Source organism: Falsiroseomonas sp. (genome assembly GCF_051859025.1).
GTDB lineage: Bacteria > Pseudomonadota > Alphaproteobacteria > Acetobacterales > Acetobacteraceae > Falsiroseomonas.
Window position 1 is genome coordinate 29,291 of record NZ_JBHYGL010000006.1, and the last position, 109,574, is coordinate 138,864.

The following is a 109,574-nucleotide window of genomic DNA, read 5'->3' on the forward strand; positions in this document are numbered from 1 at the left end:
GGTTCACGCGCATCATCGGCGAATAGCCGATGGGTTCACGCGCATCATCGGCGAATAGCCGATGGGTTCACGCGCATCATCGGCGAACGACCCTGATCCGCCGCTGAGATCCGGCCAGGCGCCCGCTGCATCGCAGCGCGTGGCGCCGGCCGGCGCCGCCGCGCCCCATCCCCCGGGCGCGGCGCAGGCGGGGCGGATGGCGCGGGCCCGAAGGGTCCCCATCCGCCCCGCCCCCCCTTGCCGCAAGCAACCCGCGCAAGCGGGCCTGCGGAGCCATGCCGTGGCGCCGGCCCCAGGGGCAATCCCCCCGGGGGCAACCGGCGGCCCGGCCCCTTCCCCGCACCCCATCACGAAGGAGGGCCACGATGCCCGCCAGCACCCAGATCGACGCCGTCTTCGCCGTCCAGTTCCAGGCCGAGGTGAAGGAGGCCTATCAGCGCCAGGGCAGCAAGCTGCGCCCGCTGGTCCGTTCCAAATCCGGCGTGACCGGTTCCAGCACCTTCTTCCCGAAGGTCGGCAAGGGCATCGCCGCGGCGAAGACGCGCAACGGCGCCGTCCCCGTCATGAACCTGGAACACGCGCAGGTGGAATGCGTGCTGCAGGACTACTATGCCGGCGACTGGATCGACCGGCTGGACGAGCTGAAGACGAACATCGACGAACGCACCGTCGTCGCCAATGCGGGCGCCTATGCGCTGGGCCGCAAGACGGACGAACTCATCATCGCGGCGCTCGATGCCGGTACGCGGGAAGCGATCGGCACCGCCGCCGGCACGACGGACAGCGACGGCCTGACCAAGGCGAAGGTGCTGCTGGCGTTCGAGATGATGGGCGCGGCCGATGTGCCGGATGATGGCGGCCGCGTCGCCGTCGTCGGCTGGAAGCAGTGGAGCCAGCTGCTGGCGATCGAGGAATTCGCCTCCTCCCAGTATGTCGGCGACGAAGCGCTGCCCTGGAAGGGCAGCCAGGCGAAGCGCTGGCTCGGCGCGCTGTGGATGCCGCATTCCGGCCTGACCAAGTCCGGCGCGCTGCGCTACTGCTACTTCTTCCACCGCACCGCCATCGGCCATGCCGCGGCGGCGGAAGTGCAGACCGACGTCACCTGGCATGGCGACCGCGCCGCGCATTTCGTCGCCAACATGATGAGCCAGGGCGCCGTGCTGGTCGATGACATGGGCGTCGTGCGGATGCGCGCAGCGGAATAAGGCTGCGGATGCGCGCGGCGGAATAAGGCTGCGCATGCGCGCGGCTGAATAAGGCCAGGCTCGTCGCCACCACCCAGGGCGGCCCTCTGCTGAAGGGGGCCGCCCAACCTCCCGCGAATGGACATGACAACCATGGCACTCACCGCGCTCGCGCTGTGCTCGCGCGCCCTGCTGCGCCTTGGCGCGCAGCCCGTCGCCTCACTCGATGAGGGGACGGCGGAGGCGGAGGTGGCGGCGAATCTGTACGCGCCGGTGCGCGATGCGCTGCTCTCCGCCCATCCCTGGTCCTTCGCCACGGGCCAGTCTTCCCTGCCGCGCCTGGCGGCCGTGCCGCAGGCGGACATGGCGCATGCCTTCCAGCTGCCGCCGGGCTTCCTGCGCGCGCTGTCCGCCGGCAGCGGCGGGCGCGGGCGCGGCACGCCCTACCGGCTGCATGAGGACAGGCTGCATGCCGATGCGGAACAGGTCGTGCTGACCTACATCTTCCGCGCCGATGAAAGCGCCTTCCCGCCCTTCTTCGCGCAGGCCCTGGTGGCCCGCCTGGCGGCTGAATTCTGCCTGCCTCTGACGGAAAGCGCTTCGCGGGCGGAGATGCTGTTCCGCCTGGCGGAGACGGAGCTGCGCGGCGCGCGGCAGATCGACAGCCAGCAGGACACGCCGCGGGCGATCGAGGATTTCCCGCTGGTCTCGGTGCGGGGCTGATCGCATGACCATCGCCACGCGACGCACCAAATCCTCCTTCACCGCCGGGGAACTCGCGCCCAACCTGTTCGGCCGCGCCGACCTGCGGGCCTTCGAGAACGGCGCGCGGCGGCTGCGCAATGTCGTCATCCAGCCCACGGGCGGCGTCGCGCGGCGGCCGGGGCTGCTGCATGTGGCATCCCTGCCCGGGCCGGCGCGCCTGATCCCCTTCGAATTCAACACGGAGCAGACCTACCTGCTGGTGCTGACCGAGGGGCAGCTGCATGTCTTCCTGGGCGATGCCGCGGTAGCGAGCCTGCCGGCGCCCTGGTCCACCGGCATGCAGGGCCAGGTTTCCTTCACGCAGAGCGCCGACACGCTGCTGCTGTTCCACCCCGATGTCGCGCCGCAGCGCCTGACGCGGAGCAGCCATACCAGCTGGACGCTGACGCCCTTCGTCTTCGATGCCGCGCCGGTCTACAATTTCCGTCCCGGCGTCACGCTCGCGGCATCGGCCACCACCGGCACCATCACGCTGACAGCTTCCGCCGACGTCTTCTCCTCCGGCCATGTGACGGCGCCCTTCCGCATCGCGGGCCTCACCGTCGCCATCACAGCGGTGGCGAATGCGCGATCGGCGACGGGCATCGTCAACGGCACGCTGCCCGGCACCGCGCCGACCACGGATTGGGCGGAGCCCGCCTTCAGCGGCGTCCGCGGCTATCCCGTCTCCGCCTGCTTCCACCAGGATCGCCTGGTGCTCGGCGGGTCGCGGGACCTGCCGAACCGGCTGTGGCTGTCACGCACCGGCGACATCGGCAATTTCGACAACGGCACCGGGCTCGATGACCAGGCGATCGAATTCGCGCTGGTGTCGGACCAGGTGAATGCGATCCGCGCCGTCTTCTCCGGCCGCCACCTGCAGGTCTTCACCTCCGGCGCCGAATGGATGGTGACGGGCGATCCGCTGACGCCGTCCTCCATCCAGCTGCATCGCCAGACGCGCGTCGGCAGCCTGGTGGACCGGCAGGTGCCGCCGGTGGATGTGGATGGCGCCACGCTGTTCGTCGCGCGGTCCGGCCAGGCAGTGCATGAATTCACCTATACCGACGTCGCCGACGTGTACCAGGCGAATGACCTGGCGCTGGTGGCGCGGCACCTGATCCAGCAGCCCGTCTCCATGGCCTATGACCAGACCATGCGGCTGCTGCATGTGGTGATGGCCGATGGGTCGATCGCGACGCTGACGCTCTATCGCGCGGAACAGGTGACGGCCTGGACGCGGCTCGACACCGCAGGCCGCTTCAAGGCAGTGGCGGAGACCGAGGGCCGCGTCTTCGCCGTGGTGGAGCGGAATGGCTGGCATCGGCTGGAACGCTTCGACACGGCGCTCGGCCTCGATGCCGCGCTGTCCGGCACCAGCGCCACGGAACAGGATGTGTGGTCCGGGCTCGGCCACCTCGACGGATCGGTGGTCAGCGTCATGGCGGATGGGGCGCCGCGCGGGGCCATGACCGTAGCCGGCGGCGCCGTCACGCTGGACCCGCCGGCGCGCGCGGTGCAGGTCGGGCTGCCCTTCCGCCATGTGGTGGAACCGCTGCCGACGGGCCTGTCCGGTGCCGGTGGTGCCGCATCCGCGCCGCTCCGCCTGGTCTCCGCCACCTTCCGGGTCATGGAGACGCCGGCGCTGGAGGTCGACCTCGGCCGCGGCGTGCAGCCCGTGCCCTTCCGGCGGCTGGACACGGCGCTGCTGGATGCCGCGCCCGCGCCCTTCACCGGCGATGTCACGCTACGCGCCCTCGGCTGGCGGCGCGACGCGATGGCGCCGCTGTGGCGGGTGGAAGGCGAGACGCCGCTGCCGCTGACCCTGCTTTCCGTCACCACCGACATGAGGATGACCGACTGATGGCGCAACTCGCCCCCATCGCGACTGCCCTCGGCGCGGGCGCCTCGCTGTATTCCACGGTGCGCCAGGCCCAGACGCAGTCCGGCAACGCCAGGGCCCAGGCCGCCGCCGCGCAGCAGCAGGAAGCCGCGCGGCAGCAGCAGCTGGCCGCGCAGCAGGCAGCGGAATCGCGGGCGCGCGAGGCACGCCTAGCCGGCACCACCGCCGCCGCCCGCGCGCGGCTCGCGGCCAGTGGCGTCTCGCCGGATGAAGGCTCCGCCGCCGCGCTGACGGCCGGGCTGGAACGCGATGCCGCCGCGGCGCAGGCGGACAGCGACCAGGTCTTCGCCGCCCGGCTTTCCGCCGGGCGGCGCAGCCTGCTGAACGATGACGGTTCGCTGACCACCTGGCTGCGCGCAGGCAGCAGCTTCGGCAATTCGCTGCGCAACCTGCTGGATTGATGACCCGTCGCCGCGCGCTGGCCGCGCGGCCCTTCCCTGCCCCCCTTTCCTGGAGCCCACGATGGCCGAGCACATCCGCATCGGCGACGTCGCGCCGCGCGTGCAATACGTGGGCGATGGCGCGCGCAGCGACTTCACCTTCCCCTTTCCCATCTTCCTCGCGGAGGAGCTGGAAGTCCGCGTCGACGGCATCGTCCTCGGCAGCGGCTTCACCGTTGCCGGCGCCGGGCAATCCGATGGCGGCACCGTCACGCTGCCATCGCCGCCCGCCACCGGCAGCACGGTCACGCTGCGCCGCCGCATCAAGGTCGAACGCACCTCCGACTTCCAGGACAATGGCGTGCTGCGCGCGCGCACCCTGAACGATGAGCTGGATCGCGTGGTGGCCGCGCTGCAGGAGCAGCGGGAGGAGCTGGCCTCCACCCTGCGGCGGGACCCCGCCGATCTCGGCGGCGACATGACGCTTCCGATGCGGACCGCGCGCGCCAACCGGCTGCTCGGCTTCGACAGCGTGGGCGACATCGTGGTGGTGCCGCGCGATTCCGGCCTGCTGACGGCGCCCTTCCCCGGCGCCGTGCCCCATACGGTGGAGGACAAGCTGGCGGAGACGCTGAGCGCGCGCGACTTCGGCGCGACCGGCGATGGCGTGACGGATGATGGCCCCGCCCTGCAGGCCGCGATGAACGCCGCCGCCGCATCCGGCAAGGTGCTGACGATCGGCGAGGGTTCCTTCCGCACGCTGCAGCCCCTGACTCTGCCGGGCGCCGCGGCGGGCCTCACCATGCGCGGCCGGATCGTCTATGCGGGCCCCGGCGGCCAGGTGGCGCTGACCATTGGCGATGGCGGCGCCACGCGCAACGCCAACAAGTTCCACAGCGGCATCGCCGTGTTCCGCGCCACCACCAGCGACTGGATGGATGAGGGCGATATCGGCGTGGTCATGCGCAACCACGATGCCTCCCTCATCGAGGTCCGGGAGATCACGGGCTTCACCATCGGCCTGCGGACCCTGGGCGTCGAGCGTGGGTTCGAGGATTCCACCCTGATCCTCGGCCGCTTCGTGAACAACAAGATCGGGCTCGACATCCGGGCCGAGACGGCGGCGGCGTGGAACACCTCCATCCGCTACTATGGCGGGCACTTCGCCGTGGGCTCCACCGTGTACACGGACAAGGACCGCTTCGGCATCCGCCTGTCCGCCGAGCCCGGCGCCTATGTCGCGCATAACCGCCATCTGTTCGACGGCCCCAATTTCGAGCTGAATTCGCGCACGATCCCGGCCACCGGCATCCCCTTCCTGTGCGAGGTGAACAGCCGCGCCATCATCGCGCGCTGCGTCCGCATGGAAGGCTGCGACGCCATCGTGGCCCGCCACACCGCCGGCGCGCAGGACCACCTGTATGAGGTGGCCTGGGCCAGCCAGGGCTATGCGATCGAGATCGAGCACACGGCAACGGCCACGCGGCTCGGCGGTACGGTGCAGGCGCTGCACCAGGCGCTGCCGAACCGGGAAGCGACGCGAGAGGTGGCGGCGGTGCCGTCGCTGCGGGCCGCCGCCATCCGCTGGAACGCGACGGAGACGGGGTTCGAACAGCTTGCCTGCCTGTCCACCAGCGTGTCCGGCAGCCCGACCTCCCTGCCGCAATTCGCCTTCCCGGCCCTCGATTCCTACACGCTGACCAGCCGTGGCGTGGTGCTGACGGGCGGGCGCGGCCTGGGCTTCGTGGTGGATACGTCCCGCTGCAAGGATTTCGCCCTGACGGTGGATGCGGATTCCCCGCGCCTCATCGTCATGGCTTTCGATGCCAGCTGGAACCTGCTGACGGATGCCGCCGGCACCATGGTGATGGCATCGGGCCAATCGATGGTCTGGAACGCCACCGCGCGCTGGTGGCAGGGATCGGCGGACATGGATGATGAGGGGCTGACGCGGCTGCAGGCCGTGCGCCTGGCGCCGCAGGTGGCCACCGCCATCATCGGCGTCGCCCGCATCACGGCGGATTACGAATTGCGTGCCATGCGCCTGCATTGCGATCCGCGCCACGCGCCGCCGCTGCTGTTCGGGCTGCCGGACCTGCGCATCGGCGTGCGGGAGTTGATCGCGGAGCAGGCCTGGGATCCGGCCTCCATCGCCGCCGGCGCCAGCGCGCAGACCAGCGTCACCGTCGCCGGCGCCAGGGCCGGGGATTTCGTGCAGGCCTCCTTCTCCCTCGCCACCTCCGGCTGCGTCTTCCTGGCGCAGATCGGGGCGCAGGACACGGTGACGGTCACGGTCTGGAACCGGTCCGGCGCGGCGGTGGACCTCAACCCCGGCACGGTGCGCGTGCGGGTGGTGAAGGCATGAGCAGGCCTACCGCCACGACCCGCCGCAAGGCGCCCGGCGTGCCGCGCGCCAAGCTCGCCGCCGTGCTGGATCGCGTCGCGGAGGAATACGCGCATTTCGTCAGCGACCCGCCGCTGGAGGATGTGCCGCCGGATCCCAAGAACTTCGCCGCCCGGCAATCCGCCGCCCGCGCGGCGCTGGCGCATATCAGCGAACTCGCCGCCCTGGCCGCGGGGGATGCGGAGGCGCCGGAGGAGACGGTGGACGACATCCTCGCCAAGGCGCGCGCCACCATCGCGCGGGAAGGCGATGCCGATGCGCCGCCGCCGGCGGATGGCCCGGCCGATGACAGGGAGGAGGAGGCTTGAGCCCACGCCCCGCCGACCTCGTCGAATTCGCCTGGATCTGGAACCAGGCCAGCGGCCTCGGCACCCCCCCCTTGCACCGGCGCGTGCTGCGCTGGCTGCAGGCGCGGGAGGAAGCCGGGGATCGGCGGCTGCTGCTGATGGCCTTCCGCGGCTTCGGCAAATCCACGCTCATCGGCCTCTACTGCGCGTGGCGCCTGTATCGCGCGCCGGAGACGCGAATCCTGGTGGTGGCGGCGGACCATGCGCTGGCGACGAAGATGGTGGCGAATGTCCGCCGCATCCTCGGCCGCCACCCGCTGTGTTCCGCGCTGCTGCCCGGGCATGGGGAGGGGTCCTGGGCGTCGGATCGCTTCACGGTGGCGCGGCCTGGCGTGCTGCGCGATGCCTCCATGATCGCGGCGGGCATCGGCGGCAACATCACCGGCGCGCGGGCCGACCTCATCATCGGCGACGATGTCGAGGTCGCCGGCAATTGCGACACGCCAGCGAAGCGGGAGGAGCTGCGGGAAAGGCTGACGGAGGCCGAATTCGTCCTCGTTCCCGGCGGCAGCATCCTGTTCGTCGGCACGCCGCATGCGGAGGACAGCCTCTATGCGGAAGGGGAGGACGCCTTTCTCTCGGGCTACCGGCGCCTGGCGCTGCCGCTGCTGGACGGCGAGGGGCGCAGCACCTGGCCTGAACGCTTCGGGGATGCCGCCGTGGCGGCGCTGCGCGACCGCGTCGGCCCGCTGGCCTTCCGCCGGCAGATGATGCTGGAACCCGTGCCGATGGGGGCCGCGCGGCTCGATCCCGCCGCGCTGTCCCGCTACGGCGCGGAGATCGACTACCGGGAGGCCAATGGGCGCGGCGTGCTGTCCCTGATGGGCACGCGCCTCGTCTCCGGCGGCGGCTGGTGGGACCCGGCCTATGGCCGCCCCGGCAGCGGCGATGCCAGCGTGCTGGCGGCCACCTTCAGCGATGCGGAAGGCCGCCACTACCTCCACCGCGTCGCCTACCTGCTGCACGACCCGGAGGCGGAGGAGGACGCCGCCACCCAGCAATGCCGCGCCGTGGCGGCGCTGGCGCGGGAGCTGATGCTGCCGGTGGTGCGGGTGGAGACGAATGGCCTCGGCCGCTTCCTGCCCGGATTGCTGCGGCGGGAGATGGCGCGGGTCGGTGCCGCCTGCACGGTGACGGAGGTCGCCAGCCGCCGCGCCAAATCCGACCGCATCCTGGCGGCGCTGGACCCGGTGCTGGCGGCCAGGCGCCTGTCCGCCCATGACAGCGTGCTGCGCGGCCGCTTCGTGCGGGAGATGGCGGAATGGCGCCCGGATACGCCGGGGCTGCACGATGACGCGCTGGATGCCGTCGCGGGCTGCCTGCTGGCCGAACCGGTGCGCCTGCCCTTCACGCCGCCGGCGCCGCGCATGGCGCTGCCCTGGCGCGGCATGTGACGGTCACGCCCGCTTGCGGGCGATCTCCGTCCCATGCCGGTCGAGACCGGCTTCCGTCGCCTCGAACCGCCCATCCGGGCGGCTCCGCGCCAGGCCCATGCCGGCCAGCCTCTGCAGGCAGGGGCCGTCCTTCAGCCCGTCAGGGCGCCCATGCGGCCGCACCAGCGTCAGCCGGTGCAGCGCCGATCGGCAGCAGGTCTCCAGGTAAGGCTCGTTCCACATCGGTCCGCGCGACGCATCCCCCGCCGCGCGGCCTTTCCGCGCGGCCCCCCGAGGGTGGTTCCGCCGCCGCTTCCCTTCAAGGAGTGCCCCCATGATCCCCGAGATCCCGCCCCAGTTGCTGGCCGCGGCCTCTGATGCGCCGCTCGCCTTGCTGATGCTCTGGATGGTCCATGTCCTGCGCCGGGACCTGATGGCGCGGCCGGAACCGCCCGCGGCCCCGGCCCCGCCCGTATCCTCCGCCCGCGACGACCTGGCCGAGTTCAAGCTGGAGGTCGCGCGCACCTATGTGCCCCTCTCCCTCATCCGGGACCTCGATTCGCGCCTGTCGCTCCACCTGGTCCGCATCGAGGAGAAGCTGGACGAGGTGAGCCGCGCCGCGACGGCCGCGGCCGCCATCTCCGGCCAGGTCGTCACGCAGCGCAAGGTCGGCTTCTCCGCCCGCGCCGAGGGGGAGACGAGGGCATGAGCGCGACGCTTGATCGCGCGGCGACGCCCGCGGGGCTGACGGTGCTGGCGCTGACGCTCTGGGGCGAGGCCGCCGGCCGGCCGGTGCGGGGGATGGAGGGCGTCGCCGCGGTGGTGATGAACCGCCTGCGCCTGTCTACCCTGCCCGACGGGCCGAAGCACCTCGGCACCGGCATCGGCGCCATCTGCCGCGCGCCCTTCCAGTTCGCCTGCTGGCATCCCCGCCATCCCCGGCGGGGCGCCATGGCGGACCCGGCGACGCGGGAGGATCCGGCCTTCGCCATCTGCCAGCGCATCGCCGCCCGGGCGCTGTCCGGCGCCCTGCCGGACCCGACAAGGGGAGCCACCCACTACCATGCGGCCGACACCCTGCCCCGCTGGGCTGTCGGCCAGGTGCCGGTGGCGGAAGCGGGCGGGCTTGTCTTCTACCGGCTGCTCGGCTGATACGCTGCACCCCGAAGCAGGGGCCGGCGCATGGAAGACCGCATCTACACGATGGTGAGGGAAGCCGATTGGCGCGCGGCGGAGGCCGCCGGCGCCTATGCCGGCAGCGCGCATGACCAGCGCGATGGCTTCCTGCACTTCTCCACCGCCGCCCAGCTTCGCGCGAGCGCGGCGAAGCACCGCGCTGGCGTGGCGGATCTCTGGCTGGTGGAGGCCGATGCGGCGCGGCTCGGCGATGCGCTGAAATGGGAACCGGCTTCCGGCGGCAGTCGCCCCGGCCTGTTCCCGCATCTTTATTCAGCGCTGCCGCTATCCGCCGTGCTGTCCGTGACGCGGCTGCCGCTGCTCACGGACGGCACGCATCACTTTCCCGCGATGATCCCCTGAACCGGGCCGGCTGGCCGGGCCGAAGCCCAGTCACCGAAGCCCGGTCACCGAAGCAGTTTCAGCCGCAGCGCGACGTCGCGATCCGGCAGGACACGCCGGCGGCCAGGCGGCCGGAACAGTCCCGCAGCGCGGCGAATTCGGCCGACGTCTCATCCTGCCCCGACCCCGTGCCGTAATGGTGGATCGTGAAGGTCCGGGGGTCCGAGGTGATGACCAGGCCATTGGCCCGGATGCCGAAGGCAACCGCCAGGCACCGGTCCGCCGTCTCCGCCAGCAGGCGGCAGGGATTGTTGTTGTTGCGGCGGAAGCATTCCGTCTCCGCGCCCCGATGCGCCGCCATGCGTTCCTGCGGCATGGAAACCGAGAGGCCGCGGCCGGGCAGCGGCGCGGCATAGGCGACGATGCTGCGCCCTGTCGCCGCGGCGGCGCGCTGCGGCATCGCGGATGGCACGCCGGCCGCCAGGCCGGCCCCCGCGGCGGCGCCCGCTGCCACGCGCGCCGAACCGGGCGCCGTGGAACTCCCCGGGGCGCCACCCGTCGTGCCACGGCCCGTGGCTTCCGGCGTGCCGCGCTGGTTCTGCCGTGACAGATGCCGTTCCCCCGCCGCGCAGCGGACCAGGCAGGCCTGCACGGGTTGCGGGTTCATCGCGCGGTCGGGCATCCGGGCATCGCATTGCCGGCGGCACGACATGCTGTCCACGGGCTTGTTTGCCTGGCTGGACTGCGCCGAGGCCTGTATCGGCATCCCCGCAGCCATCATCGTCAGAAGAAACGCGGAGAGCCGGACCCAGCCGACTCGTTCCGAAGTAACCATCCCTGGATCGCCTCGAAGAAACCGCCGGCGCGCGTTACATCTTGTATACACACCGCTGACGCGAGGTTAACCCGGCGCAGGGCGCCCGACCAGCCCTTCGATGACGAAACGGTCCGGTCCTTCCCCGACCTCAATCCGCCTTCGCGCCGCTGCGTCGCACCGCCTCCGCCCAGCGCCTGCGTTCCGCGGCCAGGAAGGCATCGAGGCTGCGATCCCCCAGCGCGACGGGGTCCGCGCTGCGGGCGCGCATCAGCGCCTTGTAGCTGTCGGAGGCCGTGACCTCCGCCACCGCCGCCGCCAGGCGCGCCACAACCGGGGCGGGTGTCGCCACCGGCGCGAACAGGCCGAACCAGTTCGGCGCGTCCAGGCTGGCGAAGCCTGCCTCCACCAGGCTCGGCACTGCCGGCAGTTCCGCCGCCCGGCCCCGTGTCGCGATGCCGACGATGCGCGCCTGGCCGCCCTGGTGCAGCGGCAGCGCCGTTGTCAGCGCATCGAACATCATCGCCACCTGCCCGCCCGCGAGGTCCGCCAGCGCCGGCGGGCTGCCGCGATAGGGCACATGCACCATCCGCAGCCCGGCATCGGCTGCGAACAGCTCCGCCGTCAGATGCGTCAGGGACCCGCTGCCGGATGACGCGAAGGGCAGTTCCCCGGGCTTCGCGCGCGCCGCTTCCAGCAGCGCGGGCAGCGTGGGCTGCGGCAAGGCACGCGGACTGACCAGCATCACATTCGCTTGAGCGCCCAGCAGGCCGAGGCAGGTGAAGTCGCTGTCCGGGTCGTAGTTCAGCCGGCTGTAGAGTGGCTTGGCGATTCCCATCACGGCGGGCCCGACGGCGAGCAGCGTGTAGCCATCGGGCGTCGCCTTCGCGACCGCTTCCGATCCCACATTGCCGCCGGCCCCCGCGCGATTCTCCACCACGACGGGCTGGCCCAGCACGCGGGACATCGCCTCCGCCGCCGCGCGGGCCAGGATGTCCGTGATGCCGCCGGGCGCGAAGGGCACCACCACGCGCAGCGCGCGGCTGGGGAAGGGATTGCCCTGCGCCAGCGCTGGCGCGGCAAGCCCGGCGGCGATGCCCGTGAACAGCAGGCGGCGTGCGATCAGGGTCATGGGGCGATCTCCGCGCGGGGAAGGACGCAGCATTGCCCGCGGACCTCGGGGCGGCAATGCGGAATGCCACATTCTGCCCATCTTGCCGGCACAGCATCGCGGCGATGCGTTCAATGGCATAATTTGCAGGCCGAATGCCCGCCTTGCGCGCAGCCGCATCCGGGCGGAAGCTCCGCGACAGCCCATCGCGAAAGCTGTCGCCGCATGACGCCCCGCCTCCTTGCCGCCACGCTGCTCGCCGTCACCTTGCCAGCCGTCACCTTGCCCGCCGGGGCGCCGCATGCGCAGAGCCTGACGCTGGCCCTGGCCTCCACGCCCACCGCCGTGGACCCGCATTTCCACAACCTCGTGCCCAACAACGCCATCGCGGCGCATGTCTTCGACAAGCTGGTGCATCAGGATGAACGGCAGCAGCTGGTCCCGGGCCTGGCGGAATCCTGGCGCGCCCTTTCCGACACCGTCTGGGAATTCCGCCTGCGCGCGGGCGTGACCTTCCACGATGGTGCGCCGCTGGGGGCGGAGGACGTGGCCGCCAGCCTGCGGCGCGTGCCCGCCGTGCCGAACAGTCCAGGCCCCTTCACGCAATTCACCCGCGGCATCGCCAGCGTGGAGGTCGTGGATGCGCGCACCCTGCGCATCACCACGCGCGGCCCGCAGCCCCTGCTGCCGACGGACCTTTCCGTCATCAACATCATCCCGCGCCGCCTGGAAGCCGCGACCACCGCCGATTTTCGCGCCGGCACCGCCATGGTCGGCACCGGCCCCTTCCGCTTCGAGAGCTTCGTTCCTGGCGACCGCGTGGTGCTGACGCGCAACGACAACTACTGGGGCGGCGCCGCCCATTGGCAGCGCGTGACGCTGCGCATCATCCCGAATGACAGCGCCCGCGCCGCGGCGCTGCTGGCCGGCGATGTCGATGCGGTGGATGCCGTGCCCATCACGCAACTCGAGGCCCTGAAGCGCCGCCCCGACCTCCGCCTGTTCCGCGCCACCTCCAACCGCGTGATGTTTCTGTCGTTCGACACCTTCCGGGAGACAACGCCCCACGCCACCCAGCGCGGCGGCGCTTCCATGCCGAACCCGCTGCGCGATTCCCGCGTGCGCGCCGCCATCTCCCGCGCCATCAACCGCCCCGCCATCGTAGACCGGCTGATGGAGGGCGAGGCCATCGCCGCCGGCGGGTTGCTGGCGGAAGGCTTCTTCGGCGCCAGCCCGCGCCTGGCGCCCGAGGCCTTCGACCTGGAAGGCGCCCGCCGCTTGCTGCGCGAAGCGGGCCTGCCCAACGGCTTCGCGCTGACCATCCACGGCCCGAACGACCGCTTCCCCAATGACGAGAAGATCCTGCAGGCCGTGGCCCAGATGCTGCAGCGCGCCGGCATCGAGACGCGGGCCGAGGCGCTGCCCTTCAACACCATCCTCTCCCAGGGCGGCCCGCCCAACCACGCATACTCCTCGATGCTGCTGGGCTGGGGCAGCAATACCGGGGAGGCATCGTCGCCACTCCGCGCGCTGCTCGCCACCATGGATCGCGAGCGCGGCATGGGTGTGGGCAATCGCGGCCGCTATTCCAACCCCGCGCTGGACGCCGTGATCCAGCAGGCGCTCGGCACGGTGGATGACGCCGCCCGCAGCGCACTGCTGCAGCAGGCCAGCGAGATGGCGATGGCCGACCACGCGCTGGTGCCCATCCTCTACCAGGTGAATATCTGGGCGACGCGCGGCGGCATCGCCTATACGCCGCGCGCGGATGAGTGGACCCTGGCCCGCTTCTTCACCCCCGCGAACTGACGGATACATGATGATGACCGAGGCCTGGCGCCTTTCCGCCACCGAACTCGCCGCGCGCTACCGCGCCGGCACGCTGCGGCCGAGCGAGGCGCTGGCCTCCATCCTCGCCCGCATCGCCCAGGCGAACCCCGCCATCAACGCCATCGCGACGCTGGACGAAGCGGGCGCGACGCAGATGGCCGCCGCCGCCGATGCGCGATTCTCGGCGGGCACGCCGCTCAGCGCGCTGGATGGCGTGCCCGTCTCCATCAAGGACAACATCACCCAGGCCGGGCTGCGCTGCGCCTGGGGCAGCGAACTCTACCTGGATTACGTGCCCGACCAGGATGAGACGCCGGTGGCGCGCCTGCGCGCCGCCGGCGCGGTGCTGATCGGCAAGACCAATGTCTCGGAGTTCACGCTGGGCCGCGGCAACATCGACACCAAGGCCTTCGGTGTCACGCGCAACCCCTACAACCCGGCGCTGACCTCCGGTGCCTCCACCGGCGGCGGCGCGGCGGGCGTGGCTTCCGGCTTCGGGCCGGTCACGCTCGGCACCGATGGCGGCGGCTCCATCCGCCGCCCCGCCTGCCACAACGGGCTGGTGGGACTGAAGCCCTCCACCGGCCGCGTCGCGCGCCGCCACGGGCTGCCCGTGATCCTGGACGATGCGGAGGTGATCGGCCCCATCGCCCGCACGGTCGATGACCTGGCCGCCACGCTCGCGCTGATCCAGGGCCCGCTGGATGAGGACCGCCTCTCCATCGGCGTGCCCGGCCCGCATGAGGAACCGCCGCCGCCGAAGAACCTCCGCATCCTCTACATCCCGCAATTCGGCGACTGGAAGGTGGATGCGCCCGTCGCCGAAAGCTGCGCGGAAGCGGCGCGGAACCTGGCCGCCCTCGGCCACCGCGTCACCACCGGCCGGCTTCCCGTGGACCTCGCCCTGTTCGAGAAGCATTGGCCGACCTTCACGCAAGGCGGCCTCGCCTGGGTGCTGCGCGGCCAGGATTGGCGCGGCCACATCGGCGCGATCTATGAGGAGATGGCCGATCGCGGCGCCACCCTGACGGCCGCCGACTACATCGACGGCCTAGCCGCCTTCCGCGAGGTACAGGCGCAATTCGCCGTGGCCTTCCGGGACTGGGACGTTCTGGTGACGCCGACCGCCGGCGCCCTGCCCTGGCCGGCCGACCAGTTCGGCCCGCCCCACAACCGCGCCTTCACCGGCATCGTCAACGCCGGCGGGCTGCCGGGGATGAACGTGCCCTGCGCACCGTCGGCCGACGGCCTGCCCATCGGCTTCCAGCTCATCGGGCCCTATGGCGCGGATTGGGCGCTGGTGGCGCTGGCGCGGCAGTATGAGGCCGCGCATCCCTGGGCGGATCGCTGGCCGCCGCTGTAAGCAACATCACACCGGGGGGCGTGGCGCCCCCCGGACCCCGCCGCTAGCCGGTGATACCGATCTGCCAGGGCGCGAATTCGTGCTTGCCGACGCCGAGCTCCTCGCTCTTGGTCTTCTCGCCCGAGGCGATGCGCAGCATGAGGTCGAGGATGCGCTCGCCCATCTCCTCCATGCTGGCGGTGCCGTCCAGGATCTCACCGCAATTGATGTCCATGTCCTCCTCCAGCCGGCGGAACATGGGCGTATTGGTCGCGAGCTTCATGGAAGGCACGGGCTTCGCGCCATACATGGACCCGCGCCCCGTGGTGAAGGCGATCATGTTGGCGCCACCCGCGACCTGGCCGGTGGCGGAAACGGGATCGAAGCCGGGCGTGTCCATGAAGACGAAGCCCTTCACGCGCACCGGCTCCGCATAGCGCAGCACATCCATCAGCGGCCCGGTGCCACCCTTCATCGAGGCACCCAGCGACTTCTCGAAGATGTTGGCCAGGCCGCCGGTCTGGTTGCCCGGGCTGACGGTGCCGTTGATCTGCGTGTCTCGGCCCGGCGTATAGACATCCTTCCACCAGCGGATGCGCTCGATCAGTTTCTCGCCGACCTCCTGGCTCACGGCACGCCGCGTCAGCGTGTGCTCCACGCCATAGATCTCCGGCGTCTCCGACAGGATCGCGGTGCCGCCATGGCGCACCAGCAGATCCATCGCATTGCCGAGCGCGGGGTTGGCGGTGATGGAGGAAAAACCGTCGGAGCCGCCGCATTGCAGGCCGACCGTCAGGTGTTCGGCGGACACCGTGCTGCGCGTCGCCTTGTTGGCCTCCGGCAGCATCTCCTTCACCGCGGCGATGCCGGCATCGATGCTCTTCCGCGTGCCGCCGATCTCCTGCATCACCAGCGTCTTCAGCAGCGGCCCGGGCGTGAGGCCCTGTTCGGCCAGCAGCCCCGCGATCTGGTTGCGCTCGCAGCCCAGGCCGATGACGACGACGCCGGCGACATTGGGGTGGCGCATGTAGCCGCCCAGCGTCCGGCGCAGCAGTTGCATCGGCTCCCCGGACAATTCCATGCCGCAGCCCGTGGAATGGGTGAAGGCGGCCACGCCATCCACATTCGGCCATTCCGCCAGGCGATCCTCCGTGAACCAGTCCGCCACAGCATGGCTGACGGTCGCGGAACAATTCACCGAGGAGACGATGGCGATGTAGTTGCGCGTGCCGACGCGACCATCGGGCCGGACGATGCCCGCGAAAGTCTTGCGCTGGTCCACGGGTACCATCTCCACCGGGCGGTAGTCCCGGCCGATGGCGTAGTCCCGGTCGAACTCCCGGAACTCGATATTGTGGTTGTGCAGCATGGTGCCGGCGGGGATGTCATCCGCGGCGAAGCCGATCGTCACCTGGTACTTCAGCACCGGGTCGCCGCGGCGGAGGTGCTGGGTGGCGATCTTGTAGCCCGCCGGCACCTTGTCCCGCGTCACCAGATTCTCCCCGGGGATGGAGGTGCCGGCTTCGCATTCCGTGCGGGCGACGACGACATTGTCATCGGGATGCAGGCGGATGACGGGGCCGTTCAGGCGCTTGGCGTGAAGGTCGATCATGGGTTCCTCAGGGGGTATCGGCCGCGATGCCGTTACCCCCCATATCGCCACAATCCAGGCCCGATGTCAGCGCCCGGCCACCCCCTCATTCCGCCGGCAGCAGCGCGGGGTGCCGGCGGGGGGACCGCGCCGCGGCCAGCAGGACCAGGCGGGCCAGGAACATCGCCACCCCCGCCAGCCAGACCAGCGATGCCGCGATCGCCAGCGCTGGCGCCTGGTGCTCGATGGACAGGTAGATGCCGAAGGGGAACAGGAAGGCGCTGCTGGTGGAGAGCGCGAATTGCGCCACCGCCGGCACCGGGTTGGCGTGTAACTGGGGATAGGCCCGGAAGGTCAGCCCCATCAGCGCGAGCGAGGTCCAGCCCAGCAGGTTAAGATGCGCATGCACCGGCGCCAGGTGGAAATCATGCTGGATGCCCATCAGGACACCCAGGCAGACGCCGACCAGCAGGCCGAAGGCGGCGGCGATGATGAAGAACAACGGAAGGCGGGGCATGGATTCTTGCTCCTTCAACGACGGGGCGCCCTTCTAGTCCCGCCCCGCCGCCCCTTCATGTCGCCGGCTGTTTCATCGGTATCGCCGCTGTTTCAGCCCCCCTGTCTCAACCCAGCATCTGGCCGCCATCGACGATGATGGTCTGCCCCGTCACCCAGCGCGCCGCGTCGCTCGCCAGGAACAGCGCGACCTCCGCCACCTCCTCCGGCGTGCCGAGCCGGCCGAAGGGGATGGCGCCGAGGATGCGGTTGTACAGCGCCGGGTCGCTGCTCCGCCGCTGTTCCCAGGACCCGCCCGGGAATTCGATGGACCCCGGCGCCACCGCATTCACCCGCACGCCATCCGGCGCAAAGGCGGCCGCCTGGCTCTGCGTGTAGTTCACCAGCAGCGCCTTCACTGCCGCATAGGCCGGTGTGCGCAGCGAAGGCCGGAAGCCGGAGATGGAGGTGACATTCACGATGCTGCCGCGCGCCTGCTTTAGCCAGGGCGTCGCCGTCCGGCTGGCTCGCACCGTCGCCATCACGTCCACATTGAGGCCGCGCGCCCAATCCTCCTCCGTATCGCGGGACCCGAAGCCGCTGGCGTTGTTCACCAGCACGTCGATGCCGCCCAGCGCCGCCGCCGCGGCCTCCACCCAGCCCGTGACATCCGCCAGCACGCCGAGATCCGCCGATACGGCATGCGCCGTCACGCCACAGGCCGCGATCTCCGCCCGCGTCGCCTCCAGCGCTTCCGCGCCGCGCGCGCAGATCGATACGGCCGCGCCCGCCCTGGCAAAGCCGAGCGCGACGGACCGCCCGATCCCCTTGCTGCCGCCCGCCACCAGCACCCGCTTGCCCGCGAAACCCGCCATCATGTCTCTCCCATGCCGATGCCGCGCAGCAGAGGCTGCCTACCCCGGCTTGGCAAGCCGCGCGGGCGCGGGCAGAGGTAGCCGGTCCGGGGAAGGAACGTGGTGATGACGTTGACGGAAGCCTTGCTTGCCGAACTCGCACGGCGAGGCACGCGGCGCATCTGGGGCGTGCCCGGCGGCGGCTCCTCGCTCGATATCATCGAGGCCGCGCCCCGCCACGGCATCGACTTCATCCTGGCCCGCCAGGAGGCCAACGCCGCCATCGCCGCCATGGCGGATGCGGAACTGACCGGCGCGCCCGGCGTGGTGCTGACCACCAAGGGCCCCGGCGTCGGCAATGCGGTCAACGGCCTGGCCTGCGCCACGCTGGAACGCGCGCCGCTGCTGCTGCTGGCCGATGGCTTCACACCGAAGCAGACCAGTTGGGTCACGCACCAGTATTTCGACCAGCGCGCCATGACCGGCGGCGTGGTGAAGGGCTATGCCCGCGCCGATGCCGAAGCCCCCATGGCCGGCATCATGGCCCTGCTGGACCAGGCGGAGGCCGCACCCCGCGGCGCCGTCCACCTGGACCTGACGGGGGAGGCCGTGCGCCGCCCCGCGCAGCCCGTGGAGCCCTTCCAGCCCATGGCGCCGCACACCCCCCCTCAAGGCGACGCCGCTGCCCTGCTGGCCGGCGCCACACGCCCCGTGCTGCTGGTGGGCGTGGAGGCCGCCAACGCCGCCGACGCCGACGCGCTGCGCGGGCTGGCAGAGGCACTGGGCTGCCCCGTCCTCGTCACCTACAAGGCCAAGGGCGTGCTGCCGGATGCGCACTCCCTCTATGCCGGCATCTTCACCGGCGGCACGCTGGAAGCCCCCTGCGTCGGCCAGGCGGACCTCATCATCCAGGTCGGGCTGGACCCGGTGGAGCTTATCCTCCAGCCCTGGCGCTACACCGCGCCGATTCTCGACATCGCGCTGCGCCCGCATCCCGTGCGCTACGCGGAACCGCAGGCGGCGCTGCACGGCCCGCTGGCGGACAGCATCGCGGCGCTGGAACCGCGCCCCTCCACCTGGACACCGACGGAAATCGCCGCTTTGCGCGACACGGCGCTGGCCGCGCTGGAATGGCAGGGCAGCGGCGGCGTCTCCCCGCCCGACATCGTGCGCATCGCACAGAGGCAAGCGCGGGCAGCCGGCGCGACGCCGCGCGTCGCCGTCGATGCCGGCGCGCATATGTTCTCCGCCACCGCGTTCTGGCAGTGCGAGGCCCCGCGCGACCTGCTGATCTCGAACGGCCTGGCCTCCATGGGCTTCGCGCTGCCGGCGGCGATCGCCGCGGCGGTGCATGACCCCGCCCGCGGCGCCATCGCCTTCACGGGGGATGGCGGGCTGATGATGTGCATGGGCGAACTCGCCACCACCGCGCAGATCGGCGCGAAACTCATCACCATCGTCTTCAACGACAGCGCCCTGTCGCTGATCGACATCAAGCAGCAGCAGCGCCAGCTGCCCCAATCCGGCGTGCGCTTCACGCGGACGGATTTCGCGGCCGTGGCGGAAGGCTTCGGCGTGAAGGGCCTGCGCGCCGACGACCCCGCGCAATACGCCGCCGCGCTGCGGGACGCCTTCGCGCATGACGGCCCCTCACTGATCGATGTCACGGTGAACCCCGCCGGCTACCCCGCGCAGCTCCAGGCGATGCGGGGCTGAGATGACGCTCTCCGCCCTTCGCCTCGGCACCGCCTGGGCCCGCATCGCGGGGCTGATGGATGAGGCCGCGGAGACCTTCGTCCGCACCTCCTTCTCCTCCGTCGTGCGCGACAATTGGGACATGGCTGTTGGGCTGATGGACAGCGAGGGGCGCCAATTCGCGCAATCCTCCCGCTCCGTCCCCAGCTTCGTGGGCACCATGCCGCGCACCCTCGCCGCCATGCTGGCCCGCATCCCGCGCGCGCGCCTGCAACCCGGCGACGTGCTGATCAGCAATGACGGCTATCTCGGCACCGGCCACCTGAACGACATCACCATGGTGAAGCCCGTCTTCGTCGGCGGCCGCATCATCGCCTGGATCGGCAGCACCTTCCACGCCACCGATATCGGCGGCGCCCCCTCGGTCGAGGCGCGTGACGCCTGGGAGGAAGGGCTCACCATCCCCGTCGCCCGCATCCTGAAGGGCGGCGAGGAGAATGAGGACGTCATCGCCTTCCTGGAGGCCAATCTCCGCATGCCCGGGGAGGTGCTGGGCGACATCCGCGCGCAATTCGCGATGTATGACCAGGCCGAGCCCCGCCTGCTGCGCATCCTGGCCGAGGAAGGCATTTCGTCCGTTGACGAACTGGCGGCCGAGATCTTCGGCCGCTCCGAGCGCGCCATGCGCGACGCCATCGCCGCTGTGCCGGATGGGGAGGTGATGGATGAAGTCACCTCCGATGGCTTCGAGCATCCCGTCACGATCAGGCTGCGACTCGCCATCAAGGGCGATGCGCTGACGCTCGATTTCACCGGCACCGGCGCGCAGATCCCGCGCCCCGTGAACTCGCCGCTCAACTTCACCCGCGCCTATTCAAACTACGCCGTGAAATGCGCCTTCGATCCGCTGACCCCGAACAATGACGGCAGCTTTCGCCCGATCACCCTGATCGCGCCGGAGGGCTCCATCGTGAATCCGCGCCACCCCGCCCCCGTCTGGGGCCGACACCTGACAGGCCACTACCTGCCCATGCTGGTGCTGGCGGCGCTGGGGAAGATGATTCCGGATCGCGTGGTGGCGGAATGCGGCAGCCCGCTCTGGAACGTCTATTTCACCGGCGAGCAACCCGATGGCCGCCGCTATGTCCGCATGTTCTTCATGAATGGCGGCCATGGCGCGGCCGCGTCGCATGATGGCGCCTCCTGCCTCTCCTTCCCCTCCAATGTCGCGACCCAGCCGGTGGAGCAGTTCGAGAATGCGGTGCCGCTGCTGGTGACGGAGAAGTCACTCATCGTCGGCAGCGGCGGGGATGGCCGCACCCGCGGCGGGCTCGGCCAACGCCTGGGTTTCCGCGTGGTCGGCGACAAGCCCGTGACCGCGACCTACCGCCATGAACGCGTGCAGCATCCACCACGCGGATTGCTGGGTGGCGAGGCAGGTCGCGCGGGCCGCGATCTGCTGAACGGCAAGCAGGTGGCCGCCAAGGCGCGCATCACGCTCCAACCCGGCGATACCCTCACCTTCGAGACCCCCGGCGGCGGCGGCTTCGGCCCACCGGCGGAACGCAGCGCGGAAGCCCGCGCGCAGGACAGCGCGGAAGGCTACGTGGCGTGACCCCCTGGCAGATCGGCGTCGATATCGGCGGCACCTTCACCGACTTCGTGCTGCTGGACAGCCGCGACGGGCGGCTCTTCAACGGCAAGCTCCTCACCACGGCACACGCGCCGGAACAGGCGGTGCTGGAGGGCATTCGCCAGCTTCTGGCCACCCATGGCGTCGCCCCGACCGAGGTCAGTCACGTCATCCACGGCACCACGCTTGTCGCCAACGCCCTGATCGAGCGCCGCGGCGTGCCGACGGGCTTTCTCACGACTGAGGGTTTCCGCGACATCCCGGAAATCGGCACCGAACTCCGCCACGACACCTACGATCTTTTCATGCGGCGCCCCGAACCGCTGGTGCCGCGCAGCCTTCGCCTCGGCGTCCCCGAACGCCTGCGCGCCGATGGCGCGGTGGTGACGCCGCTTGATGAGGACGCCGCCCGCGCCGCCATCCGCGCGCTGCGCGACGCCGGCGCCCAGGCGCTGGCCATCTGCCTGCTGCACGCCTTCCTCAACCCCATCCATGAACGCCGCCTCGCCGAGTTGGCGAAGCAGGAAGCGCCCGGCCTGACGCTGTGCCTTTCCTCCGATCTGGTGCCGGAAATCGGGGAATACGAACGCGGCACCACCACCATCTGCAACGCCTATGTCCAGCCCGTCTTCGAACGCTACGTCGCGCGCTTGCGCGGCGGGCTGCGCGATGCCGGCGTGACCGGCCCGCTGTTCCTGATGCTGTCGGATGGCGGCACGGTGCGGGACGATGTCGCGGCGAAACACCCGATCCGCCTGGTGCAATCCGGCCCCGCCGGCGGCGTGCAGGCCACGCGCCTGGTCGGCGCCGCCGCCGGCGCGCCCGATGTCCTCTGCTTCGACATGGGCGGCACCACCGCCAAGGCCGCGCTGATCGACCAGGGCGAGCCGCAGCGCAGCCTCGACTTCGAGGTTTCGCGGGTTGATCGCTTCCGGAAAGGCAGCGGCTTTCCGTTGAAGGTTCCCGTCGTCGAGATGATCGAGATCGGCGCCGGCGGCGGCTCCATCGCGCGCGTCGATCGCCTCGGCCTCATCAAGGTCGGCCCCGACAGCGCCAGCAGCGATCCCGGCCCGGCCTGCTACGGCCTGGGCGGGACGCTGCCGACCGTGACGGATGCCGACCTGCTGCTGGGCTACCTGGCGCCGGACAGTTTCCTCGGCGGCGACATGACGCTGGATGTGGCGGCGGCAGAACGCGCGCTGCTGGAGCACATCGGCAAGCCGCTGGGCCTTTCCGCGGTGGAGGCCGCCTGGGCCGTGCACGAGACCGTGAACGGCACCATGGCCCAGGCCGCCGCGATCCATGCGCTGGAGAAGGCGCGCCGGATCGAGGACTACGCCATGGTGCCCATCGGCGGCGCCGGCCCCGTCCATGCCTGCGCCATCGCGATGAAGCTCGGCCTGGCCAAGCTCGTCTCGCCCCCCGGCGCCGGCGTCGCCTCGGCGTTTGGATTCCTCGCTGCCCCCATTTCCTTCGCGCATCTCCGCGCCATGGTCGCTCCGCTGGCGACGCTCGACATGGACGCACTGCACGCCATGCTGGCGGCGATGGAGGCGGAGGGCCGCGCGATGGTCGCCGAAGCCGGCGTCGCGGACAGCGATGTTTCCATCCGCATCCTCGCCGCGCTGCGCTATGCCGGCCAGGGCTACCAGGTGGAAGCGGCCATCGACACCGCTGCCATCGCGCAGGGCGACCGCGACGCCATCCGTGCCGCCTTCGAAGCCGAATACCGCCGCCTCTACGGCCGCATCGAGGCCGGGCTGCCGGTGGAGACCGTGGGCTGGCGCGTCATCGTCAGCGGCCCCACCCCCGCGCTCCGCCTCGCCCCCGCCGGCCAGCGCGGCGGCAGCGCCCGCAAGGGGACCCGGCCCGCCTGGTTCGGAGAGGCGTTCGTCGATACCACGGTCATCGACCGCACCGCGCTGCGTCCCGGCGACAGCGTCACCGGCCCCGCCGTGGTGGAAGAGCGGGAGAGCACGCTGGTCCTCCCCCCCGGCGCCACCGCCACCTGCGACGAGGGGTTGAACCTGGTGGTCGTGTTCAGCTGACGGCGGCGCGCCATTCCGGGTGCGCGTCGGTCGTGCCGCGCACCACCGCCTCATAGGCCGCCTGCAAACGCTGCGTCAGCGCGCCCGGCTTGCCGTCACCGACCGGCAGCCGGTCCACCGATGTCACCGCCACCAGTTCCTGCCCCGTGCCGCACAGGAAGACCTCTTCCGCCACATACAGCTCCGTGCGATCGACCTCCCGCTCCTCCACCGGGATACCGAGCTCGCGGGCAAGGATCATGACGGTGTCGCGCGTCACACTCTCGAGGATGTCGCTGGTCCGCCCCGGCGTCACCAGCACGCCGTCGCGCACCAGGAACAGGCAAGCGGCCGCCGCTTCGGAAACCTTCCCCCGCGCCGTCAGCAGCAGCGCGCTGTCATAGCCATCCGCCTTGGCCTGCAGGGTCGCCAACCGGCTAGCGTGATAGTTGGCGGAGGCCTTGACCCGCGGCGGCATTGCATTGTCCGCGATCCGGGTCCAGGAGGAGACGGTGGCCGCGAGCCCGCTCGCGAATTTCTTGCTGCGCTCCCGCGGCAGCGCGGCGGCGATCCAGCCGACGGGGCCGGTCGTCGCCATCATGCCCATCGCCTCGATCTGCACCTGCACGCGCAGATAGGCATCCTCATCCGGCGCGTTCAGGCGGATCACCTCCAGCACCGCGGCGCGCAGCGTCTCCGTCGAAGGCGGATTGTCGAAGCGCATCACCTTCATGCCCTGTTGCAGGCGGGCAAGATGCTCATCCAGCCGGAAGACGGTAAAGGCGCCGGTCTCGGGGTGGCGATAGGCGCGCAGCCCCTCGAACACCGCCACGCCGAAGGCGACGCCCAGCGCCAGCGGATGGATCCGCGCATCGGCGAAAGGCATCGCCACGCCGTTGTGGATGATGGTGTGGGCCTGCCACATCGCGCTTGCTCCCGCTGCTCGTCGCGGCGAGTGTGGGCGGCAGCCGCCACCACGACAACCCACCGGAGGAACCACGCCGCATGACCCCCCTGCCCCTGCCGCCCGGCATCCGCAGCCGCGTCATTCCCCGCGTGAACGGCCTTTCGATGCATGTGCTGGAAGCCGGCGATCCGGGGCGGCCCTGCCTGCTGCTGCTGCACGGTTTCCCCGAACTCGCCTTCTCCTGGCGCCACGTCATGCCGAGGCTCGCCGCCGCGGGCTACCACGTGGTCGCGCCGGACCAGCGCGGCTATGGCCGTACCACGGGCTGGGCCGCGGAATACGACGCGCCGCTCGCCCCCTTCCACATGCTGAACTTCGTGCGCGACGCGCTGGCGCTGCTGGAGGCGATGGGAATCGCCCGCACCCATGCCGTGATCGGCCATGATTTCGGATCGCCCGTCGCCGCCTGGTGCGCGCTGGTGCGCCCCGACATCTTCCGCCGCGTGGCCCTGATGTCGTCCCCTTTCGCGGGGCCGCCCGCGCGCAACCCCGCGCCGCAGGAGGATGTGCACGCCGCGATGGCCGCGCTGACGCCGCCCCGGAAGCACTACCAATGGTATTACGCGACGCGCCCCGCGGCATCCGACATGAACCACGCGCCGCAGGGCCTGCACGCCTTCCTGCGCGCCTACTACCACCACAAATCGGCGGACTGGCCGGGCAACAAGCCCTATCCGCTGAAGGGCTGGACCGCGACCGAACTCGCGCAGATGCCGGACTACTACATCATGCCCCTCCACGCGACGATGCCGGAGGCGGTGGACCCCTTCATGCCGTCCCCCGCCGAGATCGCGGCCAATGGCTGGCTCCCCGACAGCGACCTTGCGGTCTATGCCGCCGAATACGCGCGCACCGGCTTCCAGGGCGGGCTGCAATCCTACCGTTGCAACACCGGCGGCGCGAATGCGGCGGAACTGACGCTGTTCAGCGGCAGGCGGATCGAAATCCCGTGCCTGTTCATCAGCGGCGCCAGCGACTGGGGCACCTACCAGTTCCCCGGCGCCTTCACCCGCATGCAGGAAACCGCCTGCGCGGCGTTCCGCGGCGCCCATCTGGTGCCGGGTGCCGGCCACTGGGTGCAGCAGGAACAGCCGGCGATCACCGCATCCCTGCTGCTCGATTTCCTTCAGTCGTAGTCGCCGTCCGGCAGCGGCGGCGTGCCGTGGGTGTGGAAGGATTTGATCGTCTGCAACCCCCAGGCCTGGCCCTTCCGGCGCTCGGCTTCCGTCCAGGTGATGGTCTTCCAATCCGGCGCCAGCACCAGCCTGGCGCCGGCATTCGCCACCTCCACGCGGTTGCCGCCGGGTTCCCAGACATAGAGGAAGAAGGTCTGCTGCACCGCGTGCTTGTGCGGCCCCGTCTCGATGAAGACGCCGTGCTCCAGGAACACGTCGGCCGCCTGGAGGATCGCCTCACGGCTGTCCAGCGCGAAGGTCACGTGGTGGAAACGGCCGCGTACGCCATGCGCTTCCTTGGTGAAGGCGAAGTCGTAGGATTTGTTGGTGGCGGTCAGCCACATCCCCGCTTCCTCGCCGCTGTCGAGTTCGATCCGCTCCGTGCAGCGGAAGCCGAGGTTGCTTTCGAAGAATTCCCGGCACGCCCGCACATCCACGGCCAGGCAGTTGAAGTGATCCAGCCGGCGGACATTCACGCCGCGGGCGGGAAAGCGCTGCGCCTGGTTCTTCAGCGCGGGGCGCAGCGCCTCCGGCGCCTCATACCATTCGGTGTCGTAGTAGATCTCGAAGACATGCCCGTCGGGGTCGCGAAAGCGCCAGCCCGTGCCGTGGCCGAACTCTCCCTCATGCGCCCAGACCTCATGCCCCGCCGCGCGCAGCGCCGCCACGCGCCGCGCCAGCGCCTGGGGGCTGCGCGTGCGGAAGGCGGCGTGGCCGAGGCCCGACGTCGTGCTCGCCGTCAGTTGCAGCGAATAGCGTTCGTAATCATCCCAACCGCGGAGGTAGACGCTGTCGCCCCGCCGCCCGGCCTCCGTCATGCCCATGACATCGACGAAGAAGCGCAGGCTCTCCTCCGGCTTCGGCGTCAGCATCTCGACATGGCCGAGATGGGCGATGTCCCAGACCGGTTCCGGCGTTTCCATGGCGGCAGCCCCTCTCGAATCCGGGTGCCACCCTACAATCACCGCATCCGTTCGAAGAAGCCGCTTTCCTCATCGAGCCGCGCATGCTCCCGCGCCCGGAAATCGTAGCGGGAGACGATGCCGACCACGCGCCCCTCCTCGCAGACCGGCAAGTGCCGGAAGCCGCCATCGTCGAGCACCCGCAACGCCTCCATCGCGCCCTGATGCGGCGGCAGTGTCGTGGGCTGCGCCGTCATCACCTGCGCCAGCGTGGTGGCCGTGGCGTCCAGCGCTTCCGCCAGGCAGCGCAGCGCGTCGCGGCCGGTGAAGATGCCCACCAGCCGGTCGCCCTCCACCACCAGCACCGCGCCGACGCGGCGTGCGCGCATGGCGGCGCAGGCCTCCGCCACGCTCGTCCCCGGCGGCAGCGCCAGCGGCTGCTGGTCCTTCACCAGATCACCCATCGTGCGGTCACGCATCGCAAGGCCTCCTCCCTGGTTCCGCGACAGCCTGCGCGCCCCCGGGCGACGCCGCCTTGATCCACCGCAACGCGCCGATGCCGCGCTGGTGGCATCGCTCGCTTTCCGATCGGCGAACGGCCTTGCGCGGCCCGGCCCGCGCCCGCAATCTTGCTGGGATACAGCAGGGACATCGGGCCATGACCAGCATCTCCCGCCGCGCGCTCCTCGGCACGATGGGCGCGGCCGCCCTGGCCGGCACCGCCGCGGCCCAGCCTGCCTTCCCGACGCGGTCGATCCGCGTCGTCATCCCCTTCGGCCCCGGCGGCGGCACCGACAACCTGATCCGCATCCTGGAGCCCTTCGTCACCCGCGCCCTCGGCCAGCAGTTGGTGATCGAGAACCGCCCCGGCGCGGCCAGCGTCGTCGGCACGGAGATCGCCGCGCGGGCGGAACCGGATGGCTATACGCTGGTGGCGCTGGACAGCAGCTTCGTCATCAACCCCGGCCTGCTGCCGACCCTGCCCTATGACCCCGCGCGGGATTTCGCGCCCATCACCATCCTGGCCTATGCGCCGGTCGTGCTGCTGGCGCATCCCTCCGTCCCTGCCGCGACGCTGCCGCAGTTGATCGCGCTGGCCAAGGCGCGGCCCGGCACGCTCGCCTATGCCTCCGGCGGCAATGGCGCGCCGACTCATCTGGTGGGGGAGATGCTGAAGACCGAGGCGGGCATCGACCTGACGCACCTGCCCTATCGCGGCACGGGCCCCGCGATGAACGACCTCATCGCCGGCCATGTGCCGCTCGGCGTCAACGGCCTCAGCGCCTCCGCCGCGCATATCGCCAGTGGCCGCGTCCGCGCGCTGGCGGTCACGGGCGACACGCGCGCCGATGCCTTCCCCGATGTGCCCACCTTCAAGGAACTCGGCCTGCCCGGCGTCGATCTCTACACGCATTGGGGCCTGCTGACGCGCGCCGGTACACCGCAGCCCGTGATCGACCGGCTCGCCACCGCCTTCAACGAGGCCGTGCTGCGCCCCGACCTCAAGCAACGCCTCAACGACCTCGGCTTCGTGCCCGCCGGTGCGGGTGCCGCGCGCTACGCAGAGACCATTGCGCGAGAGACGGCGCGCTTCACCGCCGTGATCCGCGCCGCCAATATCCGGCCCGACTGAGCAGGAAGACACTACCCATGATCGAACCGACCCTGTCGCGCTTCACCAGCAGCGACGGCATCAGCCTTGCCTACCGGGTCGATGACTTCACCGATCCCTGGCGCGACCAGGGGATTCCCGTGCTGATGCTGCATGCCGCGATGGGCCGCTATCGCCGCTGGTATGCATGGACGCCGATCATCGCGCGCCAGCACGCCACCATCAGCATGGAACTGCGCGGGCACGGATCGTCGGAAATCCCGGGCCCCGACACACCCTTCAGCCTGGAGCGGCTGGTGCAGGATGCGCGCGAATTGCTGGACCTGTTGGCGGTGCCGCGCGTGCATGTCGTGGGCCTTTCCGCCGGCGGCTATGTCGGCCAGCGCCTGGCGATGGAAAGCCCGGAGCGTGTCGCCACCCTCAGCCTCTTCGCCTCCACCCCCGGCCTGAAGGGCACGCAGGCCGCCACCTGGCCGGAGCGCATCGGCAAGGTGGGCATCGAGGCCTTCGTCCGCGCCACTGCCAGCGACCGCTTCGGCCCCGACGCCGACCCCGCCCTGGTGGACTGGTTCTGCCGCCAGGTCGGCGCGAATGATCCTGCCTGGATCGGCCGCTTCGTCACCCACATGTCGTCGCGCGACTGGACCGACGATCTGCCCCGCATCACCTGCCCGACCCTGATCGTCGCGCCGGGCCATGAGCCGATCGGCGAGAACAACACCTATGAGGTGATGGCCAGGGCGATCCCGAGGGCGGAACTCGTCGAATATGACGGCATGCCCCACAACATCGGCGATGCCGCGCCGGAGCGTTGCGCGCGGGAAGTGCTGCGCTTCCTGGCGGCGCAGGGATGAGCATCCTCGTCGTCGGTGCCGGCGCCGTCGGCGGCTACATCGCCGCGCATCTGGCGCGCGCGGGTGAAGCCGTGGCGGTGCTGGAGCCCTGGGCGCCGAACCGGGATGCGATCCGCGCCCACGGCCTGGCGGTGGAGGAACCCTCCGGCGATTTCCGCATCGACCTGCCGATGATCGAAAGCCCCGCAGACGTGGCGGCGATGGCACCGAGCCTCGTGATCCTCTGCACCAAGCTCGCGGACTCGCCGGCGATGGTCGCAGCGCTGGCGGGCCAGCACGCCGCGCCCTACCTCGTCACGCTCAACGCGCTGGCGGATCTCGACCTCGCCGCGCGGATCGGCGCGGATCGCGTGATAGGCTGCATCGTCACGGGCCTTTTCGCCAACCTCGTCGCGCCCGGCCGCCTGCAACGCCACCGACGCCGCGGGGATGGCGGCCCGGCCAGCTTCCGGCTTGGCGAGGTCAGCGGCCCCGCCACGCCGCGCATCCAGGCGATGGTCACGCGCCTCGCCCAGGTGGATACAGCGGAAGCGGTGGATGACCTGCCCGGCGCGCGCTGGACCAAGCTGGTCTTCAACGCCATGACCTCGCCGCTTTGCGCCCTTCGCCGCACCAACCTGCATGCGCTGTTCACGGAAGCGCCGATGCGGGCGGAGATGCAGGCGGTGGCGCTCGAAGTCGTGGCGGTGGCCGATGCCGCCGGCATCACGCTCGACGCCATCTGCGGCATCCCCGGCGCCGCCTGGATGGCGGCCGCCCGCGGCGATGCGGCCGCCGCCTCGGCGGTGGATGCCGGGCTGCTGGCCTACGGGAAGAAGGTCGATCCCGCCGCCACCAGCGGCATGGCGCAGGATCTGGCGCGCGGCCGACGCACCGAAGTGACGCTGATCAACGGCGCGGTGGTCGAACAGGCACACCGGCACGGGCTTGCCGCGCCGGTCAACCAGGGCGTCATCGAACGGCTGGAAGCGCTCTCTACCCTTACGGGCTGAGCCCCGCACTCCGCACGATGCGGCCGAAGCGCTCGACATCGGCGCGGATGCGCGTGCCGAATTCCTCCGGCGTGCTGCCGACCGGCGTGATGCCGAGTTCGCTGAAGCGCGCCAGCACATCCGGCGCGCGCAGCGCCTGCACCACGGCGGCATTGGTGCGCGCGATCACCTCATCCGGCGTGCCCCTGGGCGCCACCAGCCCCCACCAGGTGCCGATCTCGTAGCCCGCCAGCCCGGCTTCCGCGACGGTCGGGATGGCGGGGTAGATCGGGTTGCGCGCGGGGTCCGTCACCGCCAGCGCCTTCAACCGCCCCGCATCCACCAGCGCCTTCACCGCCGACAGCGACATGAAGCCGAGGTCCACATGCCCCGCCGTCAGATCCGTCAGCGCGGGCGTATCGCCGGCATAAGGCACATGTTCCATCCGCGTGCCCGTCATCTCCTGGAACAGCACGGCGGCCAAATGCGGCGGCGCGCCGGCGCCGGAGGAGGCGAAGTTGTAGCGCCCCGGCGCCGCCCGCAGCAGGGCAATGAGGGAGGGGACATCGGTCGCCGGCAGGTCCGGCCGCGTCACCAGCATGAAGCTCGATGCCGCGACGCGGCTGATGGGGCGGAAATCCGCGGCGATGTCGTAGGTCAGGTTGCGCATCAGCGCCGGCGCCAGCGTGTGTGCGCCCGCCGCCATGAACAACGTGTAGCCATCCGCGGGCGCCCGCGCCGCCTGCCCCGCGCCCAGCGTGCCCGCCGCACCGCCCCTGTTCTCGATCACCAGCGGCTGGCCCAGCACCGCCCGCATCGGCTCCGCCACCGATCGCGCGACGATGTCGTTCGCACCCCCCGCGGGATAGGCGACGATCACCGTGATGGGCCGGCGCGGCCAGCGATCCTGCGCGGAAGCCAGTGTCGGCATGGCCAGCGCGGCCAGGGCCAGGGTGCGGCGGCGGATCATGGCTCAGGCCCTTTCGGCGGTGGCGTGGAAACTCGTGGCGGCATCCAGCACCTGGGGCGCATCCGGCTGCACCTCCATCGCGATGATGGAGGAAGCGAGGCAGAGGTAGTAGCCCGCGGTGATGTTCACATCCGTGATCTGCCGGGCGGAGAACGCCGCCTGCATCCGCACGAAGATCGCGGCCGGCACGCCCTTCAGCGCGGCATAGGCGAAGACATAGGCGGAAAGCGCGCTCTCCGCCTCCTCCAGCCCGTCCGGCACCTGGCCATCACGCAGCGCCTGCAACTGCGCCTCGCTCAGCCCCGCCTTCAGGCCGAGCGGCGCGTGGTGATGCCAGGCATAGGCGACGCCGCGGCCAGTGATGAGGATTACCAGCTCCTTCTGCTTCTCCGTCAGGTCGGTGCCGTAGCGGCAATAGCTGCCGAGATCGACGATGGCCGAAAGCCCCGCCGGTGCATGGGCGAAGGACTTCATGACGTTGGAGACGATGCCCCGCGTGCGGAGGAATTCCGCATAGGCCGCGGCGAGTTCGGGGGATTGCGCGGGATCGGCGTCCGGCAGTCGCATGGGGTCACTCCTCAGGATGTCGGATGGCCGAACTTGTCACGGTGGAACTGCAGAATATCCGCCACGCAGCGGTCCGGCATCATGTCCGCGATGTTGTGCGGCATGTGTTCGTATTCCGCCATGCGCACATCGGGGATGCGGTCGCGCATGAGGTCATAGACATTCGCCTCCCCCACCGTCTCGTCCCCCGGGAAGATCACCAGCGTGGGGCAGGCGATGCGGTGCAGCTCGCCGCTCCAATCCTGCGTCGTGTTGTAGCCGATGAAGCGGGCGAGGAAGGCGGGATCATTCTCCGCCGTCTGCTTCAGGAACCAATCGACCAAGCCGGGATCGCTGGTCGCCAGGTCGAAGCGCATGGCGATGGTCTTCGTGAGGAAGGGTGTCAGCCCCTCCTCCGCAATGCGCGTCAGCCATCCCCGAGCACTGGGGCTGAGGCCCGGCGTCGATCCCACCAGCGCCAGGCTCCGCACCTTCTCCGGGAATTGCAGCGCCAGATTCTGCGCGACATAGCCGCCGGCCGAATTGCCCGTGACATGCGCGGCATCGAGGCCGAGCAGCGCCATCAACTCCGTCACATCGGCCACCAGCCGGGCCATGTCGAAAGGCTTGTCGGCAGCGGGAACGGAGGAGGCGCCATGCCCGCGCAAATCCATCCGCACCAGCCGGAAATGCCGCGCCAGGCCCGGCACCCAGGAATAGAATCGCTGCGAATTGCCCATCGCGGAATGCAGCAGCAGCATCACCGGGGGCGTGCGCCAGGGATCGGTGAAGTCATCGATGTAGTAGGCGATCCGCTCGCCATCGCTGGTGGTGAAGTGGGCGCGTTCCGTCATCTCAATAGGCCGATCTGCCGCCATCGGCGGGAATGGTGGCGCCTGTGATCATCCGCGCGGCGTCGCTGGCCAGGAACACCGCCGTCGCCGCGATATGCTCGGGATCGCCGATCCAGAAGGGATATTCCTTCATGCGGTTCACGGGGTCCTGCGGATCGCGCCCCGGCACTGCCGCTTCCTCCAGCGTACCGAAGGTGCGGATGACGCGTTCCGTCATCACGCGGCCGGAGGCGATGCAGTTCACCCGCACGCCCTGCTTCGCGTAATGCCCCGCCAGCGCGCGCGTCAGCGACAGGATCGCGCCCTTGGCCGCGCTGTAGCAATGCGCGGGGTTGGCGCCCCGCAGCGCCGCGCCGGAGGACATGTTGATCACCGCGCCCCCGCCCGCCGCAATGATGTGCGGGATGGCGTGGCGGCAGCACAGGAAGGTGCCCCGCAAATCGAGGTTGATGGTGCGATCGAAGGCCTCCAGCGGCACTTCCGTCACCGGCCCGTCCGCGGGGTCCGTGCCACCCGCGGTGTTGTAGAGGAAATCGATCCGCCCGAAGCGCGCCACCGCCGCCGCCACCCCGGCCGCGACGCTCTCATCGCTCGTCACATCCATCGTCACGGCCAGCGCCTGGCCGCCGGCCTCGGTCACGGATCGCGCCGCCGCCTCCGCGCGGTCCGCCATCACATCCGCGACCACCACTGCCGCCCCCGCCTGCGCGAAGGCCCGCGCGGCCGCGCTGCCGATCCCGCCGCCACCGCCGGAGATGAAGGCAACCTTCCCCGCCAGCATCACGCGATCCCCGCCTTCACACGATCCCGATACTCCTGCTGCACCTGTTCCAGCGTGTGGAACTCCGCGCCCATCTTCGTGACGCCGTCGATCAGCTTCTCCAGCATCATCATCCGATGCCCGCGGCCAATGACGTAGGGGTGGAAGGTGAAGACCAGCATCCCCCATTCATTCGTGCGGGTCATGTATTCGAAATCCGCCAGCCAGTTCTCCAGCACCGCATTCGCATTCGCCAGGCCCGGCATCACCGCGCCGCCGACCCGAAAGAATTCGAAATGCGGATGGTCGTCCAGCGACCAGGAGATCGGGATCTCCACCAGATCCGTCACCTCCCCGAATTGCAGCGGTGCGTCCGCGACGCAGACATCGCCGCGCCGCGCGAAATAGGGCTGGCAGTCATGCCCCATCATGCTGCTGTCATATTGGCAGCCATGCTCGCGGATCAGGTCGATGGTGCGGTCACTGAGGTCCCAGGAGGGCGAGCGATAGCCCACCGGCCCCTTGCCCTGCAGCTGCTTGATCGCCTCCACCGCCAGCGCGAATTCATCGGCCTCCTTCGTCGCCTCCAGCGCGGCGGGCGGCACATGGCTCCAGCCATGATGGCCGATCTCATGCCCTTCGCGCAGGATGCGCTCGCAGGCCTGCGGATAGGTCTTGATGACGACCCCCGGCACATACCAGCTCGCCTTGATGCCGCGGCTGCCCAGCAGGTCCAGGATCCGCCCCGCGCCCACCACGCCGAATTCGCCGCGCGACACCGGCGTCGGCGTCGTCATGCCGCGGGATGCGAAGCCCGACCAGGTATCGAAATCGAACGAGAGGCAGGCGATGTGGCGTGGCATGGGCAACTCCCGCAGGCGCGCGCAGGGCCTCGCGCCGCGTGCATGACGTGACTATCCTTCGTCGAGCATGAACGCCGCCCCCCCACGCCGCAAGGCGTTGCCCCTGCAACACTCGGCCGTTGCCTGATGGGCATACCCGCCTGGGTCGCTGCGCTGTCGGCCACGTTGCTGATGCAGACCGTTGCCTCCTTCCTCACGCAATCCCTGCCCGTGGTCGCGCCGCTCATCACCGCCAGCGCGGGGCTGCCGCCGGAGGCGATCGGCAACCTCGCGGCCCTCGTCGCGCTGGGCACCGTGCTGTTCCTGCTGCTGGGCGGGCCCTTCCTGGCGCGCTTCGGCCCGGTGAGGACCTTGCAGGCAGGCGCGGCGCTTTCCGCAATCGCCATGCTGGTGGCGGCCACGGGATCGCCAGCGGCGCTGGTGCTGGCCTCCCTCCTCCTCGGCATCGGCTACGGGCCTTCGCCGCCCGCGGGCAGCCGCATCCTGGCGGCGACGGCGCCGCCCGGCCACCGCACGTTGATCTTCTCCGTCAAGCAGGCCGGCGCACCGCTGGGTGGCGCGCTGGCGGGCCTCGCTACCGCGCCGCTCGCCGCGCATTTCGGCTGGGTGACGGCGCTGCTGGCGACCATCGCCGTCGCGCTGCTGGCCGCCGCCATTATCCAGCCGCTGGAACGCACGCTCGACGTCGAACGCGATCCGACGCAGCGCATCACGCTGCTCACGCTGTTCCGCCGTTCCACCTGGCTGGCGCCCATCGCCGCACTCGGCCTGCATCGCGCCCTGCCGCCGCTGACCGTGCTGGCGATGAGCTTCGCGACGCTGCAGGGCTGCCTCTTCACCTTCACCGTCACCTGGCTGACGCTGGACCACGGCATCGGCCTGGTGCAGGCGGGCACCGCCTTCGCCTGCATGCAGGGCGCGGGTGTGGTGGCGCGCATCCTGCTGGGCTGGCTCGCAGACCGCACGGGCCAGCCTTCGCTCAACCTGCTGGTGCAGGCGGGCGTCGCCTGCGCGGCCGGCATCGCCTTCGCGCTGATGCCGGACGATGCGGCGCCCTGGCTGATCTACACACTGTCAGGCCTGGCGGGCTTCGTGGCAGCCAGCTGGAACGGCATCTACATGTCGGAAGTCGCGCGCCTGGTGCAGCCCGCGCAGGTCGCTGCCGCGACATCCGGCTCCACGCTCTTCACCTTCCTCGGCTACCTCGCCGCCCCCGTCTTCTTCGCGCTGATGGTGTCGCTGACGGGCAGCTGGACGCTCGCCTTCCTGGTCGCGGCGGGGCAGCTCGGCGTGGTGGGGCTGGGGGCGGCGCTGCTGTTGCGGCGCGCCATCCGCCGCGGGTAGAGCTTCGCGGCACACGGGAGAAACGGCGATGACGCTCTGGGTCCGCTACGCGCGCAACGGGATGGAAGGCTTCGGCACGCTGGAGGGCGATGCCATCCAGCCCCACACCGGCGACCTCTTTGCCACCGCCGCGCCCGAGGGCGCGCCCTTCCCGCTGGCGGAGGCGACGCTGCTGTCCCCCGTCCGCCCCACGGTCTTCATCGGCCTCTGGAACAATTTCGCCGAGGCCGCGACGAAGCAGGGGCTTTCCCACCCCGAATCACCGCTGTTCTTCCTGAAGTCGCCGCGCAGCATCGTAGGCCCCGACGTCACCATCGCGCCGCCACCCGGCTACACCGGCCGCGTGATCTATGAAGGGGAGCTCGGCCTGGTGATCGGCAAGCGCGTCTCCAACGCGACGGAGGAGGAAGCCGCCGCCGCGATCTTCGGCCTGACCTGCGTGAATGACGTGACGGCGCTGGATACGCTGACGGCCGATCCCTCCTTCCCGCAATGGGCACGCGCCAAGGGCGCGGACAGTTTCGGTCCCGTCGGCCCCGCCATCGCCACGGATCTCGACTGGTCAGCGCTGCGCGTGAAGGTTTCCCTGAATGGCCGCGTGCGCCAGGACTATCCGACTGCCGACATGATCATCCCGCCGGCGCGGATCGTGTCGCTGCTGTCGCGGGAGATGACGCTTGAAGCCGGCGACCTCATCGCCTGCGGCACGAGCGTCGGCGCGCTGCCGATGCGCCCTGGCATGACCGTGGAGGTCACGATCGAGGGCATCGGCACACTGCGCAACGTGTTCGGCGGCTGAAAAACCTCCCGGTCCAGGGTCCGGTTGGACCCTGGCGAGGGGGAGCAACGCTCCCCCTGCAATCACCCGAACAGGTTCCCGCCCGCCTTCACCGCCGCAGCCACCTTGGCGACGTAGTTGCCCTGGAAGCGCGCGCCATCCAGCTCCACCGCGGAAGGCTGCCGGCTGCCATCGCCATCCGTGATGGTGGATGCGCCATAGGGGCTGCCGCCCTTCACCTCGCCCACGCCCATCTGCCCCTGGAAGGCATAGGGCAGGCCCACGATGATCAGGCCGAGATGCATCAGCGTCGGCAGGAAGGTCAGGATCGTGCTCTCCTGCCCGCCATGCTGCGTGGCGGAGGAGGTGAACACCGACCCCACCTTCCCGTTCAGCGCGCCCTTCGCCCAGAGACCGCCGGTCTGGTCGATGAAGTTCCGCATCTGGGACGTCACGCTGCCGTAGCGCGTGCCGCTGCCGAAGATGATGGCGTCGTAGCCCGGCAGTTCATCCACCGTGGCGACCGGCGCGGCCTGGTCCATCTTGTAGTAGGACTTCCGCGCGACTTCCTCCGGCACCAGTTCCGGCACGCGCTTGATGTCCACCTCGGCGCCGGCGGCGCGGGCGCCCTCCGCCACGGCCTGCGCCATCGCCTCGATATGGCCATAGGCGGAATAGTAGAGCACGAGCACGCGGGTCATCGGGCCACTCCCATCGGATTGAGGATGGGAACGTCTTGCCGGGGCTGACGGCACCCCGCCATCAGCCCATGGTGATGATGATCAGAAACGCGGCGGATGATCCCTCAGTAGCAGCCCGCCACCCGCGCCCTGGCCCGCACCAGCGCCAGCACCGTGTCGCAGGTTGGCACCGGCACCTCCACCAGCGCGGCCAGTTCCACCACGGCGCCCAGCAGCGCATCGATCTCCATCGGCCGGCCCCGTTCCAGGTCCTGCAGCATGGAGGTCTTGTGCGCGCCGACCTCGGCACCCCCCGCGATGCGCTTGTCCACATCGATGGCGAAGCGCACGCCGAGCTTCTCCGCCACCGCCTGGCCTTCCAGCATCATCGCCCGCGCCACGCCGCGCTGGCCGGGATCGCCGATCAGCACATCCAGCGTCACGCCCGTCAGCGCGCTGATCGGGTTGAAGGCCATGTTGCCCCAGAGCTTGACCCAGAGCTCGTCCCGGATCTTGGGCCGCACCGGCGCCTTCAACCCGGCAGCGATCAGCGCCTCGCTCAGTGCCGCCACGCGCGGGCTGCGGCTGCCATCGGGCTCCCCCAGCGTGAAGCGGTCGCCATAGGTATGCTCGATCACACCGGGCTCCGGCACCTCCGCCGCCGGATAGACGATGGCGCCGATGGCTCGCGACGGCGCCAGCAATTCGCTGACGACGCCGCCGGGATCGACGCTCTCGACGCGCCGGCCTTCATGCGGCCCGGCGAGCTTGTGAAAATACCACCAGGGAATGCCGTTGACGGCGGAGACGATCGCCGTCTCCGGCCCCAGCAGCGGCTGCATCTGCTTCGCCGCGGACGGCAGGGAATGCGCCTTCAGCGTGACGACGACATAGTCCTGCACGCCGGCTTCATCGGCGGTCGCCACGGCGCGGACCGGCACGGTGATCTCCGTGCCCTCGCTCCGCAGCACGAGGCCCTTCTGCTGCATGGCGGCGAGGTGCGGGCCACGGGCGATGACCGTGACCTCGTGATCCCCCTTGGCGGCGAGCTTCGCAGCCATCAGCCCGCCGATCGCGCCGGCGCCGAAAACGCAGATTTTCATGGTTTGCGCCACCGATTCAGCTCTCCGGGGCATTCGCCCCTCCGACCATCGGGGGCGGTCACAGCGAAAGCCCCAGCTTCTCCGCCAGCCCGATGCGCATCAGCTTGCCCGTCGCCCCCTTCGGGATTTCCGGCAGGAACACGACCTTCCGCGGCACCTTGAAATCCGCCAGGTGCTTGGCCGCGAAGTCGCGCAATTCGCGCTCCGTCAGTTCCATGCCCTCCCGCAGCACCACCGCCGCGCCGACTTCCTCGCCCAGCTTGGCGTGAGGGATCGCGAAGGTCAGCGCCTGCGCCACCGCCGGGTGGTCGGAGAGGATGCCATCCACCTCCAGCGGCGACACCTTCTCGCCGCCCCGGTTGATGAGTTCCTTCAACCGGCCGGTGAGCATGAGGAACCCGTCCTCGTCGAACATCCCCTGGTCCCCGGTCCGGAACCACCCGTTGGTGAAGGCTTTCGCGTTGGCCTCCGGGTTCGCCTCATACCCCTTGGTCACGTTCGGCCCGCGGATCACGACTTCCCCGATGCCCCCCTTGGCCATGATCGATCCGTCATCATCCATGATCGCCACCTCCGGCCCGGCCGGCAGCCCGACCAGCCCCGGCTTGCGCGGGCCCGCCAGCGGGTTGGAGCACATCTGGTGGCTCGCCTCCGTCATGCCGTAGCTCTCCACCAGCGGCACGCCGAACACGTCCTCCAGCTGCTTCATCACCGGCCCCGGCAGCGATGCGGAGGAGGATCGGATGAAGCGCAGCGGCGCGCGCTTGATGATCTCCGCATTGCGCTCGGCCCGCGTCAGGATCGTCTGGTGCATCGTCGGCACCGCCGTGTACCAACTCGGCCTTTCCTCATCCATCCAGCGGAAGAACTTCAGCGCATCGAAGCCTGGCGTGCAGCACACGGAAGCGCCCGCACCCAGGGATGACAGCACCGCCGCGATCAGCCCATGGATGTGGAACAGCGGCATGATGTTGAGGCAGGCATCGGCCGGCGTCAGCGCCAGCGTCGCGCCGATGTGCCGGGCGGAGGCGCAGATATTGCCCTGCGTCAGCGGCACGATCTTCGGCCGCGCCGTGGTGCCGGAGGTATGCAGCACCAGCGCCACATCATCCTCAACCGCCATCCCCGGCAAGGCCGCGCTGCCGGCGGGCCCGCCCTCCAGCGTGAAGGCGCCCGCACCGCCCGCGGCATCCGGCACCAGTTCGATGATGGGCACGCCGAGCTTGGCCGCAGCGCCGCGCGCCGGCGTCTCGTTGCCCTTCAGGACGATCAGCGCCTTCGCCTTCAGATCGTCGATGTAGAATTCGAATTCCTCGCCCCGATAGCTCGGGTTGAGCGGCGCGGTGGTGGCGCCGGCGGCCACGGACACGAAGGCGGTCGCCATTTCCGGCCCGTTCGGCAGCACCATCGCCACCCGGTCGCCGCGCCCGATGCCGCGCGCGTTCAGCGCGGCCACCGTTGCCGCCGCCAGGGCCCGCAGCCCGTCATAGGTCAGTGCGGCCCGCCCCTCCGTCGCGCGGATGGCGGCGGCGTTCCCCTTCCCCTGTTGCAGCAGTTCCGCAGTGGTGCGGTAGGCAGCCATGGTGGAAGTCTCCCCTGTGTTGGGCAGGAGTATGCCGGGCAGGCCAGCGGCACGGAAGAGTCACGCCGGCGGCGGCCGAACTGGCCCCGCCCCCTTCCCCGGTGCTAGGCAACGGATGTGACGATCCGCCGATGGATGCTGCCGGCCTGCCTCCTCGCCACGCTGGCTTCCCCGGCCCTGGCGCAATCCCCCGCGCGCGACCCGCAGCAGCCTTCCGCGCGCGATGTGCGGGACGCCGAGCGCACCGCCACCGAACGCCGCCGCGCCGCGGAAGCCGCCACCGAACGCGCCCGCGCCCTGGCGGAGGAGGAGATCCGCCTGGCGGAGCGCCGGGTGGAGGCCGCCGCCCGCGCCCAGGCCGCGGAAGCCGCAGTGGAGGAAGCCCGCCAGCATCTGATCGCCGCCCGGCGCGACGGCCAGGCCGCCGCCGCGGAAATGTCCCGCCGCGCCGCCGCGCTGCGCCCGCTGCTGCCCGTCATGCTCCGCCTCTCCCTCTGGCCGGCGGAGACCGTGCTGGCCGTGCCGGGGGAACCCGAGGACGCGCTGCGCGGCGCCCTCGTCCTCCGCGGCCTGGTCCGGCGGCTGGAGGAGGAGGCCGCCGCGCTGCGCCTGGCCGAGCAGGCCGCCCAGGATGCCGAGCGCCGCGCGGTGCGGGAGGCCGAGTCGCTCGCCACCGCCGAGGCCGCGGCGCGGGAGGCCGAGGCCGCGCTGGAGCAGGAATTGGCCGAGGCCCGCCGCCGCCGCGGCGCGGCGGAGGAGCAGGAGGAACGCGCCGCCACCCGCTCCGCGGAAGCCGCCGCCCGCGCCGGCGACCTGGCCGATGTGCTGGCGCGCCTGGAACGGGAACGGGTGCGGCGGGAGGCCGAGGAACGCGCCAATGCCGCCGCCCGCGCCGCCGAGGCCGCCCGCCGTGCGGCCGAGGAAGCCCGCGAACGCCGGCTGGCGGAAGCCGCCCGCGCCCGCGCCGCCGAACGCGCGGCAGAGGAAGCCCGTGCGGAAGCGCGGGCGGAGGCCCGCAACCGCACCGCCAGCCGCGCGCCCGCGCGGGATGACCCGCCCCCCCGCCAGGCCGCCGCCCCCGTGGTACCGACCGGCGGCCGCGCCGTCCCCGTCTCCGGCCGGATCGCGACCCAATGGGGGGAAGCCGTCGCCGGTGGCCCGCATCGGGGCCTGACCTATGCGGCGGCGGGTGGCGCCCGGGTGGTTTCCCCCTGCAATGGCCGCGCCGTCTTCGCCGCCCCGTTCCGATCCTTCGGGCTTCTGTTGATTGTGGATTGCGGGGCAGGATACCATTTTGTTCTGGCCGGCCTCGAACGGCTTGACGCCTCCGCCGGGCAGCGCCTTCTGGCGGGGGAGCCGATCGGGGTATTGGGCGGGGCTGGCGCTGCGGGCGGTTCCCTCTATGTGGAGTTGCGACGCAACGGTCAGCCTGTCGATCCGCGGCCCTGGTTCGCGGCGCGGGGGTAACCCCGGGGTCATAACCCCGGGTCATATTGGTCAGGTCACGGGCCTTCCAGCCCGGGACCCAAGGATGCGGGTGGTCGCATGAGCGACGTGTCTGGACAGCAGGATGATCGGCGCACCCCCAAGGCTGCGCGGATCCCGAATCTCGGCGCCTCCCCTGTCGGGCTTGGCGTGACGGCCGCGCCACCGGTATCGCGGCGCCGTCGCCTCGGCACCTTCGGTGCCGTCACCGCGGCCTTCGTCGCAGGCGCCGTGATCGGCCCGCTGATCGCCCTGCCCACCATCCAGGCCTGGGCGCAGGATGGCGGACGGGCGGAGACCTACCGCCTGCTCAACCTGTTCGGCGATGTCTTCGAACGCATCCGCGCCGAATATGTGGAACCCGTCACCGACCGCGACGTGATCGAGAACGCGATCAACGGGATGCTCCAGGGCCTCGACCCGCACAGCAGCTACATGAATCCGCGCAGCTTCCGCGACATGCAGGTGCAGACGCGCGGCGAATTCGGCGGCCTCGGCATCGAAGTCACGCAGGAGGGGGGGTACGTCAAGGTCATCTCCCCGATCGACGACACCCCCGCCGCCCGTGCCGGCGTGAAGCCCGGCGACCTCATCACCCACCTCAACGGCCAGTCCACCCAGGGCCTGACCTTGCAGGAAGCGGTGGAGCAGATGCGCGGCGAACGCGGCACCGCCATCCGCCTGACCATCCGGCGCGAAGGCGAAGCCCGCCCGGTTGAACTCTCCCTGACGCGCGACGTCATCCGCCCGCAGGTCGCCCGCTTCCGGATGGAAGGCAACGACATCGCCTATGTCCGCCTGTCCTCCTTCAACGAGCAGACAGAAGGCGCGCTGCGCCGCGCCATGACGTCCATGCGCAACCAGGCCGGCACGAATCTTCGGGGCGTCATCCTCGACCTCCGCAACAACCCCGGCGGGCTGCTCGACCAGGCCGTGCAGGTGGCGGATGACTTCCTGGACCAGGGGGAGATCGTCTCCACCCGGGCCCGCCGCGCGGAAGACGCCCAGCGCTGGAACGCCCGTCCGGGCGACATCGCGCAGGGGCTGCCGATGGTCGTGCTGGTCAATGCCGGCTCCGCCAGCGCATCCGAGATCGTCGCCGGCGCGCTGCAGGACCATCGTCGCGCAATCGTGATGGGCGTGAAATCCTTCGGCAAGGGCAGCGTCCAGACCGTGATGCCCATCCCCGGCCAGGGCGCCATCCGCCTGACGACGGCGCGCTACTACACCCCCTCCGGCCGCTCCATCCAGGCGACGGGGATCGAGCCGGATATCGAGGTGCTCGCCGCCCGCGTGGACCCCAACGCCCCGGCGCGGGACCGCGAAGCCGACCTGCGCCGCGCGCTGCGCAACGATGGCGAACGCGCCGCCGCCACGCCGCAGCCCGCGCCGCCGCCCCTGCCGCCGCTGAACCTGCCGGCCGGCGTTCTGGACCGCGTCGTGCGCGCCCCGGCCGAAGGCGCCCCTGCCTTCGACCCGACCAAGCCCGAGACCGACCACCAGCTGCAACAGGCGGCCCAGCTGCTGCGCGCCATCGCCGCCGCCCCCGCCCAGCCGCAGCGCCGCGTCCAGCGCTGACACCACCGATGCCTGGCGGCCGATGAGGGTGACAAGCCGCCAGGCGCTGGCCGGATTCTGGGCCGGCCTCGTCATCATCCTCGGCGCCGGCGCCATCACGCTGGAATGGCTCGGCCCGCCCGCCGCGCCGCCGGCCGATCCCGTGGCGGCGGAACAGGCCGCCACGCCCGGCGCGCCGCCACCAGTCCCCGCCACGCCAACCGCGCCCGTGGCCGCGGCGCCAACCGCGCCCGTATCGGCGACACCAACCGCGCCCGTATCGGCGACACCAACCGCCCGGCCATCGCCGGAAGCCGGCGCCGCCCCTGCACCAGGCAACGCGGCGCCCGCCAGCCAGGCCGCCACCACCCCCGTCGCCGCGCCGGAACCCCCGCCACTCACCGCCACCACCGCCCGCCGCACCGCGGCCGACCCCGCCATCCCCCCGCCCGACCCGCTGCTGCAGGAAGCCTCCCGCCACGGCGCGCCCATCCCGAAGCTCGGCCCGGATGGCCGTACCGCCATCCGCACCTATGCCCGCCCCTTCGACCGGGAGGATCGCCGCCCCCGCATCGGCCTGATCGTCGGCAACATGGGCGCCTTCGCCCAGCATTCGGAGGAAGCGATCCGCCGCCTGCCCGGCGCCGTCACCCTCGCCTTCAGCCCCTACGCCACCCGCCCCGAACCCCTGCTGGAACGCGCCCGCGCCCGGGGGATGGAAGTGCTGACCGCCCTGCCCCTGGAACCCGCGGGCTATGGAAGGGACGCCGATCCCGGCGACCGCGCCTTGCTGACCACCCTGCCGGTGGGCGAGAATATCGAACGCCTGGAATGGGCCCTGTCCCGTACCCCCGCCCAGGTCGGTGCCATCGGCGCGCTGTCCCGCATGCGGGGCGAACGCTTCGCCCAGAACCCCGAATTGCTCGCCCAGATGCAGCAGGTGCTGACCGCCCGCGGCCTGCTCTACATCGATCCCCGCCCCGGCGCCCCCCAGCCCGCCCGCGCCATCGGCCGCACCGTCGATGTGCTGCTGGACGAACCCTCCGAAACCAGGGGCGAGATCGAGCGCCGCCTGGCCGAACTCGAAGCCCTGGCCCGCGCCAGCACGCCCAGCTCCGCCCTCGGCCTGGTCGGCAACCCCACCCCCGCCGCCGTCGCCGCCATCCTCTCCTGGGCCAGCGGGCTGGAGGAACGCGGCGCCGTCCTCGCCCCCGTCACCACCATGCTCCGCCGCCCCGCCGAACAGGCCGCGACACCCGCCGCCGCGACTCGGTGACGATCCGGAAGCGCTTCGCTACAAGCGCGGCATGAGCCCCCTTCCCTACCGCCCCAATGTCGGCGCCGTCCTGTTCAACCAGGCCGGCCTGGTCCTCGTCGCCCGCCGCGCGGACATGCCCAACGCCGAAGGCAGCGCCGGCGGCTGGCAACTGCCCCAGGGCGGGGTGGATGAGGGGGAGGACCTTCGCGTCGCGGTCCTGCGCGAACTGGCGGAGGAGATCGGCACGAACAAGGCCGAGATCATCGCCGAACACCCGGAATGGCTGACCTACGACTTCCCGCCGGAACTCCAGCGGATGCGCATGGCGCAGAAATACCGCGGGCAGCGCCAGCGCTGGTTCGCGCTGCGCTTCACGGGGGTGGACGGCGACATAAGGCTGGATGCGGACACGCACCCGGAATTCGATGCCTGGCGCTGGGCGAGGATCGAGGAACTGCCGGAGCTGGCGGTCAGCTTCAAGCGGGGGATCTATGAGGAGCTGGTGCGGGCATTCGGGCCGCTCGCCCGGTGATCGATGGGGAAGGCGCTGCCTTCCCCATACCCCATCCGCCAGGAGGCAGAGCCTCCTGGACCATCGTCAATGCGAGGGTTCCAAGGGCCCGCTGGCCCTTGGCATGGGGGGTACGGGGGGAACAGCGTTCCCCCCGGGCCACTACTCCGCCGTCGCCCCGCTGATCTCCACCAGCTGCTTCCACCGATCCTCCTCGGCCCGCCAGAACTCCAGGAACGCCGCCGGCGTCGCATCCGTCACGGTGCGGAAGCCCAGCGGCGCCAGGCGCTCCCCGAACTCGGGCGCCCGCACCACCTGCACGATGGAGGCATGCACCCGCTCCAGGATCGGCGCCGGCAGGTTGGGGGGGGAGACGACGGCGTACCAGGCCTGGGCATCGATCCCCTGGCCCGGCAGCACCTCATCCATCCCCGGCACGTTCTCCAGCCCCGGCACGAAGGTCACGCGCGCGGCGGACCCCACGGCCAGCGCCCGCACCCGGCCTTCCCGCACATGCGGCATCAGCGCGGGCATCACGTCGAACATCATGTCGATGTTCCCCGCCACCAGATCCTGGATGGCCGGCCCGCCGCCGCGATAGGGGACATGGGTGATATCCACATTGGCCGCCCGCTTCACCCGTTCGATGAACAGGTGGCTGGTGGTCCCGGTGCCGGAGGACCCCATGGAAACCCGGCCCGGATTGGCACGCGCGAAGGCGATCAGCTCCGCGAAGCTCCGCCAGGGGCGCTGCGCGTTCACCGCCATCAGGATGGTGCCGGTGGACACGCGCGTGACCGGGCCGAGGTCCTTCAGCGGGTCGATCGGCATGCGATTGCCATAGAGGAACTTGTTGGCCGCCAGCGTATTCGCCGCCGCCAGCATCAGCGTGTGCCCATCGGCCGGCGACTGCGCGACATGCTGGCTGCCGATATTGCCGCCGGCGCCGGCGCGGTTCTCCACCACGAAGGGCTGGCCCAGCAGCGCCTGCAGCCGCTCCGCCAGCATGCGCGCGGTGATGTCGAGCGCCCCGCCGGCGGCGATCGGTACCACGATGCGCGTCGGGCGGCTCGGCCAGGGCGCCTGCGCCAGTGCAGGCGTCGCCAGCAGGGCGAGCGGGGTCATCAAGGCGGAACGGCGAGTCAGCATCGTCATGGGTCTCCCGGTGTTGGGTGGAAGATGGCAAGGCGCGACCGTTTCGTCATCGTCCTTCGCAAACAGCCCCGGCCTGGCGGCTGCGCTACCCCGCGGGCTGGCCGAGATAGGCGCGGGCGAGGGCCCGCCACATCTGCTTGCGGTTCAGCTCCCAGTCATAGGGCAGGCCGCGATGCACATCGCCGGCGGCCAGCGCCACCGCCTGTTCGCGGTGCAGCCAGGACCAGCGGTCGCTGATGCCCCAGGTCATCAAGGTCCGCGCACCGCCCTCGAAGGCGGCGGAGGCGAAGGCGTGGACGCGCTGCGCCACCGCGAAATCCCGCGCCACGAAATCGCCGACCGGCGGGCGAAGCTCCCGCACATCCAGCTCCGTGATCAGCACCTGGAGGTCGAGCGCCCGGATCTGCCGTACGAAGTCCCGGAACTGGTCCGGCCGGAAGGCATTGCGCATTTGCAGATGCGCCTGGATCCCCACCGCATCCAGCGGCACGTTCCGTGCGCGAAGGCCGCGCAGCAGCCGCAGCAGCCGCCGGCGCTTCTCCTCGGATGAAGGCGTGTCGTCCTCCACCCCATAGTCGTTCAGCGTGATGCGGAGCAGCGGGTCCCGCTCCCGCGCCGCGCGCAGCGCGATGGCGATGTAGTCGGGGCCGAGTGCCCGCAGCCAGGGCGTGTCACGGAGGTCGGTGGTGTTGCCCGCGGGCTCCGGCACGTCGGAACCCGGCGGGTTGGCGATGGGTTCGTTCACCACGTCCCAGTCACGGATGCGGGCGCGGGTGTGGGCCAGGACGCGGTCGAAATGCGAATCCATCACGGCGCGGGCACGGCGGGGCCCCTCCCCGATCGCAGCCACGGCCCAGGGCGGCAGGTCCTGGTGCCAGACCAGCGCATGGCCGCGCACGGTCTTGCGGAAATGCGCCGCCCAGGCCAGCAGCGCATCGAGCGGCCCGGTCTCGAACCGCCCTTCCTCCGGCTGCATCGCGGCGAACTTGCCTTCGTATTCCGGGACCAGGACGCTGGCTTCCTGCGCGACCAGGGCGGCGAATTCAGGCTCCTCCGCGATCAGCTTCGCGGTGACGGCGCAGCCATAGGTCAGGCCTCGGCTGGCCGCGATCTCCCCCAGCGGCCGATCCGGCGCGCTTTGCGGGCTGAAGGGCTGCCCGGCGGCGGCCTGCGCCAGGAAGGGCGACAGCAGGAGGGGCGCGGCCCCGCGCCGGGTGAGGCGCAAGGTCAGGCCGCCATGGCCGGCGACCGCGCGCCATTCGCCGCGGCTTCCTTCGCCAGCGACCGCTGGAACCGGTCCCGCCGCCATTCCAGCAGCTTCCAGGCGCCCCGTGCGGCCACGGCCGAAAGCCGCCCACGCGGCTCCAGCCCGATCGACTTGAACACCATGCCCATGCCCCGCTCGATGTGGCGGAAACGATAGTAACCCATCGCCCGGCTCATATAGCCGGCGATGCAACGGTCATGGCTGTAGGGGGTGTCCTCCGCCTCGTTCCCGCAATGGAAGGCGAAGGCGAGCTCGTCATCCTCGCTCTCCCCGATCCGCCCCGTCGCGACCTTCAGGCGCTGGAGGAAGGACAGCTCCTCCCGCGCCAGATAGCGCTTCATGTGGTCGTAGAAGAGCTTGAAGTGCCGGTATTCATCCGCCGCGATCAGGCGGCAGATCTCCTTCAGCACCGGCTCCTCGGTCGCCTCGCCGAGGGCGGTGTAGTAGCTGCTGGTCCCGGTCTCCACCATGCAGCGGGCGATCAGCTCCCCGGTGCGGGAGCCCCGGATAGAGGCATCGGCCTTGAGGTCGATCTGGTAGCCCGCGCGGTAGCGGGCGAAGGCGGCTTCGAAATCCCAGCCGGGATCCGCCAGCATCCCCCAGCGGCCCAGCGTGTCGCCATGCTGCGTCTCCTCCACGCCCCAATGCTCGGCCGCTGCCTGGAAGGCGGGATCGTCGCCGAAGACGCGGGTGAGGTAGGTGACGTAGTCCGCGGCATTCCGCTCCACCATCGCGGCCGCCTTGATCAGCGGCACCACGCCGGGGTCGAGCTTCGCCCGGTCGAAGCGGTCCCAGCCGACCTGATCGATATGCCAGTGCTTCATCGCCGGAAGGTCATCCCCTTGCTGGCGTCATGCGCCCTGCACGCCCATGTTCGGCGGCGCCTGCGCGGATTCAAGCGGCCCCGGAACACACTACCCAGAAACACGCAGGGGCCAGAAACACGAAAGGCCGCCCCGCTTCACGCGGCGCGGCCCTTTCGGCAGGCGCTGGACTGGTCAGGCCGCTTCGGCGACCGAAACCGCGACCCGCGCGGCCAGCAGCTTCGCCATCACGGCGTCGCGACGTTCCGGCGTCTCGGCGCCGGAAGCGGCATAGGCGGCCTCGGCCTCCCGCAGCCGCGCCTCGGCGCCGGCCTTGGACAGCTGCGCCACCGGCGTCGCCTCATCCGCCAGGACCGTGCAGCGATCCGGCGTCACTTCGGCGAAGCCGCCCGCGACATAGAGGCGTTCGGTGATCTGCCCGCCCTCGGTCACGGCAATCACGCCGCCGCGCAGCGTGACGATCATCGGCGCGTGGCCGGGCAGCACGCCCATCTCGCCCTCGGCGGCGGGCAGCACGGCCATCTCCACCGCGCGGCTCAGCAGCAGCTTCTCCGGGGAGACGAGTTCGAGCTGGAAGGTGGCCATCGGGTGATCCCGTTCTCAGTCATGAAGCCCGCCCGAGGCATGGGCAGGCATGGCGCCCGGCCCATCAGGGCCGGGCGTTCAGTCTCAGGCCGCGGCCTTGAGCGTCTCGGCCTTCTTCACGGCCTCCTCGATCGTGCCGACCATGTAGAAGGCGGCCTCGGGGAGGTGGTCGTATTCGCCCTTGCAGATCGCCGCGAAGCTGCGGACCGTATCCTCCAGCTTCACGAAGACGCCGGGGGTGCCGGTGAAGACTTCCGCGACGTGGAAGGGCTGGGAGAGGAAGCGCTGGATCTTGCGCGCGCGCGCCACGATCAGCTTGTCCTCTTCCGAGAGCTCGTCCATGCCCAGGATGGCGATGATGTCCTGCAGGGACTTGTAGGTCTGCAGGATCTTCTGCACTTCGCGGGCCGTGTTGTAGTGCTCCTCGCCCACGATCCGCGGGTCCATCGCGCGGCTCGTGCTGTCCAGCGGGTCCACCGCCGGGAAGATCGCCATTTCGGCGATGGAGCGCGACAGAACGGTCGTCGCGTCCAAGTGCGCGAAGGACGTGGCCGGCGCCGGGTCGGTCAGGTCGTCCGCGGGCACGTAGATCGCCTGCACGGAGGTGATCGACCCCTTCTTCGTCGACGTGATGCGTTCCTGCAGCGCGCCCATATCCGTCGCCAGCGTGGGCTGATAGCCCACGGCGGAGGGGATGCGGCCCAGCAGCGCGGAGACTTCCGCGCCCGCCTGCGTGAAGCGGAAGATGTTGTCGATGAAGAACAGCACGTCCTGGCCCTGCTCGTCGCGGAAGTATTCCGCGACCGAGAGGCCGGACAGCGCGACGCGCGCGCGCGCGCCCGGCGGCTCGTTCATCTGGCCATAGACCAGCGCCACCTTGGAGCCTTCGGTGTTGCCGTCGTTCAGCTTGATGACGCCGGCATCACACATCTCGTGATACAGGTCGTTGCCCTCGCGGGTCCGCTCACCGACGCCGGCGAAAACGGACACGCCGCCATGCGCCTTGGCGATGTTGTTGATGAGTTCCTGGATGGTGACCGTCTTGCCCACGCCGGCGCCGCCGAACAGGCCGATCTTGCCGCCCTTCAGGTAGGGGGCCAGCAGGTCCACAACCTTGATGCCCGTCACCAGGATCTCCGCGCTCGTCGCCTGGTCCTCGAAGGACGGCGCCTCGCGGTGGATGGTGTAGGTCTTCTCATGCGGCACCGGGCCACGCTCGTCGATCGGCTCGCCGATGACGTTCATGATGCGGCCCAGCGTGCCCGTGCCGACGGGGACGGAGATGCCCGCGCCCGTGTCCACGACCTCGGCGCCACGGACCAGACCATCGGTCGTGTCCATGGCGATGGTGCGCACCGTGCGCTCACCCAGGTGCTGCGCCACTTCCAGGACCAGCGTGCGGTCGTCGATCTTGACGTGCAGCGAGTTCAGGATGGACGGCAGCTCGGCGGGGAACTGAACGTCCACCACGGCGCCGAGAACCTGCGAAACCTTGCCGACATTGTTCTTCATGGCTTTGCTCCTCAGACCGCCTCGGCACCGGAGATGATCTCGATCAGCTCCCTGGTGATGTTGGCCTGTCGCGTGCGGTTGTAGTTGAGCGTGAGCTTGTTGATCATCTCGCCCGCATTGCGGGTCGCGTTGTCCATCGCCGTCATCTGGCTGCCGAAGAAGCCCGCGGCGTTCTCAAGGATCGCGCGGTACATCTGGATCGCCAGGTTCTGCGGCAGCAGCGTCGCGAGGATCTCCTCCTCGCTCGGCTCGTATTCATACAGCGCCTGCGGACCGGTGGCCGCTACGGCGCCGACTTCCGGCAGCGTGGCCGGGATCATCTGCTGCGCGGTCGGCACCTGGCTGATGACGCTGCGGAAGCGGTTGTAGACCAGCGTGCAGACGTCGAACTCGCCGGCTTCCAGCATCTCCGTCACGCGGGTCGCGACGGATTGCGCATCACCGAAATCGACGCGCTTCTTGCCCTGGAAGCTGATCTCGCCAACGATCCGACTGCCGAATTCACGCTTCAGGAAGGTCGCGCCCTTGCGGCCGACGGACAGCACCTTCACCGTCTTGCCCTCCGCCTCCAGCTCCCGGATCTTCGTCCGGGCGAAGCGGCTGACATTGGTGTTGAAGGCGCCGGCCAGGCCACGGTCACCCGTGACCACGACCAGCAGGTGAACCTTGTCGCTGCCGGTGCCGACCAGCATCTTCGGCGCATCCGGGCTGCCCGCCACGGAAGCGCCAAGCGACGCCAGCATGCGCTCCATGCGTTCGGCATAGGGGCGCGCGGCCTCGGCCGCCAACTGGGCGCGGCGAAGCTTCGCCGCCGCGACCATCTTCATCGCCTGGGTGATCTTCCGCGTGCTCTTCACCGAGGTGATCCGAGCACGCAGCGCCTTGAGGCTGGCCATCCGCCGCTATCCCTTTTCGCCCAGCCTCAGCTGAAGGACTTGGCGAAGCCGTCGAGGAAGGCGATCAGCTTGCCCTCGACATCCTTCTTGATCTCGCGGTCGTTGCGGATCGAGGCGACGATCTCCGGCGCGCGCGCCTTGATCTCCGACAGGAACTGCCGCTCGAACTCGCCGACCTTGTTCAGGGGCAGGCTGTCCAGGTAGCCGCGCGTGCCGGCGAACAGGCCGAGGACCTGCTCCTCCACCGGAACCGGCTTGTACTGCGGCTGCTTCAGCAGCTCCGTCAGCCGCGCGCCGCGGGCCAGCAGGGCCTGCGTCGTGCTGTCGAGGTCGGAGGCGAACTGCGCGAAGGCCGCCATCTCGCGGTACTGCGCCAGCTCCAGCTTGATCTTGCCGGCCACCTGCTTCATCGACTTCACCTGCGCGGCGGAGCCGACGCGGGAGACCGAGAGGCCGACGTTCACGGCCGGGCGGATGCCCTTGAAGAACAGTTCCGTCTCCAGGAAGATCTGCCCGTCCGTGATGGAGATCACGTTGGTCGGGATGTAGGCGGAAACGTCACCGGCCTGCGTCTCGATCACCGGCAGGGCGGTCAGCGACCCCTTGCCGAAATCGTCGTTCATCTTGGCCGCACGCTCCAGCAGACGGCTGTGCAGGTAGAACACGTCGCCCGGATAGGCCTCGCGGCCCGGCGGACGGCGCAGCAGCAGCGACATCTGGCGGTAGGCGACGGCCTGCTTGGAGAGGTCGTCGTAGAAGATGACCGCGTGCATCGCGTTGTCGCGGAAATATTCGCCGAGCGTGCAGCCCGTGTAGGGCGCCAGGAACTGCATCGGCGCCGGGTCGGACGCGGTGGCGGCGACGACGATCGAATACTCGAGCGCGCCGTTCTCCTCCAGCGTCTTCACCAGCTGCGCGACGGTGGAGCGCTTCTGGCCGATGGCGACGTAGATGCAGAACAGCTTCTTGCTGTCGTCATCACCCGCGGCGGCGTTCGCCACCTTCTGGTTGATGATGGTGTCCAGGATGACGGCGGTCTTGCCGGTCTGGCGGTCACCGATGATCAGCTCGCGCTGGCCACGGCCGATCGGGATCAGGGCGTCGATCGCCTTGATGCCGGTCTGCATCGGCTCATGCACCGACTTGCGGGGGATGATGCCCGGCGCCTTCACCTCGACGCGCATGCGCGCCTCGGCAACGATCGGGCCCTTGCCGTCGATCGGGTTGCCGAGCGCGTCCACGACGCGGCCCAGGAAACCCTTGCCGACGCCGACGTCCACGATCTCACCGGTACGGGAGACGGTGTCGCCTTCCTTCACGCCCTTGTCGTCACCGAAGATGACGACGCCGACATTGTCGGTCTCGAGGTTCAGGGCCATGCCCTTGATGCCGGCGCCGGGGAATTCCACCAGCTCGCCAGCCATCACGTTCTGCAGCCCGAAGACGCGCGCGATGCCGTCACCGACGGTCAGCACGGTGCCGACTTCGGCGACATTGGCTTCAGCGTCGAAGCCGGAGATCTGAGCCTTCAGGATCTCCGAAATCTCGGCAGGACGGATCTCCATGTTAAGCGGCCCCCTTCATGGCGTACTGCAGGCGCTGCAGCTTGGACTTGAGAGAATTGTCATAGAGGCGAGAGCCGATGCGGATGACGAGACCACCAAGCAGGGTGGCATCGACGCTTTCGCGCAGCTGCACGCCGGAATAGCCGGCTTCCGTCAGCCGCGCGGTGATCTGCGCACGCTGGGTATCCGACAGCGGATGGGCGGTGGACACATCGGCGATCTGCTGGCCGCGGCGCGCCGCGAGCAGCGCGCCGAAGCTGGCCGCCACCTCCGGCAGCTTCGACAGCCGCCGGTTGATGATCATGACGCCGAGGAGGTTGCGCACTTCCGTGCCCACCCCCGCGCGTTCCAGCACCGCGAAGGCGGCGCGCTTCTGTTCCGCGCCGTCATAGCGCGGATCGGCGACGAAGGCCCGGAAGCCCGCATCCTCGCGCCACAGCGCGAAAAGGCGTTCCAGGTCAGCGGCGATCCGATCCGCCGCGCCAGGCTCGGTGCGGCGGAGATCGTCCACGATACCGAACAGCGCGAGCGCATAGCGCTCCGACAGCCCGGTGGGGTTCGGGGCCTTGGTAGAGGCCTGGTCTGCGTTGATCGCTGCGGAGGCCAAGGTGGTCCCGGTCCTGTCTCTGGGCAGAGCTTCTGCGAAGCGCGCTTCTCTCGGGGTAAGCGTTTGCTAACCCCCGTTCCACGGCGGGCGCGCCTTAGCATGCGTATTGCGGTGCGGCAACACATCCCGTTCACAGAAGATGCCGGTTCACAGCCGCCGCCGCCCCGTCCAGCATGGCGGGAATGCCCGTCCCCCGCCCCTTTGCGCCCCATCCCTTCCATGGTTGGAGGGTCGTCTGGGCGGCCTTCGTGCTGGCGATTTTCGCCTGGGGCATCGGCTTCTACGGGGTCGGCCTCTACATCCAGACCCTCTCGGCCAGCCGGGCCTGGCCGGTCGGCTGGCTTTCCGCGGCGGTAACCTTTCACTTCCTGGTCTCGGCCGGGCTGGTGGCCGTGCTGCCGGACTGGCACCGCCGCTTCGGCATCGCCGCCGTCACCCGGGCCGGCGCCCTCGCCTCCGCCCTCGGGCTGCTCGGCTGGGGTTGGGCGCCGCATCCCTGGCTGCTGGCGCCGGCGGCGGCGCTGACGGGGGTGGGCTGGGCCTTGTGCAGTGGGGCGGCGATCAATGCCATGCTGATCCCCTGGTTCGACCGCCGCCGTCCGGCCGCGCTGGCCATGGCCTATAACGGCGCCAGCATCGGCGGCATCGCCATGACGCCCTTCTGGGCCTGGCTGATCGCGGGCTGGGGATTCGGCACCGCCACTGCCGTGGTGGCCGTGCTGCTGCTGGCCGTGGCCTGGCCGCTGGCGGGGCTGGTGCTGGGCCGCCACCCCGCCGAGTTCGGCCAGCATCCGGATGGAGAGGCCGCCGCCCGCCCCGCCCCGCCGGTGGCCCCCGCCCCGGCGCGGGACCGTGCGGCGCTGCTGCGGGACCGTCGCTTCATCGGTCTGTCCGCGGCCTTTGCCATCGGGTTGTTTGCGCAGATGGGGCTGGTGACGCATCTCGTCTCGCTCCTGGCCCCGGTCCTTGGTGTCCAGGGGGCGGGCTTCGCCATTTCCCTCGTCACGGTCTTCGCGCTGCTGGGCCGGACCGTCACGGGTTGGCTGCTGCCCCAGGGGGAGAAGCGACGCCTGGCCGCGGCGGCCACCTTCGCGACCCAGGTGGCGGGGTCGCTGGCGTTGCTGCTGGGGGGTGACCAGGCCTGGCTGCTGCTGCTGGGCTGCGCGTTGTTCGGCATCGGCGTCGGCAATCTGCTGTCGCTGCCGCCCCTCATTGTCCAGGCGGAGTTCCCGGCGGCCGAGGTCGGCCGGGTGGTGGCGCTGATGCAGGCGATCAACCAGGCGCTTTATGCCTCGGCGCCTCTGGGTTTCGGCCTGATGCGCGATGTCGGCTCCACCGGCGCCGCGATCGGGGCGGCGCTGCTGCTGCAGGTGTTGGCTGGCGCCCTCGTGCTCCGGCGCCCGCCCCACTGATGACGGTCCAGGGCCGGCGCGGCCCTGGCCGGGGGGTGCGGGGGGACGGCGTCCCCCCGCGTGCCTCGGTCGGTGCGGGGGGACGGCGTCCCCCCCGCCTGCGTCCCCCTGCTGGGCCTACCCCGCCCGGTACTGCTCGTCCGAAACCTGTTCCAGCCAGGTCACCGGCGATCCGTTCTGTTTCTCCTGCACTGCGATGTGGCTCATGGCCGTGGTCGCGGTGGCGCCGTGCCAGTGTTTCTCCCCGGGCGGGAACCACACCAAATCCCCGGGCCGGATCACTTCCACCGGCCCGCCTTCCCGCTGTGCCCAGCCGCAGCCCGTGGTGACGATGATCGTCTGGCCGAGGGGGTGGGTGTGCCAGGCGGTGCGGGCCCCGGGTTCGAAGGTCACCAGCGCGCCGGCGGCGCGGGCGGGTTCCGGCGGGTTGAACAGCGGGTCGATGCGGACGGTGCCGGTGAAGTAGTCGGCCGGTCCCCTGGTGGAGGGCGCCGTCCCCGCGCGCGTGATGTCCATGGCCGTGTTCCGTTCCTCGATGGGCCGGTCACATGGCCCGGGCGGTGTCCCGGGGCCAGGAGGGAGGCGGCGCATGCGTCATGAAGCCAGGCTTCACGAAGCCCGATTCCGCTGGCATCGCGGCCATGTTCCCGCTATGTTCGGAACACCACCGCCCGACCCCCACCCAACCGGCACCCCAGAAAACGGTGCTAAATGCACTAAAACGGCTAAAACCACTTAGTGACTAAAAAGCCACACCCCGTCAGGCCTGCTTCCGGTCGATCAGCCCCTTGCGGATCTTCCGCCCGCGCCGGATCCGGTCCTCGATGAATTCCGCCTGGCCCCAGCGCACCGCGCGGCCCAGCGCCTGGGCGTCCTCCGTGAAGCGGGCCAGCATCTCCAGCAGCGCCTCCCGGTTGTTGAGGAAGACGTCGCGCCACATGGTCGGGTCGCTGGCGGCGATCCGGGTGAAGTCCCGGAAGCCGGAGGCCGCGAATTTCAGCACCGCCTCCTTCGTCTCCTCCGCCAGGTCGTCGGCGGTGGAGACGATGGTGAAGGCCAGCAAATGGGGCAGGTGGCTGACGATGGCCACCACCTTGTCATGGGTGGCGGGGTCCAGCGTCTCGATCATGGCGCCGCAGCGGCGCCAGAATTCCCGCACCTTCTCCACCGCCGCCGGGTCGCTGCCGGGCATGGGGGTGACGATGGTGTAGCGGCCGTCGAACAACTCGGCGAAGCCGGCATCGGGGCCGGAATACTCGGTGCCCGCCATGGGGTGCGCCGGCACCAAATGGCAGCCCGGCGGCATCAGCGGGCCCAGGTCGCGGATCACGCTCATCTTGGTGCTGCCGACATCGGTGACGATGGCGCCGGGCTTCAGGTGGGGCGCGACGGTGGCCATCACCTCGGCATAGGCGCCGACGGGCACGCAGAAGATGACGCAGTCGGCGCCTTCGACCGCCTTCGCCGCGTCCTCCTCGACGATGTCGGCGATGCCGAGTTCGCGCACGCGCGCCAGCGTCGCCGGCGTCTTGGCATGGGCCACGATGGTCCGCGCCAGCCCGCCGCGCTGCTTCGCGATGCGCGCGATGGAGGATCCGATCAGGCCGACGCCCAGCAGGCAGACGCGGTCAAACAGGGGCTCAGCCCCAGGGGAGTCAACCACGGGTGAAGTCGGTCAGGGCGTCGATCACCATCTGGCATTCCTCGGCCGCGCCGATGGTGATGCGCAGGCATTGGGGCAGGCCGTAGCCGCCCATGGCGCGCACGATCAGCCCCCGCGCGCGGAAATGCGCATCCGCCGCCTTGGCGCGCGCAGCATCGCCGAAGTCGACCAGGAGAAAATTGCCCTCGCTCGGCCAGACCTTGAGGCCGAGGCCCTCCGCCGCCGCGGCCACCTTGCCGCGCCATTCCGTGTTGTGGGCGATGGACTTCTCGATCCAGCCGGGCTCCGCCAGCGCCGCGATGCCGGCCGCCATGGCGGCGGCGTTCACGTTGAAGGGCCCGCGGACGCGGCCGAGGATGTCGATGATCGCCGCCGGCGCATAGGCCCAGCCGAGGCGCATGCCGCCCAGGCCGAAGATCTTGCTGAAGGTGCGCGTCATCACCGTGTTGGGCGTGGCATCCACCAGCTTCTGGCCGGGGTCGTAATCCGGCCGCGTGACGTATTCAGCGTAGGCGGAGTCCAGCACCAGCAGCACGTCCTGGCGAAGCTCCCGCCGCAGCCGCTCGACCTCGCTCTGGGCCAGGATGCTGCCGGTCGGGTTGTTGGGGTTGGCGAGGAACATGAGGCGCGTGCGCGGGCCGACGGCCGCCAGAAGCCCGTCCACATCGGCGGTCAGGTTCTTCTCCGGCACCTTGATGACCTGGCAGCCCGCCCAGCGGCCGGTGATCTCGTACATCATGAAGCCATGGGCGGACATGATGAGTTCCGTGCCCTCCCCCCCATACGCCAGGATCAGCATGGCCAGCAGCTCATCCGACCCGTTGCCGCAGACGATGCGGGCGGGGTCGAGCCCGAAGCGCGCGCCGATCGCCTCCCGCAGCGCCGCGGCGCCGCCATCGGGGTAGCGATGCGCCTCCCGCGCGCCGGCCGCGATGGCCTCGATGGCCGAGGGCGGGGGGCCGAAGGCGCCCTCGTTGGAGGAGAGCTTGATGATGCGGTTGACGCCCGGGACCTTGGACTCGCCGCCGACATAGGGCTCGACCGAGAGGATGGACGGGCGCGGCATGACGGTCATGGCAGGGGTCCCTGGAAAAAGGCGCTGTCGGGGGCGTGATCCATAGACGCGCCCGCCCGCCCCGCCAAGGACCGCCAGCCCCGGGCCGCTGCACGCCCCGGTTGCCGTCCGCCCCCGCGCCCCTTATTCCTGCGGCGGAAACGCCCCGAGACGGATGACCGAGGCCACCGATGACCGAGGCCCTGGCCCCCCTTCCCCAGCTCGAACACCAGCGCGCCGTCTTCGCCGATGGCCTGGCACTGGACAGCGGCGCCGTCATCAAGCCGCTGGCCGTCGCCTACCGCACCTATGGCAAGCTCAACGCGCTGCGCACCAACGCCGTGCTGATCTGCCACGCCCTGACGGGCGACCAGTATGTGGCGGAAACCCAGCCCGTGACGGGCAAGCCCGGCTGGTGGGACACGCTGGTCGGCCCCGGCAAGCCGGTGGATACCAACCGCTTCTTCGTCATCTGCGCCAATGTGCTGGGCGGCTGCATGGGCTCCTCCGGCCCGGCGGAGGAGATGACGGATTCCGAAGGCCAGCCCATGGGCCGGCCCTGGGGCATCGACTTCCCCTCCATCACCATCCGCGACATGGTCCGTGCCCAGAAGCGCCTGGTGGATCACCTCGGCATCGATCGCCTGCTGGCGGTGGTGGGCGGGTCCATGGGCGGCATGCAGGTGCTGGAATGGGCCGCGACCTACCCCGACATGGTGGTGGCCGCCGCCCCCATCGCGACCGCCAGCTACCACTCCGCCCAGAACATCGCCTTCCATGAGGTCGGCCGCGCCGCCATCCATGGCGACCCCGACTGGAAGGGCGGGCGCTACTGGGAGGATGGGCGCATCCCGGCCAAGGGCCTCTCCGTCGCCCGCATGGTCGCGCACATCACCTACCTCTCGGAAGCGGCGCTGGGCCGGAAGTTCGGACGGCGGCTGCGCGGGGCCTCCGCCCTGACCTTCCTGGAAGACGTGTTCGAGGTGGAAAGCTACCTCCGCCACCAGGGCAGCACCTTCGTCCGCCGCTTCGACGCCAACAGCTACCTCACCATCACCCGCGCCATGGATTACTTCGACCTGGCGACGGAACATGGCGGGGAGGTCGCGAACGCCTTCCGCGGCACCCGCACCCGCTTCCTGGTGGCCTCCTTCAGCAGCGACTGGCTGTTCCCGACCGAGGAAAGCCGCGCTTTGGTCCGCGCACTGAACGCGGCCGCGGCCAATGTCTCCTTCGTCGAGATCGCGACCGACAAGGGCCACGACGCCTTCCTGCTGGATGAGCCGGTGTTCCACCGCGCGCTCGGCGGCTTCCTCAACGGCGCGGCCGAACGCGTGGGGGTCTAGCGTCGGCGTATAGCGCCGGCGATGCGAGGAGGGCGCTGCCCTCCCCGTGCCCCTCCCGCCAGGGCCGAACCGGCCCTGGACCGTCATCAGCCGAAGCGCAGATTATCCGGGCGCAGATCCATGAAGTAGAAGGTGTAGGGGCGCCACTGCACGCGGCTGCGCATCGCGTAGAACTCGGCAGGCTGGTACAGAACCGTGCCGGGCGCCTCCGCCTCCCACGCATCCAACATGCGCTGGAACAGCACCTTCCGCGCCCCGGGGTCGGTCTCCGCCTCCAGCGCGCGGCCAGCGGCGTTGAAGGCCTCCGTGCTGCGGAAGGCGCCGTTCACCTGGAACCAACTGGCAGGGCCCCAGGAAATCCACAGCGAGCCCAGCGGATCAGGCAGGCGGGTGGAGTTGGAATTGTTGCCGATCTGCTGGCCCGCACCCCGCATCTGCGCGAAATTCTCCACCACCTGGAGCTTCGCGTTGATGCCGACATCCTTCCACATCTCGACGGCCACCTGCGCCGCCTTCAGCGCATTGGTGTAGTAGTTCGGCATGGTGCGGTAGACGATCTCCTCGCCCCGGTAGCCCCCCTCCCGCAGCAGGCGCCGCGCCGCCGCCTGGTCGAAGCGCAGCGAACGGCCTTCGAGGAACATCGGGCCATACTCGGGATAATTGTGGCTGGGCGGCACCACCGCGGCGCCATCCCACAACGTGTCCACCAGCAGCTTGCGATCCAGCGCGAGGCCCAGCGCCTGGCGCACCCGCCGGTCCCCCATGCCCGCGCCGCGTTCGTCGAAGGTCAGCACATGGACATTGGCCAGCACCACGCTGCGGACGGTGACGCCCGCGGTGCGCCGCAGCTGCCCCACCTGGTCGGGCGGCACATTGGTGATGAGGTCCACGCCGCCGGATTGCAGCGCCGCGACCCGCGCCGCGAGTTCCGGGATCTGCCGGAACACCACGCCCCGCGCTGTCGGCCGGCCCATGAAATACTCGTCGAAGGCATCCAGCGTGATGCGCTGGTCCGTCTGCAACTCCCGCACCTTGAAGGGGCCGGTGCCGATGGGCGCGCGGCTGAAGCCGTCGAAGCCGCGCTCCTCATAGGCGCGGCGATTGACGATCCAGCCGCACCAGCTGGCCAGGCGCTGTTCCAGCAGCACGTCGGGCACGCGCGTGGTGAAGCGCACGACATGCGGGCCCAGCGCCTCCACCCCCGCCAACGTCGCGAAATAGGACCGCGCCTCCGGCATCAGCGCATCCGGGCCGAACATGCGGCGTGAGGTGAAGGTGTAGACCACATCCTCCGCCGTCAGCCGATCGCCATTGTGGAACAGCACGTCGTCCCGCAGGCGAAGCGTCAGCTGGTGCGGCCCGTTGCGTTCCCAGGACAGCGCGAGATGCGGCTGCAGCGCGGACCCGCCGCCATCCGGCGTGCCGAGGAAGTCCCGCCGGATCAGCGTATCGAAGATGGAGTAGGTGACGCGCGTGCCGACATTGGAGAGTTCGCGCGCGGGCTCCAGCGTCGGCGGCAATTCCGCCACGCCGATCGTCAGCAGCGGCCGCGGATCATTGCCCTGCGCAAGCGCCAGGCGCGGCGTGGCGGCGAGGGCAGGCAGGGAGAGAACAGCGCGGCGGGACAGGTCCATGGCGGGGGCTCCTCGGTTCGCCCCTGTGTGCCAGCGCCGCGTGATGCGCCGACGACGCTTTGGCGTCCGGTCCGTGACAGCCGCCTTCGCCGAAACGTCACCCCCGCGTCCCGCCCCTGTCACGGCCCTGCCGCATCATGCGCGGGCTTGAGGGGATAGGGGTCGAATGGGCGCGCTTCGCTTGGTGCATGTGTCGGACACCCATCTCTCGCCCACCCATGGCTATTTCGCGGACAACTGGGCCGTTTTCCATGAAGCGATGCAGGCCGATCCGCCGGACCTCATCGTCCATGGCGGCGATGTCGCCTTCAACGGGCCGGCGTCGCCGGCGGACCTCGCCTTCGGCGCGGCCGCGTTACGGGCACTGGGGCCGCGCTGCCTCGCCATCCCCGGCAATCACGACATCGGGGAGGCACCCTCCTTCTCGCGCCTCGCCCAGCCCGTCAACGATGCGCGGATGCAGGCCTGGCGCGACCATGTCGGGCCGCAATGGTGGGCCGAGGATGTGGCGGGCTGGCGGCTCATCGGCCTCGATACCGCGCTGATGGGCAGCGAATTGCCGGAGGAAGCGGCGCAGGAGGTCTTCCTGGCGGAAGCGCTGGCTTCGCGCGGCGGGCAGGACGCGATGGTCTTCATCCACATGCCGCCCTTCGATGCCGATCCCGCGGACACGGCTTTCAGCACCAGCGTCATCCCGCCCGCGCCGCGCGCCCGTTTCCTGGATGCCTGCGTGGCGGGGGGCGTGAAGGTCATCGCCTGCGGGCATCTGCATGTCTATCGCCGCATCCGCCACCGCGGCATGGACATCGTCTGGGCACCCCCCACCGCGATGGTCGATGTGCGGCGCGTGCAGCGGCAGCGCCGGCGCTTCCCCCGGCCCGGCTACCTGGAATGGCGGCTGGAACCCGGCCGGGCCGTGCATCGCCTGGTGGAGCCGCCGCGGATGTTCGTCATCGATGTCAGCGGCTGGACCGCGACCAGCGGCGGCACCACCACCACCCTGCCGCCCCGCGCCTGACGCGCTGGCAGGCTTCTTGCCTGTCCCCGGCCACCCAGCCGGAGATCCCGTCCATGCCGATCACCCGCCGTGCCCTTGGCCTTGCCGCAACCGGCCTGATCGCCGCCCCCGCGCTCCGCGCCCAGGGCCTGCCGCGCGTGAAATACCAGGTGGATTGGGCCTTCCAGGGCCCCAACGCCTTCATGCTGTACGGGCGGGAGAAGGGATTCTTCCGCGACGCCGGGATCGACCTGCAGATCGACCGCGGCTTCGGGTCGGGCCGCGTGCCCATCGATGTGGCGGGTGGCGCCTATGAAATCGCCCAGGCGGACATCAACCCCGTCATCAAGTTCATCGCGGAGAACCCGAATGCCGGCCTGGTCGTGGTCGGCGTCTTCGGCGACCGCAGCCTGCTCTGCGCCACGGTGCGGGAGGAAGGGCCGATCCGCGCGCCGAAGGATTTCGAGGGAAGGACCCTGGCCGCGCCGGACAGCGACGCCGGCCGCCAGATCTTCCCCGCCTTCGCCCGCGCCGCCGGCTTCGATGCGTCAAAGGTCAACTGGCTGACGGTCCGCCCGGAGCTGCGGGAGCCGATGCTGGTGCAGCGCCGCGCCGATGGCATCACGGGGGCGGCCACCAGCACGGGCATGTCGCTGAAGGCGCTCGGCATGGATTGGCCGCAGCAGCGCATCCTCTGGTACCGGGACTACGGCCTGCCCCTGTACGGCACCTGCTGGCTGACGACGCGCGACTATGCGCGGCGCAATCCGGAACTGGTCCGCGCCGTCGTCGCCGGTGGCATCCGGTCGCTGCGGGAAGCCCATCGCGACCCCGCCGGCTGCATCGCCGCCCTCAAGGCCGCGGAGCCGCTGACCGATGTCGCGATCGAGGCGGAGCGCCAGCAGGTCTCGCTGCGGGAGCAGATCGTCTCCGACCATGTGATGGCGAACGGCCTGTCTGCCGTGGTGCCGGCCCGCTTCCAGCTGGGGCTGACGGCGGTGGAGGAAGCCTATGGCATGGCGCCGAAGCTGAAGCCGGAGGATATCTATACCGACGCCTTCCTGCCGCCTGCCGCGGATCGCCGCCTCGTTGCAACAAGCTGAAGGCAGGTCAGGGAGCCCCGCGATGAACGACGCCATCCCGATCCTGGATTTCGAGCCCTTCCTGCACGGCTCCGGCGCCGATCGCGCGCATGTCGCCAAGGCCATCGGCCAGGCCTTCGAACGCTTCGGCTTCATCCAGCTGGTCGGCCACGGCGTGCCGCAGGAAGCGCTCCAGGGCGCCTTCGCGGCGGCCGAGGCCTTCTTCGACCGGCCGGAGGCCTGGAAGCGCCAGGTGCAGGACCGCCGCAACAACCGCGGCTACGTGCCCCTGTTCGACACCGCCCTGCCCGGCCAGAAGCCCGGCGGGCACGAGGCCTTCAGCATCGGCCACTTCACGCGCCCCGCCGACCCGGCGCTGCGCGACCTGCCCTTCCATGCGGAAACCCCCTGGCCCGACATGCCCGGCTTCCGCGAAAGGGTGGAGGGCTGCTACCGCGCGATGTACGAGGCCGGGCAGCAGGTCCTCGCCGCCGTCGCCATCCACCTCGGCGTGGCGGAGGATTTTTTCGCCGAGGCGGCGCGGGAGAGCTATTCCAACATGCGCGTCGTCCACTACCCGCCGGCGGAAGCCATCGCCGACCGCACCGATATCGGCGTCCGCGCCCATGCGGATGAGGGCCTGATCACCATGCTGGTGCAGGACATGAATGGCGGGCTGGCGGTGCAGGGCCCGACGGGGGATTGGCTGCCGGTGGTGCCGAACCGGGAGGCGATGGTGGTCAATATCGGCAAGCTGCTGCGCCGCTGGACCAATGGCCGCTACCAGGCGGCGCTGCACCAGGTGGTCAACCGGTCGGGGCGGGAACGCTATTCCATCCCGCTCTTCATCCACCCTTCCTACCACACCCGCATCGACCCGATGACGCTGGTGGGAGAGGCGCCGGCCAGCGAGGAATTCGCCCCCATCGTGGCCGGTGAACAGGTCTACCGGAACTTCATGGCCCGCCGCCTGTCCTGGCAGGAAGCAACGTCCTGACCCCGCCGCTGGACGCGTCCCCGCGCGGCCGCTAGACCGCGCGGGACGCCTGCAACGGATGGGAATGCCCGTGCCCGACGCCGCCGAGGTGCGCTTCGTCGCCAAGAACATGCGCCTCGACCTCCGCCTGATCGCGGAGATGATCCAGCCCGGCGCCCGGGTGCTGGATATCGGCTGCGGCGACGGCGCGCTGATCGAACACCTCACACGCCTCAAGGGCGCCGACGCCCGGGGCATCGAGATCGACATGGCGGAGGCGACGGAAGCGGTCGCGGCCGGGCTGCCCGTGATCCACGGGGATGCCGATGCGGACCTCGCCTTCTATCCCGATGGCGCCTTCGACTACGTCGTCCTGTCCCGCACCCTGCAGGCGGTGGAACGGCCGAAGGAAGTGCTGCACCAGATGCTGCGCATCGGCGCGCGGGCCATCGTCTCCTTCCCCAATTTCGGCCATTGGCAGCTGCGGGTGAAGCTGCTGCTGGAAGGCCGGATGCCGGATACGGAGACCTGGAACCAGCCCTGGTACGAGACGCCGAACATCCACCCCTGCACCATCCGGGACTTCTTCGCGCTCTGCGCCATGGAAGGCTACGTCGTGGAGAAGTGGCTGGCGGTGGACGACAAGGGGCTGAGCTCGCCCTGGAAACGCTCACCCTGGCTGGCGAACCTGTTCGGCGAACAGGCGCTGTTCCTGCTGCGGCGGGGCTGACGCCGAATTCAGTGCAGGCGCGTCCCCGCCGGCGCGCCCTGCGCGGGCAGCAGGGACGCCGCCATCGCCGCGTGCCGCGCCGCGGCATCCGCGCCAAGGCGGCGGCATTCCGCCTCCACATAGGCCAGCATCAGCATGATGGCGGCCTGGTCGGTCTGTTCGCCATCGGAGGAAGCAGGCAGCGGGGTCTGCATGGTGTTGGTCCTGGGGATGGGGCCCAAGCGCGGCCGGTGTTAAGCGTATTGCATACCGATCACGTATCCGTGAAGACCAAATCGCTCGGCCTCATATTCCACCGCCGGTTGTCCTGACCCGAAACGCCACAGCCAGGCTCCATGGTCGCCGGGGGTGCGGACAAAAAAATCCCCGGCGGTGGCCCGCCGGGGCTGAGTTCAAGGAGGAAACGTCCAGGAACGTCCGTGCGGCGCCGCCGGGCGCCTCGGGACAGGGGGGACGATACGGCGCCGCCGCCGGCCTCGCCTTGATGTGAATCAAACACGTTGCTCGGCCGGATCGCGATGCCTGTTTGCTCTCCGGCGCCCGGCGCGCGAGGATGGGGGCGTGCCGCCCGCCCCCGGGCCCGGTGGCATGCAGGGAAGCCGACGGTGCCCGAGGCGCCGCGACAACAGGGTGGGAGAGCCGCATGGCACGTGTAGCATTGGTGACGGGTGGGCAGCGTGGCATCGGCGCCGCGATCAGTGAGGCGCTGCAGGCCGCCGGCCGCAAGGTCGTCGCCTCCTACGCCGGCAATGACGCCGCGGCGCAGGCCTTCACCGAGCGCACCGGCATCCCCTGCTACAAATTCGATGTCGGCGACTACGATGCCTGCGTCGCCGCCGTGCAGAAGATCGAGGCCGAAATCGGCCCGGTCGAAGTCCTGGTGAACAATGCCGGCATCACGCGCGACGCGATGATGCGCAAGCTGACGCGACAGATGTGGGACGACGTCATCGATACGAACCTCGGCAGCTGCTACAACATGTGCAAGGCCGTGTGGGATGGGATGAGCAGCCGGAAGTTCGGCCGCATCGTCAATATCGGCTCCGTCAACGGCCAGGCCGGGCAGCTCGGCCAGGTGAACTACGCCGCCGCCAAGTCGGGCATCCACGGCTTCACCAAGGCGCTTGCCCAGGAAGGTGCCCGCAACCAGGTCACGGTCAATGCCGTGGCGCCGGGCTATGTGGACACGGAAATGGTGCGCGCCGTCCCCGCCGACGTGCTGGAGAAGATCATCTCCCGCATCCCGCGCGGGCGCCTCGGCACCGCGCAGGACATCGCCCGTGGCGTCGCCTTCCTGACGGCGGACGAGGCCGACTTCATCACCGGCTCCACGCTGTCCATCAACGGCGGCCAGCACATGTATTGAGACGCTGGAAGGGGAATCGCGCAGGCGGTTCCCCTTCTGCCGGAGACCAGCGATGACCCATGCCATCCTCGCCTTCGACGGCACGGATGCCGAAGCCCCCGCCCGCCGCGCCGCGGCACGCGACGAACACGTCGCCTTCATCACCGCGGAAGCCGCCGCGGGCCGCCTGCTGCTCGGCCTGCCTTTGCATGACGAGGCCGGGCGCAGCCTGGGATCCCTGATGATGATCGCGGGCGACGAAGGCGCGCGGGATGCCTATCTGGCCGCCGAGCCCTTCGCTCGTCTCGGCGTCTGGCGGCGCGTTGAGACCCACCCCTTCCGCATCGCCCCCCTGCCCTACCAGGGCTGGCCGGGCGAACCGCCCCAGGGCCGCACCCACACCGTGACCATCGCCTGGGACGGCACCGATCCCGGCGCGCTGGATCGCCGCCTGGCCGCCCGCCAGGGCCATTTCGACCGCGTCCGCCCCATGGCAGCCGATGGCACGCTGCTGTTCGGCGGCGCGATCCTGGCCGCCGATGGCACGACGATGCGCGGCTCCATCGCCGTCACGCGCCACACCAGCCATGCCGAGGCACGCGCCTGGATGGCGCCCGATCCCTACGTCACCGGCGATGTCTGGCGCGACATTTCCCTCCATGCCACCAGCTTCCGTGCCCTGTCCTACGCAGCCCTGCCCCATGCCTAGGCTGCTGGAATACGGGGAGGCCGCGCCGGAGGCGCAGGCGGTCTTCGACGAGATCAAGGCCGTGCGGGGCATCGAGGACGTCAACAATTTCTGGAAGGCACTCGCCGTCGATCCGCCGCTGCTGCGCCGCACCTGGGACAGCCTGCGCACCGTGATGGCGCCGGGCGCGATCGACCCGGTGGTGAAGGAGATGCTCTACCTCGCCGTCTCCATGACCAGCGGCTGTGCCTATTGCACCGCCAGCCACGGCGCCGCCGCGCGGGCGAAGGGCATGAGCGACGCGCAGTATGGCGAGTTGCTGGCCATCGTCGGCATGGCGGCGGAGACGAACCGGCTGGCGGAGGCGCTGCGCGTGCCCGTGGACAAGCAGTTCGACTGAGCCGCGGGCTACTTCTTCCGGCGCGGCTTCCGCTTCACGTCTGGCTCCGCGGCGCGCGCCACCGCGGCGATCCAGGCCTTCTGGCCCTGTTTCATCGCATTGGTCGCATGGCCCATCCACCACCCGGCGGCGCGGCTGGCGGCACTCATCATCACGCTGCGCGGGGTGCCCTTCATGCCGGGTGCAACGCGGAAGGCCCGCCCCCGGTTCGCGCCGGGCGATGCGGGGCGTAGAAGGGCCGCATGTCCCCCGCCACCATCGCCGGCTGCGGCGCCCTCGCGCTCTGGGCCTTCCTCGCGCTGCTCTCCCGCATGGCGGCGGGCATCCCGCCCTTGCAGATCACGGCCATGGGCTTCGCCGTCGGTGGCGTGGTGGGGCTTGCGGTCGTCGCCGCCACGGGACGGCTGGGCGCGCTGCGGCAGCGGCCGCTCGCCTGGCTGCACGGCGTGGGCGGGCTGTTCGGCTACCACGCGCTGTATTTCATCGCCCTCGCCTTGGCGCCGGCGGTGGAGGCGAACCTCATCAACTACCTCTGGCCGCTGCTGATCGTGCTGCTCGCCGCGCCGCTGCGCGGGCTCAGGCTCGGCCCCGCGCGGCTCACGGGCGTGGGCCTCGGCTTCGCGGGCTGCGCCATCCTGGTCGGCACGGGCGCGAGCTTCCCGCCGGAGGCCCTGCCCGGCTTCCTCGCCGCACTCGGCTGCGCCGTGACCTGGGCGGTCTATTCGGTGACATCGGGCACGAAGGCGCTCGCCGGCGTGCCGACGGAGGCGGTGGCCGGCTTCTGCCTGGCGACCGCGCTTTGCGCCCTCCTGGCGCATCTGGCCTTCGAGACGACGGTGATGCCCGACACACGGCAATGGATCGCCGTGCTGCTGCTCGGCCTGGGCCCGGTGGGCGCGGCCTTCTTCCTGTGGGATGTCGGCATGAAGCGCGGCGATCCGCGCCTGCTGGGCACGCTGGCCTATGCCGTCCCGGTCGCCTCCACCCTCCTGCTCATCCTGGCGGGGGAGGGGGCGCTGTCGTTGCGCGTCCTGCTCGCCACCCTCATGGTGGCAGGGGGCGGGTTTGTCGCGGCGAGGGCGCGCTGATCAGGCCGCCAGCGCCCGCTTGGACTGCGCGGGCTTCGCCAGGCAGGCATTGACCAGCGCCGCCAGCTGCCCGGCCGAGGCCTCGTCCATGCGCAGCATCAGGTGTTCGCCCGCGCCCGTCACCAGGTCGATGCTGAAACCACTGGCGCCCACGCCCACGGCCACCGGTTCACAGAGCGTCCCGCACACGCCCACCGCTTCCTGCTTCGCCACCGCAACCTCCTGTCCGTTACCAGTCCCGCCCGGCTATTCCGTGCGGCACGGCTCATCCGTGCAGGGACAATGGAGGCCGCCAGCGCAACAACTTTGTTAACCGCCTGGGGGCGCTGACTCTTCACGACAAAGCCTGGGAAGCCGGGCCTCAGCCGGGCTTCCGCAGCAGCGCTCGGACCACTTCCGCGGGGCCCTGGTGGCGCGGGCCCTCATCCAGCCGGACGGTGCCTTCCAGCAGTTCCAGCACCTCCAGCCCGCCGAACAGTTGCTCCACGATGGTGCGGGACCACAGAAGGTCCGGCATCTTCGGCCCGCCGCTGCGCCTTCCCTGCTGGGCGGGGGTGAAGCATTCCAGCGCCAGCATCCCGCCGGGGGCGAGCGCCCGCACCACACCAGCCGCCGCCGCGGCGCGGTCCGCGGGCGGCAGGTGCAGGTAGATCCAGGCCACCAGCTCGAAGCCGGCCTCTGGGTAGGTCCAGGCGCTGGCATCGGCGGTGACGCATGCCATCGCCACGCCGCGCCTTGCCGCCAGCGCGGCGGCCTTGGCCGATCCCACCGGCGACCAGTCCAGCGACGTCACGGCCAGCCCCTGGCCGGCCAGCCAGGCGCCGTTCCGCCCCTCCCCATCCCCCAACGCCAGCGCCCGCATCCCGGGCCGGAGCCGGGGCGCGAGGCTTTCGAGATAGAGGTTCGGCGCCTCCCCGAACTGGAAGTCGCCACCGCCATAGCGTTCGTCCCAGGCGAGGGAGGTGCTCATCTCAGGCCGGCGGTGCCGTGCGGGCCATGGCCGGGTAGGCGGAGACCTCCGCATACCAGGCCGCCAGCCGGGGGTTCGCCTCCCGCCAGGGCTCATGGGCGAAGCGGAAGTCGAGGTAGCCCAGCGCGCAGGCCACCGCCACGGAACCGACATCGCCAAGGCCCGCGGGCGGGCTCGCTTCCAGCGCCGCCAGGCCACGCTCCACCACCGCCTTCTGCCGCGCCATGAAGGCCGCGCGGGCTTCGTCCTGGGGGTGGGCGGATTGCCCGCGCCGCGCCACGGCGGCATCCATGATGCCATCCGCCAGGGCGTGGCGGATCTGCACCGTGAGGCGCGCCGGGCTGCCGGTGGGCGGGAACAGGGGCGCGGCATCGCCCAGCGTGTCGAGGTATTCGCAGATCACCGGGCTGTCATAGACCGCGCGCCCATCCTCCAGCACCAGGGCCGGAATCTTGGACAGCGGGTTGTCCTGCAGCAGGTGGGCTGGGGAGGCGTGGGGGTCCGTCGCCACCGTCTCGATCCGGCCGTCGATGCCGCGCAGGATGGCGCAGGCCAGGACCTTGCGGACGAAGGGGCTCGCCGCCGCGAAATGGAGTTTCACCGGCTGTTCCTCACCTGAAGTGGTTCTTGGCTTCACGCCGGGCGGTGAACTCCGCCAGGTCGCGGGCGCGGAAATAGGGGTTGCCCGAGAGTTCCTGCGCCAGCGTGGTCGGCACGGTGGGGCGGCCGGCCGCGCGCAGCGCCGCGGCGGCCTCGGCCTCCGCCCGCAGGGCCTTGTTCTCGGGCTCGATCGTCAGGGCGAAGCGGGCATTGGTCTCGGTGTATTCATGGCCGCAGCAGAAGCGCGTGTTCGGCGGCAGCTTTGCGAGTCGCTTGAACGACTTGTACAGCGCCTCCATCCCCCCGGCTTCCAGCGGGCGACCGCAGCCGAGCGCGAAGACGACGTCGCCGCACAGGAGAAAATGGTCGGCGGCGAAGTGGAAGGCGATGTGGCCGGTGGTGTGGCCGGGCAGGTGCATGACCGACGCGCGGGCGGCACCGAAGACCACCTCATCGCCCTCGCCCACCGCCTGGTCCAGCTTCGGCAGGCGGTGCACATCCGGCGCGCCACCGATAACCTTGGCCGCCGGGAACCGCGCGCGCAGCTCCTCCACCCCGTTGATGTGGTCGCCGTGATGGTGGGTGAGGAAGATGGCATCCAGCGTGCCGCCCGCCGCCTCCACCGCCGCGATGGCGGGCCCGGCTTCCCCGGGGTCGCAGATCCCGATGGCGCCCGTGGGGCCATCCTTGAGCAGCCAGAGGTAGTTGTCCTCGAGGCAGGGGACCGCCTCAACCTTGACCGACATGGCAATCCGGCTCCCGGTCCAATGCCCCCGTCCAAACCGGGGGCTTCATCCCCTATATCCCCGGCATGACGAATGAGGTCCATGCCCTGGAGGCGTTCTACGCCTCCCCCGGTGGCGAAGCGGCGGCACGGCTGGTGCGCGCGCGCCTGGCATGGCTCTGGCCGTCCCTGCCGGGGATGACGGTGCTCGGCATCGGCCATGCCGCGCCCTATCTCGGCCTCTGGCAGGCGGAAGCGCGCGCCTGCCTGGCGCTGACGCCAGCCCATGCCCACCATCCCGCCACGACCCATCCCGCCACGCCCCATCCCGCCACGCCCCATCCCGCCACGCCCTGGCCGCCGGTCATGCCTGGCCCCTGGCCCGGCGCCGCCAGCCCTTCGGCAGCCCCGGCGGCGAGGGTCGCCGCCTTGGTCGCGGAGGAGGAGGCCCTGCCCTTCGCCGATGCCAGCATCGACCGCATCCTGCTCGTCCACGGGCTGGAAGCGGCGGAGAATGCGCGCAGGCTGCTGCGGGAAGCCTGGCGGGTGCTGCGCGACGATGGGCGGCTGATCATCGTGGCGCCGAACCGGCTCGGCCTCTGGGCGCAGCTGGAACGAACGCCCTTCGGCCATGGCCAGCCCTATTCCACCGGACAGCTGACGCGCCTGCTGGCCCGCCATCTGTTCCGGGTGGAGGCGCGGGACGCCGCGCTGTTCCTGCCGCCCTACGGGCTGCGCCTGTTCCGCGCCGCTTCCCCCGCGGTGGAACGGGCGGGACGGGCGGTCTGCCCGCGCATCGCAGGCGTCGCGATCGTGGAGGCGGAGAAGGACCTCTTCTCCGCCATGCCGGCGGGCGCGGTCGCGGTCCGCCGCCGCCGGGTGATGGTGCCGGCCCCGGCGTGACGGCCCCGGCGTGACGGGGCACGCATCCCGGAACTTCACCGGAATCCGCGCCCGGCAACGGGTTGTTCATTCCAGCATGGCATCCCTTGGCTACCGCGCCACCGCTGATGAGGACCGGCGCGACGGGGATGATGCTGCATGTCCATGACGATCGACCCGGGCACCGAGACCTCGGAAGCCGCCATCCGTGCGGCCCTGCGGGCGGAGCTCGATCCCGCGCTCTCGGCTCTCCACAGCTTCGTGGACCGGCGCATCGCCGAATTGTCGGCGGAGTTGCACGCCAGCGTGGAGATCGCCGACATGGGCGAGTCGCGCATGAGCGGCGAACTCGCCCGCATCCAGGAACAGATCTCGCAGCTGATCGCCGTGCCGGCCGCCGCCACGCGCAACAGCGGGCTGGAGCTCGAAGCCGTGGTGCAGGCGACGGAAGCCGCCGCCAACACCATCATGGAAGCGGCCGAGGCGATCCAGGACTGGGTCGCAAGCGGCGGTCAGGACGCATCCGCGGTCGCCGCCATCGCGGCGCGCGTCAATTCGATCTTCGAAGCCTGCAGCTTCCAGGACGTGACCGGCCAGCGCATCCGCCGCGCCATCCAGCACCTTCAGCAGGTCGAGAACATGCTGGAGACGATGGTGCCCGACGCCGCCAAGCCCGAGACCGCGCGCCCGACCGTCCAGGTCGCGACCGCCATCCGCACCGTGGAAAAGCCCAGCGGCGGCGACCTGGGCCAGGACGACATCGACGCGCTGCTGAACATGTGACGCGGCGCGGCGCGGACCAGGCGGGCTACAGGATGAAATCGGCCGCGGTCAGCACGGTATCGACCGCGAAGCTCAGGCTGAGTCCCGTGCCCCCGGAGGTGCTGACCACCACATAGGGGTAGGGATCGCCTGGCGGCGAACTGCCCATCAGCGCCTGCACGGCGGCGAAATCCGCATAGAAGAAGGCCGTCAGGTCGATCAGGTCCTCTCCCTGCGTGAAGTCCTTGATGCTGTCCTGGCCGTGGCCGGGGGCGAAGACGAAGACATCCGCGCCGCTGCCACCGAAATAGACCTGTTCCGCCGCACCATCGATGAAGCGGTCGGCGCTTTCCGTACCGACGAAATCCTCGAATCCGCGCATGGTGTTGGCACCGGCACCGCCGAGGGAGAGCATGCCCGCCGCGACATCGACCGTGGCGCCGAAGCCGCCATAGACGGCGGAGAGATCGAGGCTGTCATGCTCCGCACCGCCTTCGAACAGATTGCCCTCGAACTCCAGCGTGTGGGTCGCGCCGTCGAAGAAGGTCGCGACCTGGACGATGTCACGGCCATCGCCGGTCAGGATCGTGTTGTCGCGGATGATGATGGTGGCCGCGCCGCGCGCGCCCGCCGCGCCGTCCTGCCCGGCGACCCCGGCATGGGTGGTGGTGGTGGTGTCCCCGGCAGTGGCGACGCCATCCGCGCCGATATCGGTGCTGCCGGGACCGCCCGCGCCACCCGCCCCGCCGGTGGCCGCGGCTTCCAGCCGGACCAGCGTCTCCACCACATCCGGCGTGACGAGGTAGGCGCCGGTGATCTCCGCCCGCGCATCGCCGCCCACGCCGCCGGCACCGCCATCGCCACCGATGTCGCGGCCTTCCTCGATGCCGGTCGTGGCGGCGCCCACCGCCGGCTGTTCCGTGACGCTGCTGCGGTTGGTGCCAGGCGCGCCGCCCGCCCCCCCCGCCCCGCCGGCCCCGCCCACGGCATGGGCGACGAGGGTCCAGTCCACATCCGGCGCGGCACCGCCCTTCACGCCCAGCAGCCGCGCCGTGGCGTCCCCGCCCCGGCCGCCCGCGCCGCCGGCACCGCCCTCGCCGCCATCCGGCGCACCATCGAGGTCGGCGTCGAAGGCACCGTTGCCCCCCGCCCCGCCGGCGCCACCCGCCCCGCCATCGCCGCCCAGCGCCCGCACCGTCAGCGCCTGCTGCATCGCGGCGGTGTGGTCGCCCGCGTAATCCGTCAGCAGCGCCGTCGCCCGGGCCCCCGCGCCGCCCGCGCCGCCGACACCGCCACCGCCACCCTGCCCCGCCGCATGGGCGACGCCATCCTCCACCGCGCCACCGGCGCCGAGGATGTCCACATCCTCCTCGAAGGCCGAATCGCCGCCCGCGCCACCGGCGCCTCCGCTGCCCCCGTCGCCACCCTCGGCGACGATGGTGAGGGAGGCCTGGTCCTGCGCCATCCCCACGACGCCCAGCCGCGCGCCGGCATCATCGGCCGTCGCCGTCGCTTCCCCACCCGCGCCGCCGGCCTGGCCGACCGCACCATCGACGCCGTCGGCAGTGGTGCGGGTGTCGCGAGGCGTGCCGGGAACCAGCGAGTCCAGACCCGCCGCGCCGGCCTGGCCCGCGCCCCCCGCCGCGCCATCCCCGCCGGAGACGGTGCCGCTGCGCTGCACGCTATCCGCCGCCGTGCCGCCGGTGACGAGGTCCGCCGCGCTGTAGAGAAGCAGGGACAGCGATTCACCCGCGCCGCCTGGCGCCGTCTCGTCGGCACCGGCATGGCTGCGATCCTCCGTGATCGTCACCGGCGCGGCCGCCGCGGCATAGAGGAAGTCGGCGGCATCCAGGCTTGCCAGCGTGGTCTGCCGCAACGTCATCGTGACGCCGCCGCCGAGATCGAAGCGCACCTGGCTGCCGGCCTGGCGCGCGCCGGCCATGGCGGCCGCGTAGTCCATGATGCCGAAGGCGCTGAGGTCCAGCCGGTCCACGCCCCGGCCGAAATCATGGACCAGGATCGATCCCGCCTCCGGCCCGATGGCGAAGACGTCGTCGCCCGCGCCACCCACCAGCCGGTCCCGCCCGCCACCGCCCGAAAGCGTGTCCGCGCCCGCGCCGCCATTGATCTCGTCATTGCCGGCCCCGCCATGCAGGGCGTCGTCCCCGCTCCGGCCGACCAGGCGCAGCGGCCCGGCGGCGCTGGACGCCTCCACCACCAGGCGGCCGGCGCCGGAGGCGATGGTGATGAGGGGCGAGACACTGAAGGCGGCGACCGCCGCGGGGCCGAGCGTCACGGTGGCGGTGCCGGCGGTATGCACCATCAGGCGATCAAAGCCCGTCAGGCCCTGGAAGACGTCGTCGCCGAGGGTGACATCGCCCGCCACGCGCAGGCGGAGCGTGTCGAACCCGGCACCCGCATCCTGCGCCAGGCCGGCCAGCAGCAGGTTGGCGGGATCGCGCACGAGGAAGGTATCGCCACCGGCGGTGCCCGACTGCACCAGCGGGCCACCGGAAAGCGGCCGGATGAGAAACTGCGCCATGGTGCCCGATCCCGCCCCGGATATTTCCGCAGGAGCATCGGTTCAGTCGCCACCGGGCGTCCAGGGGCCGTGAAACACCACGCAATGAAAGGGGCCGCGCCCTGCCGGACGCGGCCCCCGCCTATCAGGCCATCAGTGGATCAGGCGCACCCGACGCACGTCGCGCCGTCAGGCGCGCTCGACGCACATCGCGACGCCCATGCCGCCGCCGATGCAGAGCGTGGCCAGGCCACGCTTCGCGCCGCGGCGCTGCATCTCGAACAGCAGGGTGTTCAGCACGCGGGCGCCGGAGGCACCGATGGGATGGCCGAGCGCGATTGCGCCGCCATTCACGTTCACCTTGGACGGATCCCAGCCGAGGTCCTTGTTGACCGCGCAGGCCTGCGCCGCGAAGGCCTCGTTCGCCTCGATCAGGTCGAGCATGTCCACCGTCCAGCCCGCCTTCTGCAGCGCCTTGCGGCTGGCAGGGATCGGGCCCGTGCCCATGATGGAGGGATCGACCCCCGCCGTGGCCCAGGAGACGATGCGCGCCATCGGCGCCACGCCGCGCTTCGCGGCTTCCGCGGCCGACATCACCAGGATCGCCGCGGCGCCGTCATTGATGCCGGACGCATTGCCGGCGGTGACGGTGCCGTTCTTGTCGAAGGCCGGGCGGAGCTTGCCCAGGATCTCCATCGTGGTCTCGGGCTTCGGGTACTCATCCTCGCTGATGATGGTGTCGCCCTTGCGGCCCTTGACCGTGACAGGGACGATCTCGTCCTTGAAGCGGCCCGCCTTCATCGCCTCGCCGGCCTTGCGCTGGCTTGCGGCGGCGAATTCGTCCTGCTCCTGGCGCGTCAGCTGGTACTTCTGGGCGACGTTCTCGGCCGTCGTGCCCATGTGGTAGCCCTGGAAGGCGTCCCACAACCCGTCCCGCAGCATGGTGTCCACCAGCTCCAGCCCGCCCATCTTCTGGCCGGCGCGGAGCTGCGCACAGTGCGGCGCCTGGGTCATGCTCTCCATGCCGCCGGCGACCACGATGGCGGCGTCCCCGCAGGCGATCTGCTGCGCCGCCAGCGCCACGCTGCGTAGGCCCGAGCCGCAGAGCTGGTTGATGCCGAAGGCCGTGCGTTCCACGGGGATGCCGGCGGCCACGGCGGCCTGGCGGGCGGGGTTCTGGCCGGCGCCGGCGGGAAGCACCTGGCCCAGGATCACCTCATCCACCTCCGCCGCCTTCACGCCGGCGCGTTCCAGCGCGGCCTGGATGGCGATGGTGCCGAGCGCATGGGCGGAGAGGCTGGCGAAGGCGCCGTTGAAGGAGCCCACGGGCGTCCGGGCGGCGGAGGCGATGACGATTTCGGTCATGGGTCCTTGGACTCCTGAATTATGAGGCGTGACTGGTGCTGCGGTGCAGTGTGGGACGGGCGGGCCCCGGCTACAAGCTTCCGAGCCGAGCCCGGCTACAAGCTTCCGAGCCGAGCCCGGCTACAAGCTTCCGAGCCGGGCCCGGCTACAAGCTACGCAGCCAGTCCAGCAGGGGCCGCCACAGCGCGGCCTCCGCATTGCCGCCCGCCGCCATGCCGATATGGCCGGCCGCGGCTTCATGCACGCGGACCTGCGGCAAGCGCTCCGCCAGCGCCCGGGCGCTGTCCGGCGGCACGATGCGGTCGCGGTGCGGGATGGCGCAGAAGGCCGGCATGGCCAGCGCGCCGGGGTCCACCACCGCGCCCGCCACCCGCCAGGCCCCGCGCAGGGGCGTGTTCGCGCCATACCAGCCGCCCAGCGCCTCCCTCGCCACCGGCGCGGCGAGGGGCACGCCGTCATTCAGCCAGTCCTCCAGCGCCACGAATTGCGCCGCGCGGTCGGAAGCGGGGTCGAGGCGGGAGAAGGCGCGGAATTTCTGCGGGATGCCGAAGGGGTCGAGGCCCGCAAAAAGGGTCTGGATCGCATCGACCGGCAGCGCGCCGCTGGCCTGCATCAAGGGCTCCAGCCCCGGCAGCAGGGCGGCGGCGGCGCGGGCGCGTTCTGCATCGGCGGGCGTCGGGTGGAAATCCCAGGGCGTGGCGAGCAGGCCGAGCGCCCGCACGCGGTCCGGCCGCCGCAGCGCCGCGGCCAGCGCCAGCAGCCCGCCCATGCAATAGCCCACCAGCACCACCGGGCCGGGCAGCGCCACCAGCGCGCGTTCCAGCCGCCCGGCGATGTAGTCGGTCAGGGAGAAGTCGCGCTCCGCCGCCCCCGGCCAGCCCCAATCCAGCAGCAGCGGCCGCACCCCCTGCCCCGCCAGGAAGCGCATCATCGACCGCCCGCGCATGAGGTCGAGCACCTGCGCGCGGTTGACGAGGGAGGGCACGAAGACCACGACCGGGCCCGCTGCCCCGGCCTGGCCGTAGTCCAGCAGCCGCGTGTCGCCCTCCATCCAGATCGCGGGCGGGTCCGGCAGGTCGCGCGCGAAGGGGTGGCGGCGATAGGCGGCGATGCCGGCCAGCAGGGCGCGGTCGGCGCGCAGCAGGCGGCGGATCACCGCGGCGGCGAAGGCCTCAGGCCGGTGGTTTCCGGCGGCGAGGGCGGCGCTGATCCTTTCGATCTCCGCCCGCGCCGCCTTCGAGATCGGCCAGGCGCCGTTCCAGCTCGGCGATCCGGTCGGCGACGCCAACAGGCTCGCGCTGCCGATCGCCGCCATGCCCCGCCCCGCCCCCAGCATCAGGTGCAGTGGCAGCGGGCGGGGGCCCCGGCGGCGGTGGCGGGCTTCCGGCGCCATCATGCGGCGGCCACCCCCAGGCGGAAGATGGCGCGAAGGGGGTAGGCGCCCGGAAGGCGGCGAAGGGGTCCGCGCCGCCCGGGGGCGTCCGGCCGAAGGGCGGCGCCGTCGCGGCCCGCAGCCAGGCGGCGCCGAGTGCCGCCCAGGCGGAGGCCATGCCCGCCAGGCCTTCCGCCACCTCCCGGTCCGCGGCCAGGCCGGCGATCTCGGTCTGCCAGAGGGTGATCCAATCCTCCGCCAGGCGGTCGAGCGCCGGATCGCCCTCCGGCGGGGGCATGCGATCCTGCGGCTGGTCGGCGGGCATCAGGCAGCGCCGGGCATGACCTGCCGGCGCCGGCCAGAGGGACCGGCGAGGGGACAGGCGGGACAGGCTGGTGCCAGGAAGGGCGGCATTCCGGTCGCATATTTACGCATCAGGGCTTTCGCACTGCATCAATCACCATGTTAGCATCATTGGCGGCGGCGCGTCCGCTTCGGGAAGGCAAACGCATGGCAAACGACACCACGCAGGCGACGGCGGAGACTGAAGGCCCCTCGACCCCCCCGGTGGTCGTGAAGAAGTATGCGAACAGGCGACTCTACAACACCGAATCCTCCTCCTACGTCACGCTGGAGGACCTGGCCGTGATGGTGCGGAACGGCCGGCACTTCGTGGTCTATGACGCCAAGTCGGGGGAGGACATCACCCGCAGCGTGCTGACGCAGATCATCGTGGAGGAGGAAGCGAAGGGGCGGAACCTGCTGCCCACCTCCTTCCTGCGGCAGATCATCGGCTTCTACGGGGACAGCATGCAGTCGCTGGTGCCCCGCTACCTCGAAAGCGTGATGGGCGCCTTCTCCCGCCAGCACGACCAGGTGCGGCGGACCGTAGAGCAGACCATGGGCGGCTTCATGCCCTTCGGCGGGCTGGAGGAAGTGGGCAAGCAGAACATGGCGATGATGGAACGCGCCATGAACCTCTTCGCCCCCTTCCGCACGGGCGCCGAGATGGCGGAGCCCGCGCCGGAAGCGGCCCGGCTCGCGGCGCTTCAGGCGGAGGTGGAGACGCTCCGCCGGCAGCTCGACCAGTTGAAGGCGACGCGCAAGGGCGGCGCGGAGTAGCCCTGGCCAGGGCCAGGGCAAGAACCAGGGCCAGGGGGGATCGGCGCAGGGTTCGCCCCGCACAGGGTTCGCCCCGCCCCGGCCTTCGCTCTTCCCGCCGCCTGCCGCGGCCGCGGGGAACGGCCCAAAAGGCAACAGGCGGGGCCGGCGCCTTGATGTGACCGGCGTTAGCGTTCTGGAAAGTCGATAATCACAGGGTTGTCATGCGCGCCTTGGGCGAACGCATGGGCATCTATCGCATTGCACGGTGCGTCAAACACCGGCAGGGATCGAAATCATGGCGACCACAGAGACCGAGCGGCGCAACGGGGGCGCCAAGGCGGCACCCCAGGCTTCCACCTCCCCGGCGGCGACGCCGGGGGAGAGGCCGGGACAGCGCGCCAACGCGGCCGATCGTCACGTCGGCGCGCGCATCCGCGAGCGCCGGGTGATGATGGGCCTGTCCCAGCAGCAATTGGCGAAGATGATCGGCGTGACCTACCAGCAGGCGCACAAATACGAGCGCGGGCTGAACCGGATCTCCGCCGGACGGCTGTTCGAGATCGGCCAGGTGCTGGGCGTTCCCGTCTCCTGGTTCTTCGATGGGCTGACGGTGGAGGGCCCGGGGCAGGAAGCGTCGCCCCGCCAGCGCATGTGCCTGGAACTGGCGCGCAACTTCGCCCTGATCGACAACGAGAAGCACCAGGAGGCGCTGTCCCAGATGGCGCGCGCCCTGGCCGCCCAGTCCCAGGCGGAACGCGAGGGCGGCTGAACCGCCGGAACGGCCGGGCGTTCTGCCCGCTTCACGGCCCCTTCCGGGCCGAGGGGTGGATCGGATGCAGGAACGCGGCGGCAGGCAGCAGGCGGGACGGCGTGGTGGCGCCAGCCCCTATCGCCGCCTGCCCTGGATCGGGGCGGGTATCCTGGCGGCGGTGGTGGGCATCACCATCTTCGCCGCCGATGGCGCGCCGCCGTCATCCCGCCTGGCCGGGGCGGGCATGGTGCCCCCCCCTGCCCCACCCGCCGCCCCACAGGCCTGGAACCCGCCCGCCGCCGCGCTACCCCTCGCCAGGGAGATCGCGGCCGAGGAAGCGCGGCTGGCGGCGCTGCGGGAGACCCGCGCGGGGCTGGAGCGAGACATCGCCGCGCTGCGCGCCGAACTCGATGCCGCCCAGCGCACCCTGCCAGGCCAGAAGACGATGCCGGAAGCCCCGACCGGGCCTGCGCCGGCGCAGCTCACTCGCCTCGTGCCCGCCATGCCCTCGCCATCGGCGGCCACGCCATCCCCTGCACCCGCCCCCGCTGAGCCTGCCCTGAGAATCGTGCTGCACCACCGCACCAGTTCCGCCCAGGGCGCCTCCGCGGCGGAGGAGGTGGCGGGGCGGCTGCGGGAGGCGGGGCTGGAGGTGCAGGCGACGCGAACGGCGCCCTTCGTGCCCTCCACCCCCGTGGTGCGCTACTTCCATGACGAGGACCAGGCGGCGGCGGCGCGGATCGCCGGGCGGCTCGGCCGCGGCTGGGCGATCCAGGATTTCCGGGCCTACCAGCCGCAACCCTCGCCACAGACGATCGAGGTGTGGATCCCGGGGGGCTGAGGCCCCCGCCGGTCCCTCAATTTTTTAGTCGATTTAGCCCTTTTAGCCCCTTTAGCACCGCTTCCGGTGCCGCTTTGGACAAATAGCCGGCCCGGGGCTGCCCTGCCCCCCCGCCGCGAAGCGAGGGGGGAAGGCGGGCGCAATTCGGCTCCATGACGTCGGGAACATAATAGCAACAAAAGCCGCCGCGCCAGCGGATTCAGCCCGCTCGGATTCAGCCCGCGCGGATCTCATCCTGCGCCTTGCTGAAGGCGTCCACGCCGTCGAAGCGCTGCAGCGTCTCCACATGCATCCAGCGCCGACCCGCGCCGATACGCCCCAGCAACTCCAGCATGGCCGGGCCGGGATCGGCGGCGGGGGTGCGCAGCAGGAAGCGGGCTCGGAACTGGTCCACCAGGAAGGTCGTGCCCCCCTGCGGCGGCCAGACCTGCGCACCGCGGGAGGCGATGGTCTGCAGCGCGAAGGGCGTGCCCTCCGTCAATGCGACCAGCGCGGCGCCGAGGCCGGCCGGGGCTTCAGTCGTCTCGATGAAGACGTCGAGGCCCACCACCTGCCGGGATGTCACCGGCTTCGCCCAGGGTTCGGCAGGCCAGTGGCGCATGGTGATCGGGCGGTAGTCCCGCGCCGGCACACGGGCGCTTTCGCGGCCGAGATTGGCGATGAGGCGGGCGACATAGGCATCGGTGCCGACGCCCTGGCCGGGGGCGGCGATGTCGCCGGTCAGGTCCCGCCCTTCCTCCAGCGTCACATACAGCGCGTGCTCCACCCGCCGCGCGGTGGCGAAATCGCCGATGTGGCGCAGCATCATGACGGCGGAGAGCAGCAGCGCGGTCGGGTTCGCCAGGCCCTTTCCGGCGATCTGGGGGGCGGAACCGTGCACCGCCTCGAACATCGCGACCTCGTCGCCGATATTGGCGGAGGGTGCGACGCCGAGGCCGCCGACCAGGCCCGCCGCCAGGTCGGACAGGATGTCGCCATTCATGTTGGTCATGACGCAGACGTCGAATTGTTCGGGGCGCACGACCATCTGGTGGGCGCAGTTGTCGACGATCATGTGTTCATGGACCAGGCCGGGATGGTCCTTCAGCACGGCCTCGCCGACGCGCTTCATCAGCCCCTCGGTCAGTTTCATGATGTTGGCCTTGGTGGCGACCGTCACCTTGCGCCGTCCCTCGGCCTCCGCCAGCGCGGCGGCCATGGAGACGATGCGCTGGCACCCCGCTTCCGTGATGATCTTCAGGCATTGCGCGACGCCGGGGGTCTGCATGTGCTCGACCCCGGCATAGAGGTCCTCGACATTCTCCCGCACCACGACGAAGTCGATGCCGCGCCCGGCGAAGGGGGTGCGGATGCCGGGAATCTCCCGCACCGGCCGGATGTTCGCATACATCTCGAACACCTTGCGCAGCGTGACATTGGCGGATTTCTCCCCGAAGCCGACCGGCGTTTCCAGCGGGCCCTTCAGCGACACGCGGTTGGCGGCGATGCTGTCCAGCGTCTCCTGCGGCGCGCCGGAGCCGACGCCCTTCCGGAAGGCCTCCGCGCCCGCCACCGCATCCTCCCACTCGATCCGGGCGCCGGCGGCTGCCAGCACGGCCTGGGTGGCGCGCATCACCTCCGGACCGATGCCGTCGCCGGCGATGGCGGTGACCTTGGTGGTGGTCACCTGGGCAGGGGTATGGGCGGGAAGGCTGTCCATGGGCTGTTCGACTTCCATCATCAGGGCGTTTGCTGCACCGCATGAGACGCGCGGCGGGGGGCGGCGTTCGCGCCCCGGCAGGCGGGTTTCGTGAGCGATTCCGCGCATCGGGGGGTTCACTTTTTCGCGATTCGCAGGGGCCGGGCCCTGGTTTTTCCGGCCCGTGACCCGCCGCGGGCCGCTCCCGCCATCTTGCCCGGCGGGCGTTGACGGGGTCTTGATGCCCATCAAGCCCTGCCTGCCATGCCGGAAAAGCGGCGTTTTTCCGCGGCACTGGCCCGCTGCGGCGGGGTGGCGACGGCGCCGCCCCATGCCCTCCCGGAAGCGACGGCGCCGCTCCATCCGGCGGGAATGCCACTCGGAACGTCAAAGAAACGAGACGTGCGAGACAACGCGGAACGTTGTTACGGTTCGTATCGCGGATTCGTCGCTGACGATTCGCGGGCATTGTGCATAATTATTGCCTTGCCCTCCGTGTCATGGACCAGTCACGCGGTGGAACCTATAAGAATGTTATTCACCATCCCCGAGGATTCGAATCCCCGGCGACTAGATTCGTCGTCACGGTACGCACCGGGATTGCGACGATATTCGCTGACAACCTGGCTTCTTCTGTCCAGCACGGCCCTGACGGCCACGGGGATGCTGGCGCCGGCCCTGGCGCAGCAGAGCTGGACCGGCAGCCTCGGCAGCAACTGGTTCGCGCCGGGCAACTGGACCAGCGCGGTGCCGACCACCGCCGATGCGGTGACCATCGCCGGCACGCCGCCGGCCGATCCGGTGATCATTGGCGGTTCGGCCAGCGCCTCCACCGTGACCGTGACGGGGGGGCGGACGCTCGGCGTCTCCGGCGGGGGCGGCCTGTCCCTGAGTTCGACGACCACGATCGGCAGCGGGGCCGGGTCGGGCAGCGTCACAATCTCCGGCACCGGGACGAGCTGGGCCAGCGACAGCAGCATCGATGTCGGCTTCGGCGGGGCGGGGTCGCTGACGGTGCGGGATGGCGCGCGGCTGACCACCTTCGAGGGGTCGGTCACGCTGGGCTCCCAGGGCCTGCTGACCATCACCGGGCCGGGCACGACGGTCGATATCGGCACGCGCACCGTGGCGCTGCCGGCGGGCTGGGGCGATGCGGCGGGCTGGCTGCAGCCGAATGAGGGCACGCTGGTCATTTCCAACGGTGCCGGCGTGATCGCGGACGCGACCTATATCGGCGGCGCGGGCGCGACCTGGGCCACTGCCACCGTCACCGGCCGCGGCACGACGCTGCAGAACGCGCTCAACGTCTATGTCGGCGGCAATGGCAACGGGAATGTCGGCTTCGGGCGGCTGACGATCGCCGATGGCGCCGTCGTCACCGCCTATACCGGCGCGGTGGGCACCGATACGGGTTCCTTCGGCGAGATGGTCATCACCGGCGCGGGTTCGCGCTACGAAAGCCTGCGCCGCACCGGCTTCAACGGCAATTTCCGCGTGGGCTTCAATGGCGACGGCACGGTCGCGGTCCAGAATGGCGGGCATCTCGGCGCCGCCAACATCATCGACATCGCGACCAGCAGCGGCAGCCGCGGCGTGCTGGCGATCGGCGGCGCGCTGGGGCAGGCCGCGCAGGCGCCCGGCACGATCGGCGCCGCCAACGGCATCTCCTTCGGCGCCGGCGATGCCACGCTGCTGTTCAACCACACCGGCACCGCCTACGCCTTCGACCAGCGGATCTTCGGCAGCGGCGGGCAGATCCGGCACCAGGCGGGCACGACGATCTATTCGGGCGATGGCGGCAGCTACACCGGCGCCATCAACGTCACGGGCGGCAGGCTCATCGTCAACAGCACGCTGGGCGGCACGGGCAGCACCGTGACGGTCGGCAATGGCGGGACGCTCGGCGGTGCCGGCACCGTCGCCAATCTGGCGGTGCAGGCCGGGGGCGCCGTCTCCCCGGGCAATAGCGCGGGCACGCTGACCGTCTCGGGCAACTATACCCAGGCCGCGGGCGCGATCCTGGTGGCGGAGGTGGTGCCGGGCGTGACCGCCGACCGCCTGGTGGTGAACGGCACCGCCACGATCCAGCCGGGCGCCATCCTGCAGCTGGTGCGCGCGGGCGGCGGGGCCGTCTCGCTCGATACCGTCTACACCGTGTTGAGCGCGACGGGCGGCGTGACCGGCACCTATGTCGTGACCGGGGATCCCGAGCTGTCCACCTTCTACCAGCTCTACGCGACCTACGGCGCCAACGGCGTCACGCTGGTGCCGGCGCAGTCGCGCGGCTTCGGCACCGCGGCGGCGACGCGCAACCAGCAGGCGGTGGCGGATGCGATGCAGGCGCTGCCCGCCAGCAGCGCGCTGCGCACCGCGATCGGCGCGCAGCAGACCGATGCGGCGGCACGCCTGGCCTATGACAGCCTCTCGGGCGAGATCCACGCCTCCATCCGCGGCGCGATGCTGGAGGAGACACGCTTCACCCGCCAGGCGGCGCTGGACCGGGTGCGGGTGTCGCTGGGCGGGATCGGCAGCGGGGGGACGGAAGCGGTGGCGGGCGACACGCCGGGCATCGCCTTCTGGTCCCAGGGCTATGGCGCCTGGGGGCGGAGCGCGGGGGATGGCAATGCCGCCACCCTGTCGCATGACAGCGGCGGCCTGGTGGTGGGCGCGGACATGCCGGCCGCGGGTGGCTGGCGGATCGGCCTGCTGGCGGGCTACGGCGATGCCGGCTTCGAATCCGGGGCGCGCGCCGCCAAGGGATCGGCGGAGACGACGACCATCGGCCTCTATGGCGGGCGGCAATGGGGTCCGCTCGGCCTGCGGCTGGGCGCGACCCAGGGGTGGAGCGAGCTGTCCACCCGCCGCAGCCCGGCCTTCGCCGGCTTCGCCGATGGGCTGACCGGCCGCACCAGCGCCCAGACCACCCAGGTCTTCGGCGAATTGGGCTGGCGGATCAACCTCGGCGCCGGCGCCATCGAGCCCTTCGCCGGCCTGGCGCGGGCCGATCTGCGGGAGGATGGCTTCACGGAACGCGGCGGCGCCGCCGCCCTGGCCGTGGATCGCGGCAATGCGGGCGTGAACTACGGCACGCTCGGCCTGCGGGGCGCGACGGGGACGCAGCTGGGGGAGACGACGCTCGGCCTGGCGGGAATGCTGGGCTGGCGCCATGCCTGGGGCGATGTCACGCCGACCGCCGATTTGCGGCTGGCGGGGTCCGGGCCCTTCACGGTGGCAGGCGCGCCGATCGCGAAGGATGCGGCGGTGGCGGAGGCCAGTGTCTCCGCCGCGCTGTCCTCCGCCCTGGCGCTGGGCGTGTCCGTCAACGGGCAGTTCGCCGATGGGGCGCAGAGCCTGGGGGCGAGGGCGAACCTGACGCTGCGGTTCTGAAGGAAGGCGAGAGACCACAATCGCGCGGGCGGGCGGCGCCATCGGCAGCGGCGGCGCGTTGGCGGGGGAAGGAGGACCCCGCCATGACCGTCCATCGCCTGCTGCTTGCCTGCCTGGCCGCGCTGTCCCTGCCCGCCGCGGCGCAGGGGCTCGGCCCGCTGATCGTCGAGGGCAACGCCCAGCGCCAGACCATCGACTGCACGGGGCGCGACGTGACGGTGCGGGGGGAGCGCAACGCCCTGACCTTCACCGGCGGCTGCCGCAGCCTGGAGGTGCAGGGCAATACCAGCAACATCCGGGCGGAGTTGGCGCCCGGCGCGCGGGTGAGCCCGCGGGGGGAGACGCTGGAACTCACCTGGTCCCAGTCCGCGGAAGGTGCCGCGCCGCGCATCGCGCAGGAGGGGCGGCAGATCCGGGTGGAGCAGGTCGCTTCCTCCCCCGCCCCGGTGACACCGGCGCGGCCGGGGGTGGCGCGGCGGGAGACGGCGCGGGGCGTCGCGCTCAATCTCTCCGGCGACGTGCTGTTCCCCTTCGGCGCGGACCAGTTGCGGGCGGAGGCGGCGGAGGGGCTCGGCCAGGTGGTGACGCTGGTCAGGGAATTGCGGCCGCGGACGCTGCGGATCATCGGCCATACCGACAGCGTGGGGGATGCGGCGGCGAACCAGGACCTGTCGCTGCGCCGCGCGCGGGCGGTGCAACGCTGGCTGGAACAGCGCGTGGGGGATGCGATGCCGGCGGTGGTGGTGGAAGGAAGGGGCGAGCATGACCCCGTCGGGCCGAACACCAAGGCGGACGGGACGGATGACCCGGAGGCGCGGGCGCTGAACCGCCGGGTGGAGTTCGTGCTGGAACGGTAGGGGCCGCGCTACCGCCCGAACAGCTCCGAATGCGTGCCGGCACGCACGAAGACCACGCTCGGCCGTTTGCCGGCATCGGCCAGGCGATAGATCAGCAGGAAGTCGCCACCGATGTGGCATTCCCGGTGGTCCTGGAAGTCGCCGGTCAGCGCATGGTCCCGGCGTTCCGGCGGCAGCGGCCCCTCATTCGCGATGAGGTGCATCATCACCGCCTTGAGCCGGCCCATGTCGTAGCGCCCGGATCGCGTCAGGCGGTCCCAGTCCTTGCGGAACTCACCCGTGCAGTCGGAGGCACGCGGCAGGGTCGCGCGCTTACCGCCTGGCGGCGTCGAGGTCATCGAACAGGTCGGCGGCCGTGTCGAAGCGGGCGCTCAGGGCGCGCGCTTCCTCCATGGCAGCGCGGGTCCGGTCGTTGGGGACCTCCAGCGCGAAGGGCAGCTTCTGGTCGGCCGCGACCCGGTGCAGGAAGACCCGCACCGCCTCCGACATGGTCAGCCCCATCTGCTCCAGCGCGATGGAAGCCCGTTCCTTGACGTCGTCCTCCACCCGGACATGCAGCATCCTGGTGCCCATCGCCACCTCCTCTGCCTGGGACCAGCCAAGCGTATCTCATCTGAGATACAAAATCGATGATATTCGGGCGCGAGCCCCTCAGCTGAACGGCCGCGGCACCCGGAAGGGCAGCATCGCGTACATGGCCGGGCTGGCGAAGCGGTCCAGCGACAGGCTTTCATGCACCGCCGTCGCCTCCCGCCCCAGAAGCCGGGTGCGGATCTCGGAGCGGGAGTAGAAGGGCGCGTCCACCAGGGTGCGCACCACGCGGGCCTGGCCGCCTTCCGCCCGGGTCGGCCGGGCGATGCGCCAGAGGGTTTTGGGCAGTTCGACCGCCGGGGAGAGCGGCACGTCGGTGACGCTGCCATCGCTGCCGACGCGCAGCGCCAGGGACTGGTTCGTGCCGTCCCGCCGCTGCGCGTTGTAGAGGATGGCGGTGGCGTCGGGCATCGGCGCCCGGCACCAGTCCCAACCCACGAAATCCTGTTCCAACGGGGCGCTGCCCCAGTTGCTGTCGAAATAGGCGGGGCCGGACCAGGACAGCGCGGGGTCCACCAGCGAGACCTCCACGCGGGACCGCGCGGCGATGGGGTGCCAGTGGTGGCGGCCGTCGCTGTCCAGCGTGAAGGCGCGGGTGGAGACGGCGTCCGGGCGCACCACCACCCGGCCGCGGAGTTTCCCGGGGATGGGGGCGGTGCGCTCCTCGATCTCCACCGTCAGCGTCGTGCCGTCCCAATGGGCGCTGCTGGGGCCGATGCGGAGGCTGTTCGCATCGCGGGAGAGCGCGCCTCGGCGGCGGTCCGTCATCGCCCAGCGGCTGGGGGAGCCGTAGAGCGCGACATGCATGCAATTGTGGTTTTCCGGGTCGCCGCCGCCGCCGCGCCGCGCCAGCGCGTACCAGGGGGAGAAGACGGTGCCGATGAAGGCGATGATGGTGATGCCGTGCAGGCCATCGTCGCTGAGGGCGTCGATATACCACCAGCGATAGCCGCGGGCGGGGACCGGGCGGTCGAATTCCCAGCCTCTCCAGAGGGGTGTGGTGGTGTTGTGCGCCATGCCGTCCATCAGATCCGTTCCGCCATCGCCGCCTCTGCCGCCAGCCTGCCCGATATCGCCGCCATGGCGAGCCCCGCGCCGGGATGCGTCGCGCCGCCGGCCAGGAACAAGCCCGGCAGGGCGGTGCGGGCCGCCGGGCGGCTGAAGATCGCCTGCCAGCCCTGCACGGCGGGGCCGAACAGGGCGCCGCCGGTGCCGGGGGACAGGGCCTCGTAATCGTCGGGTGTCATCACCGCCATCGCGTCGCGCGTGATGGTCAGGCCGGCGCGCGCCATGGCGCCGAAGGCGGCCTGCTCCGCCGTGGCGAGGGCGGCCTGGTCCAGGCGGCGGCTATCGGCGCGGGCGGGGGCGCTGACCAAAGCGAGCAGGCCCTCCCTGCCATCAGGCGCCGGCTGCACGCCGTGGCGGCCCTGCGCCCAGAGGGTGACGGAGGGGTGTTCGGGCATCCGGCCGCGATAGGTCAGGGCCGCCAGTTCGGCCGCGGCATCCGGGGCGTGGAAGACGGTGAGGCGCGGCAGGTCGAGGCCCTCCGCCCGGCCGGCCATGGCCCAGGCGATGCCGGAGAAGCTGCGCTTCGCGGGCGGCATCGGCGGCACGGCCCTGGCGGCGGCGGCGCCGAAATGCCCGGCGGCGAGCGTCGCGGGATCGGCGTTCAGGATCACCTGGTCGAAATCGATCGCCTCCCCATCCCGCAGCGTGACGCCGGCGATGCGGCCGCCGGCGAGGCGGAGGGAGGCGACATCGGCGCCGTGGCGGAACACCGCGCCCTTGGCGGCGGCGGCGCGGGCCATGGCTTCCGGCAGCCGGGCCATGCCGCCCTCGATCGCCCAGAGGCCGCCGGCTTCCACCTGCGCCACCAGCATCAGCGTGGCGGGGGCCACCAGGGGGGAGGTGCCGACATAGGTGGAGAGGCGGGAGAAGACCTGGCGGAGGCGCGGATCGGCGAAATGCTCCCCCAGCGCATCCCAGAGCGTCCCGAAGGGGGAGGTGCCGAGCAGCCCGCGCATCCCCGCCTGGGCACCGAGCGCCAGTGCGCCCGGCCGCTGCACCGTCAGGAAGGGCTTCTCCAGTGCCGCCCAGCATTTCGCGGCGCGGGCCATGAAGTCCCGGTAGCCGCGGGCAGCGGCAGGGCCGGCGAAATCGCCGATCGCCTGCCCGGCCTCGGCCGAGTCGGCGGGCAGGTCGAGCCGGCTGCCATCGGGCCACATGTGCCGGCCGAGCAGGGGCAGGCGCGTCAGATGCAACTTTTGGTTGAGCGACGTGTCGGCCGCGGCGAACAATGCCTCGAACACCGGCCGCAGGCTGAGGGCGCCGGGGCCGGCATCCACCGCCAGGCCGCCGAGCAGGGCGGCGGCGACCTTGCCGCCGGGCACGGGGCCGCGTTCCAGCACCAGCACGGGGCGCCCGGCGGCGGCAAGGGTGATGGCCGCGGCCAGGCCGCCGATGCCGGCGCCGATGATGCCGACGACCCGCTGGTTCGGTCCGCGCATGGCGGAAAAGTCGCGGCAAGGACGCCAAGTGTCAAGCTAGCGTTACACTACTTTGGCGGCTGGCCGCCAGAATTTACGAACTGACCTTGGATTGTCTCAACAACCAATCGTCATCTTGCATTGACGTAGGGCGCGTAAAGTCCCACACAGTATCAAGCGTCTTCGCCAGTGCTGCGACGACGACGCAGGTCCGCCGCCAGGCTCTGCCTTCCAGGTTCTGCCGCGCGGTTGGGCCGAAAATTGGACCCACCCTCCCCATGACCCGCGTTGCCGTCATCCAACCCGATATCACCCTCACCCTGGATTGGGAGGGCGTGATCCGTGATGCCGCCCTGTCGGAGACGATGCGGGGCGAACCCGTGACCGACTGGTTCGGCCGCCGCTGGATGGACACCGTCGGCGGTGTCGGCAGCCTGCAGGTCCGCCGGATGGTGGAGGATGCGCGCGCCTCCGGCGTTTCCGCCTATCTCCAGGTCACGCAGCGCTTTCCCTCGGGCCTCGAACTGCCGGTCGAATACACGACCGTGCGGCTGGGCGGCCAGGCGGGGCTGATCGCCGTCGGCAAGAACCTGCAGGCGGTGGCGGAACTGCAATCCCGACTGGTGGCCGCGCAGCAGGCGCGGGAACAGGATTACTGGAAGCTGCGGGAGATCGAGACCCGGTCCCGCCTGCTGTTCGACGCTTCGTCCGAGGCCGTGCTGGTCATCGCCGCCTCCACCCTGCGCATCGTGGAAGCGAACCCCGCCGCGATCCGCGAACTGGGCCTGGCCCCGGGCTGGAACTTCGCCGACGAGGTCGCGGCCAAGGACCGCGCCGCCTTCCGCGACGTGCTGCTGCGCGCCCGCGAACAGGGCCGCGCGCCCGGCGTGATGATGCATCTGGGCGCGGAGGCGACGCCCTGGCTGCTGCGCGCATCCCTGATGGCCCGCAACCCGGGGCCCGTCTTCCTGATCCAGCTGACCCCCGCCACCGCGCACTCGCAGGCGGAGGGGCAGTCGCCCCGCGGCGTGCCGCTGCGTGGCGATGCGCTGCTGGAGGAGATGCCGGACGGCTTCGTCGTGATCGATCCCGCCGGCACCGTCCGCCGCGCCAACCGCGCCTTCCTGGATTTGGCCCAGGCGGGGTCGGAAGCCTCCGTGGTGGGCGAAAAGCTGGACCGCTGGCTGGCCCAGCCCGGCATGGATGCCGGCGTGCTGATGCAGACCGTCACCCAGCACGGGGAGGTGCGGCTGCTGCCCGCGACCCTGACCGGCAGCCTGGGGACGGAGACGGAGGTCGAGGTCTCCGGCGCCGCCATTCGCCCAGGGGGAAGCCCAGGGGCGCGCGATGGGGTTCGGGACGTCGAGGCGGACGCGCCGCGCATGATGGGCTTCATCATCCGCGACATCGGCCGGCGGATGCTGGCATCCGGGGAAGCCGCGGCGCTGCGCGCGGCACTCGGCGCGCTGGCCAATGATGTCGGCCGCGTGCCGCTGCCCGCCATGGTGCGCAGCACCGCGGCGCTGGTGGAACGCGCCTGCATCGAACGCGCCCTGCGGCTGGCCGGCAACAACCGGACGGCGGCGGCGGATGCCCTCGGGCTCAGCCGGCAGAGCCTCTACGCCAAGCTCGAACGCTACGGCCTCAGCGAGGATCGAGAGGGGTCCGCGGACGGGCTCGCGTGATGTCCGGGGAAACCGGGCAGGCCGGGTCCGGGGACGACCCCGGCTTCGGCAGCGCCGACCTCTCCAATTGCGAGCGGGAGCCGATCCATCTCGCCGCCTCCATCCAGCCCCATGGCGCGCTGCTGGCGCTGCGGGAGCCGGATCTGACCATCCTGCAGGCCAGCGCCAATGCGGCGGCCTTCATCGGCGCCGCCGCGCCGGTCCAGGGCAGGCGGTTGACGCAGGTTGATGCCCGCATCGCCCGCGCCCTGGCGCCCCTGCTGGCGGAGAAGCTGGACGAAGTGCCCGCCGCCTTCCGCGCGCGGCTGGACGGGGTGGTGCTGGACGGCATGGCGCATCGCCCGGCGGGCGGCGGCCTGATCCTGGAGCTGGAACGCGCGGGGCCGGAGGAGAATTTCGCCGGCCGGATCGAGCCCGCGATGCAGGCCATCCTGGCCAGCTACGCGCTGCGGCCGCTTTGCGACGAGGCCGCGCGCATCTTCCGCCGACTGACCGGCTATGACCGCGTCATGATCTATCGCTTCGACGAGGATCATCACGGGGAGGTCTTCGCCGAGGAACGCGACCCGTCGCTGGAGCCCTATCTCGGCAACCGCTATCCCGACAGCGACATCCCGCAGGTCGCGCGGCGGCTCTACATCCGCAACCGCGTGCGGGTGGTGGCGGATGTGCACTACGCGCCGGTGCCGCTGGAGCCGCGGCTGTCGCCGCTGACGGGCCGCGACCTCGACATGTCGCTCTGCGTGCTGCGCAGCACCTCGCCCCTGCATATCCAGTACCTCAAGAACATGGGGGTGGGGGCGACGCTGGTGGCCTCCATCATGGTGGGTGGGCGGCTCTGGGGCCTCGTCTCCTGCCACCATGACAGCCCGCGCCGCGCGCCCTTCGCGCTGCGCGCGGTGGTGGAATTGCTGGCGGAAGCGGTGGGCACGCGCATCGCCGCGCTGGAAAGCTTCGTGCTGGCGCAGTCGGAGCTTTCGGTGCGCCGGCTGGAACAGCGGATGATCGAGGCGATCTCCCGCGACGGGGATTGGCGGAGCGCGCTGTTCGACAACCCGAACACGCTGCTCGCGCCGCTCAATGCCTCCGGCGCCGCGCTGCTGTTCGAAGGCCAGACCCAGACGATGGGGGACGTGCCCTCCACCGCCGCCTTGCGCGAGATCGGGCAATGGCTGGACGGACAGCCGCGCCGGCCGGTGATGGCGACCGCGGGGCTGGCGCAGGAGGCACCGGCGCTGGCAGGGCTGGCGCCGGTGGCGTGCGGCGTGCTCGCGGCGCCGATCTCCCCCACCCCCGGGGAATACGTCATCTGGTTCCGGCCGGAGCAGGTGCGGACCGTGACCTGGGGTGGCGATCCCACCAAGCCGGTGGAGGTGGGCGCGGACCCGCGCGACCTGTCGCCGCGCCGGTCCTTCGCCAAATGGCACCAGGTGGTGGAAGGCCGGGCGGAGCCCTGGACGCCGAAGGATCTGGCGACGGCGCGGATGGTGGGCGACACCGTCGGCGACGTGGTGCTGCAGTTCCGTTCCGTCCGCATGCTGATCGCGGAGGACCAGCTTTCCCAGATCCGCCGCCAGGTCGGCAATTCGCCGCAGGCCGTGGTGATCTGCGACGCGCAGGGCAACATCGACCTGCGCAACGACGCCTTCGATGCGCTGCTGCCCGGCGTGCGCGGCGCGGCACCGCGGCGGATCGACCAGATCCTGCCCTTCTTCGCCGACCCGACCGAGATCGGTCACCGGCTGCGCGACGTGCTGGATAACCGCCGTTCCTGGCGCGGCGAGGCGCGGCTGGCCGATGGGATGGGCGCGGGGCGGCCGCTGCTGGTGCGGGCCGATCCTGTCTTCTCCTCCCCGGACCGCGTGCTGGGCTACGTCTTCCTGTTCAACGACCTGGCGGAGCGCAAGGCGGCCGAAGCCGCGCGACGGCGCTTCCAGCAGGGGATCGAGGAGGGATCGCGGTCCCGCGCCGGGCGGCTGGACCGCCAGGCGGACCTGGCCTTCCGCGCCATCCTGGCCTCGGTGGTGGAGAATGCGCAGCTCGCGGCGCTTGAGATCACGGATGGCGTCGATGTCGCGCAGATGCCGGAACAGCTGGAAAGCGTGCGCGCATCCGTCGCGCGCACGGCGGAAGTGCTGGAGGCGCTGATCCGCCATGCAGGCCAGCCCGGCAGCCGGCCCGGCGACCGGCCCGACGACCATTCGGGCGACGATCCCGGGTGAGCGAGGTGGCCGGTGGCAGCGCGCGCGATGCGCTGCGGGCGGCGACGGGGGCCGTCCATGAACGGCTGCACGGCGTGGCGGCCTTCGCGCGGCTCGGCGCCGGCACCATCACGCGGGACGACTACAGGGCGCTGCTGGCGCGGCTGCAGGGCTTCCACCAGGCGCTGGAGGCGGCGCTGGCCGGCGGCCCGGCCACCGACATGGCCACCGACATGGCCGCCTGGGGCATCGACCTGGCGGCGCGCCGGCGTTCGGGCCTGCTGGCGGCGGACCGGGCGGCGCTTGGGGATGCGACCCCTGCCCCGCTCGCGCCGATCCCGCCCATTCCCGGCGCCGCGGCCGCGATGGGCTGGATCTACGTGTCGGAGGGATCGACGCTGGGCGGGCTGCACCTGGCGCGCGCGCTGGACCCACTGCTGGGCGATGCGGCGGAGGGCCGGCGCTTCCTGCTGGGCCATGGCGCGCGGCATGGCGCGATGTGGCGCGAATGCTGCGCGGCGATCGAGGCCTGCGGCGCCGACCCCGTGCGCCGCCGGGCGATGGTGGCGGGGGCCGTGGAGGGTTTTCATCGGTTCGAGGATTGGTTCAGCCCAGCCTGACACCCCGGCCTGACACCCCGGCCTGACACCCAAGCTGGCGTGGTGGATTAGCCCTCCCTTCACCGCTCAGGCAGCATGATGCGGGCATGATCCCCGCCAGCGACACCACGGAATCCCGCCCCGCCCCGGTGACGCCGTTCCGCCTGGGACGGCGGGCCTGGCTGGTCGGGACCCTGGCCGCCGGCATCCCCCATGGCGCGGCCCGGGCGGAGGGGCTGACGCTGGGCGGCACCGGCATGGCGATCAGCATCGTGCAACTGCTGCTGGGCGAACAGCGGCGCCTCGGCCTGGGCGGGCCGGCCATCGTGCTGAACAGCCTGGGCAGCGCCGGCGGCCTGGCCGCGCTGCGGGCCGGGCGGATCGACATCGCGCTGTCGGGCCGGCCGCTGACGGCGGCGGAACAGGCGCAGGGCCTGGTGGCCACCACCTTCGCCACCAACCCGCTGGCCTTCGCCACCCATGCCGACACGCCGGTGGAAGGCATCACCAGCGCCGAGGCCGCGGATGCGCTGGCCGGGGAGATGATGAGCTGGCCGGGCGGCGGGCCGCTGCGGCTGATCCGGCGCGACCGGGCGGAGGGCGACTGGATCCTGCTGGCCAGCCTGTCGCCGGAGATCGCGCAGGCGGTGGACCGCGCCCATGCACGGCCGGGCCTGGCGACGGCGGGCACGGACAAGGAGAATGCGGAACTGCTGGAACGCATCCCGGGATCCTTCGGCATCATCTCCGTCGGCCAGGCGATGACGGAACGGCGGCGGGTGAAGCTGCTGCCGCTGGATGGCGTGGCGCCGACCGTGGAAGCGATGGTGGCGGGTCGCTACCGCCTCTCCCGCGCCCTGATGGCGGTGACGCGGGGGGAACCGGGCGCGGCGGTGGTGGCCTTCCTGGCCTTCCTGGCATCGCCCCCCGCGCGCGCCCTGCTGCGGCAGAACGGCTATGAGCCCGTGCCGGAAGCGGGCGCATGAGCGCATCCGCGGCACGGAAGGCCGCCACCACCGCGGAGCGGCAGGCCACCCCCAAGCTCGGCACGGCCGATGGCTCCGCGGGGGATGCCGCGCTGGTGCGGCTGGTGACGGGCTTCGCGGCCTGCATCGCCATGCTGGTCGCCATCGCGCTGCCCGTGATGCATGTCTGGGCCTCGCTGGCGGAGGAGGATGCGGCGATGGCGGCGGAGGCACGCATCGTCGCCTACTCCGTCTCCCAGATCGCGAGCCGCGAGCCCGATCTGTGGCGCTACCAGGAAGCGCGCCTGCGCGCGGCGCTGGAGACAGCGACCCCCGCGGCCGGCGCGGCGATCCGGGTGCGCGATTCGCGGGGCGAGGTGCTGGCGGAGATCGCGGCGGAGGTTCCCGCGCCGCGGCACGGCACCTCCGCCATCGTCTTCGAAAGCGGCCATCCCGTGGGGATGGTGGAGATCGAGCATTCCGCGCTGCACCTGCTGGCGGAATCGGTGTGGGTCACGCTGGCATCGCTGTTCCTGGCGGGGGCGTCCTATGTCGCGCTGCGGCTGCTGCCGCTGCGGATGCTGCGGCGCGCGACCAGCCGCATCACGCATCTGGCGACGCATGACCAGCTGACCGGGCTGCCCAACCGGCGGCTGTTCCATGACCGGCTTGAACAGACGGCGGCGGGGCTGAAGCGCTATGGCGGGCATTTCGCCGTGCTGGCGCTGGACCTCGACCGCTTCAAGGAAGTGAACGACACGCTGGGCCATGCGGCGGGCGATGAATTGCTGCGCCAGGTCGCGCGCCGCATCACCGGCGCGATGCGCGAAAGCGACACGCTGGCGCGCCTCGGCGGCGATGAATTCGCCATCATCCAGCGCACCGCCGAACAGCCCAAGGCGGCGGAGGCGCTGGCCGCGCGGCTGGTGGTGCTGCTGTCGGAACCCTTCGACCTGCACGGCAACCAGGCGCTGATCGGCACCAGCATCGGCATCGCGCTGTCGGTGGAAAGCCCGGCCGACCACCTGCTGCAGGATGCCGATACGGCGCTGTACCGCGTGAAGGCGGAAGGGCGGAACGGCTTCCGCTTCTTCTCGGCCGAGATGAACCAGGCGCTGCGCGAACGCCGCGCGCTGGAACATGATCTGCGGGAGGCGCTGGCGACCGGCCAGCTGCATCTGCACTACCAGCCGCAGGTCAACCTGGCCTCCGGCCGGGTGATCGGGCTGGAGGCGCTGCTGCGCTGGGACCATCCGGTGCGCGGCCGCGTGATGCCCGACCGCTTCATTCCGCTGGCGGAGGAGATCGGGCTGCTGAGCCGGATCGGCGAATGGGTGCTGCGGGAAGCCTGTGAGGTGGCGATGCGCTGGCCGGGGCTGCGCATGGCCGTCAACATTTCCGCCAACCAGTTCCAGGCGCCGGATTTCCTGCGCGCCGTGCGCGTGGCGCTGGAAGGGACGGGGCTGCCGGCCGACCGGCTGGAGATCGAGATCACGGAAGGCGTGCTGCTGACGGACACCGAACGCACGCTGGCGACCTTGCAGGCGTTGCATGAGATGGGCGTGTCGGTCGCGATGGATGATTTCGGCACCGGCTATTCGTCGCTCGGCTACCTCCACAAATTCCGCTTCGACAAGATCAAGATCGACCGCAGCTTCGTCGCGACCCTGGCGCATGATCCGCAGGCCGTCGCGATCGTGCGCGCGATGATCGGCATCACCCATGCGCTGGGGCTGCGCTGCAACGCGGAGGGGGTGGAGAACGCCGTGCAGGCCGCGCTGCTGCGCGCGGAAGGCTGCACGGAAGCGCAGGGCTACCTCTATGGCCGCGCGGTGCCGGAGGCGGAGCTGGCGGCGCTGATCGAGGGCGCGGCGGCGAAGGATGCCACCGCGCCCCCCGCGCCGGAGGCGGTTATACCCCCCGCGCCGGAGGCGCTTAAACTCCCCCGAAGCCTGCGCGCGTGATCCAGTAGTCCCAGGCGCGGGCGAGCGGCATGTCGGAGAGCAGCATGGTGGCGGTCTTCTCGACCTCACCGGGCGTCAGGTAGGTGACAGGGCCATGCGGCAGGCTGGCCAGCACCATCGCCGCATTGTCCTTCATGTAGACAGCGGTGAAGACGGCGGCGCGGAGGCTGGTGCCGACATTGCAGGCGCCGTGGCGGGCCAGCAGCACGCTGCGATTCTGGCCGAGCGCGCGGGCCAGCGAATGGCCACGCGGCAGGTCGTCCACCAGCATGTTGGTGTCGCCGAATTCGTCCTGGCTGTCCCACATCGGGACCTCCGCCCCCATCACGCTGCCCATGTGGAAGACGGGCTTGAGTTCGAGCTTCGTGACGGTGAAGGGGATGACGGGGCGGGCGTGGTGGTGGATCACGGCGCGCACCTCCGGCCGCGCCATGAAGATCGCGGAATGGATGGCGCGTTCGGAATAGATGCGGCGGCCATTCTGCGCGATCGGCGTGCCGTCCAGCTCGAACTCCATGATGTCGTCGCTGGTGACGGCCACGGGGCTGCGGCTGCGGGAGAGGAAGTAGCGGTCCGGCCGTTCGGGATGGCGCAGGCTGACATGGCCGAAATCGTCGATCACATCCTCCCTCGCCAGGATGCGGTTGGCGATGACCAGTTCGCGGATGGCGTGGGCGACGGCGTCCGAACTCATGCTGCTGTGTCCTGCGTGAAGGGGCCGGTGCCGCCATAGAGCCAGGCGAGGGTGCTGCGCCATTCCGCCTGCGACTTCGCGGCCATGATGGCGTTGCGCAGCGCGGCATGGGCGCCGGCGGGGTGGTAGACATGGTCGCCGATGGCGCGGGATTGCAGCTGCACGCGGGCGGTGCGCAGCGCGCGGGCATCGCGATAGGCGGGCAGTGCGGCCGCGATGTCGCCCTGATGGGCGGCGAGCGTCTGCGCCAGGCAGACCGCATCCTCCATCGCCATGCAGGCGCCCTGCGCCATGTACTGCATCATGGGATGCGCGGCATCGCCCAGCAGCGCGACGCGGCCATCCACCCATTGCTGGATCGGGTCGCGGTCGCACAGCACCCAGAGCTTCCAGTCGCGCCCCTGGCGGATGATCTGTTGTGCCAGCGGATGCACATGGGTGAAGCCACGGAAGACTTCCTCGGCCTCGACAGGCTTTCCGGCGACGGGCTCGGGCGCGTCATTGTGGTAGGTGACGACGAGGTTGAAGGTCTTCCAGCCCTGCAAGGGGTAATGGACGATGTGGCATTTCGGGCCGGCCCAGAGTGTGGCGGCGTTCCAGCGCAATTCCTCGGGCATCTGCTCCGTCGGGATCACGCTGCGATAGGTGGTGTGGCCGGAGACGCGGGGCGCGCCATCACCGACGAGTTGCCGCCGCACCTTGGACCAGAGGCCATCGGCGCCGATCAGCGCGCGGCCGCGGAGCTTTTCGCCGGTCGCGAGGATGGCGGTGACGCCTGCGCTGTCCTGGTCATAGGCGACCACTTCCGACGATGTGCGCAGCGTGATGAGATCGCTGCCTCGGCATCCCTGCAAGAAAACACCATGCAGGTCGCCGCGGTGGATGACGGCGTAGGGATTGCCGAAGCACTCACGAAAGTCTTTGCCGAGGTCGATGTGGCAGATCTCCTCCGCCGTCAGCGCATCCATCAGCCGCAGGCGATCGACATAGATCGCCATGGCGCGGGCGGTATCGCCCACACCCAGCCAATCGAAGGCATGGAAGGCGTTGGGACCGAGCTGGATGCCCGCCCCCACCTCCCCCATCGCAGCCGCCTTTTCCAGGACAACTGAAGAAAATCCCTGGCGGGCGAGGCCGAGGGCGGTGGCGAGGCCGCCGATGCCGCCTCCGGCGATCAGGATGGGCAGGCCGGTCATTCCGGCTGGATGCCCGCGAGGTCCGCGATCCGGCCGTTCTTCACGTTCTCCTGCGCGATGAAGGCGGCGAAGGCGGCGGGCGTATCGGTGGTGAAGGCGCCTGCGCCCATCTCCACCAGGCGGCGGGCGATCTCGGCTTCCTGGCCGATCTCGTTGAGCTGGCGGGCCAGCGTGTCAGCCGCCGCGGCGGGCAACGCCTTCGGGCCCCAGACCGCGTACCACAGCAGGAAATCGATGCCGGTGACGCCGGCCTCCGCGATGGTCGGCACATCGGGCATGGCGGCGCTGCGGGCGGGCGCGCCGATCAGCGCGAAGGCGCGCAGCCGCCCGGCCTGGACCAGCGGCTGGGCGGAAAGCAGCGGCGCCACCATCAGCGCGACATTGCCGGCGACGACGTCGTTGATGGCCGGCGCGGTGCCGCGGTAATGCGCCACCACCGCGTCATCGGCGCCGACCGCGCGCTTCAGACCCTCTGCCGCCAGATGCGCCATGGACCCGGCGCCGGAGGTGGAGAAGGTGTAGTGGCGCGGGTCACGGCGCATCGCGGCCGCCAGTTCCTGCATGGTCCGCGCGCGGGATTGCTCGGGGTGGCCGACGACCAGCAGCGGCGCGGTGGCCAGGCGCGCGATGGGGGTGAAATCCGCGACGGGATCGTAGGTGAGGCCGCGGACCACGCGCGTGCCCATCAGGTGGATGTCGGCATTCACCAGGAAGGTCTGGCCATCCGGCGCGCTGCGCGCGACCTCCGCCGCGCCGATGGTGTTGTTGCCGCCGGCGCGGTTCTCGATCACCCAGTTCTGGCCGGACCGCACCGCCAGGCGCTGGGCATAGAGGCGGCCGATCACGTCGATGGCGCCGCCCGGCGCGGCTGGGACGACCAGGCGCACGGGACGCCCCTGCGCCAAAGCGGGACGGGCCAGCGGCAGTATCGCGAGTGATGCCAGAAGGCTTCTGCGATCCACGATGTCGATCCCCCCACTTGTTGGGATCAGGATCGCAGGCGGCCCGGGCCTGTCAATCCGCGGATCAGGCGGCCTTCAGGTGGCGGGAGAGGCGGTCCAGCGCCGCCGCCTCGATCAGGGCCTCCGGCGTATCCAGCGGCGTGAGTTCCGCGGCCGGACCCTCGATGGCGATCACCTGGCGGCCTTCGTCGCGCGCCACGGCGACGATGTCGGTCAGGCGCAATTCGCCGCGCGCGTCGGCCGGGCGCACGGCCCGCAACCAGCGCACCAGATCCACGCTGCGGGCGCAGAGCACGCCGGCATCGCACAGGCCGATGGCGCGTTCCGCCGCCGATGCCTCCGCCCAGGGAACCACGCGATCCACCAGGCCGGTATCGGGACAGGCGACGACGCGGGCGAGCGGTGCCGGGCGGACGGGGCGGAAGGCCAGCAAGGCGAGGTCGGCGCCATCGCGCCTGGCGTCGCGCAGCGATCGCAGCGTGGCGGCGGAAAGCCTGGGCAGGTCGCCGCGGATGACCGCGGTATCCCCACGGAAGCCGGCCAGCAGGGGGGCAGCCTGCAGCGCGGCATGGGCGGCGCCGCGGCGTTCATGCTGCACCAGGGTGCGATGCGGCGGGGGCGGCAGGGGCAGGTCCGCCATTTCCGGGCCGATCACCAGGATGGCGCGGTCGAAGACCTGGGCCGCGACGCCCAGCACATGGTGCAGCATCGGCCGGCCGCCGATGGGCTGCGCCGGCAGGGGGGCCATGCCGCGCAGGGATGGTCGCGCCGCCAGGATCAGGGCGATGCCGGCGGAAGGGGAGGTTCGGGCGACGCGCGGCCTGGCCATGATGGGCTCCCGCCGCACGCGGAAGGCGGGCGGACGGGGCGCCAGGGGCAAGCGGCGTGCCTTGCGGAATGCGAGTGGCGCTACCGTTTCATGCCGGCGGCAGCGGCCAGCAGCCAGTCGCGCAGCGCGGCGCGTTCATCGCCGTCGCGGATGCGCTCCACATGGATGGTCAGGTGGCCCGGGCGGCGGTCCGGCAGGATGCGGATGGCCTGGGTCCAGGTCTCCTCGCCGCGGCGGTGGACCACGACATAGAGGAGGGAGGGCGAACATCGCCCGGCGCGGTCCCGCCATTCGCAGAACGCGACGAATTCGGCCGCATCATGCGGGCCGAGAAGAAGGGTGAGATCCGGGGGCGTCCCCGCGCTGTCCAGCATGCCGTCCTCCTGTGGAGGTCGAACCGACGGCGGCGCTGCCCGAATAATTGCCGGTGAGGCCGCATCCCCCCTTGCGGGGGCGCCACCTTGCCCGGGAAGGCAGGTTGGCGTTGGGCGTCGGCCCAACTCCTGATGCTGTGGCGGCGTGTATCGCGGGTTGGGTGGGAAGGGCAAGGGGTTTGGTGCGGGTGGTACTGGGGAAGGCGCTGCCTTCCCCAGACCCCTACCGCCCCCGTGGAAGATTGGGGGGGAGACCCCCCTGGACCATCGTCAATTGATGACGGTCCAGGGCCGGTTCGGCCCTGGCGGGGGTTGCAGGGGGCAGCGCCCCCTGCGTGGCAATGATTGGTGCAGGGGGCAGCGCCCCCTGCGTGGCAACCATTGGTGCAGGGGGGCGGCGCTCCCCTGCGGGCCATCAGCCGACGGCCAGCAATTCCACGTCGAACACCAGCGTCGCATTCGGCGGGATCACGCCGCCGGCGCCGCGGGCGCCATAGCCGAACTCCGGCGGAATGGTCAGGCGGCGATGGCCACCGACGCGCATGCCCGCCACGCCGCGGTCCCAGCCCTGGATCACATGGCCGGCGCCGAGGGGAAAGCCGAAGGGATCGCCGCGGTCGCGGGAGCTGTCGAACTTCTTGCCCTTGTTCTCCGGCGCCTTCGGGTCGAACAGCCAGCCGGTGTAGTGCACGGTCACCTGCTTGCCGGAGACCGCCATGGTCCCCGTGCCCTCGGTGATGTCGGTCATGCCCAGTGCCATGGTCAGGGAGCCTTTCGGAAGGTGATGGGCTTGTTGCCGTCCCAGAGGACCGAACGCCCGATCTTGTAGAGGCGATCCAGGCCTTCCCGGATCGTGAGGAAATGGTTGCCCGCCAGCGGCCCGGCCTTGGAGGCGAAGGCGACGGCACCGTAGGCGAGGAGGATTTCCGTCTCGCTCACGCTGGTCGGCAGCCCGCCGGGATAGACGATGATCTGGCCGGGCGCCGGGTGGCTGGTCGCGTTCTCATAGCCGATCGAGAGGTCACGCTCGCCCATCGGAATCCAGCAGGCCTCGCCGGACCAGCGGACATGGATGATGCGGTCGCTGAAGGGCAGGAGTTCCCGGAACCGCGCCACGGTCTTCGGCGCGTCCTTCTCCTCGTAGAAGGCGTGGAAGATCTCGCCCCCGATGTCGATCTCGATGTCGGCCATGCCGTGTCCACTCCCGGTCTGTCGCCCGCCCCTACGATGCCCGGGCCCGCTTGCCAAGCGGGCCGCGCGGCGAAACCGCGCAACCCCCGGGCCCCCGGGCCGTTGCGGGCTGCGCGGGAATGGGATGCTGCGATGCCAAGGCGCGCCTGGTCGATCATCAAGGAGACGGTGGAGGGGTTCATCGAGGACGAGGCGATGACGCGGGGCGCGGCCATTGCCTGCTACACCATGTTCTCCATCGCGCCGCTGCTGGTGGTGGCGGTCGCGATCGCCGGCGCCGCCTTCGGGGAGGAACGCGTCAGCGCCGCGGTGGCGGAACAGCTTCGCGCCCTGGTCGGAAGGGAAGGGGCGGCGGCGGTCGAGGCGATCATGGAGGGGGTGGATGGCGCTGGCACCGGCGCGTCGGGCATCCCGGCGCTGGTCAGCCTGGCGGTGCTGCTCATCACCGCGTCGGGCGTCTTCGCGGAGCTGCAATCCGCGCTGAACGCGATCTGGAAGGCGCCGCCGCCGCCGGTGACGATCTCCACGCTGGTGCGGGCCAGGCTGCTGTCGATCGGCCTGGTGGCGACCACGGGATTCCTCCTGCTGGTGTCGCTGATCGCCTCCACCATCATCGCGGCGCTGTGGCAATGGACGGAAAGGCTGGCGCCGGAACTGGTGCCGCTGCTGCAGGGCGCGAACCTGCTGGTGTCCTACCTGCTGACGGCGATGCTTTTCGCGGCCATCTACAAGATCCTGCCCGACCGGCGGCTGCGCTGGCGGGATGTGGCGGTCGGCGCGCTGGGCACGGCGCTGCTGTTCGGCATCGGGAAGGCGGCGATCGGCTGGTACATCGGCGGCAGCGGCATCGCGGCGCGATACGGGGCGGCCGGCGCGCTCGTCGTCGTGCTGCTCTGGGTCTACTACTCCGCGCAGGTCTTCCTGCTGGGGGCGGAATTCACCCGGGCCTGGAGCGGACGGCTGCGGCGACGCAAGCCGCATCCGCTTGGCGCGGACGCGCCGAAGGCCGTTGTCGTGGAAGCGCCGAAAGACGCTGCCGGCGCGGCGGCGACGACAAGCCCCGGCGGCGTGTGACCGCCGGGGCCGAACGCGTCAGAACAGGCCGCTGCGGCGGGCGCGGCGCACCAGGGCGGCACCAACCCGCGCCGGGTCGGGCAGCAGGTCCAGCAGGCGATTCAAGCCGTCCCGGCCGGGCAGGTCCCGCGCATCGGGCAGGAAGCGGTAGCCCGGCAGGTCCCGTGCCCGGGGAAGGTCGCGGACCCCCGGCAGATCGCGCATGCTGGGCAGGTCTCGGCGGCTGGGCAGGGAACGGTAGCCGGGGATGTCTCGCGCGCGGGGCATCTGGCGCGGCAGGTGGTCCATGGCGAAGGTCGCCAGGCGGCCATGCCCGCTGCGCCGCGCCGCCAGCGCACCCGCCACCAGCGCCACGCCGCCGGCCAGCACCGCCAGCGTCGCCACCGGGTGCATCTGCGCTTCCAGCACCAGGCTGGTCTGGCGCGCCGCCGGGCCGGGCAGGCTGGAGCGTTCCTCCCCGCCCGGGCGGCCTTCCTCCAGATTGTCGCGGCGGCCGGGGCGGCCGGCATGCTGGCTGGTCTGCGCGGCGCGCGCCCCCTTGGCCATCAGCGCATCCGTCATGCGCGGGAAGAGCGTGCCGAGGACTGAGATCGCCACCCCGCCACCGCCGACATAGAGGTCGCGCCGCGGCGTGGTGGCGGCGAAGGTGATGGCGCGGGCCACGACCTTCGGATCATAGGTCGGCGGCGGCACGGCCAGGCCAGGGGAGCCCAGCAGGTTGCGCGCATGTTCGGCGAACAGGCTGTCGATGGCCGCCGGCTTCACCAGCGTGACGCTGATGGGCGCGCCTTCCGCCTGCATTTCCATGCGCAGCGCATCGGTGAAGCCCTTCACCGCGTGCTTGGTGGCGGAATAGGTGCCCTGGTAGGCGATGGCGCGGTCGGACAGCACGGAGCCGACATTGATGATGGCGCCGCCGCGGGATTTCAGGCGCCGCGCGGCGACCAGGCTGCCATGCACCACGCCCCAATAGTTGGTCTCGAACAGGCGGCGCTGATCCTCGATCGGCGTCTGTTCCTGCGTGCCGTAGATGCTGGCGCCGGCATCGTTCACCCAGGTGTCGAAGCCGCCGAATTTCTCCACAGCGAAGCGCGCGACGCCTTCCATCGCGCCGAGGTCGGCGACATCGGCGACGACGTATTCGGCGCGGCCACCGGCCTGCCGGATGCCGTCCACGGCGGAGGCGAGGGAGGGTTCGTCGCGCGCCACCAGCACCACCGCGGCGCCGCGGCCGGCGGCCATGCGGGCGGTGGCGAGGCCGATGCCGGAGGACGCGCCGGTGATGACGATGGTCTGGTCGGAGAGCTTCTTGAGGCGGACGGCCATGGTGACGACGAACCCTTGCGGTGATCGTCGGCAACGGCCGGAGGGGGGTGGGGGTTCCGGCGGTCCAGGGTCGCCTTCGACCCTGGCGAGGGGGTGAAGGGGGAGCAGCGCTCCCCCTTCGAGGCTTAGACCGTCAGCGTGCCCGCCTTGGCGGCCGCGTAGCGCGCCCCGACCTTCGACCAGTCGATGACGTTCCACCAATTGGCCGTGTATTCGGCGCGGCGGTTCTGGTAGCGCAAATAGTAGGCGTGTTCCCAGACATCGTTGCCGATCAGCACACGCTGACCGTCCATCAGCGGGTTGTCCTGCCCGGGCTTCGTGACGATGGCCAGGCGCCCGGCCTGCGTCACGGTGACGAAGGCCCAGCCGCTGCCGAAGACGCCATTCGCCGCGGCGTTGAAGCGGTTCCGGAAGGTGGCGAAATCGGTGAAGTCCTGGGCGATGGCGGCAGCGAGTTCGCCGGTGGGATCGCCGCCCCGGCCACCCATGATGCCCCAGAACATGGAGTGGTTCGCATGGCCGCCGCCATTGTTGCGGACCGCGGTGCGCACGGCTTCCGGCACCTGGCCGAGGTTCATCAACAGCTGGTCCAGCGGCAGGGCCTGGAGAGCGGTGTGTTCCCGGATCGCCATGTTCAAATTGTTGACCTGGCCGCCATGGTGGAAGCGCCAGTGCAGTTCCATCGTGCGGGCATCGATCGCGGCCTCATTCGCATCGAAGGCATAGGGCAGCGGCGCCAGGCTGTGCGGCCCGGTCGGCGCCGGGGCCGCCTGCGCCAGGGCGCTGCGCGGCGTGGCCCAAAGGGTGGCGCCGAAGGCGGCACCAAGGCCGAGGAGGTTGCGGCGTTGCAGGATGGCCATGGGGGTTTCCTTTTCCTGGAAGCGTGCGGAGGCAGATGGGGCCTTTACCGGGCCAGCCAATCGGCAAATCGCCGGGACAGGCGATCCATGTTGTCCAGCCAGAAACGATCATCGATCCGCAATGCCGTCGCGGCATGGGGCGGCGCGGTCGGCAGGGTGGCGAGGATGGGGGGCGCCAGCAGGGCATTCGCCTCCCGCGCCGTGACGCCATAGGGGATCAGCGGCGGCAGCAGGGCCTGCACCTGGGGCTGGCCGGCATAGGCAAGGAAATCCAGCGCCTGGGCCCGGTTGGGGCTGCCGCGCATGATCACCCAGCTGTCCAGCGTCGAGAGGTTCTGCGCCCATTGGATGCCGAGGTCGCGGCCATCCAGCGCATTCGCCGCGGCGATGCGGCCATTATAGGCGATGGCGAGCGCGACCTCCCCGGAGGCCAGCCATTGCGGGGGCTGGGAGCCCCTCTCCCACCACAGCAGCTCCGCCTTGATGGAATCGAGGCGCCGCAGCGCGCGGTCGGTGCCCGCTTCCGTCGCCAGCAGGCGATAAACCTCGTTCGGCGCGGCGCCATCGGCCAGCAGGGCGATCTCCAGCGTCGTCTTGGGGCCGCGGCGCAGCGCCCGGCGGCCGGGGATGCGGGCGGTGTCGAACATATCCGCCCAGCCGCGCGGCGGCTGCGCCAGGCGGCCGCGATCCCAGGCCAGGACGAAGGAATAGACCACGGCGCCGACGCCGCATTCGTTCACGGCCTGGGGCAGGTAGCGTTCGGTGCCGCCGACCAGCGGCCAGTCCATGCGCTCGAACAGCCCTTCCTCGCAGCCGCGCAGCAATTCATCGGCCTCGACCTGCACCAAATCCCAGTTGTTGTTGCCGTCGCGCAGCCGGTCCCGCAGCACGGCGATGCCGCCATCCCAGGTCCCCTCCAGCATCCGCGCGCCGCGGGCCTGCATCCAGGGGCGGAAGAACACCTCCCGCTGCGCTTCCTGGTAGGCGCCGCCCCAGGAGACGATGGTGAGGTCGCGCATCTGCGCCCGCGCAGGCCCCGCCACCAGGACGGCCAGGAACAGGCCGGCCAGCAGGAGCCCCATGCGCCGTCGCATCGCCATTCCACCCTCGCCCGGCTTCCGTCGGCCAGAAGGTAGCGCCTTCGGCGGCCGCATCGAAGGGGTGAACGCCACACCGTGACGCCAGGAAGATGAAACAATCGCCGGAAGCCCGCCCGGAACCCCCCCGGCCGGAACCCCATCGCCGCCGCGGCGTTCGACCCGCGACCCCGAAACCCGATGAAGGAACACACCATGTCCCAGACCGCCAATGACCTGCGCAACCTGCGCGACGAAGCCGTGGACAGCGGCAGCCGCCTGGCGGATGACGCGCGCGCCGAACTCGCGCGCCTGCGCGGCCAGGTGGAGCGGCTGATGGAGGAGCGCGTGACGCCGGCGCTCGGCTCCGCCGCCGAGACGGTCGAGGATTACGGCCGCCGCGCGAAGGAAACGATCGAGGAGAACGCCTATGCGCTGTCCGACACCATCCGCGAACGCCCGCTGGTGACGATCGCGGTGGCCGCGATCGGCGGCTACCTGCTGGGCCGGCTCATGGGTGGCAACACCTATGTCTATCCGGACAAGCATCGCTAAGCGGGGTCCGTAGAGATGCGGCTGTTCCGGCTCGCCCAGGCCGCCTGGCAGGCGGAAAGCCTCTATCTGCGCCGCACCAGCCGCGGCTACGCGGTGCAGGCGGGGTATGGCGCGGGGGCGGTGGTCTTCGCGCTGCTCCTCCTCCTCATGCTGCACATCGCGGCCTTCGCGGCGCTGGTGCCGGGCATCGGCCCGGTCTGGGCGGCGCTGGTGGTGGCGGGTGGCGACCTGGTGCTGGCGGGGATCCTCGGCACCCTGGCCCGCAACCCGCCGCGCGACCCGGTGGCGGAGGAAGCGCTGCGGATCCGCCAGGCCGCGACGTCCCAGCTTTCGGACGGGGCGATGCGGGCGGCGATGCTGGCGCCGCTGCTGCGCAGCCAATCCGCCAAGAAGGGCCTGTTCGGCGCCGCCATCACCGCCGCGCTGGTGGGGCTGATGTCCCGCCGCTGACACCCCGCGGGCGAACCGGGCGATCCCTTCGCCGCTTGCTGTCACGTCATGGTGAGGGCGCCCTGCCCCGGGGCGCCCTCGACGCGCATGGGGCTCCAGTCCCGCCGGCGGCAGGGGCCAGCCGGCCGATGCGGTTGCGCTGGACGACGGGGCCGCGTAACGCGACTTCCCATGCCGACACCGGGAGGGACCTGATGGGCGAGACCGCCGAGCCGACCGTGATCATGGCGCGCGACGGCGCCGCGGGCACGCTGCTGATGAACCGCCCGCGCGCGCTGAACGCGCTGGACCTGCCGATGATCGAGGCCTTGGCCGCCGCGATCCCCACCCTGCGGGATGACCCCGCCGTGGCGCTGGTGATCCTGGAAGGGGCGGGCGGCAAGGCCTTCTGCGCCGGCGGCGATGTGCGGCGCATCCGCGAACTGGCCCTGGCGCGCGATGCCGCGGGGATCGAGGCCTTCTTCGCCGGCGAATACGGCGTGAACGCCGCCATCGCCGGCTTCGGCAAGCCCTGGATCAGCCTGATCGACGGCGTCTGCATGGGCGGCGGCATCGGCGTTTCCGTCCATGGCAGCCACCGCATCGTCACCGAACACGCGCTGCTGGCCATGCCGGAGACCGCGATCGCGCTGTTCCCCGATGTCGGCACCAGCTTCGTGCTGCCGCGCCTGCCCGGCGCGCTCGGCCCCTGGCTGGCGCTGACCGGGGCGCGGCTGCGGGGGGCGGAGGCGGTGGAAGCGGGACTCGCGACCCATTTCGTGAAGCGGGAGAAGCTGCCGGCGCTGCGGGCCGCGCTGGTGGCCGGCGATGCCGGCGCGGTTGAACGCCTGGCGGAGGCGGTGCCGCCCGGCACCATCGCCGCGCAACGCCCCGCCATCGACCGCTGCTTCGGCCACGCGACGCTGGAGCGCATCCAGGCCGCGCTGGCGGCCGAGAACACCGAATGGGCCGCGACACAGGCCGCGATCCTGGCCCGCATGTCGCCGACCAGCATGGCCGTGACGCTGGAACTGCTGAAGCGCGGGGCGACGATGGACCTGGCGGGATGCCTGGCCATGGAACTCGCCTTGACGCGCAGCGTGACGATGCACCCCGATTTCGCGGAAGGCGTGCGCGCCGTGCTGGTGGACAAGGACAACAAACCGGCCTGGCAACCCGCGCCCGACGCCGCCACGGTCGCGGCGATGTTCGGGTAGCGGGGCCGGGCCTTCATCCCGGGGCCGCGCTGGTTGTTGCCGGGGAGCGGGCTCCGCCCCTTCCCCGGCGCCGCTCAGCACAACAACGAAACCCCCGTCATCGCCGCGGGCTGCGGCAGCCCCAGCAGCGCCAGAAGCGTCGGCGCCAGGTCGGCCAGCCTTCCCTCCGCCAGGCTCGTGCCCTCCGGCGCGCCCATCAGCAGCACCGGCACGACATTGGTCGTGTGCGCGGTATGCGGCCCGCCCGTGACGGGATCGCGCATCATCTCCGCATTGCCATGGTCCGCCGTCACCAGCAGGCAGCCGCCGGCTTCACGCAGCGCGCCGGCGATGCGGGCGAGCCCGGCATCCACCGCCTCGCACGCCTTGATCGCGGCTTCCAGGCTGCCCGTATGACCCACCATGTCGGCATTGGCGAAGTTCAGCACGATGAGGTCATAGGCGCCGGATTCGATGGCGGTGACCGCCTTCTCCGTCAGCTCCGGCGCCGACATCTGCGGCTGCAGATCATAGGTCGCGACCTTGGGGGAGGCGACCATGACGCGATCCTCCCCGGGATAGGCCGCTTCCTCCCCGCCATTCAGGAAGTAGGTGACGTGCGGATACTTCTCCGTCTCCGCCATGTGCAACTGCTTGAGGCCCGCGCGGGAGACGACGGCGGCCAGGATGTCCTCCATCGATTGCGGCGGGAACAGCGCGGCCATGAAGGGCGCCAGCGCGTTGCTGTATTCCGTGAGGCCCGCCGCCCCCGCGAAGCGCACGGTGGGGTCCGGCACGAAGCCGGTGAAGGACGGGTCGAGCAGCGCCGTCATGATCTCCCTGACGCGATCCGCGCGGAAGTTGAAGCACAGCAGCGCATCGCCATGCCGCATCCCGTCCCGGTCCCCATCGGCGCGCAGGCCGTAATCGCCGATGGCGCTGGCGGGGATGAACTCATCCGTCTTGCCGGCCTCGTGCGCGGCGGCGATGGCGGCCTGCGCCGTCGGGTGGCGCGCGCCCTTGCCCGTGACCATCACGTCATAGGCCTGGGAAACGCGTTCCCACCGATTGTCGCGATCCATCGCGAAGTAGCGGCCGCAGATCGTGGCGATGCTGGCGCCCGCGGGCAGAGCGGCCTCGAAATCCCGCACGAAGCCCGCGGCGCTGTCGGGCGCGGTGTCGCGCCCATCCGTCCAGCCATGGACCAGCACCGTGATGCCCTGCGCCGTGGCGGCCTTCGCCAGCGCCACGGCATGGTCCTGGTGGCTGTGCACGCCACCCTTCGACAGCAGCCCCATCAGATGCAGCCGCCCGCCGCTGGCCTTCAGCTTCGCCAGCAGCGCGACCAGTTGGGGCAGCGTCGCGATCGACCCATCCGCGCAGGCGGCATCGATGCGGACCAGATCCTGCATCACCACGCGCCCGGCGCCGATGTTCAGGTGCCCGACCTCCGAATTGCCCATCTGCCCCGCGGGCAGCCCGACATCGAGGCCCGAGGTATGCAGGAAGTTCCTCGGCCCTGCCTGCCACAGCGCATCGAAGCAGGGGGTTGCCGCCTGGCGCACGGCATTGTCCGCCACCTCCTCCCTCCAGCCCCAGCCATCGAGGATGGCGAGCATCACGGGGCGGCGGGCGGGTGCGGGCATGGGCGCGGTCTCCGGCGGGGTGCCCCCGCTTTAACCCGGCGCGGCGCGGGCGCAAAACCCGCCCCGGCGGCGGCGATAGCTTCCCGCTTTCATCACGCTGTGTTTACGTTCCGGCCCCGAAGCCAAGGAACGTCCCGATGGATGCCACGGTCTATTTCGCCACCAACCGCAACGACACCGGCAACCCGGCGGAGCCCTTCGGCAAGGGCTACAACCCGGACGGGCCCTTCTGCGTGCGCTACGGCTATGCCGAAGTGGCGGTGAAGGGGAAGAAGCCGCACGACCCCAAATCCTACAACGTGCGGAAGGTGGAGGTGATCCAGGACCTCGTCGAACCCGGCGACCCCGCCACCGGCCGCAAGCCGGTCCATGGGTCGGACATCGCGCTGCCGGCGCTGCGCGACCGGATGCGGGCGAACAAGTCGGATCTGCTGATCTTCATCCACGGCTTCAATTGCAGCTTCTCCGATGCGCTGGAGAATGCGGCGCAACTCCGCCAGGTCTATTCCACGCCCGAACGGCCGCTGGAGGTGGCGGTCTTCTCCTGGCCCTCCGACGGCCGCACGGTGGTGCCGGATGTGAAGGCCGATTCCTCCAAGCTGCGCCTCGCCTATTTCAACGACCGGACCGACGCCGAAGCCTCCGCCAACGCCATGGCGCGGGTGCTGAAGAAGCTGGTGGATTTCGTGAAGGAGATGTCGAGGGAGGAGAATTGCGGCCAGCGCATCCACATGGTGGTGCATTCCATGGGCCATTTCGCGCTGCGCCACGCCATCCAGGCCTTCGGCCGCGACTACAAGCCGGGCTGCATGCCCCGCCTGTTCGACACCATGTTCCTGATGGCGGCGGATGAGGACAACGACGCCTTCGAACTGGCCCACAAGTTCGAGCGCCTGCCCGAACTCGCCACCTCGGTGCATGTCTATTACGCCACCAATGACCGTATCCTCCAGGTCAGCGACATGACCAAGTCGAACCCGGACCGCCTGGGCCTTGCCGGCCCGCGCACCCTGAGCGA

At 71.0% G+C, this 109,574-nt stretch carries 107 protein-coding genes and 1 riboswitch (1 of these 108 cut by a window edge); of the genes, 52 read left to right on the plus strand and 55 right to left on the minus strand.

Going from position 1 to position 109,574, the window contains the following annotated elements:
* The first annotated feature begins 365 nt into the window (after positions 1–365).
* The 7 genes from ACTIE5_RS08505 to terL all read left to right on the plus strand — a co-directional run bounded on the left by ACTIE5_RS08505 (position 366) and on the right by terL (position 8,356).
* Complete coding sequence (locus tag ACTIE5_RS08505; protein WP_439549264.1) at positions 366–1,205, plus strand: phage capsid protein; 840 nt, start codon at positions 366–368, stop codon at positions 1,203–1,205.
* A 132-nt stretch (positions 1,206–1,337) separates the two neighbouring features.
* Entirely contained in the window at positions 1,338–1,907 is a 570-nt protein-coding gene (locus tag ACTIE5_RS08510) for a hypothetical protein (protein WP_439549265.1), read from the plus strand.
* A 4-nt stretch (positions 1,908–1,911) separates the two neighbouring features.
* Positions 1,912–3,792, plus strand: a complete 1,881-nt coding sequence (locus ACTIE5_RS08515) for a hypothetical protein (RefSeq protein WP_439549266.1) — start codon at positions 1,912–1,914, stop codon at positions 3,790–3,792.
* Positions 3,792–4,232: a hypothetical protein gene (locus ACTIE5_RS08520; RefSeq protein ID WP_439549267.1), complete on the plus strand. Its 441-nt coding sequence runs from the start codon at positions 3,792–3,794 to the stop codon at positions 4,230–4,232. The genes ACTIE5_RS08515 and ACTIE5_RS08520 overlap by 1 nt, the downstream gene beginning before the upstream one ends.
* 61 nt (positions 4,233–4,293) lie before the next feature.
* The gene (locus ACTIE5_RS08525; RefSeq protein WP_439549268.1) at positions 4,294–6,576 is read left to right on the plus strand and encodes a phage tail fiber domain-containing protein; all 2,283 of its coding nucleotides are present in this window, start codon (positions 4,294–4,296) and stop codon (positions 6,574–6,576) included.
* Positions 6,573–6,923, plus strand: coding sequence for a hypothetical protein (locus tag ACTIE5_RS08530; RefSeq protein ID WP_439549269.1), 351 nt, complete (start codon positions 6,573–6,575; stop codon positions 6,921–6,923). The genes ACTIE5_RS08525 and ACTIE5_RS08530 overlap by 4 nt, the downstream gene beginning before the upstream one ends.
* Complete coding sequence (terL, locus tag ACTIE5_RS08535; protein WP_439549270.1) at positions 6,920–8,356, plus strand: phage terminase large subunit; 1,437 nt, start codon at positions 6,920–6,922, stop codon at positions 8,354–8,356. Before ACTIE5_RS08530 ends, terL begins: the two co-directional genes overlap by 4 nt.
* A gap of 3 nt (positions 8,357–8,359) precedes the next feature.
* Here terL and ACTIE5_RS08540 read toward each other — a convergent pair whose 3' ends face one another.
* Positions 8,360–8,578 (minus strand): hypothetical protein, encoded by a 219-nt coding sequence (locus tag ACTIE5_RS08540; protein WP_439549271.1) that lies wholly within the window; start codon positions 8,576–8,578, stop codon positions 8,360–8,362.
* Positions 8,579–8,669: 91 nt separating this feature from the next.
* On the opposite strand from ACTIE5_RS08540, the gene ACTIE5_RS08545 reads away from it, so the two are divergent.
* The 3 genes from ACTIE5_RS08545 to ACTIE5_RS08555 are packed head-to-tail and all read left to right on the plus strand — an operon-like array spanning position 8,670 to position 9,874.
* Positions 8,670–9,044 carry a hypothetical protein gene (locus ACTIE5_RS08545; RefSeq protein WP_439549272.1) on the plus strand — a complete coding sequence of 125 codons (375 nt, stop codon included), beginning with the start codon at positions 8,670–8,672 and terminating at the stop codon, positions 9,042–9,044.
* Complete coding sequence (locus ACTIE5_RS08550; protein ID WP_439549273.1) at positions 9,041–9,487, plus strand: cell wall hydrolase; 447 nt, start codon at positions 9,041–9,043, stop codon at positions 9,485–9,487. Before ACTIE5_RS08545 ends, ACTIE5_RS08550 begins: the two co-directional genes overlap by 4 nt.
* Positions 9,488–9,517: 30 nt before the next feature.
* The gene (locus tag ACTIE5_RS08555; protein ID WP_439549274.1) at positions 9,518–9,874 is read left to right on the plus strand and encodes a DUF952 domain-containing protein; all 357 of its coding nucleotides are present in this window, start codon (positions 9,518–9,520) and stop codon (positions 9,872–9,874) included.
* A gap of 58 nt (positions 9,875–9,932) precedes the next feature.
* On the opposite strand, the gene ACTIE5_RS08560 is transcribed toward ACTIE5_RS08555, so the two are convergent.
* Positions 9,933–10,619 (minus strand): DUF4189 domain-containing protein, encoded by a 687-nt coding sequence (locus ACTIE5_RS08560; protein WP_439549275.1) that lies wholly within the window; start codon positions 10,617–10,619, stop codon positions 9,933–9,935.
* 199 nt (positions 10,620–10,818) lie between these two features.
* Positions 10,819–11,799, minus strand: coding sequence for a Bug family tripartite tricarboxylate transporter substrate binding protein (locus ACTIE5_RS08565; protein WP_439549276.1), 981 nt, complete (start codon positions 11,797–11,799; stop codon positions 10,819–10,821).
* Between the two features lie 204 nt (positions 11,800–12,003).
* Here ACTIE5_RS08565 and ACTIE5_RS08570 point away from each other — a divergent pair, with 204 nt between their 5' ends.
* Positions 12,004–13,587: an ABC transporter substrate-binding protein gene (locus ACTIE5_RS08570; protein WP_439549277.1), complete on the plus strand. Its 1,584-nt coding sequence runs from the start codon at positions 12,004–12,006 to the stop codon at positions 13,585–13,587.
* 7 nt (positions 13,588–13,594) lie between these two features.
* Positions 13,595–14,971: an amidase gene (locus tag ACTIE5_RS08575; RefSeq protein WP_439549278.1), complete on the plus strand. Its 1,377-nt coding sequence runs from the start codon at positions 13,595–13,597 to the stop codon at positions 14,969–14,971.
* A gap of 43 nt (positions 14,972–15,014) precedes the next feature.
* Here the strand turns inward: ACTIE5_RS08575 and ACTIE5_RS08580 are convergent, their stop codons facing one another.
* From ACTIE5_RS08580 to ACTIE5_RS08590, 3 genes are all read right to left on the minus strand, one after another.
* Complete coding sequence (locus tag ACTIE5_RS08580) at positions 15,015–16,562, minus strand: UxaA family hydrolase (protein WP_439549279.1); 1,548 nt, start codon at positions 16,560–16,562, stop codon at positions 15,015–15,017.
* Between the two features lie 85 nt (positions 16,563–16,647).
* Positions 16,648–17,058, minus strand: a complete 411-nt coding sequence (locus ACTIE5_RS08585) for a hypothetical protein (protein WP_439549280.1) — start codon at positions 17,056–17,058, stop codon at positions 16,648–16,650.
* A gap of 106 nt (positions 17,059–17,164) precedes the next feature.
* A complete protein-coding gene (locus tag ACTIE5_RS08590) occupies positions 17,165–17,914 on the minus strand; it encodes an SDR family NAD(P)-dependent oxidoreductase (protein WP_439549281.1) in 750 nt (249 codons plus the stop codon).
* Positions 17,915–18,016: 102 nt separating this feature from the next.
* Between ACTIE5_RS08590 and ACTIE5_RS08595 the strand changes: the two genes are divergently transcribed.
* Genes ACTIE5_RS08595 through ACTIE5_RS08605 form a run of 3 tightly spaced genes read left to right on the plus strand, consistent with a single transcriptional unit; the run spans position 18,017 to position 23,266 of the window.
* Positions 18,017–19,606 (plus strand): thiamine pyrophosphate-binding protein, encoded by a 1,590-nt coding sequence (locus tag ACTIE5_RS08595; RefSeq protein ID WP_439549282.1) that lies wholly within the window; start codon positions 18,017–18,019, stop codon positions 19,604–19,606.
* Between the two features lies 1 nt (position 19,607).
* Positions 19,608–21,200, plus strand: coding sequence for a hydantoinase B/oxoprolinase family protein (locus ACTIE5_RS08600; protein WP_439549283.1), 1,593 nt, complete (start codon positions 19,608–19,610; stop codon positions 21,198–21,200).
* On the plus strand, positions 21,197–23,266 hold the full coding sequence (locus ACTIE5_RS08605) for a hydantoinase/oxoprolinase family protein (RefSeq protein ID WP_439549284.1): 2,070 nt from the start codon (positions 21,197–21,199) through the stop codon (positions 23,264–23,266). The genes ACTIE5_RS08600 and ACTIE5_RS08605 overlap by 4 nt, the downstream gene beginning before the upstream one ends.
* On the opposite strand, the gene ACTIE5_RS08610 is transcribed toward ACTIE5_RS08605, so the two are convergent.
* Positions 23,259–24,170 (minus strand): aminotransferase class IV, encoded by a 912-nt coding sequence (locus ACTIE5_RS08610; protein ID WP_439549285.1) that lies wholly within the window; start codon positions 24,168–24,170, stop codon positions 23,259–23,261. The two genes, ACTIE5_RS08605 and ACTIE5_RS08610, sit on opposite strands and share 8 nt — an antisense overlap.
* Before the next feature lie 80 nt (positions 24,171–24,250).
* On the opposite strand from ACTIE5_RS08610, the gene ACTIE5_RS08615 reads away from it, so the two are divergent.
* On the plus strand, positions 24,251–25,348 hold the full coding sequence (locus ACTIE5_RS08615; protein WP_439549286.1) for an alpha/beta fold hydrolase: 1,098 nt from the start codon (positions 24,251–24,253) through the stop codon (positions 25,346–25,348).
* Here ACTIE5_RS08615 and ACTIE5_RS08620 read toward each other — a convergent pair.
* The gene (locus ACTIE5_RS08620) at positions 25,339–26,310 is read right to left on the minus strand and encodes a catechol 2,3-dioxygenase (RefSeq protein WP_439549287.1); all 972 of its coding nucleotides are present in this window, start codon (positions 26,308–26,310) and stop codon (positions 25,339–25,341) included. The genes ACTIE5_RS08615 and ACTIE5_RS08620 overlap by 10 nt on opposite strands.
* Positions 26,311–26,348: 38 nt before the next feature.
* Positions 26,349–26,768, minus strand: a complete 420-nt coding sequence (locus tag ACTIE5_RS08625; RefSeq protein WP_439549288.1) for a CBS domain-containing protein — start codon at positions 26,766–26,768, stop codon at positions 26,349–26,351.
* A gap of 179 nt (positions 26,769–26,947) precedes the next feature.
* Between ACTIE5_RS08625 and ACTIE5_RS08630 the strand changes: the two genes are divergently transcribed.
* The 3 genes from ACTIE5_RS08630 to ACTIE5_RS08640 are packed head-to-tail and all read left to right on the plus strand — an operon-like array spanning position 26,948 to position 29,747.
* Entirely contained in the window at positions 26,948–27,922 is a 975-nt protein-coding gene (locus ACTIE5_RS08630; protein ID WP_439549289.1) for a Bug family tripartite tricarboxylate transporter substrate binding protein, read from the plus strand.
* 17 nt (positions 27,923–27,939) lie between these two features.
* Positions 27,940–28,755: an alpha/beta fold hydrolase gene (locus ACTIE5_RS08635; RefSeq protein WP_439549290.1), complete on the plus strand. Its 816-nt coding sequence runs from the start codon at positions 27,940–27,942 to the stop codon at positions 28,753–28,755.
* A complete protein-coding gene (locus tag ACTIE5_RS08640; protein ID WP_439549291.1) occupies positions 28,752–29,747 on the plus strand; it encodes a ketopantoate reductase family protein in 996 nt (331 codons plus the stop codon). The genes ACTIE5_RS08635 and ACTIE5_RS08640 overlap by 4 nt, the downstream gene beginning before the upstream one ends.
* Here the strand turns inward: ACTIE5_RS08640 and ACTIE5_RS08645 are convergent.
* The 5 genes from ACTIE5_RS08645 to ACTIE5_RS08665 are packed head-to-tail and all read right to left on the minus strand — an operon-like array spanning position 29,737 to position 33,719.
* The gene (locus tag ACTIE5_RS08645) at positions 29,737–30,696 is read right to left on the minus strand and encodes a Bug family tripartite tricarboxylate transporter substrate binding protein (RefSeq protein ID WP_439549292.1); all 960 of its coding nucleotides are present in this window, start codon (positions 30,694–30,696) and stop codon (positions 29,737–29,739) included. The genes ACTIE5_RS08640 and ACTIE5_RS08645 overlap by 11 nt on opposite strands.
* Positions 30,697–30,699: 3 nt before the next feature.
* Positions 30,700–31,263 (minus strand): carboxymuconolactone decarboxylase family protein, encoded by a 564-nt coding sequence (locus ACTIE5_RS08650; RefSeq protein WP_439549293.1) that lies wholly within the window; start codon positions 31,261–31,263, stop codon positions 30,700–30,702.
* An 11-nt stretch (positions 31,264–31,274) separates the two neighbouring features.
* Positions 31,275–32,096 carry an alpha/beta fold hydrolase gene (locus ACTIE5_RS08655; protein WP_439549294.1) on the minus strand — a complete coding sequence of 274 codons (822 nt, stop codon included), beginning with the start codon at positions 32,094–32,096 and terminating at the stop codon, positions 31,275–31,277.
* Position 32,097: 1 nt separating this feature from the next.
* Complete coding sequence (locus tag ACTIE5_RS08660; protein ID WP_439549295.1) at positions 32,098–32,877, minus strand: SDR family NAD(P)-dependent oxidoreductase; 780 nt, start codon at positions 32,875–32,877, stop codon at positions 32,098–32,100.
* A complete protein-coding gene (locus tag ACTIE5_RS08665; protein WP_439549296.1) occupies positions 32,877–33,719 on the minus strand; it encodes a polysaccharide deacetylase family protein in 843 nt (280 codons plus the stop codon). Before ACTIE5_RS08665 ends, ACTIE5_RS08660 begins: the two co-directional genes overlap by 1 nt.
* 126 nt (positions 33,720–33,845) lie before the next feature.
* On the opposite strand from ACTIE5_RS08665, the gene ACTIE5_RS08670 reads away from it, so the two are divergent.
* Positions 33,846–35,063 (plus strand): MFS transporter, encoded by a 1,218-nt coding sequence (locus ACTIE5_RS08670; protein WP_439549297.1) that lies wholly within the window; start codon positions 33,846–33,848, stop codon positions 35,061–35,063.
* 28 nt (positions 35,064–35,091) lie between these two features.
* Entirely contained in the window at positions 35,092–35,862 is a 771-nt protein-coding gene (locus ACTIE5_RS08675) for a fumarylacetoacetate hydrolase family protein (RefSeq protein ID WP_439549298.1), read from the plus strand.
* A gap of 62 nt (positions 35,863–35,924) precedes the next feature.
* On the opposite strand, the gene wrbA is transcribed toward ACTIE5_RS08675, so the two are convergent.
* From wrbA to ACTIE5_RS08690, 3 genes are all read right to left on the minus strand, one after another.
* Positions 35,925–36,542: an NAD(P)H:quinone oxidoreductase gene (wrbA, locus tag ACTIE5_RS08680; protein ID WP_439549299.1), complete on the minus strand. Its 618-nt coding sequence runs from the start codon at positions 36,540–36,542 to the stop codon at positions 35,925–35,927.
* 104 nt (positions 36,543–36,646) lie between these two features.
* Positions 36,647–37,624, minus strand: a complete 978-nt coding sequence (locus tag ACTIE5_RS08685; RefSeq protein WP_439549300.1) for a 2-dehydropantoate 2-reductase — start codon at positions 37,622–37,624, stop codon at positions 36,647–36,649.
* A 58-nt stretch (positions 37,625–37,682) separates the two neighbouring features.
* The gene (locus ACTIE5_RS08690; protein WP_439549301.1) at positions 37,683–39,206 is read right to left on the minus strand and encodes an acyl--CoA ligase; all 1,524 of its coding nucleotides are present in this window, start codon (positions 39,204–39,206) and stop codon (positions 37,683–37,685) included.
* Positions 39,207–39,323: 117 nt separating this feature from the next.
* On the opposite strand from ACTIE5_RS08690, the gene ACTIE5_RS08695 reads away from it, so the two are divergent.
* The 4 genes from ACTIE5_RS08695 to ACTIE5_RS08710 all read left to right on the plus strand — a co-directional run bounded on the left by ACTIE5_RS08695 (position 39,324) and on the right by ACTIE5_RS08710 (position 44,038).
* A complete protein-coding gene (locus ACTIE5_RS08695; protein WP_439549302.1) occupies positions 39,324–40,673 on the plus strand; it encodes a murein hydrolase activator EnvC family protein in 1,350 nt (449 codons plus the stop codon).
* 78 nt (positions 40,674–40,751) lie between these two features.
* Complete coding sequence (locus tag ACTIE5_RS08700; RefSeq protein WP_439549303.1) at positions 40,752–42,269, plus strand: S41 family peptidase; 1,518 nt, start codon at positions 40,752–40,754, stop codon at positions 42,267–42,269.
* A 22-nt stretch (positions 42,270–42,291) separates the two neighbouring features.
* Positions 42,292–43,524, plus strand: coding sequence for a divergent polysaccharide deacetylase family protein (locus tag ACTIE5_RS08705; protein ID WP_439549304.1), 1,233 nt, complete (start codon positions 42,292–42,294; stop codon positions 43,522–43,524).
* Positions 43,525–43,555: 31 nt separating this feature from the next.
* Positions 43,556–44,038: an RNA pyrophosphohydrolase gene (locus tag ACTIE5_RS08710; RefSeq protein ID WP_439549305.1), complete on the plus strand. Its 483-nt coding sequence runs from the start codon at positions 43,556–43,558 to the stop codon at positions 44,036–44,038.
* Between the two features lie 141 nt (positions 44,039–44,179).
* Here ACTIE5_RS08710 and ACTIE5_RS08715 read toward each other — a convergent pair whose 3' ends face one another.
* The 8 genes from ACTIE5_RS08715 to atpH all read right to left on the minus strand — a co-directional run bounded on the left by ACTIE5_RS08715 (position 44,180) and on the right by atpH (position 52,428).
* Positions 44,180–45,172, minus strand: coding sequence for a Bug family tripartite tricarboxylate transporter substrate binding protein (locus ACTIE5_RS08715; protein WP_439549306.1), 993 nt, complete (start codon positions 45,170–45,172; stop codon positions 44,180–44,182).
* An 85-nt stretch (positions 45,173–45,257) separates the two neighbouring features.
* Complete coding sequence (locus tag ACTIE5_RS08720) at positions 45,258–46,397, minus strand: endo-1,4-beta-xylanase (protein ID WP_439549307.1); 1,140 nt, start codon at positions 46,395–46,397, stop codon at positions 45,258–45,260.
* Between the two features lie 2 nt (positions 46,398–46,399).
* Entirely contained in the window at positions 46,400–47,263 is an 864-nt protein-coding gene (locus ACTIE5_RS08725) for a ferritin-like domain-containing protein (RefSeq protein ID WP_439549308.1), read from the minus strand.
* Between the two features lie 174 nt (positions 47,264–47,437).
* Positions 47,438–47,848, minus strand: a complete 411-nt coding sequence (atpC, locus tag ACTIE5_RS08730; RefSeq protein WP_439549309.1) for an ATP synthase F1 subunit epsilon — start codon at positions 47,846–47,848, stop codon at positions 47,438–47,440.
* Positions 47,849–47,932: 84 nt separating this feature from the next.
* The gene (gene atpD, locus ACTIE5_RS08735) at positions 47,933–49,360 is read right to left on the minus strand and encodes a F0F1 ATP synthase subunit beta (protein WP_092954942.1); all 1,428 of its coding nucleotides are present in this window, start codon (positions 49,358–49,360) and stop codon (positions 47,933–47,935) included.
* 11 nt (positions 49,361–49,371) lie between these two features.
* Positions 49,372–50,256 carry a F0F1 ATP synthase subunit gamma gene (locus ACTIE5_RS08740; RefSeq protein ID WP_439549310.1) on the minus strand — a complete coding sequence of 295 codons (885 nt, stop codon included), beginning with the start codon at positions 50,254–50,256 and terminating at the stop codon, positions 49,372–49,374.
* 26 nt (positions 50,257–50,282) lie between these two features.
* Entirely contained in the window at positions 50,283–51,821 is a 1,539-nt protein-coding gene (atpA, locus tag ACTIE5_RS08745) for a F0F1 ATP synthase subunit alpha (RefSeq protein ID WP_439549311.1), read from the minus strand.
* Position 51,822: 1 nt separating this feature from the next.
* Positions 51,823–52,428: an ATP synthase F1 subunit delta gene (gene atpH, locus ACTIE5_RS08750; protein WP_439549312.1), complete on the minus strand. Its 606-nt coding sequence runs from the start codon at positions 52,426–52,428 to the stop codon at positions 51,823–51,825.
* A 182-nt stretch (positions 52,429–52,610) separates the two neighbouring features.
* Between atpH and ACTIE5_RS08755 the strand changes: the two genes are divergently transcribed.
* A complete protein-coding gene (locus ACTIE5_RS08755) occupies positions 52,611–53,840 on the plus strand; it encodes an MFS transporter (RefSeq protein WP_439549313.1) in 1,230 nt (409 codons plus the stop codon).
* A 117-nt stretch (positions 53,841–53,957) separates the two neighbouring features.
* On the opposite strand, the gene ACTIE5_RS08760 is transcribed toward ACTIE5_RS08755, so the two are convergent.
* The 3 genes from ACTIE5_RS08760 to hisC all read right to left on the minus strand — a co-directional run bounded on the left by ACTIE5_RS08760 (position 53,958) and on the right by hisC (position 56,578).
* A complete protein-coding gene (locus ACTIE5_RS08760) occupies positions 53,958–54,356 on the minus strand; it encodes a (R)-mandelonitrile lyase (RefSeq protein ID WP_439549314.1) in 399 nt (132 codons plus the stop codon).
* A gap of 244 nt (positions 54,357–54,600) precedes the next feature.
* Positions 54,601–55,503 (minus strand): prephenate/arogenate dehydrogenase family protein, encoded by a 903-nt coding sequence (locus ACTIE5_RS08765; RefSeq protein ID WP_439549315.1) that lies wholly within the window; start codon positions 55,501–55,503, stop codon positions 54,601–54,603.
* Entirely contained in the window at positions 55,496–56,578 is a 1,083-nt protein-coding gene (hisC, locus tag ACTIE5_RS08770) for a histidinol-phosphate transaminase (RefSeq protein WP_439549316.1), read from the minus strand. The genes ACTIE5_RS08765 and hisC overlap by 8 nt, the downstream gene beginning before the upstream one ends.
* A 170-nt stretch (positions 56,579–56,748) precedes the next feature.
* On the opposite strand from hisC, the gene metX reads away from it, so the two are divergent.
* On the plus strand, positions 56,749–57,903 hold the full coding sequence (gene metX, locus ACTIE5_RS08775) for a homoserine O-acetyltransferase MetX (RefSeq protein WP_439549317.1): 1,155 nt from the start codon (positions 56,749–56,751) through the stop codon (positions 57,901–57,903).
* A gap of 86 nt (positions 57,904–57,989) precedes the next feature.
* Here the strand turns inward: metX and ACTIE5_RS08780 are convergent, their stop codons facing one another.
* Positions 57,990–59,537, minus strand: a complete 1,548-nt coding sequence (locus ACTIE5_RS08780; protein ID WP_439549318.1) for an ABC transporter substrate-binding protein — start codon at positions 59,535–59,537, stop codon at positions 57,990–57,992.
* A 166-nt stretch (positions 59,538–59,703) separates the two neighbouring features.
* Here ACTIE5_RS08780 and ACTIE5_RS08785 point away from each other — a divergent pair, with 166 nt between their 5' ends.
* The 4 genes from ACTIE5_RS08785 (at position 59,704) to metW (ending at position 63,322) form a co-directional block, all read left to right on the plus strand.
* Positions 59,704–60,555, plus strand: a complete 852-nt coding sequence (locus ACTIE5_RS08785) for a metallophosphoesterase family protein (RefSeq protein ID WP_439549319.1) — start codon at positions 59,704–59,706, stop codon at positions 60,553–60,555.
* A gap of 53 nt (positions 60,556–60,608) precedes the next feature.
* Entirely contained in the window at positions 60,609–61,637 is a 1,029-nt protein-coding gene (locus ACTIE5_RS08790) for an ABC transporter substrate-binding protein (RefSeq protein ID WP_439549320.1), read from the plus strand.
* Positions 61,638–61,659: 22 nt separating this feature from the next.
* Positions 61,660–62,613, plus strand: a complete 954-nt coding sequence (locus ACTIE5_RS08795; RefSeq protein WP_439549321.1) for an isopenicillin N synthase family dioxygenase — start codon at positions 61,660–61,662, stop codon at positions 62,611–62,613.
* Positions 62,614–62,722: 109 nt separating this feature from the next.
* Positions 62,723–63,322 (plus strand): methionine biosynthesis protein MetW, encoded by a 600-nt coding sequence (metW, locus tag ACTIE5_RS08800; RefSeq protein WP_439549386.1) that lies wholly within the window; start codon positions 62,723–62,725, stop codon positions 63,320–63,322.
* A gap of 8 nt (positions 63,323–63,330) precedes the next feature.
* Here metW and ACTIE5_RS08805 read toward each other — a convergent pair whose 3' ends face one another.
* Positions 63,331–63,516, minus strand: a complete 186-nt coding sequence (locus ACTIE5_RS08805; protein WP_439549322.1) for a hypothetical protein — start codon at positions 63,514–63,516, stop codon at positions 63,331–63,333.
* A 449-nt stretch (positions 63,517–63,965) separates the two neighbouring features.
* Between ACTIE5_RS08805 and phbB the strand changes: the two genes are divergently transcribed.
* The 3 genes from phbB to ACTIE5_RS08820 are packed head-to-tail and all read left to right on the plus strand — an operon-like array spanning position 63,966 to position 65,755.
* Positions 63,966–64,688 carry an acetoacetyl-CoA reductase gene (gene phbB, locus ACTIE5_RS08810; RefSeq protein ID WP_439549323.1) on the plus strand — a complete coding sequence of 241 codons (723 nt, stop codon included), beginning with the start codon at positions 63,966–63,968 and terminating at the stop codon, positions 64,686–64,688.
* Positions 64,689–64,740: 52 nt separating this feature from the next.
* Entirely contained in the window at positions 64,741–65,376 is a 636-nt protein-coding gene (locus ACTIE5_RS08815; protein WP_439549324.1) for a YciI family protein, read from the plus strand.
* Positions 65,369–65,755 carry a carboxymuconolactone decarboxylase family protein gene (locus ACTIE5_RS08820; RefSeq protein ID WP_439549325.1) on the plus strand — a complete coding sequence of 129 codons (387 nt, stop codon included), beginning with the start codon at positions 65,369–65,371 and terminating at the stop codon, positions 65,753–65,755. The genes ACTIE5_RS08815 and ACTIE5_RS08820 overlap by 8 nt, the downstream gene beginning before the upstream one ends.
* 8 nt (positions 65,756–65,763) lie before the next feature.
* Here the strand turns inward: ACTIE5_RS08820 and ACTIE5_RS08825 are convergent, their stop codons facing one another.
* The gene (locus ACTIE5_RS08825; RefSeq protein WP_439549326.1) at positions 65,764–65,931 is read right to left on the minus strand and encodes a hypothetical protein; all 168 of its coding nucleotides are present in this window, start codon (positions 65,929–65,931) and stop codon (positions 65,764–65,766) included.
* Positions 65,932–65,997: 66 nt separating this feature from the next.
* On the opposite strand from ACTIE5_RS08825, the gene yddG reads away from it, so the two are divergent.
* Complete coding sequence (gene yddG, locus ACTIE5_RS08830) at positions 65,998–66,843, plus strand: aromatic amino acid exporter YddG (protein WP_439549327.1); 846 nt, start codon at positions 65,998–66,000, stop codon at positions 66,841–66,843.
* Here the strand turns inward: yddG and ACTIE5_RS08835 are convergent, their stop codons facing one another.
* The 4 genes from ACTIE5_RS08835 to gloB form a co-directional block, all read right to left on the minus strand.
* Entirely contained in the window at positions 66,844–67,056 is a 213-nt protein-coding gene (locus ACTIE5_RS08835; protein WP_439549328.1) for a hypothetical protein, read from the minus strand.
* A gap of 148 nt (positions 67,057–67,204) precedes the next feature.
* On the minus strand, positions 67,205–67,813 hold the full coding sequence (locus ACTIE5_RS08840) for a methyltransferase domain-containing protein (RefSeq protein ID WP_439549329.1): 609 nt from the start codon (positions 67,811–67,813) through the stop codon (positions 67,205–67,207).
* 1 nt (position 67,814) lies between these two features.
* Positions 67,815–68,414 (minus strand): glutathione S-transferase N-terminal domain-containing protein, encoded by a 600-nt coding sequence (locus ACTIE5_RS08845; protein WP_439549330.1) that lies wholly within the window; start codon positions 68,412–68,414, stop codon positions 67,815–67,817.
* A gap of 10 nt (positions 68,415–68,424) precedes the next feature.
* On the minus strand, positions 68,425–69,159 hold the full coding sequence (gene gloB / locus ACTIE5_RS08850) for a hydroxyacylglutathione hydrolase (RefSeq protein WP_439549331.1): 735 nt from the start codon (positions 69,157–69,159) through the stop codon (positions 68,425–68,427).
* A gap of 65 nt (positions 69,160–69,224) precedes the next feature.
* Between gloB and ACTIE5_RS08855 the strand changes: the two genes are divergently transcribed.
* Positions 69,225–70,040: a class I SAM-dependent methyltransferase gene (locus tag ACTIE5_RS08855; RefSeq protein ID WP_439549332.1), complete on the plus strand. Its 816-nt coding sequence runs from the start codon at positions 69,225–69,227 to the stop codon at positions 70,038–70,040.
* A gap of 138 nt (positions 70,041–70,178) precedes the next feature.
* Positions 70,179–70,802 (plus strand): hypothetical protein, encoded by a 624-nt coding sequence (locus ACTIE5_RS08860; RefSeq protein WP_439549333.1) that lies wholly within the window; start codon positions 70,179–70,181, stop codon positions 70,800–70,802.
* 25 nt (positions 70,803–70,827) lie between these two features.
* On the opposite strand, the gene ACTIE5_RS08865 is transcribed toward ACTIE5_RS08860, so the two are convergent.
* The 4 genes from ACTIE5_RS08865 to ACTIE5_RS08880 form a co-directional block, all read right to left on the minus strand.
* A complete protein-coding gene (locus tag ACTIE5_RS08865) occupies positions 70,828–73,323 on the minus strand; it encodes a calcium-binding protein (RefSeq protein ID WP_439549334.1) in 2,496 nt (831 codons plus the stop codon).
* Between the two features lie 168 nt (positions 73,324–73,491).
* Positions 73,492–74,667: an acetyl-CoA C-acetyltransferase gene (locus ACTIE5_RS08870; RefSeq protein ID WP_439549335.1), complete on the minus strand. Its 1,176-nt coding sequence runs from the start codon at positions 74,665–74,667 to the stop codon at positions 73,492–73,494.
* 145 nt (positions 74,668–74,812) lie between these two features.
* On the minus strand, positions 74,813–75,955 hold the full coding sequence (locus ACTIE5_RS08875) for an alpha/beta fold hydrolase (protein ID WP_439549336.1): 1,143 nt from the start codon (positions 75,953–75,955) through the stop codon (positions 74,813–74,815).
* Positions 75,840–76,364: a hypothetical protein gene (locus ACTIE5_RS08880; protein ID WP_439549337.1), complete on the minus strand. Its 525-nt coding sequence runs from the start codon at positions 76,362–76,364 to the stop codon at positions 75,840–75,842. Before ACTIE5_RS08880 ends, ACTIE5_RS08875 begins: the two co-directional genes overlap by 116 nt.
* Positions 76,365–76,549: 185 nt before the next feature.
* Between ACTIE5_RS08880 and phaR the strand changes: the two genes are divergently transcribed.
* From phaR to ACTIE5_RS08895, 3 genes are all read left to right on the plus strand, one after another.
* Entirely contained in the window at positions 76,550–77,161 is a 612-nt protein-coding gene (gene phaR / locus ACTIE5_RS08885) for a polyhydroxyalkanoate synthesis repressor PhaR (RefSeq protein WP_439549338.1), read from the plus strand.
* A gap of 277 nt (positions 77,162–77,438) precedes the next feature.
* Positions 77,439–77,912, plus strand: a complete 474-nt coding sequence (locus tag ACTIE5_RS08890; protein ID WP_439549339.1) for a helix-turn-helix domain-containing protein — start codon at positions 77,439–77,441, stop codon at positions 77,910–77,912.
* Between the two features lie 64 nt (positions 77,913–77,976).
* Positions 77,977–78,735, plus strand: coding sequence for a hypothetical protein (locus ACTIE5_RS08895; protein ID WP_439549340.1), 759 nt, complete (start codon positions 77,977–77,979; stop codon positions 78,733–78,735).
* Between the two features lie 214 nt (positions 78,736–78,949).
* On the opposite strand, the gene ACTIE5_RS08900 is transcribed toward ACTIE5_RS08895, so the two are convergent.
* Complete coding sequence (locus ACTIE5_RS08900) at positions 78,950–80,455, minus strand: NADP-dependent isocitrate dehydrogenase (protein WP_439549341.1); 1,506 nt, start codon at positions 80,453–80,455, stop codon at positions 78,950–78,952.
* A 558-nt stretch (positions 80,456–81,013) separates the two neighbouring features.
* On the opposite strand from ACTIE5_RS08900, the gene ACTIE5_RS08905 reads away from it, so the two are divergent.
* Both ACTIE5_RS08905 and ACTIE5_RS08910 read left to right on the plus strand, forming a co-directional pair.
* Complete coding sequence (locus ACTIE5_RS08905) at positions 81,014–83,800, plus strand: autotransporter outer membrane beta-barrel domain-containing protein (RefSeq protein WP_439549342.1); 2,787 nt, start codon at positions 81,014–81,016, stop codon at positions 83,798–83,800.
* Between the two features lie 83 nt (positions 83,801–83,883).
* Positions 83,884–84,657: an OmpA family protein gene (locus ACTIE5_RS08910; protein WP_439549343.1), complete on the plus strand. Its 774-nt coding sequence runs from the start codon at positions 83,884–83,886 to the stop codon at positions 84,655–84,657.
* 8 nt (positions 84,658–84,665) lie between these two features.
* On the opposite strand, the gene ACTIE5_RS08915 is transcribed toward ACTIE5_RS08910, so the two are convergent.
* From ACTIE5_RS08915 to ACTIE5_RS08930, 4 genes are all read right to left on the minus strand, one after another.
* A complete protein-coding gene (locus ACTIE5_RS08915) occupies positions 84,666–84,995 on the minus strand; it encodes a type II toxin-antitoxin system YafQ family toxin (RefSeq protein WP_439549344.1) in 330 nt (109 codons plus the stop codon).
* Positions 84,970–85,230 carry a type II toxin-antitoxin system RelB/DinJ family antitoxin gene (locus tag ACTIE5_RS08920; RefSeq protein WP_439549345.1) on the minus strand — a complete coding sequence of 87 codons (261 nt, stop codon included), beginning with the start codon at positions 85,228–85,230 and terminating at the stop codon, positions 84,970–84,972. The genes ACTIE5_RS08915 and ACTIE5_RS08920 overlap by 26 nt, the downstream gene beginning before the upstream one ends.
* Before the next feature lie 78 nt (positions 85,231–85,308).
* Positions 85,309–86,274 carry a carotenoid 1,2-hydratase gene (locus ACTIE5_RS08925; protein ID WP_439549346.1) on the minus strand — a complete coding sequence of 322 codons (966 nt, stop codon included), beginning with the start codon at positions 86,272–86,274 and terminating at the stop codon, positions 85,309–85,311.
* Positions 86,274–87,755: a phytoene desaturase family protein gene (locus ACTIE5_RS08930; protein WP_439549347.1), complete on the minus strand. Its 1,482-nt coding sequence runs from the start codon at positions 87,753–87,755 to the stop codon at positions 86,274–86,276. Before ACTIE5_RS08930 ends, ACTIE5_RS08925 begins: the two co-directional genes overlap by 1 nt.
* Before the next feature lie 257 nt (positions 87,756–88,012).
* Between ACTIE5_RS08930 and ppsR the strand changes: the two genes are divergently transcribed.
* The 5 genes from ppsR (at position 88,013) to ACTIE5_RS08955 (ending at position 95,148) form a co-directional block, all read left to right on the plus strand.
* The gene (ppsR, locus tag ACTIE5_RS08935; RefSeq protein ID WP_439549348.1) at positions 88,013–89,419 is read left to right on the plus strand and encodes a transcriptional regulator PpsR; all 1,407 of its coding nucleotides are present in this window, start codon (positions 88,013–88,015) and stop codon (positions 89,417–89,419) included.
* Positions 89,419–91,641: a GAF domain-containing protein gene (locus ACTIE5_RS08940; protein WP_439549349.1), complete on the plus strand. Its 2,223-nt coding sequence runs from the start codon at positions 89,419–89,421 to the stop codon at positions 91,639–91,641. Before ppsR ends, ACTIE5_RS08940 begins: the two co-directional genes overlap by 1 nt.
* Entirely contained in the window at positions 91,638–92,240 is a 603-nt protein-coding gene (locus ACTIE5_RS08945) for a biliverdin-producing heme oxygenase (RefSeq protein WP_439549350.1), read from the plus strand. The genes ACTIE5_RS08940 and ACTIE5_RS08945 overlap by 4 nt, the downstream gene beginning before the upstream one ends.
* A gap of 86 nt (positions 92,241–92,326) precedes the next feature.
* Positions 92,327–93,205 carry a substrate-binding domain-containing protein gene (locus ACTIE5_RS08950; protein ID WP_439549351.1) on the plus strand — a complete coding sequence of 293 codons (879 nt, stop codon included), beginning with the start codon at positions 92,327–92,329 and terminating at the stop codon, positions 93,203–93,205.
* Entirely contained in the window at positions 93,202–95,148 is a 1,947-nt protein-coding gene (locus ACTIE5_RS08955) for a putative bifunctional diguanylate cyclase/phosphodiesterase (protein WP_439549352.1), read from the plus strand. The genes ACTIE5_RS08950 and ACTIE5_RS08955 overlap by 4 nt, the downstream gene beginning before the upstream one ends.
* On the opposite strand, the gene ACTIE5_RS08960 is transcribed toward ACTIE5_RS08955, so the two are convergent.
* From ACTIE5_RS08960 to ACTIE5_RS08990, 7 genes are all read right to left on the minus strand, one after another.
* Complete coding sequence (locus tag ACTIE5_RS08960; protein ID WP_439549353.1) at positions 95,120–95,842, minus strand: class II aldolase/adducin family protein; 723 nt, start codon at positions 95,840–95,842, stop codon at positions 95,120–95,122. The two genes, ACTIE5_RS08955 and ACTIE5_RS08960, sit on opposite strands and share 29 nt — an antisense overlap.
* A complete protein-coding gene (locus tag ACTIE5_RS08965; RefSeq protein WP_439549354.1) occupies positions 95,839–97,038 on the minus strand; it encodes a 3-hydroxybenzoate 6-monooxygenase in 1,200 nt (399 codons plus the stop codon). The genes ACTIE5_RS08960 and ACTIE5_RS08965 overlap by 4 nt, the downstream gene beginning before the upstream one ends.
* Positions 97,035–98,000, minus strand: coding sequence for a Bug family tripartite tricarboxylate transporter substrate binding protein (locus ACTIE5_RS08970; protein WP_439549355.1), 966 nt, complete (start codon positions 97,998–98,000; stop codon positions 97,035–97,037). Before ACTIE5_RS08970 ends, ACTIE5_RS08965 begins: the two co-directional genes overlap by 4 nt.
* Positions 98,001–98,064: 64 nt before the next feature.
* Positions 98,065–98,829: an NTP transferase domain-containing protein gene (locus ACTIE5_RS08975; protein ID WP_439549356.1), complete on the minus strand. Its 765-nt coding sequence runs from the start codon at positions 98,827–98,829 to the stop codon at positions 98,065–98,067.
* A gap of 80 nt (positions 98,830–98,909) precedes the next feature.
* Positions 98,910–99,203 (minus strand): hypothetical protein, encoded by a 294-nt coding sequence (locus ACTIE5_RS08980; protein ID WP_439549357.1) that lies wholly within the window; start codon positions 99,201–99,203, stop codon positions 98,910–98,912.
* Positions 99,204–99,236: 33 nt separating this feature from the next.
* Positions 99,237–99,344, minus strand: a riboswitch (SAM-I-IV-variant riboswitch).
* A 274-nt stretch (positions 99,345–99,618) separates the two neighbouring features.
* Positions 99,619–99,951 (minus strand): FKBP-type peptidyl-prolyl cis-trans isomerase, encoded by a 333-nt coding sequence (locus tag ACTIE5_RS08985; protein ID WP_439549358.1) that lies wholly within the window; start codon positions 99,949–99,951, stop codon positions 99,619–99,621.
* Between the two features lie 14 nt (positions 99,952–99,965).
* Positions 99,966–100,394, minus strand: coding sequence for a DUF3830 family protein (locus ACTIE5_RS08990; protein ID WP_439549359.1), 429 nt, complete (start codon positions 100,392–100,394; stop codon positions 99,966–99,968).
* A 132-nt stretch (positions 100,395–100,526) separates the two neighbouring features.
* On the opposite strand from ACTIE5_RS08990, the gene ACTIE5_RS08995 reads away from it, so the two are divergent.
* Entirely contained in the window at positions 100,527–101,468 is a 942-nt protein-coding gene (locus ACTIE5_RS08995; protein WP_439549360.1) for a YihY/virulence factor BrkB family protein, read from the plus strand.
* Positions 101,469–101,486: 18 nt separating this feature from the next.
* Here the strand turns inward: ACTIE5_RS08995 and ACTIE5_RS09000 are convergent, their stop codons facing one another.
* The 3 genes from ACTIE5_RS09000 to ACTIE5_RS09010 form a co-directional block, all read right to left on the minus strand.
* Positions 101,487–102,794 (minus strand): SDR family oxidoreductase, encoded by a 1,308-nt coding sequence (locus ACTIE5_RS09000; protein WP_439549361.1) that lies wholly within the window; start codon positions 102,792–102,794, stop codon positions 101,487–101,489.
* 125 nt (positions 102,795–102,919) lie between these two features.
* Positions 102,920–103,654 (minus strand): superoxide dismutase, encoded by a 735-nt coding sequence (locus ACTIE5_RS09005; protein WP_439549362.1) that lies wholly within the window; start codon positions 103,652–103,654, stop codon positions 102,920–102,922.
* 44 nt (positions 103,655–103,698) lie between these two features.
* Entirely contained in the window at positions 103,699–104,736 is a 1,038-nt protein-coding gene (locus ACTIE5_RS09010) for an extracellular solute-binding protein (RefSeq protein WP_439549363.1), read from the minus strand.
* 210 nt (positions 104,737–104,946) lie between these two features.
* Between ACTIE5_RS09010 and ACTIE5_RS09015 the strand changes: the two genes are divergently transcribed.
* The 3 genes from ACTIE5_RS09015 (at position 104,947) to ACTIE5_RS09025 (ending at position 106,931) form a co-directional block, all read left to right on the plus strand.
* Entirely contained in the window at positions 104,947–105,285 is a 339-nt protein-coding gene (locus tag ACTIE5_RS09015) for a DUF883 family protein (RefSeq protein ID WP_439549364.1), read from the plus strand.
* Positions 105,286–105,300: 15 nt separating this feature from the next.
* Positions 105,301–105,735 (plus strand): hypothetical protein, encoded by a 435-nt coding sequence (locus tag ACTIE5_RS09020; RefSeq protein WP_439549365.1) that lies wholly within the window; start codon positions 105,301–105,303, stop codon positions 105,733–105,735.
* Positions 105,736–105,929: 194 nt separating this feature from the next.
* On the plus strand, positions 105,930–106,931 hold the full coding sequence (locus ACTIE5_RS09025) for an enoyl-CoA hydratase/isomerase family protein (RefSeq protein WP_439549366.1): 1,002 nt from the start codon (positions 105,930–105,932) through the stop codon (positions 106,929–106,931).
* Positions 106,932–107,005: 74 nt separating this feature from the next.
* Here the strand turns inward: ACTIE5_RS09025 and gpmI are convergent, their stop codons facing one another.
* Entirely contained in the window at positions 107,006–108,556 is a 1,551-nt protein-coding gene (gene gpmI / locus ACTIE5_RS09030) for a 2,3-bisphosphoglycerate-independent phosphoglycerate mutase (protein WP_439549367.1), read from the minus strand.
* A gap of 137 nt (positions 108,557–108,693) precedes the next feature.
* Here gpmI and ACTIE5_RS09035 point away from each other — a divergent pair, with 137 nt between their 5' ends.
* Positions 108,694–109,574, plus strand: partial view of an alpha/beta hydrolase gene (locus tag ACTIE5_RS09035; RefSeq protein WP_439549368.1) — the 5' portion only. It continues 196 nt past the right edge of the window; the window shows 881 of its 1,077 coding nt (coding positions 1–881); its start codon is at positions 108,694–108,696; its stop codon lies off the right edge, out of view.

Excerpts from the sequence above, each read along its gene's own strand:
- ACTIE5_RS08505 (WP_439549264.1), top strand. The coding sequence starts at position 366 with ATGCCCGCCAGCACCCAGATCGACGCCGTCTTCGCCGTCCAGTTCCAG.
- ACTIE5_RS08510 (WP_439549265.1), top strand. The coding sequence starts at position 1,338 with ATGGCACTCACCGCGCTCGCGCTGTGCTCGCGCGCCCTGCTGCGCCTT.
- ACTIE5_RS08515 (WP_439549266.1), top strand. The coding sequence starts at position 1,912 with ATGACCATCGCCACGCGACGCACCAAATCCTCCTTCACCGCCGGGGAA.
- ACTIE5_RS08520 (WP_439549267.1), top strand. The coding sequence starts at position 3,792 with ATGGCGCAACTCGCCCCCATCGCGACTGCCCTCGGCGCGGGCGCCTCG.
- ACTIE5_RS08525 (WP_439549268.1), top strand. The coding sequence starts at position 4,294 with ATGGCCGAGCACATCCGCATCGGCGACGTCGCGCCGCGCGTGCAATAC.
- ACTIE5_RS08530 (WP_439549269.1), top strand. The coding sequence starts at position 6,573 with ATGAGCAGGCCTACCGCCACGACCCGCCGCAAGGCGCCCGGCGTGCCG.
- ACTIE5_RS08540 (WP_439549271.1), bottom strand. The coding sequence starts at position 8,578 with ATGTGGAACGAGCCTTACCTGGAGACCTGCTGCCGATCGGCGCTGCAC.
- ACTIE5_RS08545 (WP_439549272.1), top strand. The coding sequence starts at position 8,670 with ATGATCCCCGAGATCCCGCCCCAGTTGCTGGCCGCGGCCTCTGATGCG.
- ACTIE5_RS08550 (WP_439549273.1), top strand. The coding sequence starts at position 9,041 with ATGAGCGCGACGCTTGATCGCGCGGCGACGCCCGCGGGGCTGACGGTG.
- ACTIE5_RS08555 (WP_439549274.1), top strand. The coding sequence starts at position 9,518 with ATGGAAGACCGCATCTACACGATGGTGAGGGAAGCCGATTGGCGCGCG.
- ACTIE5_RS08560 (WP_439549275.1), bottom strand. The coding sequence starts at position 10,619 with ATGCCGATACAGGCCTCGGCGCAGTCCAGCCAGGCAAACAAGCCCGTG.
- ACTIE5_RS08565 (WP_439549276.1), bottom strand. The coding sequence starts at position 11,799 with ATGACCCTGATCGCACGCCGCCTGCTGTTCACGGGCATCGCCGCCGGG.
- ACTIE5_RS08570 (WP_439549277.1), top strand. The coding sequence starts at position 12,004 with ATGACGCCCCGCCTCCTTGCCGCCACGCTGCTCGCCGTCACCTTGCCA.
- ACTIE5_RS08575 (WP_439549278.1), top strand. The coding sequence starts at position 13,595 with ATGATGATGACCGAGGCCTGGCGCCTTTCCGCCACCGAACTCGCCGCG.
- ACTIE5_RS08580 (WP_439549279.1), bottom strand. The coding sequence starts at position 16,562 with ATGATCGACCTTCACGCCAAGCGCCTGAACGGCCCCGTCATCCGCCTG.
- ACTIE5_RS08585 (WP_439549280.1), bottom strand. The coding sequence starts at position 17,058 with ATGCCCCGCCTTCCGTTGTTCTTCATCATCGCCGCCGCCTTCGGCCTG.
- ACTIE5_RS08590 (WP_439549281.1), bottom strand. The coding sequence starts at position 17,914 with ATGATGGCGGGTTTCGCGGGCAAGCGGGTGCTGGTGGCGGGCGGCAGC.
- ACTIE5_RS08595 (WP_439549282.1), top strand. The coding sequence starts at position 18,017 with ATGACGTTGACGGAAGCCTTGCTTGCCGAACTCGCACGGCGAGGCACG.
- ACTIE5_RS08600 (WP_439549283.1), top strand. The coding sequence starts at position 19,608 with ATGACGCTCTCCGCCCTTCGCCTCGGCACCGCCTGGGCCCGCATCGCG.
- ACTIE5_RS08610 (WP_439549285.1), bottom strand. The coding sequence starts at position 24,170 with ATGTGGCAGGCCCACACCATCATCCACAACGGCGTGGCGATGCCTTTC.
- ACTIE5_RS08615 (WP_439549286.1), top strand. The coding sequence starts at position 24,251 with ATGACCCCCCTGCCCCTGCCGCCCGGCATCCGCAGCCGCGTCATTCCC.
- ACTIE5_RS08620 (WP_439549287.1), bottom strand. The coding sequence starts at position 26,310 with ATGGAAACGCCGGAACCGGTCTGGGACATCGCCCATCTCGGCCATGTC.
- ACTIE5_RS08625 (WP_439549288.1), bottom strand. The coding sequence starts at position 26,768 with ATGCGTGACCGCACGATGGGTGATCTGGTGAAGGACCAGCAGCCGCTG.
- ACTIE5_RS08630 (WP_439549289.1), top strand. The coding sequence starts at position 26,948 with ATGACCAGCATCTCCCGCCGCGCGCTCCTCGGCACGATGGGCGCGGCC.
- ACTIE5_RS08635 (WP_439549290.1), top strand. The coding sequence starts at position 27,940 with ATGATCGAACCGACCCTGTCGCGCTTCACCAGCAGCGACGGCATCAGC.
- ACTIE5_RS08640 (WP_439549291.1), top strand. The coding sequence starts at position 28,752 with ATGAGCATCCTCGTCGTCGGTGCCGGCGCCGTCGGCGGCTACATCGCC.
- ACTIE5_RS08645 (WP_439549292.1), bottom strand. The coding sequence starts at position 30,696 with ATGATCCGCCGCCGCACCCTGGCCCTGGCCGCGCTGGCCATGCCGACA.
- ACTIE5_RS08650 (WP_439549293.1), bottom strand. The coding sequence starts at position 31,263 with ATGCGACTGCCGGACGCCGATCCCGCGCAATCCCCCGAACTCGCCGCG.
- ACTIE5_RS08655 (WP_439549294.1), bottom strand. The coding sequence starts at position 32,096 with ATGACGGAACGCGCCCACTTCACCACCAGCGATGGCGAGCGGATCGCC.
- ACTIE5_RS08660 (WP_439549295.1), bottom strand. The coding sequence starts at position 32,877 with ATGCTGGCGGGGAAGGTTGCCTTCATCTCCGGCGGTGGCGGCGGGATC.
- ACTIE5_RS08665 (WP_439549296.1), bottom strand. The coding sequence starts at position 33,719 with ATGCCACGCCACATCGCCTGCCTCTCGTTCGATTTCGATACCTGGTCG.
- ACTIE5_RS08670 (WP_439549297.1), top strand. The coding sequence starts at position 33,846 with ATGGGCATACCCGCCTGGGTCGCTGCGCTGTCGGCCACGTTGCTGATG.
- ACTIE5_RS08675 (WP_439549298.1), top strand. The coding sequence starts at position 35,092 with ATGACGCTCTGGGTCCGCTACGCGCGCAACGGGATGGAAGGCTTCGGC.
- wrbA (WP_439549299.1), bottom strand. The coding sequence starts at position 36,542 with ATGACCCGCGTGCTCGTGCTCTACTATTCCGCCTATGGCCATATCGAG.
- ACTIE5_RS08685 (WP_439549300.1), bottom strand. The coding sequence starts at position 37,624 with ATGAAAATCTGCGTTTTCGGCGCCGGCGCGATCGGCGGGCTGATGGCT.
- ACTIE5_RS08690 (WP_439549301.1), bottom strand. The coding sequence starts at position 39,206 with ATGGCTGCCTACCGCACCACTGCGGAACTGCTGCAACAGGGGAAGGGG.
- ACTIE5_RS08700 (WP_439549303.1), top strand. The coding sequence starts at position 40,752 with ATGAGCGACGTGTCTGGACAGCAGGATGATCGGCGCACCCCCAAGGCT.
- ACTIE5_RS08705 (WP_439549304.1), top strand. The coding sequence starts at position 42,292 with ATGAGGGTGACAAGCCGCCAGGCGCTGGCCGGATTCTGGGCCGGCCTC.
- ACTIE5_RS08710 (WP_439549305.1), top strand. The coding sequence starts at position 43,556 with ATGAGCCCCCTTCCCTACCGCCCCAATGTCGGCGCCGTCCTGTTCAAC.
- ACTIE5_RS08715 (WP_439549306.1), bottom strand. The coding sequence starts at position 45,172 with ATGACGATGCTGACTCGCCGTTCCGCCTTGATGACCCCGCTCGCCCTG.
- ACTIE5_RS08725 (WP_439549308.1), bottom strand. The coding sequence starts at position 47,263 with ATGAAGCACTGGCATATCGATCAGGTCGGCTGGGACCGCTTCGACCGG.
- atpC (WP_439549309.1), bottom strand. The coding sequence starts at position 47,848 with ATGGCCACCTTCCAGCTCGAACTCGTCTCCCCGGAGAAGCTGCTGCTG.
- atpD (WP_092954942.1), bottom strand. The coding sequence starts at position 49,360 with ATGAAGAACAATGTCGGCAAGGTTTCGCAGGTTCTCGGCGCCGTGGTG.
- ACTIE5_RS08740 (WP_439549310.1), bottom strand. The coding sequence starts at position 50,256 with ATGGCCAGCCTCAAGGCGCTGCGTGCTCGGATCACCTCGGTGAAGAGC.
- atpA (WP_439549311.1), bottom strand. The coding sequence starts at position 51,821 with ATGGAGATCCGTCCTGCCGAGATTTCGGAGATCCTGAAGGCTCAGATC.
- ACTIE5_RS08755 (WP_439549313.1), top strand. The coding sequence starts at position 52,611 with ATGCCCGTCCCCCGCCCCTTTGCGCCCCATCCCTTCCATGGTTGGAGG.
- ACTIE5_RS08760 (WP_439549314.1), bottom strand. The coding sequence starts at position 54,356 with ATGGACATCACGCGCGCGGGGACGGCGCCCTCCACCAGGGGACCGGCC.
- hisC (WP_439549316.1), bottom strand. The coding sequence starts at position 56,578 with ATGACCGTCATGCCGCGCCCGTCCATCCTCTCGGTCGAGCCCTATGTC.
- metX (WP_439549317.1), top strand. The coding sequence starts at position 56,749 with ATGACCGAGGCCCTGGCCCCCCTTCCCCAGCTCGAACACCAGCGCGCC.
- ACTIE5_RS08780 (WP_439549318.1), bottom strand. The coding sequence starts at position 59,537 with ATGGACCTGTCCCGCCGCGCTGTTCTCTCCCTGCCTGCCCTCGCCGCC.
- ACTIE5_RS08785 (WP_439549319.1), top strand. The coding sequence starts at position 59,704 with ATGGGCGCGCTTCGCTTGGTGCATGTGTCGGACACCCATCTCTCGCCC.
- ACTIE5_RS08790 (WP_439549320.1), top strand. The coding sequence starts at position 60,609 with ATGCCGATCACCCGCCGTGCCCTTGGCCTTGCCGCAACCGGCCTGATC.
- ACTIE5_RS08795 (WP_439549321.1), top strand. The coding sequence starts at position 61,660 with ATGAACGACGCCATCCCGATCCTGGATTTCGAGCCCTTCCTGCACGGC.
- metW (WP_439549386.1), top strand. The coding sequence starts at position 62,723 with ATGCGCCTCGACCTCCGCCTGATCGCGGAGATGATCCAGCCCGGCGCC.
- ACTIE5_RS08805 (WP_439549322.1), bottom strand. The coding sequence starts at position 63,516 with ATGCAGACCCCGCTGCCTGCTTCCTCCGATGGCGAACAGACCGACCAG.
- phbB (WP_439549323.1), top strand. The coding sequence starts at position 63,966 with ATGGCACGTGTAGCATTGGTGACGGGTGGGCAGCGTGGCATCGGCGCC.
- ACTIE5_RS08815 (WP_439549324.1), top strand. The coding sequence starts at position 64,741 with ATGACCCATGCCATCCTCGCCTTCGACGGCACGGATGCCGAAGCCCCC.
- ACTIE5_RS08820 (WP_439549325.1), top strand. The coding sequence starts at position 65,369 with ATGCCTAGGCTGCTGGAATACGGGGAGGCCGCGCCGGAGGCGCAGGCG.
- ACTIE5_RS08825 (WP_439549326.1), bottom strand. The coding sequence starts at position 65,931 with ATGAAGGGCACCCCGCGCAGCGTGATGATGAGTGCCGCCAGCCGCGCC.
- yddG (WP_439549327.1), top strand. The coding sequence starts at position 65,998 with ATGTCCCCCGCCACCATCGCCGGCTGCGGCGCCCTCGCGCTCTGGGCC.
- ACTIE5_RS08840 (WP_439549329.1), bottom strand. The coding sequence starts at position 67,813 with ATGAGCACCTCCCTCGCCTGGGACGAACGCTATGGCGGTGGCGACTTC.
- gloB (WP_439549331.1), bottom strand. The coding sequence starts at position 69,159 with ATGTCGGTCAAGGTTGAGGCGGTCCCCTGCCTCGAGGACAACTACCTC.
- ACTIE5_RS08855 (WP_439549332.1), top strand. The coding sequence starts at position 69,225 with ATGACGAATGAGGTCCATGCCCTGGAGGCGTTCTACGCCTCCCCCGGT.
- ACTIE5_RS08860 (WP_439549333.1), top strand. The coding sequence starts at position 70,179 with ATGTCCATGACGATCGACCCGGGCACCGAGACCTCGGAAGCCGCCATC.
- ACTIE5_RS08865 (WP_439549334.1), bottom strand. The coding sequence starts at position 73,323 with ATGGCGCAGTTTCTCATCCGGCCGCTTTCCGGTGGCCCGCTGGTGCAG.
- ACTIE5_RS08870 (WP_439549335.1), bottom strand. The coding sequence starts at position 74,667 with ATGACCGAAATCGTCATCGCCTCCGCCGCCCGGACGCCCGTGGGCTCC.
- ACTIE5_RS08880 (WP_439549337.1), bottom strand. The coding sequence starts at position 76,364 with ATGCCCGCCGACCAGCCGCAGGATCGCATGCCCCCGCCGGAGGGCGAT.
- phaR (WP_439549338.1), top strand. The coding sequence starts at position 76,550 with ATGGCAAACGACACCACGCAGGCGACGGCGGAGACTGAAGGCCCCTCG.
- ACTIE5_RS08890 (WP_439549339.1), top strand. The coding sequence starts at position 77,439 with ATGGCGACCACAGAGACCGAGCGGCGCAACGGGGGCGCCAAGGCGGCA.
- ACTIE5_RS08895 (WP_439549340.1), top strand. The coding sequence starts at position 77,977 with ATGCAGGAACGCGGCGGCAGGCAGCAGGCGGGACGGCGTGGTGGCGCC.
- ACTIE5_RS08900 (WP_439549341.1), bottom strand. The coding sequence starts at position 80,455 with ATGATGGAAGTCGAACAGCCCATGGACAGCCTTCCCGCCCATACCCCT.
- ACTIE5_RS08910 (WP_439549343.1), top strand. The coding sequence starts at position 83,884 with ATGACCGTCCATCGCCTGCTGCTTGCCTGCCTGGCCGCGCTGTCCCTG.
- ACTIE5_RS08915 (WP_439549344.1), bottom strand. The coding sequence starts at position 84,995 with ATGACCTCGACGCCGCCAGGCGGTAAGCGCGCGACCCTGCCGCGTGCC.
- ACTIE5_RS08920 (WP_439549345.1), bottom strand. The coding sequence starts at position 85,230 with ATGGGCACCAGGATGCTGCATGTCCGGGTGGAGGACGACGTCAAGGAA.
- ACTIE5_RS08925 (WP_439549346.1), bottom strand. The coding sequence starts at position 86,274 with ATGGACGGCATGGCGCACAACACCACCACACCCCTCTGGAGAGGCTGG.
- ACTIE5_RS08930 (WP_439549347.1), bottom strand. The coding sequence starts at position 87,755 with ATGCGCGGACCGAACCAGCGGGTCGTCGGCATCATCGGCGCCGGCATC.
- ppsR (WP_439549348.1), top strand. The coding sequence starts at position 88,013 with ATGACCCGCGTTGCCGTCATCCAACCCGATATCACCCTCACCCTGGAT.
- ACTIE5_RS08940 (WP_439549349.1), top strand. The coding sequence starts at position 89,419 with ATGTCCGGGGAAACCGGGCAGGCCGGGTCCGGGGACGACCCCGGCTTC.
- ACTIE5_RS08950 (WP_439549351.1), top strand. The coding sequence starts at position 92,327 with ATGATCCCCGCCAGCGACACCACGGAATCCCGCCCCGCCCCGGTGACG.
- ACTIE5_RS08955 (WP_439549352.1), top strand. The coding sequence starts at position 93,202 with ATGAGCGCATCCGCGGCACGGAAGGCCGCCACCACCGCGGAGCGGCAG.
- ACTIE5_RS08960 (WP_439549353.1), bottom strand. The coding sequence starts at position 95,842 with ATGAGTTCGGACGCCGTCGCCCACGCCATCCGCGAACTGGTCATCGCC.
- ACTIE5_RS08965 (WP_439549354.1), bottom strand. The coding sequence starts at position 97,038 with ATGACCGGCCTGCCCATCCTGATCGCCGGAGGCGGCATCGGCGGCCTC.
- ACTIE5_RS08975 (WP_439549356.1), bottom strand. The coding sequence starts at position 98,829 with ATGGCCAGGCCGCGCGTCGCCCGAACCTCCCCTTCCGCCGGCATCGCC.
- ACTIE5_RS08980 (WP_439549357.1), bottom strand. The coding sequence starts at position 99,203 with ATGCTGGACAGCGCGGGGACGCCCCCGGATCTCACCCTTCTTCTCGGC.
- ACTIE5_RS08985 (WP_439549358.1), bottom strand. The coding sequence starts at position 99,951 with ATGACCGACATCACCGAGGGCACGGGGACCATGGCGGTCTCCGGCAAG.
- ACTIE5_RS08990 (WP_439549359.1), bottom strand. The coding sequence starts at position 100,394 with ATGGCCGACATCGAGATCGACATCGGGGGCGAGATCTTCCACGCCTTC.
- ACTIE5_RS08995 (WP_439549360.1), top strand. The coding sequence starts at position 100,527 with ATGCCAAGGCGCGCCTGGTCGATCATCAAGGAGACGGTGGAGGGGTTC.
- ACTIE5_RS09000 (WP_439549361.1), bottom strand. The coding sequence starts at position 102,794 with ATGGCCGTCCGCCTCAAGAAGCTCTCCGACCAGACCATCGTCATCACC.
- ACTIE5_RS09005 (WP_439549362.1), bottom strand. The coding sequence starts at position 103,654 with ATGGCCATCCTGCAACGCCGCAACCTCCTCGGCCTTGGTGCCGCCTTC.
- ACTIE5_RS09010 (WP_439549363.1), bottom strand. The coding sequence starts at position 104,736 with ATGGGGCTCCTGCTGGCCGGCCTGTTCCTGGCCGTCCTGGTGGCGGGG.
- ACTIE5_RS09015 (WP_439549364.1), top strand. The coding sequence starts at position 104,947 with ATGTCCCAGACCGCCAATGACCTGCGCAACCTGCGCGACGAAGCCGTG.
- ACTIE5_RS09020 (WP_439549365.1), top strand. The coding sequence starts at position 105,301 with ATGCGGCTGTTCCGGCTCGCCCAGGCCGCCTGGCAGGCGGAAAGCCTC.
- ACTIE5_RS09025 (WP_439549366.1), top strand. The coding sequence starts at position 105,930 with ATGGGCGAGACCGCCGAGCCGACCGTGATCATGGCGCGCGACGGCGCC.
- gpmI (WP_439549367.1), bottom strand. The coding sequence starts at position 108,556 with ATGCCCGCACCCGCCCGCCGCCCCGTGATGCTCGCCATCCTCGATGGC.